This window comes from Tenacibaculum salmonis (assembly GCF_041053065.1).
GTDB lineage: Bacteria > Bacteroidota > Bacteroidia > Flavobacteriales > Flavobacteriaceae > Polaribacter > Polaribacter pacificus_A.
This window is the reverse complement of record NZ_JBFCVV010000001.1, coordinates 930,001-1,045,343: the sequence shown is the minus strand read 5'-3', so window position 1 is coordinate 1,045,343 and position 115,343 is coordinate 930,001. Positions and strand designations below refer to the sequence as shown.

General features: G+C 28.6%; 104 protein-coding genes and 1 rRNA gene (2 of these 105 only partly in view). 58 read left to right on the top strand and 47 right to left on the bottom strand.

The annotated features are described in order from the left end of the window. The 5 genes from AB0T67_RS04420 to AB0T67_RS04400 form a co-directional block, all read right to left on the bottom strand. Window positions 1-51 carry the 5' portion of a mannose-1-phosphate guanylyltransferase gene (locus tag AB0T67_RS04420; RefSeq protein WP_369219317.1) on the bottom strand. The gene continues 1,008 nt to the left of window position 1, outside the view, so 51 of the gene's 1,059 nt are visible here — the first part of the coding sequence; the start codon lies at window positions 49-51; its stop codon lies off the left edge, out of view. 19 nt (window positions 52-70) lie between these two features. Next, entirely contained in the window at window positions 71-658 is a 588-nt protein-coding gene (locus tag AB0T67_RS04415; protein WP_369219316.1) for a SprT-like domain-containing protein, read from the bottom strand. Window positions 659-799: 141 nt separating this feature from the next. Beyond that, window positions 800-1,483, bottom strand: coding sequence for an SDR family NAD(P)-dependent oxidoreductase (locus AB0T67_RS04410; RefSeq protein WP_369219315.1), 684 nt, complete (start codon window positions 1,481-1,483; stop codon window positions 800-802). Then, window positions 1,476-2,978 carry a hypothetical protein gene (locus tag AB0T67_RS04405; protein WP_369219314.1) on the bottom strand — a complete coding sequence of 501 codons (1,503 nt, stop codon included), beginning with the start codon at window positions 2,976-2,978 and terminating at the stop codon, window positions 1,476-1,478. The genes AB0T67_RS04410 and AB0T67_RS04405 overlap by 8 nt, the downstream gene beginning before the upstream one ends. Before the next feature lie 46 nt (window positions 2,979-3,024). Continuing rightward, window positions 3,025-4,065, bottom strand: coding sequence for a glutaminyl-peptide cyclotransferase (locus AB0T67_RS04400; RefSeq protein ID WP_369219313.1), 1,041 nt, complete (start codon window positions 4,063-4,065; stop codon window positions 3,025-3,027). Window positions 4,066-4,250: 185 nt separating this feature from the next. Here AB0T67_RS04400 and AB0T67_RS04395 point away from each other — a divergent pair, with 185 nt between their 5' ends. The 4 genes from AB0T67_RS04395 to AB0T67_RS04380 all read left to right on the top strand — a co-directional run bounded on the left by AB0T67_RS04395 (window position 4,251) and on the right by AB0T67_RS04380 (window position 9,844). Then, window positions 4,251-4,502 (top strand): type B 50S ribosomal protein L31, encoded by a 252-nt coding sequence (locus AB0T67_RS04395; protein WP_101915121.1) that lies wholly within the window; start codon window positions 4,251-4,253, stop codon window positions 4,500-4,502. Window positions 4,503-4,595: 93 nt separating this feature from the next. After that, window positions 4,596-6,107, top strand: a complete 1,512-nt coding sequence (locus AB0T67_RS04390) for an FMN-binding glutamate synthase family protein (protein ID WP_369219312.1) — start codon at window positions 4,596-4,598, stop codon at window positions 6,105-6,107. Window positions 6,108-6,161: 54 nt separating this feature from the next. Beyond that, complete coding sequence (locus tag AB0T67_RS04385) at window positions 6,162-7,256, top strand: class I SAM-dependent methyltransferase (protein WP_369219311.1); 1,095 nt, start codon at window positions 6,162-6,164, stop codon at window positions 7,254-7,256. A 161-nt stretch (window positions 7,257-7,417) separates the two neighbouring features. Continuing rightward, window positions 7,418-9,844 carry a M48 family metalloprotease gene (locus AB0T67_RS04380; protein ID WP_369219310.1) on the top strand — a complete coding sequence of 809 codons (2,427 nt, stop codon included), beginning with the start codon at window positions 7,418-7,420 and terminating at the stop codon, window positions 9,842-9,844. 67 nt (window positions 9,845-9,911) lie between these two features. Here the strand turns inward: AB0T67_RS04380 and AB0T67_RS04375 are convergent, their stop codons facing one another. Together AB0T67_RS04375 and gcvP are read right to left on the bottom strand one after the other, a co-directional pair. After that, entirely contained in the window at window positions 9,912-11,081 is a 1,170-nt protein-coding gene (locus tag AB0T67_RS04375) for a histidine decarboxylase (RefSeq protein ID WP_369219309.1), read from the bottom strand. Window positions 11,082-11,471: 390 nt separating this feature from the next. Beyond that, window positions 11,472-14,327 carry an aminomethyl-transferring glycine dehydrogenase gene (gene gcvP / locus AB0T67_RS04370; protein WP_369219308.1) on the bottom strand — a complete coding sequence of 952 codons (2,856 nt, stop codon included), beginning with the start codon at window positions 14,325-14,327 and terminating at the stop codon, window positions 11,472-11,474. A gap of 129 nt (window positions 14,328-14,456) precedes the next feature. Between gcvP and AB0T67_RS04365 the strand changes: the two genes are divergently transcribed. The 10 genes from AB0T67_RS04365 (at window position 14,457) to AB0T67_RS04320 (ending at window position 24,778) form a co-directional block, all read left to right on the top strand. After that, window positions 14,457-15,281, top strand: coding sequence for a UbiA prenyltransferase family protein (locus AB0T67_RS04365; RefSeq protein WP_369219307.1), 825 nt, complete (start codon window positions 14,457-14,459; stop codon window positions 15,279-15,281). Window positions 15,282-15,366: 85 nt separating this feature from the next. Then, the gene (gene serA / locus AB0T67_RS04360; RefSeq protein WP_369219306.1) at window positions 15,367-17,256 is read left to right on the top strand and encodes a phosphoglycerate dehydrogenase; all 1,890 of its coding nucleotides are present in this window, start codon (window positions 15,367-15,369) and stop codon (window positions 17,254-17,256) included. Window positions 17,257-17,348: 92 nt separating this feature from the next. Then, window positions 17,349-18,617 (top strand): kynureninase, encoded by a 1,269-nt coding sequence (gene kynU, locus AB0T67_RS04355; protein WP_369219305.1) that lies wholly within the window; start codon window positions 17,349-17,351, stop codon window positions 18,615-18,617. Between the two features lie 6 nt (window positions 18,618-18,623). Next, the gene (locus AB0T67_RS04350) at window positions 18,624-20,018 is read left to right on the top strand and encodes an FAD-dependent oxidoreductase (protein WP_369219304.1); all 1,395 of its coding nucleotides are present in this window, start codon (window positions 18,624-18,626) and stop codon (window positions 20,016-20,018) included. A gap of 60 nt (window positions 20,019-20,078) precedes the next feature. Then, window positions 20,079-20,483 (top strand): RidA family protein, encoded by a 405-nt coding sequence (locus AB0T67_RS04345; RefSeq protein WP_369219303.1) that lies wholly within the window; start codon window positions 20,079-20,081, stop codon window positions 20,481-20,483. Window positions 20,484-20,531: 48 nt separating this feature from the next. Next, window positions 20,532-21,974 carry an aldehyde dehydrogenase gene (locus AB0T67_RS04340; RefSeq protein ID WP_369219302.1) on the top strand — a complete coding sequence of 481 codons (1,443 nt, stop codon included), beginning with the start codon at window positions 20,532-20,534 and terminating at the stop codon, window positions 21,972-21,974. Further along, window positions 21,967-22,185: a DUF6500 family protein gene (locus tag AB0T67_RS04335; RefSeq protein ID WP_369219301.1), complete on the top strand. Its 219-nt coding sequence runs from the start codon at window positions 21,967-21,969 to the stop codon at window positions 22,183-22,185. Before AB0T67_RS04340 ends, AB0T67_RS04335 begins: the two co-directional genes overlap by 8 nt. A 2-nt stretch (window positions 22,186-22,187) precedes the next feature. Next, window positions 22,188-22,964: an SDR family oxidoreductase gene (locus AB0T67_RS04330; RefSeq protein ID WP_369219300.1), complete on the top strand. Its 777-nt coding sequence runs from the start codon at window positions 22,188-22,190 to the stop codon at window positions 22,962-22,964. Window positions 22,965-23,079: 115 nt separating this feature from the next. Next, window positions 23,080-23,610, top strand: coding sequence for a 3-hydroxyanthranilate 3,4-dioxygenase (locus tag AB0T67_RS04325; protein ID WP_369219299.1), 531 nt, complete (start codon window positions 23,080-23,082; stop codon window positions 23,608-23,610). An 82-nt stretch (window positions 23,611-23,692) separates the two neighbouring features. Continuing rightward, complete coding sequence (locus AB0T67_RS04320; protein WP_369219298.1) at window positions 23,693-24,778, top strand: amidohydrolase family protein; 1,086 nt, start codon at window positions 23,693-23,695, stop codon at window positions 24,776-24,778. 108 nt (window positions 24,779-24,886) lie between these two features. Here the strand turns inward: AB0T67_RS04320 and AB0T67_RS04315 are convergent, their stop codons facing one another. The 10 genes from AB0T67_RS04315 to rsfS all read right to left on the bottom strand — a co-directional run bounded on the left by AB0T67_RS04315 (window position 24,887) and on the right by rsfS (window position 34,792). After that, on the bottom strand, window positions 24,887-26,227 hold the full coding sequence (locus AB0T67_RS04315) for a TolC family protein (protein ID WP_369219297.1): 1,341 nt from the start codon (window positions 26,225-26,227) through the stop codon (window positions 24,887-24,889). A gap of 56 nt (window positions 26,228-26,283) precedes the next feature. Beyond that, the gene (locus AB0T67_RS04310; protein WP_369219296.1) at window positions 26,284-27,639 is read right to left on the bottom strand and encodes an HlyD family secretion protein; all 1,356 of its coding nucleotides are present in this window, start codon (window positions 27,637-27,639) and stop codon (window positions 26,284-26,286) included. A gap of 13 nt (window positions 27,640-27,652) precedes the next feature. Further along, entirely contained in the window at window positions 27,653-29,317 is a 1,665-nt protein-coding gene (locus tag AB0T67_RS04305; RefSeq protein WP_369219295.1) for a peptidase domain-containing ABC transporter, read from the bottom strand. After that, window positions 29,304-29,987: a TetR/AcrR family transcriptional regulator gene (locus AB0T67_RS04300; RefSeq protein WP_369219294.1), complete on the bottom strand. Its 684-nt coding sequence runs from the start codon at window positions 29,985-29,987 to the stop codon at window positions 29,304-29,306. The genes AB0T67_RS04305 and AB0T67_RS04300 overlap by 14 nt, the downstream gene beginning before the upstream one ends. 176 nt (window positions 29,988-30,163) lie before the next feature. Beyond that, complete coding sequence (locus AB0T67_RS04295) at window positions 30,164-30,793, bottom strand: YceI family protein (protein ID WP_369219293.1); 630 nt, start codon at window positions 30,791-30,793, stop codon at window positions 30,164-30,166. A 5-nt stretch (window positions 30,794-30,798) separates the two neighbouring features. Next, a complete protein-coding gene (locus AB0T67_RS04290) occupies window positions 30,799-31,056 on the bottom strand; it encodes an acyl-CoA-binding protein (RefSeq protein WP_271231635.1) in 258 nt (85 codons plus the stop codon). A gap of 8 nt (window positions 31,057-31,064) precedes the next feature. Further along, the gene (locus AB0T67_RS04285) at window positions 31,065-31,859 is read right to left on the bottom strand and encodes a phosphatidate cytidylyltransferase (protein WP_369219292.1); all 795 of its coding nucleotides are present in this window, start codon (window positions 31,857-31,859) and stop codon (window positions 31,065-31,067) included. Between the two features lie 3 nt (window positions 31,860-31,862). Beyond that, window positions 31,863-32,453, bottom strand: coding sequence for an LUD domain-containing protein (locus AB0T67_RS04280; protein WP_369219291.1), 591 nt, complete (start codon window positions 32,451-32,453; stop codon window positions 31,863-31,865). An 11-nt stretch (window positions 32,454-32,464) separates the two neighbouring features. Then, entirely contained in the window at window positions 32,465-34,396 is a 1,932-nt protein-coding gene (ftsH, locus tag AB0T67_RS04275; RefSeq protein WP_369219290.1) for an ATP-dependent zinc metalloprotease FtsH, read from the bottom strand. Window positions 34,397-34,423: 27 nt separating this feature from the next. Further along, entirely contained in the window at window positions 34,424-34,792 is a 369-nt protein-coding gene (rsfS, locus tag AB0T67_RS04270; protein ID WP_271231639.1) for a ribosome silencing factor, read from the bottom strand. 86 nt (window positions 34,793-34,878) lie between these two features. Here rsfS and AB0T67_RS04265 point away from each other — a divergent pair, with 86 nt between their 5' ends. Further along, window positions 34,879-35,616 (top strand): biotin--[acetyl-CoA-carboxylase] ligase, encoded by a 738-nt coding sequence (locus tag AB0T67_RS04265; RefSeq protein ID WP_369219289.1) that lies wholly within the window; start codon window positions 34,879-34,881, stop codon window positions 35,614-35,616. A gap of 1 nt (window position 35,617) precedes the next feature. On the opposite strand, the gene AB0T67_RS04260 is transcribed toward AB0T67_RS04265, so the two are convergent. Next, window positions 35,618-36,007, bottom strand: a complete 390-nt coding sequence (locus AB0T67_RS04260; RefSeq protein ID WP_271231641.1) for an SRPBCC family protein — start codon at window positions 36,005-36,007, stop codon at window positions 35,618-35,620. A gap of 6 nt (window positions 36,008-36,013) precedes the next feature. Next, complete coding sequence (pyrE, locus tag AB0T67_RS04255; protein WP_369219288.1) at window positions 36,014-36,667, bottom strand: orotate phosphoribosyltransferase; 654 nt, start codon at window positions 36,665-36,667, stop codon at window positions 36,014-36,016. Window positions 36,668-37,109: 442 nt separating this feature from the next. On the opposite strand from pyrE, the gene dnaK reads away from it, so the two are divergent. From dnaK to AB0T67_RS04240, 3 genes are all read left to right on the top strand, one after another. Continuing rightward, window positions 37,110-38,996 carry a molecular chaperone DnaK gene (dnaK, locus tag AB0T67_RS04250; RefSeq protein WP_239759727.1) on the top strand — a complete coding sequence of 629 codons (1,887 nt, stop codon included), beginning with the start codon at window positions 37,110-37,112 and terminating at the stop codon, window positions 38,994-38,996. A 115-nt stretch (window positions 38,997-39,111) separates the two neighbouring features. Further along, window positions 39,112-39,429, top strand: coding sequence for a hypothetical protein (locus tag AB0T67_RS04245; protein ID WP_369219287.1), 318 nt, complete (start codon window positions 39,112-39,114; stop codon window positions 39,427-39,429). Between the two features lie 74 nt (window positions 39,430-39,503). Beyond that, window positions 39,504-40,040, top strand: coding sequence for a hypothetical protein (locus AB0T67_RS04240; protein WP_369219286.1), 537 nt, complete (start codon window positions 39,504-39,506; stop codon window positions 40,038-40,040). Between the two features lie 2 nt (window positions 40,041-40,042). Here AB0T67_RS04240 and AB0T67_RS04235 read toward each other — a convergent pair whose 3' ends face one another. After that, a complete protein-coding gene (locus AB0T67_RS04235) occupies window positions 40,043-40,492 on the bottom strand; it encodes a DUF7738 domain-containing protein (protein ID WP_369219285.1) in 450 nt (149 codons plus the stop codon). Window positions 40,493-40,692: 200 nt separating this feature from the next. Here AB0T67_RS04235 and AB0T67_RS04230 point away from each other — a divergent pair, with 200 nt between their 5' ends. Together AB0T67_RS04230 and AB0T67_RS04225 are read left to right on the top strand one after the other, a co-directional pair. Next, on the top strand, window positions 40,693-41,001 hold the full coding sequence (locus tag AB0T67_RS04230) for a hypothetical protein (protein WP_369219284.1): 309 nt from the start codon (window positions 40,693-40,695) through the stop codon (window positions 40,999-41,001). A 1-nt stretch (window position 41,002) separates the two neighbouring features. Continuing rightward, window positions 41,003-41,356: a hypothetical protein gene (locus tag AB0T67_RS04225; protein WP_369219283.1), complete on the top strand. Its 354-nt coding sequence runs from the start codon at window positions 41,003-41,005 to the stop codon at window positions 41,354-41,356. On the opposite strand, the gene AB0T67_RS04220 is transcribed toward AB0T67_RS04225, so the two are convergent. Beyond that, on the bottom strand, window positions 41,353-42,078 hold the full coding sequence (locus AB0T67_RS04220; RefSeq protein WP_369219282.1) for an AAA family ATPase: 726 nt from the start codon (window positions 42,076-42,078) through the stop codon (window positions 41,353-41,355). The genes AB0T67_RS04225 and AB0T67_RS04220 overlap by 4 nt on opposite strands. A gap of 327 nt (window positions 42,079-42,405) precedes the next feature. Here AB0T67_RS04220 and AB0T67_RS04215 point away from each other — a divergent pair, with 327 nt between their 5' ends. The 3 genes from AB0T67_RS04215 (at window position 42,406) to AB0T67_RS04205 (ending at window position 46,936) form a co-directional block, all read left to right on the top strand. Next, window positions 42,406-43,233: an exonuclease domain-containing protein gene (locus tag AB0T67_RS04215; protein ID WP_369219281.1), complete on the top strand. Its 828-nt coding sequence runs from the start codon at window positions 42,406-42,408 to the stop codon at window positions 43,231-43,233. Between the two features lie 71 nt (window positions 43,234-43,304). Beyond that, window positions 43,305-43,790, top strand: coding sequence for an ABC transporter ATPase (locus AB0T67_RS04210; RefSeq protein WP_369219280.1), 486 nt, complete (start codon window positions 43,305-43,307; stop codon window positions 43,788-43,790). 206 nt (window positions 43,791-43,996) lie between these two features. Continuing rightward, window positions 43,997-46,936, top strand: coding sequence for a glycoside hydrolase family 3 N-terminal domain-containing protein (locus AB0T67_RS04205; RefSeq protein WP_369219279.1), 2,940 nt, complete (start codon window positions 43,997-43,999; stop codon window positions 46,934-46,936). A gap of 12 nt (window positions 46,937-46,948) precedes the next feature. Here AB0T67_RS04205 and AB0T67_RS04200 read toward each other — a convergent pair whose 3' ends face one another. The 6 genes from AB0T67_RS04200 to AB0T67_RS04175 all read right to left on the bottom strand — a co-directional run bounded on the left by AB0T67_RS04200 (window position 46,949) and on the right by AB0T67_RS04175 (window position 53,179). Continuing rightward, entirely contained in the window at window positions 46,949-47,869 is a 921-nt protein-coding gene (locus tag AB0T67_RS04200) for a bile acid:sodium symporter family protein (RefSeq protein ID WP_369219278.1), read from the bottom strand. Continuing rightward, window positions 47,853-48,494, bottom strand: coding sequence for a DUF4159 domain-containing protein (locus AB0T67_RS04195; protein WP_369219277.1), 642 nt, complete (start codon window positions 48,492-48,494; stop codon window positions 47,853-47,855). The genes AB0T67_RS04200 and AB0T67_RS04195 overlap by 17 nt, the downstream gene beginning before the upstream one ends. Window positions 48,495-48,729: 235 nt before the next feature. Further along, window positions 48,730-49,809, bottom strand: coding sequence for a helix-turn-helix domain-containing protein (locus AB0T67_RS04190; RefSeq protein WP_369219276.1), 1,080 nt, complete (start codon window positions 49,807-49,809; stop codon window positions 48,730-48,732). Between the two features lie 140 nt (window positions 49,810-49,949). Continuing rightward, entirely contained in the window at window positions 49,950-50,660 is a 711-nt protein-coding gene (locus AB0T67_RS04185) for a 16S rRNA (uracil(1498)-N(3))-methyltransferase (RefSeq protein WP_369219275.1), read from the bottom strand. After that, a complete protein-coding gene (locus AB0T67_RS04180; protein WP_369219274.1) occupies window positions 50,660-51,778 on the bottom strand; it encodes a GTP cyclohydrolase in 1,119 nt (372 codons plus the stop codon). The genes AB0T67_RS04185 and AB0T67_RS04180 overlap by 1 nt, the downstream gene beginning before the upstream one ends. 18 nt (window positions 51,779-51,796) lie before the next feature. Then, window positions 51,797-53,179 carry a transporter gene (locus tag AB0T67_RS04175; protein WP_369219273.1) on the bottom strand — a complete coding sequence of 461 codons (1,383 nt, stop codon included), beginning with the start codon at window positions 53,177-53,179 and terminating at the stop codon, window positions 51,797-51,799. A 137-nt stretch (window positions 53,180-53,316) separates the two neighbouring features. Between AB0T67_RS04175 and AB0T67_RS04170 the strand changes: the two genes are divergently transcribed. The 7 genes from AB0T67_RS04170 to AB0T67_RS04140 are packed head-to-tail and all read left to right on the top strand — an operon-like array spanning window position 53,317 to window position 61,652. Continuing rightward, window positions 53,317-53,604 (top strand): DUF4834 family protein, encoded by a 288-nt coding sequence (locus tag AB0T67_RS04170; protein ID WP_369219272.1) that lies wholly within the window; start codon window positions 53,317-53,319, stop codon window positions 53,602-53,604. A 29-nt stretch (window positions 53,605-53,633) separates the two neighbouring features. Next, on the top strand, window positions 53,634-56,039 hold the full coding sequence (locus tag AB0T67_RS04165; protein WP_369219271.1) for a YfhO family protein: 2,406 nt from the start codon (window positions 53,634-53,636) through the stop codon (window positions 56,037-56,039). A gap of 28 nt (window positions 56,040-56,067) precedes the next feature. Beyond that, the gene (locus AB0T67_RS04160; protein WP_369219270.1) at window positions 56,068-56,589 is read left to right on the top strand and encodes a class I SAM-dependent methyltransferase; all 522 of its coding nucleotides are present in this window, start codon (window positions 56,068-56,070) and stop codon (window positions 56,587-56,589) included. A gap of 4 nt (window positions 56,590-56,593) precedes the next feature. Next, the gene (locus AB0T67_RS04155; RefSeq protein WP_369219269.1) at window positions 56,594-57,781 is read left to right on the top strand and encodes a glycosyltransferase family 4 protein; all 1,188 of its coding nucleotides are present in this window, start codon (window positions 56,594-56,596) and stop codon (window positions 57,779-57,781) included. A 1-nt stretch (window position 57,782) separates the two neighbouring features. Then, window positions 57,783-59,063, top strand: a complete 1,281-nt coding sequence (locus AB0T67_RS04150; protein ID WP_369219268.1) for a glycosyltransferase family 4 protein — start codon at window positions 57,783-57,785, stop codon at window positions 59,061-59,063. Beyond that, the gene (gene wecB, locus AB0T67_RS04145; protein ID WP_369219267.1) at window positions 59,060-60,145 is read left to right on the top strand and encodes a non-hydrolyzing UDP-N-acetylglucosamine 2-epimerase; all 1,086 of its coding nucleotides are present in this window, start codon (window positions 59,060-59,062) and stop codon (window positions 60,143-60,145) included. Before AB0T67_RS04150 ends, wecB begins: the two co-directional genes overlap by 4 nt. Window position 60,146: 1 nt before the next feature. Continuing rightward, entirely contained in the window at window positions 60,147-61,652 is a 1,506-nt protein-coding gene (locus tag AB0T67_RS04140; protein WP_369219266.1) for a lipopolysaccharide biosynthesis protein, read from the top strand. 89 nt (window positions 61,653-61,741) lie between these two features. Here AB0T67_RS04140 and AB0T67_RS04135 read toward each other — a convergent pair whose 3' ends face one another. Together AB0T67_RS04135 and AB0T67_RS04130 are read right to left on the bottom strand one after the other, a co-directional pair. After that, window positions 61,742-62,743, bottom strand: a complete 1,002-nt coding sequence (locus AB0T67_RS04135; protein ID WP_369219265.1) for a transglutaminase domain-containing protein — start codon at window positions 62,741-62,743, stop codon at window positions 61,742-61,744. Window position 62,744: 1 nt separating this feature from the next. After that, window positions 62,745-63,407, bottom strand: a complete 663-nt coding sequence (locus AB0T67_RS04130) for a carboxypeptidase-like regulatory domain-containing protein (protein WP_369219264.1) — start codon at window positions 63,405-63,407, stop codon at window positions 62,745-62,747. Between the two features lie 179 nt (window positions 63,408-63,586). Here AB0T67_RS04130 and AB0T67_RS04125 point away from each other — a divergent pair, with 179 nt between their 5' ends. Together AB0T67_RS04125 and AB0T67_RS04120 are read left to right on the top strand one after the other, a co-directional pair. Continuing rightward, window positions 63,587-64,036 carry a Panacea domain-containing protein gene (locus AB0T67_RS04125; RefSeq protein WP_369219263.1) on the top strand — a complete coding sequence of 150 codons (450 nt, stop codon included), beginning with the start codon at window positions 63,587-63,589 and terminating at the stop codon, window positions 64,034-64,036. Further along, window positions 64,029-64,433, top strand: coding sequence for a hypothetical protein (locus tag AB0T67_RS04120; RefSeq protein WP_271231668.1), 405 nt, complete (start codon window positions 64,029-64,031; stop codon window positions 64,431-64,433). The genes AB0T67_RS04125 and AB0T67_RS04120 overlap by 8 nt, the downstream gene beginning before the upstream one ends. Before the next feature lie 83 nt (window positions 64,434-64,516). Here AB0T67_RS04120 and htpG read toward each other — a convergent pair whose 3' ends face one another. Next, window positions 64,517-66,430, bottom strand: a complete 1,914-nt coding sequence (gene htpG, locus AB0T67_RS04115) for a molecular chaperone HtpG (RefSeq protein ID WP_369219262.1) — start codon at window positions 66,428-66,430, stop codon at window positions 64,517-64,519. A gap of 189 nt (window positions 66,431-66,619) precedes the next feature. Between htpG and AB0T67_RS04110 the strand changes: the two genes are divergently transcribed. Beyond that, window positions 66,620-67,627 (top strand): 3-oxoacyl-ACP synthase III family protein, encoded by a 1,008-nt coding sequence (locus tag AB0T67_RS04110; RefSeq protein ID WP_271231672.1) that lies wholly within the window; start codon window positions 66,620-66,622, stop codon window positions 67,625-67,627. A 169-nt stretch (window positions 67,628-67,796) separates the two neighbouring features. On the opposite strand, the gene AB0T67_RS04105 is transcribed toward AB0T67_RS04110, so the two are convergent. Beyond that, entirely contained in the window at window positions 67,797-70,262 is a 2,466-nt protein-coding gene (locus tag AB0T67_RS04105; protein ID WP_369219261.1) for a TonB-dependent receptor domain-containing protein, read from the bottom strand. 118 nt (window positions 70,263-70,380) lie between these two features. Here AB0T67_RS04105 and AB0T67_RS04100 point away from each other — a divergent pair, with 118 nt between their 5' ends. Together AB0T67_RS04100 and AB0T67_RS04095 are read left to right on the top strand one after the other, a co-directional pair. Then, entirely contained in the window at window positions 70,381-70,902 is a 522-nt protein-coding gene (locus AB0T67_RS04100) for a hypothetical protein (protein WP_369219260.1), read from the top strand. Between the two features lie 21 nt (window positions 70,903-70,923). Then, window positions 70,924-71,286, top strand: a complete 363-nt coding sequence (locus tag AB0T67_RS04095; protein ID WP_271231674.1) for a CoA-binding protein — start codon at window positions 70,924-70,926, stop codon at window positions 71,284-71,286. Here AB0T67_RS04095 and AB0T67_RS04090 read toward each other — a convergent pair. Genes AB0T67_RS04090 through pyrR form a run of 5 tightly spaced genes read right to left on the bottom strand, consistent with a single transcriptional unit; the run spans window position 71,283 to window position 74,420 of the window. Further along, the gene (locus tag AB0T67_RS04090; protein WP_369219259.1) at window positions 71,283-72,224 is read right to left on the bottom strand and encodes a ribonuclease Z; all 942 of its coding nucleotides are present in this window, start codon (window positions 72,222-72,224) and stop codon (window positions 71,283-71,285) included. The genes AB0T67_RS04095 and AB0T67_RS04090 overlap by 4 nt on opposite strands. Next, window positions 72,225-72,542, bottom strand: a complete 318-nt coding sequence (locus tag AB0T67_RS04085) for a T9SS type A sorting domain-containing protein (protein ID WP_369219258.1) — start codon at window positions 72,540-72,542, stop codon at window positions 72,225-72,227. Between the two features lie 31 nt (window positions 72,543-72,573). Then, the gene (locus tag AB0T67_RS04080; protein WP_369219257.1) at window positions 72,574-72,906 is read right to left on the bottom strand and encodes a hypothetical protein; all 333 of its coding nucleotides are present in this window, start codon (window positions 72,904-72,906) and stop codon (window positions 72,574-72,576) included. A 2-nt stretch (window positions 72,907-72,908) separates the two neighbouring features. Continuing rightward, window positions 72,909-73,841, bottom strand: coding sequence for an aspartate carbamoyltransferase catalytic subunit (locus AB0T67_RS04075; protein ID WP_271231678.1), 933 nt, complete (start codon window positions 73,839-73,841; stop codon window positions 72,909-72,911). 24 nt (window positions 73,842-73,865) lie between these two features. After that, window positions 73,866-74,420, bottom strand: a complete 555-nt coding sequence (gene pyrR, locus AB0T67_RS04070) for a bifunctional pyr operon transcriptional regulator/uracil phosphoribosyltransferase PyrR (protein WP_271231679.1) — start codon at window positions 74,418-74,420, stop codon at window positions 73,866-73,868. A gap of 145 nt (window positions 74,421-74,565) precedes the next feature. Here pyrR and AB0T67_RS04065 point away from each other — a divergent pair, with 145 nt between their 5' ends. Next, window positions 74,566-76,458 carry a SulP family inorganic anion transporter gene (locus tag AB0T67_RS04065; protein WP_369219256.1) on the top strand — a complete coding sequence of 631 codons (1,893 nt, stop codon included), beginning with the start codon at window positions 74,566-74,568 and terminating at the stop codon, window positions 76,456-76,458. Window positions 76,459-76,508: 50 nt separating this feature from the next. On the opposite strand, the gene AB0T67_RS04060 is transcribed toward AB0T67_RS04065, so the two are convergent. Further along, window positions 76,509-77,450 (bottom strand): LysR family transcriptional regulator, encoded by a 942-nt coding sequence (locus AB0T67_RS04060; protein ID WP_369220489.1) that lies wholly within the window; start codon window positions 77,448-77,450, stop codon window positions 76,509-76,511. Between the two features lie 112 nt (window positions 77,451-77,562). Between AB0T67_RS04060 and AB0T67_RS04055 the strand changes: the two genes are divergently transcribed. Then, entirely contained in the window at window positions 77,563-78,033 is a 471-nt protein-coding gene (locus AB0T67_RS04055) for a Dps family protein (RefSeq protein ID WP_369219255.1), read from the top strand. 80 nt (window positions 78,034-78,113) lie between these two features. Here the strand turns inward: AB0T67_RS04055 and AB0T67_RS04050 are convergent, their stop codons facing one another. After that, window positions 78,114-78,929 carry a TerC family protein gene (locus AB0T67_RS04050; RefSeq protein ID WP_369219254.1) on the bottom strand — a complete coding sequence of 272 codons (816 nt, stop codon included), beginning with the start codon at window positions 78,927-78,929 and terminating at the stop codon, window positions 78,114-78,116. A 238-nt stretch (window positions 78,930-79,167) separates the two neighbouring features. Here AB0T67_RS04050 and AB0T67_RS04045 point away from each other — a divergent pair, with 238 nt between their 5' ends. The 4 genes from AB0T67_RS04045 to AB0T67_RS04030 all read left to right on the top strand — a co-directional run bounded on the left by AB0T67_RS04045 (window position 79,168) and on the right by AB0T67_RS04030 (window position 85,246). Then, complete coding sequence (locus AB0T67_RS04045; protein WP_369219253.1) at window positions 79,168-80,688, top strand: PhoX family protein; 1,521 nt, start codon at window positions 79,168-79,170, stop codon at window positions 80,686-80,688. 5 nt (window positions 80,689-80,693) lie between these two features. Then, on the top strand, window positions 80,694-82,484 hold the full coding sequence (locus AB0T67_RS04040; RefSeq protein WP_369219252.1) for a cytochrome-c peroxidase: 1,791 nt from the start codon (window positions 80,694-80,696) through the stop codon (window positions 82,482-82,484). Between the two features lie 213 nt (window positions 82,485-82,697). Next, window positions 82,698-84,029, top strand: coding sequence for a saccharopine dehydrogenase C-terminal domain-containing protein (locus tag AB0T67_RS04035; RefSeq protein WP_271231686.1), 1,332 nt, complete (start codon window positions 82,698-82,700; stop codon window positions 84,027-84,029). A 5-nt stretch (window positions 84,030-84,034) separates the two neighbouring features. After that, window positions 84,035-85,246 carry an NAD(P)-dependent oxidoreductase gene (locus tag AB0T67_RS04030; RefSeq protein ID WP_369219251.1) on the top strand — a complete coding sequence of 404 codons (1,212 nt, stop codon included), beginning with the start codon at window positions 84,035-84,037 and terminating at the stop codon, window positions 85,244-85,246. A gap of 47 nt (window positions 85,247-85,293) precedes the next feature. Here AB0T67_RS04030 and AB0T67_RS04025 read toward each other — a convergent pair whose 3' ends face one another. Then, entirely contained in the window at window positions 85,294-86,076 is a 783-nt protein-coding gene (locus tag AB0T67_RS04025) for a sulfite exporter TauE/SafE family protein (protein ID WP_369219250.1), read from the bottom strand. Then, the gene (locus tag AB0T67_RS04020) at window positions 86,073-87,011 is read right to left on the bottom strand and encodes a helix-turn-helix transcriptional regulator (protein WP_369219249.1); all 939 of its coding nucleotides are present in this window, start codon (window positions 87,009-87,011) and stop codon (window positions 86,073-86,075) included. Before AB0T67_RS04020 ends, AB0T67_RS04025 begins: the two co-directional genes overlap by 4 nt. 236 nt (window positions 87,012-87,247) lie before the next feature. Here AB0T67_RS04020 and acs point away from each other — a divergent pair, with 236 nt between their 5' ends. The 6 genes from acs to AB0T67_RS03990 all read left to right on the top strand — a co-directional run bounded on the left by acs (window position 87,248) and on the right by AB0T67_RS03990 (window position 93,789). Next, complete coding sequence (gene acs, locus AB0T67_RS04015; RefSeq protein ID WP_369220488.1) at window positions 87,248-89,158, top strand: acetate--CoA ligase; 1,911 nt, start codon at window positions 87,248-87,250, stop codon at window positions 89,156-89,158. Between the two features lie 12 nt (window positions 89,159-89,170). Continuing rightward, window positions 89,171-89,743, top strand: coding sequence for a Crp/Fnr family transcriptional regulator (locus AB0T67_RS04010; RefSeq protein WP_271232126.1), 573 nt, complete (start codon window positions 89,171-89,173; stop codon window positions 89,741-89,743). Window positions 89,744-89,802: 59 nt separating this feature from the next. After that, a complete protein-coding gene (locus tag AB0T67_RS04005; protein WP_369219248.1) occupies window positions 89,803-90,528 on the top strand; it encodes an acyl-CoA desaturase in 726 nt (241 codons plus the stop codon). A gap of 149 nt (window positions 90,529-90,677) precedes the next feature. Continuing rightward, the gene (locus AB0T67_RS04000) at window positions 90,678-92,453 is read left to right on the top strand and encodes an ABC transporter ATP-binding protein (RefSeq protein ID WP_369219247.1); all 1,776 of its coding nucleotides are present in this window, start codon (window positions 90,678-90,680) and stop codon (window positions 92,451-92,453) included. A gap of 88 nt (window positions 92,454-92,541) precedes the next feature. Then, window positions 92,542-93,306 (top strand): hypothetical protein, encoded by a 765-nt coding sequence (locus tag AB0T67_RS03995; protein WP_369219246.1) that lies wholly within the window; start codon window positions 92,542-92,544, stop codon window positions 93,304-93,306. Between the two features lie 9 nt (window positions 93,307-93,315). Next, window positions 93,316-93,789 carry a GNAT family N-acetyltransferase gene (locus AB0T67_RS03990; protein ID WP_369219245.1) on the top strand — a complete coding sequence of 158 codons (474 nt, stop codon included), beginning with the start codon at window positions 93,316-93,318 and terminating at the stop codon, window positions 93,787-93,789. 5 nt (window positions 93,790-93,794) lie between these two features. Here AB0T67_RS03990 and AB0T67_RS03985 read toward each other — a convergent pair whose 3' ends face one another. Further along, window positions 93,795-94,976 (bottom strand): BaiN/RdsA family NAD(P)/FAD-dependent oxidoreductase, encoded by a 1,182-nt coding sequence (locus AB0T67_RS03985; protein ID WP_369219244.1) that lies wholly within the window; start codon window positions 94,974-94,976, stop codon window positions 93,795-93,797. A gap of 259 nt (window positions 94,977-95,235) precedes the next feature. On the opposite strand from AB0T67_RS03985, the gene AB0T67_RS03980 reads away from it, so the two are divergent. After that, window positions 95,236-95,904 carry an MIP/aquaporin family protein gene (locus tag AB0T67_RS03980; RefSeq protein WP_369219243.1) on the top strand — a complete coding sequence of 223 codons (669 nt, stop codon included), beginning with the start codon at window positions 95,236-95,238 and terminating at the stop codon, window positions 95,902-95,904. Between the two features lie 146 nt (window positions 95,905-96,050). Here the strand turns inward: AB0T67_RS03980 and AB0T67_RS03975 are convergent, their stop codons facing one another. Further along, the gene (locus AB0T67_RS03975; protein ID WP_369219242.1) at window positions 96,051-98,159 is read right to left on the bottom strand and encodes a response regulator; all 2,109 of its coding nucleotides are present in this window, start codon (window positions 98,157-98,159) and stop codon (window positions 96,051-96,053) included. Between the two features lie 203 nt (window positions 98,160-98,362). Here AB0T67_RS03975 and AB0T67_RS03970 point away from each other — a divergent pair, with 203 nt between their 5' ends. Continuing rightward, entirely contained in the window at window positions 98,363-102,652 is a 4,290-nt protein-coding gene (locus AB0T67_RS03970) for a T9SS type A sorting domain-containing protein (protein ID WP_369219241.1), read from the top strand. Between the two features lie 17 nt (window positions 102,653-102,669). After that, window positions 102,670-102,846, top strand: a complete 177-nt coding sequence (locus AB0T67_RS03965) for a hypothetical protein (RefSeq protein WP_369219240.1) — start codon at window positions 102,670-102,672, stop codon at window positions 102,844-102,846. 279 nt (window positions 102,847-103,125) lie between these two features. Here AB0T67_RS03965 and gldG read toward each other — a convergent pair whose 3' ends face one another. The 5 genes from gldG to AB0T67_RS03940 are packed head-to-tail and all read right to left on the bottom strand — an operon-like array spanning window position 103,126 to window position 107,178. Continuing rightward, window positions 103,126-104,769, bottom strand: a complete 1,644-nt coding sequence (gldG, locus tag AB0T67_RS03960; protein WP_369219239.1) for a gliding motility-associated ABC transporter substrate-binding protein GldG — start codon at window positions 104,767-104,769, stop codon at window positions 103,126-103,128. Next, complete coding sequence (gene gldF, locus AB0T67_RS03955) at window positions 104,762-105,481, bottom strand: gliding motility-associated ABC transporter permease subunit GldF (protein WP_271231701.1); 720 nt, start codon at window positions 105,479-105,481, stop codon at window positions 104,762-104,764. The genes gldG and gldF overlap by 8 nt, the downstream gene beginning before the upstream one ends. Then, entirely contained in the window at window positions 105,481-106,014 is a 534-nt protein-coding gene (locus tag AB0T67_RS03950; RefSeq protein ID WP_369219238.1) for a GNAT family N-acetyltransferase, read from the bottom strand. Before AB0T67_RS03950 ends, gldF begins: the two co-directional genes overlap by 1 nt. Continuing rightward, a complete protein-coding gene (locus AB0T67_RS03945; protein WP_369219237.1) occupies window positions 106,014-106,310 on the bottom strand; it encodes a putative quinol monooxygenase in 297 nt (98 codons plus the stop codon). Before AB0T67_RS03945 ends, AB0T67_RS03950 begins: the two co-directional genes overlap by 1 nt. Window positions 106,311-106,314: 4 nt before the next feature. Further along, window positions 106,315-107,178, bottom strand: a complete 864-nt coding sequence (locus AB0T67_RS03940; protein ID WP_369219236.1) for an SAM hydrolase/SAM-dependent halogenase family protein — start codon at window positions 107,176-107,178, stop codon at window positions 106,315-106,317. A 132-nt stretch (window positions 107,179-107,310) separates the two neighbouring features. On the opposite strand from AB0T67_RS03940, the gene AB0T67_RS03935 reads away from it, so the two are divergent. The 8 genes from AB0T67_RS03935 to AB0T67_RS03900 all read left to right on the top strand — a co-directional run. Continuing rightward, window positions 107,311-108,264 carry a PhoH family protein gene (locus AB0T67_RS03935; RefSeq protein WP_369219235.1) on the top strand — a complete coding sequence of 318 codons (954 nt, stop codon included), beginning with the start codon at window positions 107,311-107,313 and terminating at the stop codon, window positions 108,262-108,264. 177 nt (window positions 108,265-108,441) lie between these two features. Further along, window positions 108,442-109,389, top strand: a complete 948-nt coding sequence (locus AB0T67_RS03930; protein WP_369219234.1) for a phosphoribosylaminoimidazolesuccinocarboxamide synthase — start codon at window positions 108,442-108,444, stop codon at window positions 109,387-109,389. After that, a complete protein-coding gene (locus AB0T67_RS03925) occupies window positions 109,382-109,792 on the top strand; it encodes a glyoxalase (protein WP_369219233.1) in 411 nt (136 codons plus the stop codon). Before AB0T67_RS03930 ends, AB0T67_RS03925 begins: the two co-directional genes overlap by 8 nt. Next, the gene (fabV, locus tag AB0T67_RS03920; protein ID WP_369219232.1) at window positions 109,770-110,957 is read left to right on the top strand and encodes an enoyl-ACP reductase FabV; all 1,188 of its coding nucleotides are present in this window, start codon (window positions 109,770-109,772) and stop codon (window positions 110,955-110,957) included. The genes AB0T67_RS03925 and fabV overlap by 23 nt, the downstream gene beginning before the upstream one ends. 81 nt (window positions 110,958-111,038) lie before the next feature. Continuing rightward, entirely contained in the window at window positions 111,039-111,509 is a 471-nt protein-coding gene (locus tag AB0T67_RS03915; protein WP_369219231.1) for a hypothetical protein, read from the top strand. A 126-nt stretch (window positions 111,510-111,635) separates the two neighbouring features. Next, window positions 111,636-112,889, top strand: a complete 1,254-nt coding sequence (locus tag AB0T67_RS03910; RefSeq protein WP_369219230.1) for an aminotransferase class I/II-fold pyridoxal phosphate-dependent enzyme — start codon at window positions 111,636-111,638, stop codon at window positions 112,887-112,889. Between the two features lie 108 nt (window positions 112,890-112,997). Continuing rightward, window positions 112,998-113,723, top strand: a complete 726-nt coding sequence (locus AB0T67_RS03905; RefSeq protein ID WP_369219229.1) for a DUF4294 domain-containing protein — start codon at window positions 112,998-113,000, stop codon at window positions 113,721-113,723. A gap of 732 nt (window positions 113,724-114,455) precedes the next feature. After that, window positions 114,456-115,343 (top strand): 16S ribosomal RNA (locus tag AB0T67_RS03900) (it continues 630 nt past the right edge of the window).

Genomic DNA, 115,343 nt, shown 5'->3' with positions numbered 1-115,343 from the left:
CCTAGAGCCAATACCACCTGCCATAATTACTGCGTAATAATTGTTATTCATAAGCTGTTAATTTTTTTAATTATAGATTTACTACTTCTGTATTTTGATTAAAAAGATACACCCGTTTATTTGTTAAATTTAAGCATTCATAAAGTGTTCTTCGTTTATTTCCTTTTTTATAGATGTTATCTTTAAATTTAAAAGTAGTTCCTTTTATAATTTCAAAGATAAATTTTTTACCATTTTCAGCTTTTCCACCTCGTAAAGCTAATGATAAATGAATATCAGAGTCGGTACTTGCTTTTGGGTTTTTAAGATAATTAGCTAAGTAAGGAAGCATTTTCTTCGGATAAATAGCAGGATGTAAAAAAGGTAGCATTAAATGTTGAAAAACGGTTTTCCAATGTCTTCCGTGAGGTTGTACTCGTCCAAATTTTTTATGCGTAACATGATGTGCAATTTCATGAATTAACGTTAATAAAAATTGATGCTTATTTAAATTATTATTAACTGTTATTTGTGTTTCTCCGTTTGAAAAAGTTCTAAAATCACCATGTTTACTTTGTCGTTGATTTACAATTTTTAGGTTGATTTTATGTTCGTTAATTAAATATTCAACTAACGGAACAGCTTTTTCAGGGATATATTTTTGGAGTATAGCTTGCAAATGTTATTTGTTCGAATGATTTTATTTTGAAATTAAATATAAGAAAAAAAATTGTATCAAAAACTAGCGAACTAATTTCTTAATACAATTTTTTAGTAACGAATATTAAGTTAAAATTACTCTAAAAAATAATTGATTATTTTATGGATTCGAACTAGAAACCTGTAATACTTTTCCGTTGTAAAATTTGTTTCCTGTTAATGAAAAATCAAAAATATAATCTGCCATTTCTTTTGCTGATAAAGGAGCAACATAACCAGGAAAAGCTTCTTCAAGCATTTCTGTTTGTACAGCACCTAAAGCTAACACATTAAAGGCTATTTGTTGTTCTTTATATTCTTCAGCTAATAATTCGGATAAAGTAATTACTGCACCTTTTGCCGAGCTATAAGCTGCTAAACCAGGGAATTTTAAACTTCCTTGAATTCCGCCCATAGAACTTACTGTAACAACATGACTTCCTTTTTGCATAAACGGAATTATATTTTTTGTTAATTCAGCAACAGCAAAAACATTCACTTTATAAACTTCTTCAAAATCAGAAGTTGTTAATTCTTCAAATGGTTTGTTGATTAATTTTCCAGCATTATTTATTAAAATATCTACTTTATTCCATTCTTTTTTAATAAAATCGGTAGCTTTTTTTAAATCATCATTATTTGATAAATCAACAGATAATGTTGTTATGTTTTTATTATTTACAGCTTCTAAAGGTTTTGTATTTCTTGATAAAGCTAATACATTATTTCCTTCGTTTGCAAATTTTTGAGCTAATTCAAAACCAATTCCTCGGCTAGTTCCTGTAATTATTATGTTTTTACTCATCTTTAAAAGTTATATGTTGATATGCTCCAATGTCAGGGTTTGGTAATCGGCTAACGCCTAAAATATCTTCTGAAACAGCAGAAGATTTTGCTTTATTAATGGCATCGGAATCTTCTCCGATATTAAAATCATTTAAAATGATGTCTTTAAAATTAGGTGTTCCGTTTAAAATAATATTTTGATAATGTAGGATATCATCAAAATTTAATTCTTTATTATTTTTGAAAGAATTATTAAAATCATTAAATCGAATCATTGAGTTTTCGATATTGTAATTAAAGATTGTTTCATCTCGTTTATCTAAAATAAACTCAACATTATTATTTCCTTCTATAATACAATTGGTAAAATTAGCGACAGTTAAATCTTTTGTGTCAGTTTTTACTTCATCATTATCATCAATAGAAGTAAAGTGATTATTGATTAAAACAGTTGGCGATTGACGTATGCTATAATTCCAATAATTCGCAAAAGTTGAATGTGTAAAAGTGTAATTACCGCCAAAAGTACAAGCTAAAGAGTTTTGTCCTGCGTTTCCGATAATAATATTTTCACCTTTAATATGAGTGTTTTTTCCTAAGATTCCATAATTAGAACTGTTATAAATTTCAGAGTTTTTGATAGAAAGTGTAGGTGATGTTTCTGTACCTTCAACTAAAAGACCGATTGTTCCATTTCTGATAATCGTATGATTAATTTCATTTTCGATACTTCCTTCACGCATCCAAATACTTCCCCATTGACCAGGTATTTTACTATAACGATATTCTAACCTGTCTCCTTCAAAAGTTACTTTTTTATTAAGTGTTCCGTTAATTTTTAGGCTAGCTTTTTTATCAATAATTAAACCTGAATTTTTATGAAAGTAAATTTTTGCACCAGCATTAATTGTTAATGTTTTATTCGAAGGAACAGTAGCATAACCATAAATAACATACGACCTTTCATCAGTAAAATTTAATTCATCATCAGTTAAAAATCGACCTTGAATATCGGTGCTTTCACCATCAATAATTATGGTTTCGATTTCTGTGTTTTTTTTTGATGGAAATATAAAATAAGCATCTTGTATTAAAGTAACTAAATCAACATTTTGCTGATTGTTTCCATTATCAAATAATAATTTATCAGTATATAATGGATCTGAAATAGTGTTGAAATCGACGGTAGTTTCTATAAAAACATACATACTATCATTTGCTAAAAGATCGATATCAGTAAAATGTTTTCCTGATAATCCATCAACATTTAAACGATATTTTGAATCGATTCCGTTTTCTAATTTAATTTCAGGAATTGTAATTGATTTATTACTTCTATTATAGACTTTTAAACTGTAAGTAGTAGAGCCGATATTTGAAAAAATAGTATCTAAAAATACGGTATCTTTTGAGAATTCTAACTTTCCAAAATTAGGAATTGTATTAAAATCTTTTCTACATGAACTAACAACAATTAAAATAATAATAGATAAAATTAGTAGTAAATATCTCATATATAATGTTGTTAGTTTTTTAAGTAACGTTTAAAATTGAAAGGTATTATTTTTTAATCAATTCAATTTCAAATAATTTTCCCCAGTGTTTTCCTGTAACAAATAAACGGTTGTTTTCTTTATCATAAGCAATTCCGTTTAAAACATCATCGTTGGCATCTAAAGTTTGATTTTTTGCAACAATATCTTTTAATCCGTTTAAGTTAGCAACACCATCAACAGCTCCTGTTTTAGGATTGATAATTAAAATAGAATTTTGTTGCCATTTATTGGCGTAAATTTTTCCATTGATTAATTCAATTTCGTTTAAATTATCAATAGCATATTTATTTGTGTAAACCTGAATATTTCTTTTTTCAGCTTGATTTTTAGCATTCAAAAACCAAATTTTATTAGTTCCATCAGATTTTATTAATTCAGTATCGTTATGTGTTAATCCCCAACCTTGATTACTGTTTTTATAATCAAATTCTCCAAGCTGTTTAAAAGTTTCTAAATCATAAATAAAACCTTTTCTCGATTGCCATGTTAACCAATAAATTTTATTGTTAAAAATGGTCATTCCTTCACCGAAATATTTTTTATCTAAATCAATTTTTTGAATAACTTCACCTGTTTTTAAGTCAACTTTTCGTAAAGTAGATTCACCTTTACGACCTGTTGTTTCGTATAAAAAGTCATTTTTAAATTCTAAACCTTGTGTATAAGCATCTTTATCGTGTGGATAGGTATTTATAATTTTGTAAGAATATACTGCTGGAGCATTTTGTGCTAAAACCTCAATAGCCGCTGTAATTTTTTTCGATTTCTTCGGATAAAAAGCTAGCGCAGTAACTTCGTGCTTACCAACTCCAAAATCGGTAGTATTAATATTAACGCTTGTTTCAGTTTTGTTTACACGCTTTTTTTGAACAAATAAATGAACAGAATCTATTTTATCACCTTTAAGTTGTTCAAACTTAATAGCTGCTTTATCTCCTAAAGTAGTTTTTTTAGAGGTATTTAGTTTAAATTGATAGTCAGATTGACTACAAGAACTGATTGTAACTATTGATAAAGCTAAGGCTAAGTAGGAGTAAATACGCATATTTTATGGTTTGATTTCTTATTTATTCGATTACACTACAAATTAAAACAATTTATTTGTTTGAAAATTAAAAAATATGGTTAAATTTGCAACCTCAAACAGCTAAAAATATTTTTTAGTGTAAAACTTTACCATTTTTACAATGTTTGATAAAAAAATTAAACAATATTTAAAAGTCATTTAAGATGCGTAAAGGAATACATCCAGAAAATTATAGAATGGTAGCTTTTAAAGATATGTCTAACGGAGATGTATTTTTAACACGTTCAACTGCTAACACTAAAGAAACTTTAGACGTAGAAGGAACAGAGTATCCATTAATCAAATTAGAAATTTCAAGAACTTCTCACCCTTTCTATACAGGTAAATCTAAATTAATTGATACTGCAGGACGTATTGATAAGTTCAAAAATAAATACTCGAAGTTTAAAAAATAATTTCAAGTATCTACAATATTTAAAAGCTCTAACACTAGTTAGAGCTTTTTTTATGCCAAAAAACGTGTATTTTAGCCTATAAAATTTATAAAAATGAGAGATACTATTCTAGCTATTATAATTGTTGTAAATGTTTTGTGTGGAGTGTTAGTGTATTTTATGCCTGAAATGGGGAATTATATTTTATTAACCATTGCATCGGCAGTAACTTTATTAGCTTTATATGATGCTTTTATTCAGCAAAACCATTCTTTAATGCGTTCTTTTCCTGTTGTGGCTCGATTGCGATGGGTTTTTGAAGAAGAACGTGAAAAAATTCAACAATATTTTATTGAAGATGATTTAAACGGAACGCCTATTAATCGTGAAAAAAGAAGTCTTGTTTATCAGCGTTCTAAAAAAGAAATTGAAACTGTTCCTTTTGGTACACAACATAATTTATATGAAAAAGGATATGAATTTGTAAAACATTCTTTATTTCCAAAAGATCATTATCATATTACTGGAGAAAGAGTTCTTATTGGTTCAGATAAATGTACTCAAAAATATGATGCTTCTATTATTAATATTTCGGCAATGTCTTTTGGTTCGTTAAGTAAAAACGCAATTATGGCGTTAAATCAAGGTGCGAAAATGGCTGATTTTGCACATAATACTGGCGAAGGTGGAATTTCACCATATCATTTACAAGGTGGTGATTTAATTTTTCAAGTAGGAACAGGTTATTTTGGAGCAGGAAAAAGTGTAAATGGAAAGCGTGTTTTTGATGCAGAAATTTTTAAAGAAAATGCCATCCGTCCTGAAGTAAAAATGATTGAAATTAAGTTTTCGCAAGGAGCTAAACCAGGTCATGGAGGTATTTTACCAGCCAAAAAAAACACAGAAGAAATTGCAAAAATCCGTTCTGTAGAACCTTTTACAAGAGTTGATTCTCCTCCTGGTCATTCGGCTTTTTCTAATTTTGATGAAATGATTATTTTTATTCAAGAAGTCAGAGATTTATCCGAAGGAAAACCTGTAGGAATTAAATTTTGTGTAGGAGATAATGATGAAATTGAAGCAATGATAAAAGCTTTTGCTGATGCTAATAATTATCCTGATTTTATTGCAGTTGATGGAGGTGAAGGAGGTACAGGTTCTGCGCCAATAGAATTTTCGAATTATATAGGAACGCCATTATTAGACGGTTTGGCTTTTGTTAATAAAACTTTGAAAAAATATAAACTAAGAAATCAAATAAAAATTATAGCAAGTGGTAAGGCTATTGATGCTTTTGATATTGTAAAATACAAAGCATTGGGTGCCGATGTAATTGGTATGGCACGTAGTTTTATGTTAAGTTTAGGTTGTATTCAAGCGCGTGAATGTAATTTAGATACTTGTCCTGTTGGTGTTGCAACGCAAGAGGAAGATTTGGTAGAAGCTTTAGTGGTTGGCGATAAAAATGTTCGTGTTAAAAACTATCATAATAAAACTATTGAAGCCGTAAAAGAAGTGGTTGCAGCTATGGGAAAAGAATCGATTGCCGATATTAATGCAACACATATTTTTAGAAGAAATAAAGCTGGAGAAATTCAGTCTCTAGATGCTGTGTACGATTTATAAAAATAATAATTAATTAAATATCAGTTCGAAATTCGTGGAGAACTTATCAATATAATGGAAACAAAATTACAATTAAACGCTAAAAAATATCAATTAGAAAGGTATCCTAAAACCGATGATAAATCGTTACGTGCTTGGAGCAATGCCGAGTTATTAACACTTGATTATATTACCGATTTACAGGTAAATAATATTCATATATACAATGATAGATTTGGTATATTTAATACGTTATTAAATACCAAAAAATTAACGACTATTTGGGCGTATGCAAGTCAGAAAAAAGCAATTACTCAAAATTTAAAATTAAATAATTTACCTACGGATGTTGTTTATAAAACACCTTTAGATACTTTAGAAAAGGTTGATTTAGCTTTAATTAAATTACCAAAATCGGTAGAGTTGTTTGAGTTGTTTTTAGAACAAATCTATAAAAATTCCGATGAAAATACTGTGGTTGTTTGTGGTTTTATGACGAAATATTTTTCTCGTTCTTATCTAAAAAAAGCCGAAAGATATTTTGAAGAAATAGAACAAACCAATGCTTGGAAAAAAGCAAGATTGTTAGTTTTAAAAACGCCTAAAACAGCTATTCAAGAAAAAGAATTATTGAATGAAATTCCTTGGAAAGAAGATTCTATAAAGCAATATTACGGTGTTTTTTCTTCGGATAAAATTGATTACGGAACACAGTTTTTCTTAGAGAATTTAGAAGTACAAGAAAATGAACTAAAAGTATTAGATGTTGCTTCTGGTAACGGTGTTATTGCTTATGATGTTTTGGCTCAAAACCCAAAGGTGGAAGTAACTTTAGTCGATGATTTTAATGTAGCAATTGCTTCTTCTAAATTAAATATAACAGCAGAAAATGCAAAATTTGTTTGCGCTGATAATTTAGATGATTTAGAAACAGCAAGTTTTGATTTAGTAGTTTCTAATCCACCGTTTCACTTTGAACACGAAAATAATATTGAAGTAACTATCGCTTTATTTAAAGGAGTAGCACGTTGTTTAAAACCAAGCGGACGTTTCGTATTGGTGGCAAATACACACTTAAATTATAAAACTCATTTAGAGAAAGTTTTTACCAATATAAAAATAATAGGAAATACTAAAAAGTTTCATATTATTGAATGTAAAAATGATTAAGATTTTCATAATTATGAAATTATCTTTTAAAGCCTTTTATTTATAAAATTTAAATAAAAGATATAGTCTTGTTTAGTAGAAATATTAAACAAGATTAAAATTATTTTATATATTTATCGCTATTATTACTTAAATAATAGCGATAAAATTAAATATAAAAGATGAATCAGAAATTAATTAAAGAAAATCATAGTTATAAAATTTTTCACCCTGATTCATTTACTTTACAAAACTTAAAAGAGTATTTAAAAAATATTTTTTCTGAATCAAAAGCTAAACAAAAATATCACCTAGAAATAGAAAATGATAATTTATATATTACAACTGAATTAGTTTATAAAGGGAGTGAAAAATTAAAATATAAAGAATATCAGTTTTATCAAACTAATAATACACTTAAAGTAGTTTGTAAAAAAGTAAAAATTGAAGAAGATATTATTGAAAAATACGAGTCAATAAACTCTAAAAAAGATACCTTAATTAAAGATGTTATTTCTTATATAAATGACTTGTTAGATTGTAATAATAGCTTTACAAGTAAAAATGATTTTATAGCTTCATTATCTTTAGAGCAAAAAAATCATGTCTTATATTGCTGTAGTCCTCAAGAAATTGTTTTGTCTTGTTTGCCAATAACGAATGTTAAAAGTGAGGTTTTTGAATTGTATAAAAACAATGAGTATTATATATTATTGACGAATTTTAGAACACAAATAATTATAGTAAATGAACAAGAAATAGTGTTTTTTGATATTTCAGAATATGAATTAATATATAAAGAGAAAATAGGTAAAGATTATATATTTAGTGATAAATTTTCATTTTATACAGAGTTTTGGAATAGTAATTTACTTGCATCGATACAGCATATTTTAACAAAGGTAACCTCTAATAGAATTGCTGTTTTTACAGATGTTTTATGGAATAACAATATAAAAGATGCTGAAAAAATATTGAAAATAAAAGCTATGTATCATTTTGGATATAAGCAAACTAATATGATAAAGACCCTGTTAAAAGCAATGTTAGTTCCTGCATTTATCAAAAAAGAATTTAAAGAAACAGTTTTAGATGAATGTACTTTATTTGATTTAATTCAAGAGAATATAAATATAGGAACTGTAATTACAGAAATTTTTATTGAATGGAAAATATCTTTAGAGGAACAACTGAAGTTTTTATCTTTTTTAATATCGAATAAAGAATGTTTTAGATTAATTAACATAACCGCTTTTTATGATAAATTAGTTAAAACGTTTATAAATGATAAAAAAAACAAAAAAGATATTGCGTTCAATTTAAGATATATTGATTATTTAAAAGAAACAGAACAATTTTATAAAGCCATTCCTTTTGCTGAAAAATCCTTAACTGAATTACAAGAAGGTAGTATTATAGAAATGTTATCTGATAATAAAATAAATATTATAGCTGGTGAAAACGTTAATTTAATTCGTGTAAAAATTTTAGAAGATTTAGTATTCTTTAAAAAAGAAATTAATCAAGTTTATAAAGATGAGTTAGTAGCATTGGCAGTAATGCAACCTTTATTATTATCTCGTATAGAAGCATTAAAAATATTAGATGATTCTCCTATCACTAAAAAAGCAAATACTATTATAGAGTTATTTAAATCTTTAGATTTTTTTAAAGCTTCTGAAGAAACATCAAAAATATTAAGTAAAGAGTATTCAAAAGAATACTTATACGATAAAGTATTTCCAGAGTGTTTTAAAGAAAAAAAAGGATTTTTAGATAGTTTTACTAAAATAATAGCACAAGTAGATGGTCCTGATTATAATGAGGTAATTAAGTTTTCTGAAAAAATAACCAATCAAAATTACCCTATAGTACATGAGGTTTTTGAAAAGGTAAAAAGATCTTTATCACTACCTGATACTCAATGTTTTTTAGGAAGAGGTGATTATGCTAGTAGTTTAATAGGTGTAGAAAATACTCCTGATTTTTTATTAATAGGTTCTGATTATTTAACACTTTCAAGTAATATTTATTTATCAAAAGTAGAATTGCAATTTGCAATGACACTTGAGTTAAGTCATGTTTTATTTGAGCATACTAAAATTACCTCTGGTGATGTTTGGAGAGGTGCAAAAAATAAGAGTGTTGATATGGTTCAAACACTACTTGTAGCACTTCCTATTTTAGGTTCTATAGGTGGAGTTTTAGGTAAATTATCTAGTGTATCAAATTTTTCTAAAGTTTTTAATAATATTGATAAGGTAACTAATGTTTTAGATAAAGGACAATTATTTATTGAATACGGAAGTAAAATAGAAACAGTTATTTCTAAAGATAACGAAAAAGAGAAAAATTTATTAATTACATCAAGATTAATGGAAGTTTCAGCTGATAGAATTGGGTTATTGCTTGCAGAAGATTTACAAGCTTGTGTACGTACTATGTTTAAGGTTAGTGTAAATTATAATGTTATTAAAGAAATTATAGATACTAAAGGATTTTTTTACTTTTTAAGTTTAAAAAATGAAAAAGAAGAGTTTATTAATCAAGAATATGTTTTTAGATTAAAATCACTTTTAAGTTTTTATCTTAATACAGATTTTGAATAATATTTTTTTAATATAAAAACCTCACTTTAATAGTGAGGTTTTTTATATTTACTAGTAAATTTATAAATTAACTTAATGAATAATCAAAATTCGTTTCTTCTTCAATAGTTGGTTCTGTACAGTTTTTTATATCGTTGATAAAATTATCAATTTGCGTTTTTGTTACGTTTGGCATACAGATTACATGTGAAATATCGCCTTCGGTTGCTAATTGCCATTTGTCTTTAATTGCTTTAGAAGTTTTAGGTAAAACAATGGTTATAGCATTTGGGTTTCTCCATGCTTTAATACCTATATTGTTTAATTCTTTTTCGCAATATTCAGCAACTTCTAAACTATTTTGATATCGTTTTTGTAAACCTTCTGTACCTAATTGTTTTAAGGCATACCATAAAAATAGCGGCGAATGTCCGTTACGAGAACCTGTTATGGTAGTATCTAACGAGCCGATATATGAAATTCCTTTTGCTATTCGGTCTCTATTAGAACGTTTTGCCATTAATACCCCTGTTGGAATTGGAGAGCCAATAAATTTATGCCCGCTAATAGAAATACTATCTGCGCCATCCATAAAATCGAAAGGTAGGCGAGGTTGCATAAAAGCACCAAATGAACCTGCTAAAGCAGCGTCGCAATGAATATAATTATCATGAATAGCAAGGCTACCTAAAATACGTTTTATTTTAGAAATATCATCTTTTGCTTCTTTCATAGTTGTTCCAAAAGTAGCCAACACAATTACAGGTTTATGACGATTCATACGTACGGTACTTTCAAAATCTTCATAATCTATTTCTCCATTTTCTTGCGATTTTATAACAATGCTAGGAATATTTAATAAATGAATATTTTTACGAATACTATAATGTGTAGATTCTGAATAATAAACAATTGCCTTTGGATATAATTCACGAGCAAGATATAAACCGTATAAATTACTTTCAGAACCTCCGTTGGTTACATATCCCCAAAAATCTTTAGGATTTGCTCTAAATAATTTGGCAAAAAAAGCGACTACTTCACGTTCCATTTCGTGTGTTTGTACTTGATACGTTCCTTTTTCAAAGGGATCACCTAGATTGTTGATAGGAAACTGAAAGAATTCGTTTAAGTCAGAATAATCAAAATCTTTTGAAACAGGATATCCTAAAAAACTATCACGTGCCGTGGTTAATTGTTCTTTAAGGATGTTTAATTTTTGTTGATTTTCTTCAGATAAATTTTTAGAACCTGCCATAATAATGATATTTAGCGGTCAAAAGTAGTTGAATGGATAATATGAGTCAGTTTTTATGTTGATGTTTAGAGTATTTTTCTGTTTATTTTGTTTTTTTAGATAAAAAATCTAAAATGATATTTTTGGAGTACTTTTAATAGAAAAAAGATAGTCTTATAAATATATTTTTTTCTGATAAAAAAGGTGAATTCATATACTTTTTTTAAGGTCGTTCTGGTTTTTAGCCCCGATTGAAGCAATTGTTTGAGCTCTTTTTTATTTTTCTTTTGAAAAAATAAAAAAAGCGAGTGCGGAAAGCGGGAATAGCTTCAAATAAAAATAATTTCAAAAAAAAACCTCACCATTTCTGATGAGGTTTTCGAATTTATAAAAAATTTATAAAGAACGCTTTTAAGCTTCTTCATCAATATAATCTTCAATTGGGTTACAAGAACAAATTAAGTTTCTGTCTCCAAAAGCATCATCTACTCTACGAACAGAAGGCCAGAATTTGTTATCAGCAACATAATCTAAAGGAAATGCAGCTTGCTGACGAGTATATGGTAAAGCCCATTCATCAGAAGTTAACATATCTTGTGTATGCGGTGCGTTTTTTAAAGGATTGTTAGCGTCTTCTTTGGTTGCATTTGCAATTTCTTTACGAATAGCAATCATTGCATCACAAAAACGGTCTAATTCTCCAACACTTTCAGATTCTGTTGGTTCAACCATAATAGTTCCTGCAACAGGGAAAGAAACCGTTGGTGCGTGGAAACCATAATCCATTAAACGTTTAGCGATATCAACAACTTCGATTCCGTTTTCTTTAAAAGAACGACAATCTAAAATCATTTCGTGTGCAGCTCTGTTCATTTCACCAGAATACAACGTTTCATAATGCCCTTGTAAACGCTCTTTAATATAGTTTGCATTTAAAATAGCTAATCTAGTTGAGTTTGTTAATCCGTCAGCACCTAACATAGTTATGTATCCGTAAGAAATTAAACAAGCTAAAGCAGAACCCCAAGGTGCAGCAGAAATAGCAGTAATAGCTTTTTCTCCACCAGTAGGAATTAATGGGTTTGTAGGTAAAAATGGTACTAATTGAGGAGCAACACAAATAGGTCCAACTCCTGGTCCACCACCACCATGAGGAATAGCAAATGTTTTATGTAAGTTTAAGTGACAAACATCTGCACCAATAGTTGCAGGATTTGTTAAACCAACTTGCGCATTCATATTTGCACCATCCATATACACTTGTCCACCGTTATCGTGAATAATTTGTGTAATTTCTTTAATAGCTCTTTCGTAAACTCCATGTGTTGAAGGGTACGTTACCATTAATGCAGCTAAATTATCTTTATGCTTTTCAGCTTTAGCACGTAAATCTTCAACATCGATATTTCCTCTTTCATCAGTTTTGGTAACAACCACTTTCATACCAGCCATAACTGCTGATGCTGGGTTTGTTCCGTGTGCCGATGCAGGAATTAAACAGATATTTCTGTTAGTATCTCCGTTAGCTTTATGATAAGCACGAATTACCATTAATCCAGCAAATTCTCCTTGTGCACCAGAATTTGGCTGTAAAGAAGTTCCTGCAAAACCAGTAATAACGTTTAATTGCTCTTCTAAGTTCTTTAAAACAGTTTGGTATCCTTCAGCTTGATTTAATGGAACGAATGGGTGAATATTTCCCCATTGAGCATTACTTAAAGGTAACATTTCAGAAGCAGCATTTAATTTCATTGTACATGATCCTAAAGAAATCATTGAATGATTTAAAGCTAAATCTTTACGCTCTAATTTTTTGATATAACGCATCATATCAGTTTCTGAATGATACGTGTTAAATACTTCATTTTCTAAGAAAGGAGTACTTCTTAATACATTAGGAGCAATTACTTCTGTTGAAGTATATTCTGTAACAGTTGTGTTTTTAATATTGAAAGCTTCTGCAAAACAAGCAACAATTGCATTGATTTCTTTAAAACTAACAGTTTCGTTTACTGAAATAGAAACATGATTATCATCAATATAATTAAAGTTGATGTTGTTTGCTTCAGCAACAGTACGTAATTTTTGAGCTTCAACTTCAATTAAAATAGTATCGAAATACGATTTGTTTTTTTGTTTGAAACCAAGTTGTTCTAAAGCAGTAGCTAAAGTATTTGCTGTTGTATGAACTCTATCAGCAATATATTTTAAACCATCTTGACCATGATATACAGCATACATACCAGCCATAACAGCTAATAATACTTGTGCAGTACAAATGTTAGAAGTAGCTTTTTCACGTTTAATGTGTTGTTCACGAGTTTGTAAAGCCATACGTAAAGCACGACCACCGTCAACATCTTTAGTAACACCAATTACACGACCAGGAAGACTACGTTTGTAAGCTTCTTTAGTAGCGAAGTAACCAGCGTGAGGTCCTCCATATCCTAAAGGAATACCAAAACGTTGTGTTGTACCTACAACTACGGCAGCTCCAAATTCACCTGGTGCTTTTAATTTTACTAATGATAAAATATCAGCAGCAACGGCTACTTTTATATTACTTTCGTTACAGTTTGCAACGAATGAAGTATAATCAGATACTTGACCATGTTTTCCTGGATACTGAATAATAGCTCCAAAAAACTCTTCTGAAAAATCAAATTCTTCGTGATTTCCAACCACTAATTCAATTCCGATAGGAATAGCACGTGTTTGTAAAACAGATAATGTTTGAGGTAAAATATCTTCAGAAATAAAGAATTTATTTACTCCTGCTTTTTTCTGAGCACGTTCACGTACATCAAATAATAAAGCCATAGCTTCAGCAGCAGCAGTTGCTTCATCTAATAAAGAAGCATTTGCAAGTTCCATTCCTGTTAAATCACAAACCATAGTTTGATAATTTAATAGCGCTTCTAAACGACCTTGAGCAATTTCTGCTTGATAAGGTGTATAAGCAGTATACCAACTAGGGTTTTCTAAAATATTACGTAAAATTACACTAGGCACAATAGCTTCGTGATATCCTAAACCGATATAACTCTTAAAAACTTTATTTTTAGCGCCTAATTCATTAATATGACTTAAATATTCATATTCGCTCATTGCAGCATCTAAATCTAATTCGTTTTTAAGGCGAATATCATCAGGAATAGTTTCAAAAATTAATTGATCTATACTATCAGCTTTGATAGTTTTTAGCATTTTCTCTTGACCCTTTGAGTTAGGACCAATATGTCTTAGTTGAAATGAATTTGTGTTCATCCTGTGTTATTTATTTTTGGTGGTTCAAAAATAATAAATTTGCGTAGTTTATATCCCTTTTTTTCTTTTAAAATTGATAATTTATTAACTTAATGAATAGGTTATAAACATAAAAAGTATTTTTGTGTAATGAATCTTTTAAAAAAACTCTTTAATTTTTATATAAATTCTAGTTTTCATGTAGCTTTGGCTGTATATTGTTTTGTTCGGATAACAGAACTGTACTTTAATTTAGCATATAATGAATCCTTAGATTTTTTCCTTTTTTACGGAACAATTACAGGTTATAATTTTGTAAAATATGCTGGTGTAGCCAAATTACATCATAGAAGTTTAACTACACATTTAAAAATAATTCAACTTTTTTCGTTGGTTTGTTTTTTGCTGATGTGCTTTTATGCAACTAAATTAAAAGTAAATACACTATTGTTTTTTGTTCCCTTCGGATTGTTAACTTTTTTATATGCAATTCCTTTTTTAAGTGGATTTCAAAAAAATTTGCGAAGTATCAGTTATTTAAAAATAGTAATTGTTGCTTTAGTTTGGATGGGATCGACTGTGTTTTTACCTCTTTTTGATGCAGATATAATATTTTTAAATAATATTTATTTAATAGCTCTTCAGCGATTTTTACTTGTTGTTGTTTTAATTTTACCTTTCGATATTAGAGATGTGCAGTACGATGCTGTTTCACTACAAACAATTCCTAAAGAAATAGGAATAAAACAAACCAAAAAACTAGGATATATATTACTTTCAGTTTGTTTACTAATTGAGTTTATAATAACACCTAATGCTTACTTTAAAAATATTTTTTTAATAATATTTAGTCTTATTTTAATGTTATTGATGAGGTCATCAGAAAAACAATTTAAATATTATAGTTCTTTTATAGTGGAAGCTGTTCCTATTATTTGGTGGATATTATTGTTAATAGCTTCATTTTATTATTGATAAAAAAATATAAAACTTCTTTTTTTATTAACGTTCCTTTTTAAATTCATTTGTATTTTTGGTTATTCACTTGTAATATAATACTATGGCACCAAAAAGAAGTTTTGTTTTCGATTTTGATAGTACGCTAACAAAAGTAGAAGCTTTAGATATTTTAGCAGAAATTACTTTAATCGGAAATCCGAAGAAAAAAGAAATTATCAATCAAATTATAGCAATAACAAATCAAGGAATTGATGGCGAAATATCTTTTACCGAATCTTTAGAAAAACGTATTCAATTACTAAAGGCTAAAAAATCCGATTTACCTTTATTGATAAAAGAATTAAGACAAAAAGTTTCTCGTTCGATAGAAACTAATAAAGCTTTTTTTAAAGATTTTTCAGATGATATTTACATTATATCCGCAGGTTTTAAAGAGTTTATAGTTCCGATAGTTGCCGAATATAATATTCCTTCGGAAAGAGTTTATGCAAATACTTTTCTGTTTGATGAAAATGAGGTGATTATTGGTTTTGATACTGAAAATTCACTTTCAAAACACAACGGAAAAATTGAGTGCTTACAAAACTTAAATTTACCTAGAGAAATACAAGTTATTGGAGATGGTTATAGTGATGCCGTAACCAAAAAAGCGGGTGTTGCTGATACTTTTTTTGCTTATACTGAAAATGTACAAAGAGCAAAAACAATTGAAAATGCCGATTATATTACACCTAATTTAGATGAATTTTTATACCTAAACAATTTGCCAAGAAATATATCATATCCAAAGAATAGAATTAAAATTTTATTATTAGAAAACGTACATCCTGATGCGTTTACCAAATTAACTGCCGATGGTTTTACAGTAGAAACTGTATCAAAAAGTTTATCCGAAGAAGAATTAATTACTAAGTTAAAAGATGTTCATGTTTTAGGAATTCGTTCAAAAACGCAGGTTACTAAAAAAGTAATTGAAGCTGCCGATAAATTAATGGTTGTCGCTGCTTTTTGTATCGGAACAAAACAAATTAATTTAGAATCTTGTAAAGAAAATGGTGTAGTTGTTTTTAATGCACCTTATAGTAATACACGTTCGGTTGTTGAATTGGCAATTGGTGAAATTATTATGTTAATGCGTAGTGTTTTTCAACGAAGTACCGAAATTCATAACGGTCAGTGGAATAAAACAGCGCAAGGTTCAAGAGAAGTTCGTGGTAAAAAATTAGGAATTGTTGGCTATGGAAATATCGGAAAACAATTATCTGTTTTAGCTGAATCTTTAGGAATGGACGTTTATTATTATGATGTTGAAGATACGCTAGCCTTAGGAAATGCCAAAAGAATAACGACTTTAAAAGAGTTATTAAATATTTCGGATGTAATAACATTACATGTTGATGATAATGAAGCGAACAAAAATTATATTGGAGCAGAAGAAATTGTTCAAATGAAAGATGGTGTTCATTTAGTAAATCTTTCTCGTGGATTTGTGGTAAATATTGATGCTTTAGTTGAAGGTTTAAAATCTGGTAAGATTGCAGGAGCTGCTGTTGATGTATATCCTGAAGAACCTGCAAAAAATGGGGAGTTTTATACTCCTTTAAAAGGTTTGCCAAACGTAATTCTAACGCCTCATGTTGGCGGAAGTACAGAGGAAGCTCAAAAAGATATTGCCGATTTTGTGCCGAGTAAAATAATGGCGTACATGAATTCTGGAAATACTGTTGATGCAGTAAATTTTCCAAATATCAGATTACCACGTCAAACAAATGCGCATCGATTTTTACATATTCATGAGAATGTATCAGGAGTTATGGCGAAAATCAACAAAGTATTGGCTAAATATGAACTGAATATTACAGGGCAATATTTATCTACAGATGCTAAAGTTGGGTACGTTATTACCGATGTAAATAAAATATATGATGATGAAGTAATTACTAAACTTCGTAAAATAGAAGGAACGATTAAGTTTCGAATTTTATATTAAATATTTAAAACAAAAAGAAAGCTATTTGATAAATTACTGATAGATTAAAAAATGATTGTTTTATCTTTGATGACAATCATTTTTTTTATCAGATGAAGTATCAAAATACATTAGATTACGCACAACAACAAGACAAAGAAGATAAGTTAGCGCACTTGCGCAATCAATTTCATATTCCGAAAGATAAAAAAGGTAACGACTGGTTATACTTTACAGGAAATTCTTTAGGATTACAGCCTAAATCGACTAAAAAATACATCAATCAAGAATTAGAAGATTGGGCAAAATATGGCGTAGAAGGGCATTTTGAAGGAGAAACTCCTTGGTTACCATATCATGAGTTTTTAACCGAAAATATGGCAAAAATAGTGGGAGCAAAATCGCTAGAAGTTGTTGTTATGAATACCTTAACAACTAATTTGCATTTATTGATGGTGTCTTTTTATCAGCCTACGAAAAAGAAATACAAAATTGTAATAGAATCTGACGCTTTTCCTTCGGATAGATATGCAGTACAATCTCAATTAAATTTTCATGGATTTGATGCATCCGAAGGTTTAATAGAATGGAAACCAAGAAAAGGCGAAGAATTATTAAATATTGAAGATTTAGAAGCAATTATTGCTGAACAGGGTGATGAGATTGCGTTGTTATTAATTGGCGGTGTTAATTATTACACAGGTCAATATTTAGATTTAAAGCGAATTGCTGAAATAGGACATTCAAAAGATTGTTTTGTTGGAATAGACTTGGCACACGGAGCAGGAAATATTTCTCCTGAATTACACAACTCAGGTGTAGATTTTGCAGCTTGGTGTACTTATAAATACTTAAATTCAGGTCCTGGAAGTTTAGGAGGATTATTTGTTCACGAAAAACACGCTACTAATAAAGAGTTACCTCGTTTTGCTGGTTGGTGGAATCATAATAAAGAAACACGTTTTAATATGCGTCAACCTTTTGATGTAATGGCTGGTGCTGAGGGTTGGCAATTATCGAATCCTCCAATATTATCGATGGCAGCTATTAAAGCTTCCTTAGATATGTTTGCTGAAGTAGGAATGGAGGCTTTGCGAGAAAAATCAGAAAAATTAACAGGATATTTTGAGTTTTTAATCAACGAAATAAATTCAGAACATATTAAAATTATAACGCCTTCAAATCCAAAAGAAAGAGGGTGTCAATTATCTATTCAAGTTAAAAATGCAGATAAAAATTTACACAAAAAGCTAACCGAAAATAATATTATTACCGATTGGCGTGAGCCAGATGTTATCCGTTGCGCACCAACCCCAATGTATAATTCTTTTGAAGATGTTTATAAAATGGTAAGTATTTTAAAAGGATTGTTATCAAAATAAATCAATATGAATAAACAAGATAATATATTAATAATAGGTGCAGGTTTATGCGGAAGCTTATTAGCTTTACGATTGGCGCAAAGAGGATACAAGGTTTCCGTATATGAAAGCAGACCAGATTTAAGAACTATTGATATTTCAGCAGGTCGTTCTATAAATTTAGCTTTATCTGATAGAGGTTTTAAAGCCTTGCGTTTAGCAGGTGTTGCCGAAAAAGCTCGTGAAATTTGTATTCCAATGTACGGAAGATTGATTCATGATATTGAAGGAAATATATTTTCATCAAATTATTCAGGTAGAGATAACGAGTGTATCAATTCAATTTCAAGAGGAGATTTAAATGCTATTTTATTAACAGAAGCTGAAAAACACGAAAATGTAACCATTCATTTTAATAAGAAATGTATTGCTGTAAATATTGAAAATACAATAGCACATTTTGAAAATTATCATACAAAAGAAGAATTTTCTATAAATGCTGAGGTGATTTTTGGTACTGATGGAGCTGGTTCTGTTTTGAGAAAAAGTTATTATTTAGAACGAAAATTCTTGTTTAGTTATTCTCAAAATTATTTATCTCACGGATATAAAGAGTTAGAAATTCCTGCGGATAAATTAGGGAGTCATCAAATAAGTAGCGAGCATTTACATATTTGGCCTCGTGGTGCGTATATGTTAATTGCGCTTCCGAATATGGACGGCAGCTTTACCGTTACGCTGTTTTTAAGTTATGATGAAGGAAAATACAATTTCAATAATTTAATATCCGAAGAAAAAATAACTGAGTTTTTTGAAACACAATTTCCTGATGCGTTAAAATTAATTCCGAATATTAAACAAGAGTTTTTAAATAATCCAACAGGAGCATTGGGAACTGTAAAATGTTCACCTTGGTATTATCAGAATAAAACTATTTTATTAGGAGATGCAGCGCATGCAATCGTGCCATTTTACGGGCAAGGAATGAATGCTTCTTTTGAAGATATTACCATTTTTGATGAAATTCTTAATCAAAATTTAGGAGATTGGGAAACTGTTTTTAAAACCTACGAAAAAGCAAGAAAAGAAAATACCGATGCTATTGCTGATTTAGCAATTGATAATTTTCATGAAATGAAAAACCATGTTGCTAATCCGTTATTTAAGGAAAAGAGAAAATTAGAAATGGATTTAGAAAAAGCATTTCCAAATGAATATTTTTCTAAATATTCGATGGTTACTTTTAAAGAAGATATTCCGTATGCTGATGCCATGAAAAAAGGACGTGCGCAAGATAAAGCATTGTTAAATTTGGTAGCTGATTCTGATTTTAAACAAACTGATAATTTACGTGATATTCTTGAAAAAGTACAAAAAGAAACAACAGAAATTTTAAAGGAAGATAAAATAGCAGGATTGTAAAAATAATTTAGAATCTATCGATTTTTAAAATCGATGAGGTTTATTATCTAACAAATAAAAATGGAAAAAAAAGTAACACCAAGAGGAGCATATCCACATGTAAAAGTTGTCGGAGATTTTATTTTTGTATCAGGAACAAGTTCACGTAGAGCAGACAATAGTATTGTTGGAGTTGATATTATTGACGAAATGGGAACGAAATATTTGAATGCGGAAACTCAAACACGTGAAGTTTTAAAAAACATTGATAAAAACTTACAAACTGTAGGCGTAAGTATCAAAGATGTTGTTGATGTTTCTACATTTTTAGTAAATATGAATGATTTTGCAGGATATAATAAAGCGTATGCCGAGTTTTTTGATAAAGAAACAGGTCCAACACGCACTACTGTTGCTGTACATCAATTACCACATCCTGATTTGGTGGTGGAAATTAAAGTGACGGCTTATAAGAAAGTGAACTAAACGATATATTATAGGTTTTAAAATCTATAAGATTTAGAGAATCAAAATATGAATATCAAAAATTATATAAACGGTGAATTTATCAATCCAATCAAAAATAATTGGGTAGATAATTATAATCCATCAATTGGAGAAATATATGGGCAAATTCCTGATTCTACAAATGAAGATATTGAGTTAGCATATCAATCTGCAAAGAAAGCATTTCCAAGTTGGTCGAATACAACTTTAGAAGAACGAAGCGTTATTTTATCAAAAATATCAAAATTGATAAAAGAAAAATTATCTTTTTTAGCTGAAGCAGAATCTAAAGATAATGGGAAACCTATCAGTTTAGCAAAACAAATTGATATTCCAAGAGCAGCAAGTAATTTTCAGTTTTTTGCAAATGCTATAACGCAGTTTTCTTCGGAAGCGCATGAAAGTGTTGGTTTAAATGCGATGAATTTTACTTTACGTCAGCCTATTGGCGTGGTTGGTTGTATTTCGCCTTGGAATTTGCCGTTATATTTATTTACGTGGAAAATAGCACCAGCCATCGCCGCAGGAAATTGTGTAGTTGCAAAACCAAGTGAAATTACGCCAATGACAGCGTATTTATTAGGTGAGATATGTACCGAAGCAGGTTTGCCGAAAGGAGTTTTAAATATTGTTCACGGATTAGGAACAACTACAGGGCAAGCAATTGTGGAACATCCGAATATAAAAGCTATTTCTTTTACAGGTGGAACTACAACAGGTGCGCATATTGCACGAGTTGCCGCGCCAATGTTTAAAAAATTATCGTTAGAGTTAGGAGGAAAGAATCCGAATTTGATTTTTGCCGATTGTGATTATGATAAAATGTTAGCAACGACTGTTAAATCTTCATTTGCTAATCAAGGTCAGATTTGTTTGTGCGGAAGTAGAATTTTTGTGGAAGAAAAAATATATGAACAATTTAAAAAAGATTTTGTTCAAAAAGTATCTGAATTAAAAGTAGGGAATCCTGCTAATAATGACACAAGTATTGGTGCTTTGGTATCAAAAGAGCATCTAGAAAAAGTAAAATCATATATTGATATTACTGACCAAGAAGGCGGAAAAATCCTTTTTGGAGGTAATAAAGTTATCGTAAAAGGAAGTGAAAATGGTTATTATTTACAACCGACAATTATTGAAGTTTCTGATAATAAATGCAGATTAAATCAAGAAGAAATTTTTGGTCCTGTAGTTACTATTATGTCTTTTAAAACCGATGAAGAAGCTTTGACTTTGGCAAATGATGTTAAATACGGATTATCGGCAACATTATGGACAAACAACTTAAATAGAACTATGCAATTATCAAAACAATTAAATACAGGAATTGTTTGGGTTAATACTTGGTTATTACGAGATTTGAGAACGCCTTTTGGCGGACAAAAACAAAGTGGCGTAGGAAGAGAAGGCGGTTTTGAAGCGCTGCGATTTTTTACAGAAGCAAAAAATATATGTATCAGCTATGAATAAAGAAATAAGACAAAAAATTATTGAAGTTTGTGATACTAAAATTGATAAAAAAGGAACAAATGTAGGCTTATCTTTCTATGTATTTTTTAAGAATAAAAATGATAATCCGAAGTTATTAATGGAAGTTGCAAAATGGTGGATTGAAAAACATCAATTAGATCATTTTGAAAAAGCTGTTAAAATTAAAACAATGATTCAAAATAACGATTAGATATGAATTTAAATATACAAAATAAAAATGCCTTAGTTTGTGGAAGTACTCAAGGTATTGGTTTAGCATCGGCAATTGGTTTAGCTAACGAAGGTGTAAATATAACTTTAGTTGCTCGTAATGAAGAGAAACTAAAAAAAGTGTTAGCAGAATTACCAAATGATAATCAAAATCATAATTATATAGTTGCTGATTTTTCGAATCCGAACGAATTAAAAGAAAGAATTGAAGCTTCAAAGTTGAATTTTCATATTTTAGTTAATAACACAGGAGGTCCTGCTGGTGGCGCTATTTTTAATGCCGAATTATCAGAATTTGAAAACGCTTTTACACAGCATTTAAAATGTAATCATGTATTGGTACAAGCGGTTGTTCCGTTTATGAAAGATGCTGGTTTTGGTAGAATTATTAATATAATATCTACATCAGTAAAACAACCTTTGGATGGATTAGGTGTTTCAAATACTATTCGTGGTGCAGTTGCTAGTTGGTCTAAAACATTGGCAAATGAATTAGGTGCATTCAATATTACAGTAAATAACGTATTACCTGGTGCTACGGGAACAGAGCGATTAAAAGAAATTATCAATAATAAAGCAGCTAAAACAGGTTTATCTATTGAGGTAGTTTCACAAAATATGATGAACGCTTCACCTGCTAAACGTTTTGCAAAACCTGAAGAAGTTGCTAATGCCGTAGTTTTTTTAGCAAGTGAAAAAGCTAGTTTTATCAACGGAATAAATGTTCCTGTTGATGGTGGAAGAACGAAAAGTTTGTAAATAAAAACGAAATTTGCGTTAGGGATTGAAGCGGCATCCTTTTTATAAAACTTTTCTTTTATAAAAAGATATAGCGGAAAGCCCGACCTTTAGGGAACGCCCAAAATATATAAATATGAATTTAGTACAGCCTTTAAATTTTAAAAAGTGGATTGATGAAAATCGTCATTTATTAAAACCGCCTGTTGGAAATAAACAGGTCTGGGATAATGGCGATTATATTGTAATGGTTGTTGGAGGACCTAACAATAGAAAAGATTATCATTATAACGAAACACCAGAATTTTTTTATCAGGTAGAAGGGGATATGGTTCTGAAAATTATTGATAATAATGGTAAAATGATTGATGTCGAAATTAATGAAGGAGATATTTATTTATTGCCTGCTAAAGTTCCGCATTCGCCACAACGTAAAGAAAATACTGTTGGTTTGGTTATTGAATATCCAAGGTCGGAAGGAATGTTGGATGCTTTAGAATGGTATTGCGAAAATTGCGGAAATCAGCTATACAGAGAAGAATTTGCTTTAGATAATATTGAAACTGATATGCCCGTTATTTTTGATAAATATTATTCTGATAATCAGAAATGTACGTGTTCTAATTGCGGAACAATTATGAATCCTCCGAATAAAATTAAAAAATAAAGATGTTGTTTGATACTATAAAAACAACGTAATTTATATTTTAAAAAAATATTGCAACGATTATCACCAAATAATAAAAGAAATGGAAAAACGTAAACTACGAATAAACGGACATTCACATTTATTGCCTTATCCTGAGCAAATTCCTCAGTTTATGAAGGATAAAGAAATTTTTTGGGTAGATGATGAACGTAAACATATGTTACAAAAAGGTTGGAAACGTCCTGTAACAGATTCTAGTTTTTTCTTAGATGAAAAGCTTCGTTGGATGGAAAAAAATAAGTTAGATCATGCGGTGGTTTTAAACTTATCACAATTATATGGTAACGGATTGCGTTTGGAAGAAATGAAAAAAGCATTGCGTTTTCAGAATGATTTTAACGCAAAAGTACAACACGATCATCCTGATAAATTTACTTGTGGTTTTGTAGTTCACCCTGGTTTTATTTATGGTGCTTTGTACGAAATGGAACGCTGTGTGGAGGAATTAGGTTTAAAAGTTTTGTGTTTACCAACGCATTTTATGGATTCGATAGGGCAGTGGCGTTGTGTTTTTGATAAAGAAAATGACCGTATTTTTGAATTAGCTGATAAGTATAAATTAGCTATTGAAATTCATCCGTATGATGGCGATAAAATGATAAAATTAGAAAATACCAATTGGCGTTTTCATTTAATTTGGATGTTGGCACAATGTGGTGATGCGTATCATTTTTATACGTTAAACGGAATGCAAGAGCGTTTTAAAAATATCAGAACTTGTTTTGCACACGGCGGACAATTGGCACAAATGAATTTAGGACGTAGGATTCAAGGTTTTGATGGTCGTCCTGATTTATTTGAAGGAAAAACGCATCCTAGAAAAGCAGTTGGTCATCCAAATATTTTCTTTGATACCTTGGTACATGATACTGATTCATTAAAATTAATGATTGACAAACAAGGCTCAAATCAAATAATTATGGGCTTAGATGATCCGTATCCGTTAGGAGAAATGGAAAATGATGCGCAATCTTCGTATCCTGGGAAATTGTTAGATTTGGCTATTGATAGAGATATTATCAATCAAAAACAATATCATGAAATTTGGGAAGACAACACTTTACGTTGGTTATTTGGTGATGATGAAAAAGCAAAACAAGACTTAATTACTAAGATTTTAGGCTAATTTTTTTAGACTATTTTATTATAATATATCAACAAAAAAACCGCTTTATTACAAGTTTATATTTCTTGTTACAAAGCGGTTTTTTATAAATTAATAATAAAATATTTTTTAGATATCTGTTAATTTACCTAATAATTTAATTAGCTTACTTTTTGTTTTAGCGTATTCATATTCGTTTTTGATGGCTTTTAAATTAGTTTCAATTAATTTAACTTCTCTGTAATTTATTAAAAATAACGAGCTTTCACCTAGCGAAAATTTTCGTTCTTCACTTTTAACAATTGTTTTATAATTACTAACTAAATTGGTTAAGATATTTTGTTGTTTTTGATACGATACAATTTCTTGTTTAGTTGCTTTAATTTTATTTTGCAAAATTATTTTTGTTGATGAAATTTCAAAATCTAAATCTTGTAATTTTATTTTTGCAATTTTTAAATCACCTCTTGATTTTCTTAAAAATAACGGCACACTAACTTGCAACGAGTTTTTGTAATTTGAAGCGTTAAAAGAATCAAAATTATTTACTTCTGATGATAATAAATTATATTGAAAATCTACTTTAGGAAGTAGGTTATTTATTTTTAATCGTTTATTTATCTGTAAATTATTCTTTTTTAAGCCTAATAATTTTAACTTCGGATGTTGTTCTAAATCATTTTCATCTAAATTAATTTCGGCTGTTTTTAACAGGTTATCAACCTTAGAAAATGTTGAAATATCAGGAATCATGTTATTTTTTAATTCCATCGGAATATTATTATTAATCCACAAAAAATTCGAAAAAGCTAATTTTGATTTTAAATGTTTAATACGTGCTTCTTCTAAATCTAATTTTCTGTTTTCAAGATTTATACTTGTTTCTAAAGTATCTACGGCAGCTTTATCACCTGCTTTAAAATTTTTAATAACATTGTTGTGTCTTATCGTTGCATTGGTATAATAATTTTTAAACACACTATATTGTTGATAATATTGTGTCCAATTTAAGTATGCCGAAATAGCATCAAACAAAACATTATTAACTAATAATTGCTGTTCTAATCCACTTTGTTTGGTATATATTTTGGCTTTTTTTAACGTAGCCATTCTTTTATTGATAAATAAATTTTTAGCTAACGGAATAGATATTCCTACATTATACAAACCATTTTTAGGAGTTTTATACTGAGGATTTAAATACTTTCCTGAATTATTTTCATAGCTTCCTTTTAGTTCGATACCATACCAAGTAGGAATTTTAAAAGATGAAACTAATGTTTTATAATATTCGGTATTTTTAAAGTTTTTATTACTGTAATCAACTTCTATTTTAGGATCAAAGGCACCTCTGGCTTTTAATAATTTTGCCTGATTTGTGTTTACAATAAGTTTTGCCTGCTTTATAATAGGATGATATTTTTTAACATATCCTAAGCTCTCTTCTAAAGAAAGTATGTTATTTGGCATGTTTTGAGAAAAGGAAACAAAACTTATAAATAGATATAAAAAGGATATATTTTTCATTATTTCTTTTTCTTAGAATCGGTTTTTTTTGTGTTTGGTTGATAAAAATTAGGCGGAAAACTGTTAATTTGTCGCCATAACTCATACCAAATAGGTACGTTTTCTAATAGTGCAATTGTTTTTGCTCCTGAACCAACTCTAATAGCTTTTGGCCATGGTTGTTCATCATTATTAGGAACAATTAATGCTCTGTATTTACCGTTACTGCTAATAAAATTTTCGATAGCAATAATTTTAGCTTCATAAGTTCCTGATGACATATTAGGCCAGCCACTAAAAACTATTGCAGGCCAACCATCAAACTGAACACGTACTTCTTCATTAATGTGTATTAATGGTAAATCGATAGGTTTTATATACATTTCCACTGCTAAATCATAGACCGATGGCATAATATTTATTAACTGTTCACCTTGTTTAAAAGTTTCTCCAATTCCTGATTTTATTGCCTTATTTATGTAGCCATCAAGCGGAGCTGTTATATATAATAAAGAGCTTCTTTTATTGTAATTAGCTAGGCTTGTTTGTAGTTTAGAAACTTGAACTTCTGTTTCGTAAGCGCCAGATTCAGCACTGTACAAACTACTTTGTGCTTTTGATAATTTATCAGTATAAGTAGCCATTATTCCTGAAATAGCTAATTGTGCATTGATAATATTATTTTTAGAAGTTAATAATTTGTTCTTCTGAGAAATAACTTTAGCTGAAAATTCTTGAAGCTTAGCACTTTTTTCTTCAACATCTTTAGTAGCTTTTAAACCTTCTTGTTGTAAAGTGTAAGTTCTATCATATTGAATTTTAGCGATATTTTGCTTTAAAATAACGGTTTCTAAATCAATACTATCAGTTTTAACTTTTAAGTAAGTTTGTTGTAATTTATTTTTTGCTTGTTCTGATTTTAATTTTTGTTCGTTTCTTATCGCTGAAATTTGTCTTTTTAAAGCGCCTATTTTATTGCCATATGATTTACCAGAAAGACTTTTAGATGTTAATTGATTTCCTGTTCTTTCGGCAAGTTTTGCATCGAAATAATCACTTTTTACTTCGGATATTCTTAAAATAGTATCGCCTTTTTTTACAAAATCTCCTTCTTGCACAAACCATTCTTCAATTCTTCCAGGAATTTGAGATTGTAAGGTTTGTGGGCGTTGATTAGGTTTTAAAGTCGTTACATTACCTGTGCTAGAAACATTTTGAGTCCAGGGTAAAAATAAAGTAATAACTATTGCGAATAAAAAGAATAACAAAAATTTTCTAAATAATTTATGATGCTCTTTTTTAAATATTTTTTTTCCTGATTTAAAATCAGCCAAATTAATTTGATTAGAAATACTATTATTAGATATATTTAACATTATCTCTTATAATTTATTGGTTAATGATAATTCCTTTATTAAGTGTAATTTTTTTATTACATTTTTCTTCCCATTTATCATTACTACTAACAATAATTAAGCTCCAATTTTGCGCAGGATTTGTAATAAAATCTATAATTTTAGTGGCTTCTTTCTTTTCCAATTGGTCTAAAGGATCTTCTAAAATTAAAAGTTTTGGATTTTTAATGATAGCTCTTGCTAAAATTATTTTTTTAGCAACAGTATAACCAATATTTTTACCTTCGGGTTTTAAATAAGTATCTAAACCATTAGATTGATATTTTAAAAAGTTGGTTAAACCAACAATGTCAAAAATTTCATAAATTTCATCATCTGTAATTTGCTTATTTCCAAAAGTTATATTTTGTCTTATACTACCTTCAAAAGGTGTTTCTTCAGATAATGACAACCCTAAATTAGCTCTGTAATCATTTATAAGTAAGCTTTTTATTGATAAATCATTTACAAAAATATTTCCTGATGATGGCTCAATTAATCCTGAAACTAATTGTACTAAATTCGATTTTGCAGAACTACTTTCACCTTGAATTAGTATTCTGTCTTTTGGTTTTATAACAAATGAAATGTCTTTTAAAATAGGGTTGTCTTTTCGATAAAGAAAGTATGAAATATTTTGAATTTCAATAGTAAAAGGTTTTAAGTTACTAACTTTACTACCTTTTTGATTTTCAATAGGTTTATCTATTACTTGTCCTAGTTTTTCAATAGAAGTTAATACATCGTAAAATGATTCTAAACCTAAAATTAATTTTTCAACAGAGCTTATTACTAATAAAATAATTATTTCTGCGGCAACAAATTGTCCGATATTCATTTTTTGATTTAAAACTAAAAAACCTCCCATCAATAATAAACCAGCTGTTACAATAACTTTAAAACTAATCATTTGAATGTATTGAATGATTAATATTTTAAAATGACCTTCTCTTGATTTTAAATAATCAGAGACTAAGTTATCGCTTTTATCTAAAGCTAATTTTGTTTTTCCTGATAATTTAAAACTGATAATTGTTCTGGCTATTTCTTGTAACCAATGTGCTACTTTATATTTATTTTTAGATTCATTTAAACTAGTTTCTAATCCAATTTTAGCAGTATATTTAAATACAATGTAAATTAATAATAGTAGTAAAAATCCGAATAAAATAAAAAAAGGATGATAAAAAGATAATAATAATAAAGCAAAAATAATTTGTAAAAAAGCCGAAGGAACATCAATTAAAACTTTTGAAATTCCTTTTTGAATGGTAAGTGTATCAAAAAAACGATTGGCTAATTCAGGAGGATAATAATTTCTTAATTCGCTCATTTTTATTTTAGGAAAACGATAACTAAGTTCTAAAGATGCTCTTGTAAAAATACGTTGTTGTATGGTTTCTATAATTCTAATTTGCATTAGTTTTAATACGCCACTAAAAGCTACGCCACCTGTAACAAGTATTACAAGTACTACCCACGATGCTGAAATTTCAGCTCCTTGTAATAAATTGATAATTGCTTGTATTCCTAAAGGAAGTGATAAAGCTACAATTCCTTCAAAGATGGCGTAATAAGATATTTGTAAAATATCTTTTTTTTCTAATTTTAAAAGTCCTAAAAAACGTTGCCAAGGTGTCAATGGATTATTTCCTGTCATTTGAAAGCGTGTTAAGAGTTAAATCAATAAAAAATGAAGTTGGAGAAATAGCATTGTCGCAATTTGTTAGCGATTTAAAATGTTGCTTAATAAATTGTTGATGCAATGCACCTTCAATAATTGTACTAGCTAGTGTAAGCGGATGCTGATAGCTATTGTTATAATTGCTTATTATATCAGCTAAACGTTTTACAACTTCTTTATATAATTTAAAAAAACCTTCTTTATTTTCGGTATCAACTTCTTTTGTTGAATATGATTTAGAGTTCTCATTAATTACAATTAAGTTTAATAAAACCTCATTAATATGCGAGAAATTACTGTCTTGTTCGGTTGTTTTAGTAAGTACTTCAATAGCTTTTATTAATTTTTCTTCTGAATTATTAATACTGTAAGTTTCTATAACTAATTGATATTGTATCCAACCCCAATACCAAGAAGTTAAATAGACAAGTAGTTTGTGTTTACTTTCAAAATATCTATAAATAGAGCTTTCATTAGAGCTGATTAATTTACCTAACTTTTTAAAATTAAAGCTTTCAAAACCAATATCTTCTATTAATTTAATACTGTTTTCTATAATTCGTTTACCTAAATCGGATGTTTCAGGGTCTTTAATATATATTCCAACAGGGATTTCAATTTTAATATTTGATAGAAAAGTTTTCATAAGTAAAATTTATATCTGCAAAGTTAATAGTATTGCTATTAATTAAGGGTATTATTATGTTAATTTAATGATAAATTGTTATTTTTTTTTGATTAAAAATTTATAAAGAATTATACAACATAAAAAAAGCCTTAGATTAAAATCTAAGGCTTTTTTTATGGAATATAAAATGAGTTTTATTTAAAAGTAGATGTTATATTAATAGCTACTTCATTCCAAGTTTTAGAAACTCCATCAGCTCCTTTGTGTAAATCCTTACAAACTTCATTTAAAGATGCTAAAGCTTTTTCTGCATTCCAGTCTGATATTTTTAAAGTAGTTTTTAAGTTAAAAACTTTACCGTTTACTGTATATTTGAAAGGAAGTTTTTTTGTAACTCCATTCATAGTTATGTTAGAATAACCTATTGAATCATTTTCTAAAACTAATTTTCCTGAAAGTAATTTTGTATTATCCATAATACCGAAAAAGAATTTTTTTATTTTAAAATCTCTTCCACTATCTTTTGTGAAAATACTACTTACAGGGATTGAAAATTCGGTATTATTAATAGCTTCTTTAATAGTTTTTCCTTCACCGTTAGAAGTTATTGTTATTTTTTCAAAACGACCATTAACAGGTTTTTTTTCAGTAGTTTTAAAAGCTGTCCAGTTTATGTTATTATCAGCATTTTGTACTGAAAAATTTGCTTTAACTGCTACTTTAGTTTCTTTTTTTACTGTCGGTTCTTTTTTTTCTTCTGATTTACAAGAAACAAGGCTACCAATTGCAACAAGTACGAATAAAGAGTAAATGATTTTTTTCATGATAATTATTTTATAAATAAATTTACTAGATTGATATATTCTTGTTTTGCTTCATCTTCACTCATACCTTTTAATTGAACCCAAGCATTAAATTTAAAAGCATTTCTTAAATCATTATTAGCATTAAAAGTGAATTTATCCCCTTTAATAGCCTGTTTAGAATAAGCATAAAACTTAAGCATAACATCAGGAGGTAGCTTTTTTTTAAAGTTAGAAGCTTTTTTGTATGCTTCTTCAAATGCTATGTCTAAATTATTTGCCATAAAAAATATTACATTATATAATGTATATACAAATATACGAAGGGAGCAAGGAAAAACAAACTATCAAGCCTATCTAATAATCCTCCATGTCCTGGCATAATAGTACCACTGTCTTTAACGTTGGCTTGTCTTTTAAATTTTGATTCGACTAAATCGCCTAAAGAGCCAAATACAGCTACAATAATTGCTATAATTATCCAGTTTAAAACTAAAAATTGATTTGTATATGTTCCTATTAAAAAAGCTAGTAATACTGCAAATAATAAACCACCAATAAAACCTTCAATTGTTTTTTTAGGAGATACAGATTCAAATAATTTATGTTTTCCAAAGTTTTTACCAACTAAAAATGCAAAACTATCATTTGTCCAAATTAATAAAATGATATATATAATGATATTTGGATGATATTCATTTGCAATAAAAGGTAATTTTATTAAAAAATAAAAAGGTAAAATTAAATAAATACTATGTAAAACTAGTTTTTTTAGTGTTGTATTTGTTTTTATTGGTTTTGTACTTATCAGATAATAAAGTAATCCGATTACTCCAATTAAAGAGAAACTAATTAAAAAAATATTAAAATAAAATGGTATTTCTATAGTTGATATATAGATGCTAAAAGCTAAAATTAGATAAGGGATTACATTTTTTATAGCAAGTATTCTTGAGAATTCAAAAACACATATAGCTGAAAAAATAGCAATTAATCCTATATATGATTGTGCTGAAAAAAGAATAGCAGAAATAAAAATGATTGCATAAACAAGTCCTGAAATACTTCTTGTTATAATATTGCGCATAGTTTATAAATCTTCAAAGAGAAGTAGATATAAATTTTTTGAGTTACTATTACCATAACTTAAAAAACTTTCGTCTTCAACCTCTATTTTATAGTTTGTTATTGAACTAATGTTTGTAGGGATATTACCACTAAAATGTGCTTTTATACCTGTTAATCCTTCGCTCATATTTTTTACCAATTGACTTGTTGTTGCGTATACAATAAAATTTTCTGAGTGAGAAGGTAGTTTTTCACTACCTAATTGATTAGATGAAAATAAAATATCACCATTATTGGCAATTAAGTGTTCGCAAGAAGTAAAAAAAGGTGTAGATTTAGAGTGTTTTTCATGGATATAAGTTCCTGTTTTTCTAGTAATCTTTAAAAGATTAAAATCAGAACAAGTAACTTCTTTCCAGTTGTTTTCTTGTAAAATCTGGATTAAATTTATAGATACTTCATCCATTGAAGTACAATATAAAAATTTACCACCTTTATTAATAAAGTTATGTACAAAGGAATCATCTAATGATAAATTAACTTCCTGTTCGTTAATTAATTTATCATTAGATGATTTTTGATATGATTGATATAATTTTTTAAAAAAGTTCATTCAAATAAAAACTATTCTTCAATTATTGGATTTGTTTTTATTTCTTTTTTTTCAAAAGGCCTTTCTCCAAATATTTTCTCCAAATCAGCTTTAAACATTACTTCTTTTTCAAGTAGTAATGAAGCAAGTTGGCTAAGTTTATCTTCGTGTTCACTTAAAAGATCAATGGCTCTTTGGTATTGTCCTTCAATCATTTTAGATATTTCTTCGTCAATAACTTTAGCAGTATCATCACTATAAGGTTTTACGAACCCATCATTTCCTGATGAATCATAATAGGTAACATTACCTACTTTTTCGTTTAAACCATATACAGTAACCATAGCACGAGCCTGTTTTGTAACTTTTTCTAAATCACTTAATGCTCCTGTAGAAATTTTATTGAAAATTAACTTTTCTGCAGCTCTACCACCCATAGTAGCACACATTTCATCAAGCATTTGCTCTGTTTGAATAATTTTTCTTTCTTCAGGAAGATACCAAGCAGCACCTAATGATTGACCACGAGGAACGATAGTAACTTTTACTAAAGGAGCAGCGTGTTCTAACATCCAACTTACAGTAGCATGACCAGCTTCATGAAAAGCAATTACTTCTTTTTCTTTAGGAGTAATTACCTTATTTTTCTTTTCTAAACCACCTACAATTCTATCAACAGCATCTAAAAAGTCTTGGTGTTCAATAGCTTCTTTGTTGTTTCTTGCAGCAATTAAAGCAGCTTCATTACAAAGGTTAGCAATATCTGCACCAGAAAAACCAGGTGTTTGTTGAGCTAATAATTCTAAATCAGCATTTTCAGCTAATTTTAATGGTTTAATATGTACTTCAAAAATTTCTCTACGTTCGTGTAAATCTGGTAAATCAACATAAATTTGACGGTCAAAACGACCTGCACGCATCAAGGCTTTATCTAAAACATCGGCACGGTTTGTAGCAGCTAATACAATAACATTTGTATCTGTTCCAAAACCATCCATTTCTGTTAAAAGCTGATTTAACGTGTTTTCACGTTCATCATTACCACCAGTCATACTATTTTTTCCTCTTGCACGACCAATAGCATCAATCTCATCAATAAAAATAATAGAAGGCGATTTTTGTTGAGCTTGTTTAAATAAATCTCTTACACGAGAAGCACCTACACCAACAAACATTTCAACAAAATCAGAACCTGATAATGAAAAGAAAGGAACACCTGCTTCACCAGCTACTGCTTTGGCTAATAAAGTTTTTCCTGTTCCAGGAGGTCCTACTAATAAAGCACCTTTAGGTATTTTACCACCTAATTTAGTGTATTTTTCAGGTGTTTTTAAGAAGTCTACAATTTCTTGAATTTCTTCTTTTGCACCTTCCAAACCAGCTACGTCTTTAAAAGTTGTTTTAACTTTAGTATCTTGATCAAAAAGTTTTGCTTTTGATTTACCAATGTTAAAAATTTGACCACCGCCACCACCAGCACCAGCACCACCGCCAGACATTCTTTTCATAAAGAAAATCCAAACACCTATTAATATGATAAAAGGTAGAAAGTCAAATAGTGTTGTTATTAAACTTGTAGGTTCTACATTTTTTCTATCAAAATCAAGATTCTTTTCAGCTTTCTCTTTTTTGATTTCGTTTTCGAAATTTTGTAAATCACCAAAATTATAAGTGTATAAAGGAGCACCTTTTCTGTAAAAAGGAGATTCCGTTATCTTTTTATGCTCTTCTTTTTTCTCTGCATCACTTTTTAAGAATACTTGAGCAATATTGTTGTTTTCAATAACGATTTTTTGAATATCGTTTCCCTGTAAAATTTTATTGAACTCGTTTTTTGAAATATTACGAGAACCTAAATTACTGGAGTTTAAAAAACTCAACCCTAATAGAATAACTAATATTGGTATATATAGCCAAAATGAATTAAAAGTAAATTTTGGAGCATTTTTTTTCTTATCACTCATAAAATTATGTGTCTAAATTATTAGGAACTATTTTGGGTTAATTTGCGTGATTTTAGCATCACCCCAAAGACTTTCAATATCGTAATAGTCACGTATTTGCTTTTGAAAAACATGAACAACAACGTGTACATAATCCATTAAAACCCATTCCGAATTTCCTTGTCCTTCAATGTGCCAAGCCTTATCTTTAAGTTCTTTACTTACCATTTTCTGTACCGAGTTAGAAATGGCACTTACTTGTGTGTTTGAGTTTCCTGAGCAGATTATAAAATAATCGCAAACAGTGTTTTCTATTTCTCTTAAATCTAGTAATTGGATGTCTTCTCCTTTTACTTCTTCAATCCCTTTTATAATCACAGATATTAAATCGTCTGTGCTTGCTTGTTTTTTAGTCATCAAAAAAATTATATTTTTAGCAAAGTTATTATATTTTTGCGAGTAATTTACTTAATATTGATACTTGTTTTATTCGCAAAGCTTATATGAAAATAATCAAACTTGATGCCATTGATTCTACCAATTCTTTTTTAAAGGATATGTCAGCAAAAGTTAGTCTAGATAATTTTACGGTAGTAGTTGCTAAAAAGCAAACTTTAGGTAGAGGGCAAATGAATGCTAATTGGAATTCAGAAGAAGGTAAAAGCTTAACCTTTAGTGTGTTTTATAAGTTTTGTAATCTTTCTATTACTGATTATAAGTATTTGAATTATAGTGTTTCTTTAAGTGTTTATGAAGCTGTTAATTCGTTAAAATTACCTCGATTGGCTATTAAATGGCCTAACGACATTCTGTCAGAAAATAAAAAAATAGCAGGTATTTTAATTGAAAATACTTTAAGTATAAAAAATATTAGTTCTTCAGTTATAGGAATTGGGCTTAATGTGAATCAAAATATTTTTTCAGATGCGCTACCAAATGCTTCATCTATTAAAAATATTTTAGGTAAAGATGAAGATATTGACCTCGATTTATTGTTAAATAAAGTATTAGTAAGTTTAAAAGAAAAATTAGAGCGATTAAATAAAAAAGAATATTTAGCTTTAGAAAAAGAATATTTAGCTGTTTTATATAAAAAAAATGTTCCGAGTATGTTTAAAACAAATCAGAACATTTTATTTATGGGTAAAATTATTGGAGTTTCAAGTATTGGAAATCTCCAAATAGAATTAGAAAACGAAACACTTAAAGAATTTGATATAAAAGAGGTTTCGTTTGCTTAATTTATATTTTTGAGATATTTTCAGTTAAAGTTTCAATAAACTTGGTTAATGGTTTTTTTACCATCATTGCCATCATCGGATTGAAATCTCCTTGAAAACTTAAAATAACCTCACTTTCGTTTTCAGAAATTTCAGAAATATCAGAAGACAATGTAAATGGTAATTTACTACTTGCCGCACCTAAAGTAATATTTGAATATTCGGTTTTTTCTTTCATAACCAATCTTATTTCTGGCATTCCTTTTAAACCAAAAATAAAACTATCACCATCTACTTCAAATTTTTGAGTATTTTCAGGCATCAATTGCTCAAAATTCTCTAATTTTATTAAAAAGTCAAAAACTTCTTTGGTAGATTTTTTTACGATTACTTTGTTTCCTTCAATATTCATATTGCTTTATTTTTCTTCGTTTTGTTTCCACTCACTAGGTGACACTCTCCATTCATCTAACATTCTTAGTTCTTTACTATCAATGTATTTACTGTCTAATGCCTGTTCAAGTAAATATTTATAATTACTTAAAGTGGTTAGTTCTATGTTGTCTCTTTTAAAGTTTTCGTTAGCAATGTCAAATCCGTAAGAAAAAATAGCAATCATACCTTTAACTGTTGCTTTAGCTTCTTTTAAAGCTTTTACAGCATTTAAACTACTAGTACCTGTGCTTATTAAGTCTTCAATAACAACTACGTTTTGTCCACTTTCTAAATGACCTTCTATTTGGTTTTTACGTCCATGTTTTTTAGGTTCTGGTCGTACATATACAAAAGGAACACCTAATTCTTGAGCAACTAGCATACCGATAGCAATTGCTCCAGTAGCTACACCTGCAATAACATCTGGTTTACCATGTTTTTCTTCTACTAATTTTGCAATTTCTTCTTTTAAGAAATTTCTAACAGGTACATAAGACAATGTAACTCTGTTATCACAATAAATAGGTGATTTCCATCCAGATGCCCATGTAAATGGTTCATGTGGGCTTAGTTTAATCGCCTTTATTTGCAGAAGAAGTTCTGCTGTTTTTTTTGCTGTATCTTTGTTGAAATCCATAGCGCAAATGTATAAAGTTTTTATGAATGATAAAGAAATAATTGTTAGAACTTCGTTGGAAATAAAGAGGTTTTAATTATTTTTAAATATAAAAATACAATTATTCTACGAATTATTTACGCCTTAAAATAAGATGAAATAAAAATATTTTATTAAAATATTAATCTTAAGTTCTTGTTAAGTAGTGTTTTGTTTGAATATGTAAGTTCGATTATATGATAACAATAAAATTAGTTGTCAATTAAAATTTAAGATATTTTTTTAAAAAAAATGCCATAAAATACAATTTAAATACTAAAAAGTCATAAAAAAATGACACTATGTCATTGTTGAAAAAAAAATAACTTAATTTTTCTGCCAAATCAAAAGTAATGAGCTGTTGGCACACACTTTGACTATTGTTATTTGTAAAATTGAATTAAAATTTAAGATAAATATTATTATGAGTAAAATTATAGGAATTGATTTAGGAACTACAAATTCATGTGTTTCTGTAATGGAGGGTAACGAACCAGTTGTTATACCTAATGCAGAAGGAAAAAGAACTACGCCATCTATCGTAGCATTTATTGAAGGTGGAGAACGTAAAGTTGGTGATCCAGCAAAGCGTCAAGCAGTAACTAATCCTACAAAAACAGTTTATTCTATTAAACGTTTTATGGGTAATAAATTCTCTGATTCTTCAAAAGAAGCTGCAAGAGTACCTTATAGCGTTGTAAAAGGTGATAATGATACTCCACGTGTAGATATTGATGGTCGTTTATATACGCCTCAAGAAATTTCTGCAATGGTTTTACAGAAAATGAAAAAAACAGCTGAGGACTACTTAGGAACTGATGTTTCTGAAGCAGTAATTACTGTACCAGCATACTTTAACGATGCACAACGTCAAGCTACAAAAGAAGCTGGTGAAATTGCTGGTTTAACAGTTAGAAGAATTATTAACGAACCAACTGCAGCTGCTTTAGCTTATGGTTTAGATAAATCTCATGACGATAAAAAAATCGTTGTTTTTGATTTTGGTGGTGGAACACATGATGTTTCTATCTTAGAATTAGGAGACGGTGTTTTCGAAGTATTAGCTACTGATGGTGATACTCACTTAGGTGGAGATGATGTTGATGAAAGAATTATCAACTGGTTAGCTGAAGAATTTCAAGCTGAAGAGTCAATGGACTTACGTAAAGATCCAATGTCTTTACAACGTTTAAAAGAAGCTGCTGAAAAAGCGAAGATTGAATTATCTAGCACAACTTCATCTGAAATTAACTTACCTTATATTACTGCTACTGCTTCAGGACCTAAGCATTTAGTTAGAACTTTAACTAGAGCTAAATTTGAAGCTTTAATTGATGATTTAATCAAAAGAACTATTGAGCCTTGTGCTACTGCTTTAAAAAATGCTGATTTAACTATCGACGAAATTGACGAAGTTGTATTAGTAGGTGGTTCTACTCGTATTCCTGCTATTCAGGAAGCTGTTCAAAATTTCTTTAAAAAATCACCAAGTAAAGGAGTAAACCCTGATGAAGTTGTTTCTTTAGGAGCTGCTATTCAAGGTGGAGTTTTATCTGGAGATGTAAAAGACGTATTATTATTAGATGTTACGCCTTTATCTTTAGGAATTGAAACTATGGGTAACGTATTTACTAAATTAATCGATGCAAATACTACGATTCCTACAAAGAAATCTCAAGTATTTTCTACTGCTGCTGATAACCAGCCTTCTGTAGATATTCACGTTTTACAAGGTGAAAGAGCAATGGCTGCTGATAACAATACTATCGGTCGTTTCTTATTAACTGATATTCCACCAGCTCAAAGAGGTGTTCCTCAAATTGAAGTAACTTTTGATATTGATGCAAACGGAATTATCAAAGTTTCTGCTTCTGATAAAGCTACTGGTAAAACTCAGGACATTAAAATTGAAGCTTCTTCTGGATTATCTGAAGATGAAATCAAGAAAATGAAAGCTGATGCTGAAGCAAATGCTGATGCTGATGCAAAAGCAAAAGAAACTGCTGAAAAAATCAATGAAGCTGATTCTATGATTTTTCAAACTGAAAAGCAATTAAAAGAATTTGGTGAAAAATTATCTGCGGATAAAAAAGCACCAATCGAAGCTGGTTTAGTTGAATTAAAAGCTGCTCACGAAGCTGGAGATGTTGCAAGAATTGAAGGTGCTTTAACTATTGTTAATGACGCATGGAAAGCTGCTTCTGAAGAGATGTATGCTGATAAAGGTGCAGGAGCTCAACAAGCTGAACAGCCTAAAGCTGATGACCAAGCTGATAATGTTGAAGATGTAGAATTCGAAGAAGTTAAGTAATTTAACCTCTAACATATTTAAAACCCATTACAAGAAATTGTAATGGGTTTTTTTATTTTAGTTGTTTAAAAAACAAAATCTAAAGTATATTTGAATAAATTTAAAATCAATAAAAATGAAAACAGTTTTAGCAATTATTTCAGCAGTAAGTTTAATGAGTTTTACAACAATTGAAAACGCAACTGAAAATTTAAGAATTGAAAAAGAAGAAATTACAGTAGGACGTAGTATTTCATTAGTAAATGATACAAAAGGTAAGGTTTCTATTTATACAGGTACTGGTTTTGTAAGTTTAAATAAAGGTTCTAAAACAAGTATTTCTTGTAAAGTTGGTAAAGAAGTACGTTGGGCAAATAAAGGAAAAAAAGGAGATGTTATTTTTAAAATTGAAAGTAAGCATTGTGGTAAAACATTAAAGCTTTCTAAATTATAGATTGATGTTTAATTTGATAAAAAGCCAAAACTAATTTGTAGTTTTGGCTTTTTTATTATCAATTAATTTTAAACATGAAATTTCATAAATTTAATTTTTTTAAATATACTTATTGCGAATTTGAATCAAAAGAAATTACTTTTTTTGATGATAAATCAGCACATTATAAAAGTAAATCGGGTAGTATTTATTTTTATACAAAAGAAGGCGTGTATCGTTATTCAAATCATTGGGGACGTGTTGCCAATTGTCGATGGAAAATTAAGGGAGTAGAGGAATATAAAAGTCAAGATTATTATGTAGGATTTGCTAATTGGAATGATTTTTATCCTTTAAATAATACCGATAAAGTTTTTTATTTAAACGTAAATTACACAACTAAGCAAGTTAAAATTCAGCGTTTAAAAAACGAAGATAAAAGTGATTACTTTTTAATGACATCAGAATTTGCACATCAGCGTTTAAAGCAAATTCAAGTTTTGTTTAAAGAGTATAAATGGGCAACTTATTTCGAGCAAAATATTGATGTTTTAAGAGAGATAATTATTAATAAATTGATAACAAGTACTAAAACAATTCAAGAATTAAAAAGGGAATTAAAAGAGCTTTAAAATTATTTTTTTATATAAACCTTGTTAATGCCTAAATTAAAACCTAATCGAAAATCATTATCTGTTCCAAGCCTATGAATGGCAACTTTTCCTAAAGGGATTTTACCAAATTCACTATAAGTAATAGGCTGATTATTTAAATATAATTCGCCTTTAAATAATTTTTTAGTGGTATAAATACTCGTGCTTTTAATATTATTATTAGTGTATTGATAGGCATTTATAGACAAAATATTATTGCTATTGGTGTAGCTACAATAAATGCCGTGAATATCCCAAAACAGGTAGTGATTTGTTGTTTGTAGTTCTCTTTCGGGCTTACCTAAAATAGCAACTAGAGTGTTGTAACTTGTAGGAAAGGTAATAGGTGTTTCATTGATGGTAATAAAATCAATATCGCATTTAATAATTATTTTTTCAGTTTTTTTCTTTTTAAAAAAGTTAAATTTCATAGGCTATTTTATAGGTAAGCAAATATTTTTTAAGAAGTAAATTGCGAATTTAAAGAATAAAATTTAACTTTTAAGTAAGTTTGTATAGCTTCTAATCAAAGAAAATAACATGAAGTAATAGTCTAGTGTTTTTTTAGAGAGATAAAGTTACTTTTACTTTATATAGGAAGTATTTTAACCATGTAAATAATAAAAAAAAAATGAGTGTTACAAGAAATATTAAATGCCCAAAATGTGGGTTATTTAATACAGATAAAGAGTATTGTCAAAGTTGTAATACGTTAATTTCTTACGAAAAAAAACGAGCTTTAAAAGAAGAAGAGTTTATCCAAAAAGAGGTAATTAAAGCTAAACATAAAATAGCAAATCCTAATTTAGCAGAACGTTTAAAAAATCATCCTTTTTTTTTATATAGAATAATTGGATGGATTTTATACTCAGTCTTTTTATTAGTGAGTATTATAGGCGCTGGTTTGGCTTGGTTTATTGCGATGGTAGCAGCTGGTTAAAATGAAAAAAAGTCTTTATATTTATTTTATATTTTCATTATTACTAGGCTCAATAATTTATTTTGCTTCAAAAATAAATATTCAACTTCCAAAAATAATTCGTTTTTATGTGAACGATTTTTTAATTATTCCAATAGTATTAATCCCTAATTTATTGATTTTAAGATGGAGTAAGAATGATGAAACCTATCAAATTCCTATTTGGATAATTTTATATTGCTGTAGTTTATACGCATTTTTATACGAATATATTTTACCAAAATTTCATCCAAGATATACGGCTGATATCATCGATGTTATTTTATATTTTATAAGCGGATTTATTTTTTTTATCCTTCAAAAACCTAACAATTAATTTTCAGCAAGTTGTCTTTTTTGTTTTTCTAATTGAATAATATTAGTTTTTACTTGCTGATAAACAATATCTTTAACTTCGGCATAAGATATATTATAATAACGTTTAATATTATTAATGTTTTCAGGGAATTTAGCTAGCATACTGTCATAATAAATATCTAGTTTTTCACTTGTAGGTAGCTTGTATTTCAGTTTTATTTGAAATCTTCTTAATACTGCTGTGTCAATAATATCAACATGATTTGTAGCACATATAAGCATTGCTGTATCAGATAAATTATCAATTTGCTGAATTAAAGTATTTACTAAACGCTTCATTTCACCAGAATCTTTGGTGTCGTAATCTCTTGTTTTACCAATGAAATCAAACTCATCAATAAATAAAATAGCATTTTCATAAGAGGCTTCTCTAAATATTTCAGCAATATTTTTTCCTGTTTCTCCTAGTTTAGAAGATACAAAACCGCCTAAATTAAGTGTAATTACTTTTTTATCTAAAGCCTTTCCAATGGCATTTGCAGTGGCTGTTTTTCCGCAACCTGTGTGCCCATGTAACATAATTTTATTATCAACAGGAATACCAAATTTACTTAATGCTTCAATGTAGCTAAATTCTTCTATTAGTTGATTAATACTATTTTTTATTTTTTTACTTAAATGAAGTTCATCAAGTGTTAAAACCTTTTTTTTTGTTTTTAAACTAGTACTATGGTATGCCATATTTATTTTTTTGCAAAGATAAAAAATATCATTTTAAGGCTGTCAAATAAATTGATAATAGTAGTTTGTATAATGGCTGAAAAAATTAAAAAAAATGTAAATTCTATATCAAAAATAAATACTAAAAGAATATATTTTTTGTATTTTTATGGTATATTAAGCATTGTAAATAAGTGTAAAAACTTATAGTTTTTGGCAATAATTAGTAATGAGTATTTTAGCTACAATATCATTTGTTAAAAACTTCAAAAACAAATGCTAAAAAGAAAATAATAAAACAAAAAATAATAAAACTTCGTTAAATAACGAATAATTGCCAATAAACAGATGGAATTAAATTTAACAAAACCAATTATATTTTTCGATTTAGAAACAACAGGGATTAATATAGCAAAAGATAGAGTTGTTGAAATTGCTATTTTAAAAGTGTTTCCAAATGGAAATAAAGAAAGTAAAACTTGGTTGGTAAATCCTGAAATGCCAATACCTGCAGCATCATCAGAAATACACGGAATTACAGATGATAAAATAGCAAACGAGCCTACTTTTAAAGATTTATCAGCAAGTATTAATGAAATGATTGAAGGTTGTGATTTAGCAGGTTTCAATTCAAATAGATTTGATATTCCTGTTTTAGCAGAAGAGTTAATGCGTGCAGGAATTGATTTTGATATGAAAGGTCGTAAGGCTGTTGATGTTCAAGTAATTTTTCATAAAAAAGAACAACGAACTTTAAGTGCTGGTTATCAGTTTTATTGTGGTAAAGAGTTAGTAGGTGCGCACGGTGCCGAAGCAGATACAAATGCTACCTATGAAATTCTTTTGGCTCAGTTAGATAAATATGAAGATATTGAAAATACCGTAGATGCATTAAGTGAATATTCAACACATGGTAAACGAGCAGATTTTGCTGGTTTTGTTTTGATGAATGATGAAGATCAAGAAACTTTTTCTTTCGGAAAATATAAAGGACGTACTGTTGAAGATGTTTTTAAAGAAAACCCTGGTTATAATTCATGGATTCAAAATGCTGATTTTCCACTGTACACTAAAAAAGTATTACGTGAAATTAAGCAGCGTATGACAGTTCCTAAAAAGAAATTGACGGATGCAGAAAAATTACAAGCCTTACAGCAAAAATTTAATTTTAGATAATCTTTAACATCAGTTTGAATAGAACTCATTTTAATAATATATAACTTAGATGTTATAAAAATCAAGAAAAAATGTTTACAGAATATAGCAATTTACCAAGTAATTCAAGAGTTTGGATTTATCAATCAGATAGAGAATTTAACATAGAAGAAATAGAATATATTTGTGCAAAAGCAATTCTTTTTATTGATAATTGGACACGTCATGGTGACGATTTAAAAGGATCTTTTACTGTAAAATATAATCAGTTTTTGGTGTTAGCTGTTGATGAAAATGTAACGAGTGTATCAGGTTGTTCTATTGATTCTTCTGTTCGTTTTATCAAAGAATTAGAAAACGAATTAAAAGTAGATTTAATGAATAAAATGAATGTTTCTTTTAAAGATGGAGACTTTATTAATATTGTTAAATTATCAGAATTTCAACAGTTTGCCAAGACTAAAAAAATCACATCAGAAACAGTGGTTTTTAATAATATGGTAAATACAAAAGAAGATTTTGAAACCAAATGGGAGGTAACCGCAGATAAAAGCTGGCATAAACAATTTTTGGTATAACTATTGCTTTTAAATAGTGTACTATTAAGAACGTATTGTTAACTCATTAGTTATCTTTTGAGATTCGAATACGTAAAATATTTAGTAAACGACTCACTTTGTAATTTTTATAAACGAAATTTATATTTAATTGAAAACCAAATTCAATTTTTTAAGTGAGTCGCTAAAATTATTGTATTCAACAATAATTTGTAAAGAAAAAGATTATGAAAAAGATACTTATATTACTAGCTATAGCATTCCTACAAACGTTAGAAGCACAACAAATAACAGAGGTACAACAAACAGATCCGTTATTAGCTAAAGATGCCAAAAATCAAGAATTATGGGTGAGTGGTATTTTAGATAATATGTCGATTGATGAAAAAATTGGGCAGTTATTTATGATACAAGCGTATTCTAATAAAGATAAAAAACACGAAAATTTTATTAATAATATGATAAATAAATATCATGTTGGTAATTTAATTTTTATGCAAGGTACGCCACAGAAACAAGTAGCTTTAAATAATAAATATCAAGCTATATCAAAAGTACCATTAATGATTGGTTTTGATGGTGAATGGGGTTTAGATATGCGATTGAAAAATACCTATCGTTTCCCTTGGAATATGACTTTAGGAGCTATTCAAGATGACAAACTATTAAAAGCAACAGGTAAAAGAATTGGTGAACACTGTAAAAGAGTTGGGATTCATATTAATTTTGCGCCCGTAGTTGATATCAATACAAATCCTAAAAATCCTATTATAGGAAATCGCTCTTTTGGAGAGAACAAAGAAAACGTTACTCGAAAAGCAATCGCTTTTACTAAAGGAATGCAAAGTGTTGGCGTGTTAGCCAATGCAAAACATTTTCCTGGTCATGGTGATAGTGCTACAGATTCACATCACACATTACCAACTATTAATTTTGATGAATTTCGTTTAGATTCGATAGAGTTACATCCGTATAAAAAAATGTTTCGTGAAGGTGTAGCAAGTGTTATGACAGCACATTTAAGTATTCCGGCTTTAGAGCCGAATGAAAAATTACCAACATCATTATCAAAAAATGTTGTAACGACTTTATTACAAGAAGAATTAGGTTTTAAAGGTCTTGTAATTACTGATGGTTTAAACATGAAAGGTGCGGCTAATTATGCAACACCAGCAGCTATTAATGTTGCTGCACTTGTAGCTGGTAATGATTTATTACTGATTCCTCAAGATGTTCCAGGAACAATACGATTGATAAAAGATGCTTTAGTAAAAGGTGAATTAACACAAAAACGTTTAAATAAATCAGTGAAAAAAATATTAAAAGCAAAGTATCTAGTAGGTTTAAATAAATATAAAGCTATTGAAACTGAAAATATTGCTTCGGATATTAATTCACCATATGATGAGGTTTTACACAGGAAATTGATAAAGAATGCGATTACTGTTGTGAAAAATAACGAAGCTATTTTGCCAATCAAAAACTTAAAAGATAAAAAAATAGCATATGTATCTTTAGGTGACGCTAAAGGAGATTCATTTGTATCAATGTTGAAAAATTATACAAACGTTGAGGTAGTTTCATCAGATAATTTAGATGTATTATTACAAAAACTTGAAAAATTTAATCTAGTTGTTGTTGGTTTTCATAAATCGAATAAAAATCCTTGGAAAGGATATGAATTTTCGAATAAAAATTTAGTTTGGTTACAAGAAATAGCTAGAAACAAAAAAGTTATTTTAGATGTATTTACAAGTCCGTATAGTTTATTGAAGGTAAAATCATTTGAAAATATAGAAGGAGTTGTTGTTTCTTATCAGAATAGTGTTTTATCACAAGAACTATCAGCACAAGCATTATTTGGGGCTTTTGATTTGAAAGGAAAATTACCTGTTTCAATTAACGAAAATATTCAAGAAGGTACAGGTCTTTTTGTAAAAGGAATTAATGTATTACAATATACAATTCCTGAAGAAGCAGGTGTTTCTTCAGAAAAATTATCAATAATAGATAAAAGAATTGATACTATTTTGATGAAAAAAATGGCGCCAGGTGGACAGGTTTTTGTAGCTAAAAATGGAAAAGTTATCTATAATAAAAGTTTTGGATATCATACTTTTTCAAAAAGACGTGCTGTAAAAAGTTCTGATATTTATGATTTAGCTTCTTTAACAAAAATATTAGCATCATTACCAATGATAATGAAGGCTGAGGAAGAAAAAAAAATAAGTTTATATTCTAATTTAGGAAATGTTTTACCAAGGTATAAAGATTCTAATAAAGATACTTTGTTGTTAAAAGAGTTATTATCACATTACGGGCGTTTACGCTCTTGGATTCCTTTTTATTTAAATACCAAAGATGATGAAACAGGTAACAACTCTAAAAAATATTATAGAAAAGTAAGAACAAGCGACTTTAATATTAAAGTCGCTAATAACTTATATTTAAAAAATACTTATAAAGACTCGATATACAAGCATATTGTAGATGCTAAGCAGCGAAAAAGATTAGGTTATAAATATAGTGATCTTGGTTATTATATGTTTAAAGAAATTTTAGAGTTAAAATATCAACAACCATTAAATATTTTGGCTGATGATTTTTTATATAGTTCGTTAGGAGCTGATAGAACAACTTATTTACCTCTTACTAAATTTAGTAAATCTGATATTGTACCAACAGAACGTGATAATTATTACCGAAATCAATTAGTACATGGTTATGTGCATGATATGGGAGCAGCTATGATTGGTGGAGTAGGTGGTCATGCTGGTTTGTTTGCTAATGCTAATGATGTAGCTAAAATTATGCAACTTTTTTTACAAGAAGGAACTTATGGTGATAAAAAATATTTTGAGCCAGAAACTATCGAAAAATTTAATAAAAGATACTATGAAAATAAAAGAGTTCGTAGAGGTTTAGGTTTTGATAAGCCTCAGTTAAATCCTAAGGTAAAGGCAACTTGTGGTTGTGTTTCTGATCAAAGTTTTGGGCATAGTGGTTTTACAGGTACTTATACTTGGGCAGATCCTGCAACAGGTATTGTATATGTTTTTTTATCAAACAGAGTATATCCTACGATGAGAAATAGAGGTTTGATTAAAAGCAACATACGAACTAAAATTCAAAATGATATTCAGAATGCTATTTTAATGGCAGAGTAGTACTTTTTTATCTTATTGATCTATTTTTTTATATTTCCAATAAGTAGACAAAACAATTCCTGAAGATAATCCCCAAACACCCCAAAAGGCAATTAATAAAGCCATTCCTCCTAAATCTTCAAAAAAAGTAAAGACAAGTAATAGTCCTAATCCGCTATTTTGAATTCCAGTTTCCATTGAAATAGTTCTAGTATCTTTTTTATTAAGTTTGAAAGATTTTGCTGTTAAATACCCGATTATAAAACCATATATATTGTGGAAAATAACTAAAAATAAGACTAAAGTAACATGCTTTTTAAAGATATCTGTATTGTTAGAGAGTGCTATACCAATTAATGCGATAAAAAATAGCATTGAAAACGGACGAATTAATTTATTTAGTTTTTTAGCTATTGTAGGGTAAAAATAATTAACAGTCATTCCTAGTGTTAAAGGGAGCCCTAAAAGAAGAGTAACAAGTTTAAATAATTCTAGCGGATTTAACGAAATGTTTTTTAAAATAATATTTGTAGGTTCATATAAACTTCCCCAAAAATGTAAATTAAAAGGAGTCATAACTAAACAAATAATAGTAGCACAGGTTGTTAAGCTAACAGATAGTGCAGTGTTTCCATGTGCCATTTTACTAAAGAAATTAGAAGTATTCCCTCCAGGACAAGCTGATATTAATAACAATCCTAAGGCAAAGCTAGGATGAGGATTAATAATGCAAATTGCAATAAAAGTTAAAAAAGGTAACAAAAAAAATTGTGATAACAAACCAATTAAAATAATTTTAGGGTTTTTTAAAAGTGTTTTAAAATCAGCTATTTTAACATCTAAAGAAACACCAAACATTATAATAGCTAAAGCAATATTTAACATCCATAAGGCATCCGAATTAAAGTTTATTCTAATACTATCTATTTCAGTGTTATTAATGTTTAAAAGCATATTCTATAATATTTGCGCCCATTTTTAATGCTTTTAGTCTTGTTTCTTCGGAATTATTATGAACAGAAGTATCTTCCCATCCATCACTTAAATCGCTTTCATAGTCATAAAAAACAACTAATCGACCTTTGTAAAAAAGTCCAAATCCTTGAGCTGATTTTTTGTCATGTTCATGAATTTTAGGAAGTCCTTTAGTAAACGGAAATGTTTGATGATAAATAGCATGTGTATTGGGTATTTCTTGAAAATCTATAGTAGGAAATACTTTTTTCATCTCTCTTCTAATATATTTATCTAAACCATAATTGTCTGATATGTGTAAAAATCCACCAGCAGTTAAATAGTTTTTAAGATTAGTTACTTCTTCTTCAGGAAAAAAAATATTACCATGACCTGTAATAAAAACAATGGGATAATTATTTATCGTATTATCTTCAAGGGTTACTGTTTGAATTTTTTGGTTAATAGAAGTATTTGCATTGGTGTTACTAAATTCTATTAAATTAGGTAAAGCTGTTGGGTTAGCATACCAATCACCACCACCTTTATATTTTAAAATAGCTACTTGCTGAGCAAAAATAAAAGTATGACTAATAAATAAAAGTAAAAAAAGTATATTTTTCATTTAGTAATTTAGTTATATGATATCAAGATAATAAAAGAACAATAAAAAACACCAATATTGCTATTGGTGTTTTAGTACAGTACTCTTCTTTTTCATCATTAAGAATAATCTTAATAACTTCTTTAAAGTTGTATGTAAAATAGAAAAACCCTTCAAAAATTTTCTTAAACAAATATAATATTATTTATATGAAAAAGAGTGTGAAATCATCAATTTTATATGTTTTTGTAGTTTTTTAAGTCTTATTTAACTGATTTGTAATTGATGTTGAATTTTTAAACTGCACAGGTGTATACCCTACCTGTTTTTTAAAGACAGTGAAAAATGTTGACTTTGAATTAAATCCAGATTCTAAGCCTATAGCAGTAATAGTATATTTTGAATAATGAGGGTCAATTAAAAGTAGTTTTGCTTGTGTTATTTTTTTTTCGTTCAGGTAATCTGTAAAAGATTTACCTGCAATATTATTGATAATTAAAGAAAGTGTACTTGAACTTAATTTAGTATCTTTTGATAAATTTAGTAAAGTATATTTAGGTAATAAGAATTTTTTATTATGATCAATAAATGTATCTATTTCTAAAAATTGTATTTCATGTTTTTTAGAAGTTGTGTTTTTAGTATCTAATTTAGTCGTTTTAGTGAAGTTTATATTTGAATTAACTACTAGTAATAATAATTCTCTTATTTGTTTACGTTCGTTTAATATTCTTATCTGTTTTAATCCTTGATAACCTAACCAATAAATAAGTAAAGTGGTATAAACCCTAAGAGGATAGTAAGAAAATATAAAGCCAGTAAAGTTCATTCTTATTTTAATAATCAATGCAAGTATCCATAATGTATATCCAATAGTTGTAAGTTTAAAAAAAGTATGAATCCATTTTAAATTATCAAATGATAATATTTTAGGGAACATTTTTTCCTTTTTATAAAGAATATAAAAGGAATAACTAAAGATACTTAATGAAACAAGTAAACTAAACATTTCTTCAAAAGAAGTATATTTTTCATAAATATAATCTAATTTTTGAATAGAGGTTTTAATGGTAACACTGTAGTGATAAACAAAAATAATTTGAATAACTACTATAATTAAAAATAAAGGAAGTATTATTTTTAAAATATTAATTGCTTTTTTAGCTAAATTTAGATAATGAATTAAAAACATATACAAAAAAGGCATTGCTAAAAAGTGCCAAGGGATTTGTAAATAATCTAACGAAAATTTATGTTGAAATAAATTGTTTTCTAAAATCCAATCTTGTATGTTATTTAAAGAAATAGTAAGTATCAAAAAAAATAAATAACGCATACTTTTTTCTCTTCCCTTTTTTGAACAAAAAAGAATAATGCTAAAAGCAACGCCATGTAGCGCGCTAAAAATTAAAAAGAGGTTAAATAAGTCCTTGATATTCAATTATTGTAGTTTTAACCAAATATACAAAAAATCAATTACTGATGTATAAAAGCAATACTTTGCACTACATTTAAACCTGCAGTTTCTGTACGAAGACGATTTTCACCTAATGAAATAGGAAGAAAATTTGATGATAATGAGGTTTCAATTTCTTTTGATGAAAAATCACCTTCAGGACCAATTAAAACAGTATATTTTCCGTTTTTTTGCACACTATTTTGTAAAAATTTCTTCTCTATATTTTCTTCACAGTGAGCAATGTATATTTCTTCTGTAAAATTTTGTTTTATAAATTCTGAAAATTTTATTGGATTATTCAGTTTTGGAAGTGTAAATTGTAATGATTGCTTCATTGCTGATTGTACTATTTTAGCCAATCGATCAATTTTTATTATTTTTCTTTCTGAATTATCACAAATAATAGGTGTAATTTCATCAATACCAATTTCTGTAGCTTTTTCTAAGAACCATTCTAAACGGTCATTGTTTTTAGTTGGAGCAATGGCAAGGTGTAAATAATAATCTCTATTATTAGGCTTGTTTTCATATTTTACAACAGTTGTAAGACATCTTTTATCATTTGCAATAGTTATTTCTACAAAAAATAAAAATCCAGCACCGTTAGTTATATGTAATAAATCACCTTCTTTTTTTCTTAAAACACGAACAATGTGCCTACTTTCTTCTTTATCAAAAGTAATTTGTTTGGTTTCTTTAGTAATATTAGGATTGAAAAATAATTGCATTACAAATTAAGTTTATAAGTTCTTCTTCTTTTGTGTGTTGTCGGGTCAAAATCTTTCCATATTTGATGGATAGCTGTGTTATCTTCTAATTCTGGTGTTCTAATACAGTTTACGATTCCTTTTTTAGCAAACGTATTACAATACTGTTTAAAAATAATCGCAATAACACCTTTATTTTGATATTCAGGATCAACACCAATTAGATAAAAAGTAACATCTTTTGAGTTTTTTCGAGCATTTAATAAATGAAATAATCCGAAAGGTAAAAGATTTCCTTTTGCTTTTTGTAAAGCAACAGAAAAAGAAGGCATCACAATAGCAAATGCAACTAATTTATCATTTTTATCTACTACAAATTTTATATATTCAGGATTAATAAAGCTGATATATTTTTCTTTGAAGTGTTTTATTTGTGCATCTGAAATAGGAACATACGTTGATAATTTCGAGTATGCTTTGCTAAATACATGAAACATTTCATCGACATAAGGTAATATATCTTTTGTTTTAGTAAAATCTAAGGGTCTTAATCCGTAGCGTCTTTGGATTAAACTACTTGCTTTTCCATATTTTACGCCGTCTACATTTTTAAAAAGAAATTTATTCTCTAAGTATTCTTTTTCTTTTTTGAAACCTAATTTTTCAAAATGCTGTGAATAATAAGGGTGATTATACCACGTAATCATCGTACCGATATGATCAAAACCTTCAACAAGTACACCTGTTTTATCTAGGTTATTAAAACCAACAGGTCCTTCAATGAAGTCTAAATTGTTTTGAATACCAATTTCTTTAGCTTTATTTAATAATGCTTCTGTTACTTTTATGTCATCAATGGCATCAAACCAGCCAAATCGCAATTTTTTTATACCTTGTTTTTCTACTTCATAAGTGTTGATAATAGCAACTATTCTTCCAACAATTTTATCATTTTTTAATGCGATAAAAAAGTGTGCTTTTGCGTATTCAAAAACAGGATTTTTGTCTTTATCAAAATTATCAACTTCATCACTAATAATAGGGGGAACCCAGTTCTTATTATCTTTATAAAGAGAAAAAGGAAATTTAACAAATTGTTTCATTTCCTTTCTTGAAAATATTTCTTTAATTTTAATCATACAGCAAATGTAAGATTTTTAATCGTCCTTTTTTTCTTCTTTTTCGTCTTCCTTTTTTAAATCGTCTTCAAGTTTTTTTATTTCTTTTTCTAGTTTTAAACGTTCTTTTTCTTTACGTTTAATTTCTTTTTCTTCCTCTTTTTTAATATCTTTTTGAAGTTTTAAACGTTCTTTTTCTTTTTGTTTAACTTCTTTCTCCTTGTCTTTAATAAGGTTTTTTTCTTGTTTTAAACGTTCTTTTTCTTTTCGTTTAATAGCTTTTTTAGCTTTTTTAATTGCTCTTTTCTCTGCTTTACTTGTTTTTTTCTTTTCTTTTTTATCTTCTTTAGTAATAACATCAATTAACGACTTAGAACGTTCTCTTCTTGGTTTTTCAATTATTATTTCTTCTTCTTTATCTCCGTCTTTTATTGTTACTTTTTGTTTATCTTTCTTTTTAAATAATCCAGTTATTTTAGCAATCATACGACCAAAGAAGCCTTTATCTTCATCGTATTTTTCGTCTTTTTGTTCTTCTATTTTATTATCAAACTCATCAACTTCTATAAATTTATCTTGATGCTTATTTAATCGATATGAAGCACCTAAACCAACATACATACCAACTTCTTCTTGTTGTAAAGTTCCTCTAACTGTACCGTTAAATTGTAAGTTTTCACTAAATAGGTAGGCTGCTCCAGCACCAACGTTTGTTTTGTTTTGATATTGATCAGAAGTTCCTTGTATTTCTGCAAAAGCAGACCAATAATCGTTTAGGTTTTTAGTTGCACTAATTATATATGAAAGTTCTTTAAAATCACTACCAATATAATCATAGTAAAAATTGGTAATTACGTATAATTTATCAGAAAATTCATGTTGAAGTAAAAGACCAACTTTAGCATTAATACCGCCTTTTTGATAATAATCACCTAAAACACTTCCAAAATTAGCACCTACATATATACCTACATGAGGAATCCATCTTTTATTATCAAAAGAATGTCTTTTTTTCCAGCTTCTAATCTCTTCTTTTTTATCTTCATATTTAGGAGTGTAAATTAAGTATTTAGCTCCTAATGTTAGTTTACTTAAACCTATTTTATTAACAGAGGATTCAAAAATATTTTTAAAAAAAAGTTTATCTTTTTGAAAAGTTGTATTTAAGTTAAATTCTAATTTTTCCGTAAAAAAGCTAGTTCTAAATAAAAGATTTAAACCTAAAGCTTCTGGATTACTAAAAGTAGGAGTAGCATTTGCTTTTCGAAAAAACAAACTACTTTCAAATTGATAAATACCAGAACCAACACTGTATGGACTTTCTGAAAAGCCAGGTCGATTTGAATTTATAACTGTTGTATATTGAGCATTTACAGTTAATACAGCACAAAAAGCAAAAAGTAAAAGAAGTTTCTTAATCATGTTATAAAGTCAATTTATACAATTACTACAAACATACATAAAATACAAATTACTATTTAATATAAGTTTTGTAAAGTCTTAACGGTTTCTTTTGCTTCAAATTGTTATTTTTGATTAATTTTTTATTAAAACTGAAGATGACACATATAAATGAAGCTGGACCTATGGGTTTTTTAAGAACTATATTAATACTAGTTATTGCATATTATGCTATAAAATTTCTAGTGAAATTATTTGCACCTTATTTATTGAAAAAAGCAGTAGATAAAGTTCAAAAGAAAGCAGAACAAAAATTTAATAATCAACAGCAACAACAACAAAGTGATGTTGAAATAGGAAAAACAGTTGTTGATAAAAGACCACAAAATATACAACAAAGCAATAATTCGGTAGGAGAATATGTTGATTTTGAAGAAATAGATTAACTTTTATACTAATTATGAATTATAAAAAAATGATGCCCTTTGCAATTACACTTGTTGTTTTTGCAATTATATCGTTGTTGTATTTTAGCCCAGTTTTAAGCGGTAAACAAATAAAACAGAATGACATTACTCAGTTTATAGGGATGTCAAAAGAAGTAAAAGATTATCGAATTGAAAAAGGAGAAGAACCATATTGGCTAGGAAATGCCTTTAGCGGAATGCCTGCATATCAGGTAAGCGCCTATTATCCGAATGATTTTGTTAGATATATTGATAAAGCAATTCGTTTTTTACCACGTCCTGCCGATTATTTATTTTTATATTTCTTCGGATTTTTTATCTTATTAACGGCTTTAAAAGTCGATTGGAAATTAGCCGTTTTAGGAAGTTTATCCTTCGGGTTTTCTACGTATTTAATTATTATTTTTGGTGCGGGACACAATGCAAAAGCCCACGCAATCGGTTATATGCCGATGGTAATTGCGGGTGTTTTATACATCTTTAGAAAAAAATATTTGTTAGGATTTGTAATTACTGTTTTGGCGATGGCTTTAGAAGTTTACACAAATCATCCGCAAATGACCTATTATTTAGGTTTTTGCTTACTGATATTGGCAATTGTTGAATTTATTGAAGCTTTTAAAACTAAAAATTTATCGGTATTTGCAAAACAAGCTGTTGTTTTAATTACAGCTATGGCGATTGGTTTGGGTGTAAATTCAACTAGATTATTGTCGATGAAACAATATGGCGATTTTAGTACTCGAGGAAAATCGGCATTAACGATTAACCCAGATGGCTCTCCAAAAGAAAAATCAACGGGATTAGATAAGTCATACATTACAGAATATAGTTACGGAATTGCTGAAACTTTTAATTTGATAATTCCTCGTTTTATGGGCGGTGGAACTGTTGAAGAATTGAATTCAGATTCTAATTTTTATCAAACTTTAGAAAAAAATGCAGGTAGAAATGTTGCTAAAGAGTATTCAAAGCAAGTTTTAACTTATTGGGGAACACAACCAATTGTAGAAGCTCCCGCATATATTGGAGCAATTTTATTTTTCTTGTTCTTTTTAGGTGTTTTCTTGGTAAAAGGACGTTTGAAATATTGGTTAGTATCGGCAACTATTTTTTCAATAGTATTAAGTTGGGGGAAAAATTTTGCTGGAATCACTAACTTTTTTATTGATTATGTTCCGTTGTATAATAAGTTTAGAGCAGTTTCATCGATTCAAGTAATCGCAGAATTATGCGTTCCGTTATTAGGAATTATTGCTTTACGTGATTTGTTTTCATCAAAAGTAGCATCCGAAGAAAAAGAAAATGCCTTAAAAAATGCCTTTTATGTTTTAGGAGGAATTACTTTATTATTTGCACTTTTTGGGTCAAGTTTATTTGCTTTTGAAGGGTTAAGAGATGCACAATATCAACAATTACCAACGTTAATAGATGCTTTAATTTCCGATAGAAAAGCCATGTTATTTAATGACAGTGTTCGTTCTTTTTTATTGATTTTAGCATCAGTGGGGTTATTATGGTTTTATCTGAAAGGAAAATTAAAACAAATTCCTGTTATACTAATTTTAGGTGTTTTAATTATTTTTGATTTAGTTTCTATTGATATTAAATACGTAAATAAAGAAGATTTTACATCAGCAAGAAAAGTTTTAAAACCATTTACAGCAACTCAAACTGATAAAGAAATTTTAAAAGATAAGAGCCATTATCGTGTTGCAAATTTTAGTGTAAATCCGATGCAAGACGGTAGAACATCGTATTTTCATAATTCGATAGGAGGATATCATGCTGCTAAAATGAAGCGATATCAAGAGTTATTTGATTATCAAATTTCTAAAAATAATATTGAAGTATTAAACATGCTAAATGCAAAATACTTTATTGTTGGTGATGATAAATTACAAGAAAATACTGATGCAAATGGAAATGCATGGTTTGTAAATAATTTAAAAATTGTTACATCGGCAGATGAAGAAATAGTTGCTTTAGATAGTTTAAATACTAAAACATCAGCGGTAATTAATGGAAGAGAATTAAAAAGAAGTCCACAAGGATATATGGATTTTAATAATCAATTTAAAAAAGATTCTACAGCTAGAATTTCATTAATCAAAAATGATATTACAACGCTCGTTTATAAAACTGATACACAAGAAAATCAGTTTGCTGTGTTTTCCGAAATTTATTATAAAGATGGTTGGAATGCTTACATTGATAATAAATTAGTACCACATTATAATGTAAATTATGTATTAAGAGGTTTAGAAATACCAAAAGGAAAACATGAAATTTCTTTTAAATACGAACCAAAAATAATACAAACAGGAAATAAAATAACTTTATTTTCATACGCTTTATTATTGTTTATTCCGATGGGATGGTTTTTTATCCGAAAGAAAAAAAGAAAAAAGTAAACTTAAAATTGTTGTTTAAATACTAAAAATGTACAAAAAACTCCCTAAAAAAAGATATCATCATACATTAGAATTTTTAAAGAAAAATGTGCCTGCACCCGCAGTTATTTTAGATTTAGGTGTTCGAAATCCTTTTTCTGAAATTATGGAAGAAAATGGTTATACAGTTTATAACACAGAAGGTGAAGATTTAGATTTGTTGCCCGAAATAGTTAAAAATTATAAAGTAGATGTTGTAACTGCTTTTGAAATTTTTGAGCATTTACTAGCTCCTTTTAATGTTTTAAAAGCGATAGAAACTACAAAAATTGTAACAACTGTACCTTTAAAATTATGGTTTGTAGATGCATACAGAAGTAAAACTGATATGTGGGATAGGCATTATCATGAGTTTGAAGACTGGCAATATGATTGGTTATTAGAAAAATCGGGTTGGAAAATTTTAGATACGAATAAATGGACAAGTCCAATAAATCAAATAGGAATTAGACCTATTTTAAGGAAATTTACGCCAAGATATTACGCTGTTTACGCAGAAAAAGAGTCGTAAAAACATGAAAAAAGACATCAAAATAGGTAAGAGGATAGGAATGATTTTAGACAAAACATTTCCGCCCGACCCTAGAGTTGAAAACGAAGCAATTGAGTTGTTAAAACAAGGACATCAAGTGTTTTTGTTTTGCTTAACTTACAGAAATCAAAAAAAAAATGAGCTTGTAAATGGTATTGAGGTAGTCCGCTATTCATCAAATAAAATAGAATACAAATTATCGGCTTTAGCCTATACAATTCCGTTTTATTCTTATTTTATGAAGAATAAAATTGCCGATTTTTTAGAGCTTTATAAAATCGATGTAATTCATGTACACGATATGGTTGTTGCTGAAGCTGTCTTTTTAGCGAATAAAAAGCAACTTCCTGTAGTGTTAGATTTACATGAAAATCGTCCGCAGATAATGAAGTTTTATCCGCATTTAAAAAAGTTTCCTGCCAATATTTTAATATCAATAAAAAAATGGCAACGTAAAGAAGCCGAATTAATAAATAAAGTATCAAAACTGATTGTTGTTACGGAAGAAGCTAAAAAAGAAATTTTAAGCAGAACTAAAATAAAAGCTACAAATATTGCAGTTGTTCCTAATACGGTTCGAAAATCTTTTTATCAAAATATTAAAACATCATCTAAAAAAGATACAACTTTTAATTTATTATATATTGGTGATACAGGCGAAAGAAGAGGTTTGAAAACAGTTATAGAAAGTTTACCCGAATTACAAAAAAGTATTAAAAATATACGATTTGTAATTGTTGGAAAAGTAAGTACAGAACTTAAAAATATTGTAAATAAATTAGTTTTAAATGATGTAGTTATTTTTGAAGGATGGCAAAATGAAAGTACTTTTCAAAAATATATTATTGATAGCGATGTTTGTTTATCGCCTTTGCACAGGAATATTCATCACGATACAACCTACGCAAATAAATTGTTTCAATATATGAGTTTAGGAATACCGTTATTGGTAAGTAACGCAACAGCTCAAGAAAATTTAGTGAAACGTGTAAATTCGGGTTTGGTACATGAAGCCGAAAATATAGCCGATTTTACAGCAAAAATTTTCGAATTATACAATAATACTTCTTTAAGAAAAACGTTAGCAATTAACGGAAAAGAGTTTGTAAATAATCGTTTTACTTGGGATAAAACATCAGAAGAATTAATTAATTTATACGCTAATTTATAATTTGAAAGTACTAATTATTACTTATTATTGGATTCCTGCTGGAGGTTCAGGTGTACAACGTTGGTTAAAATTTGTAAAATATTTACGAGATTTTAATATCGAACCTGTTATATATACTGTTGATGAAGCGAAGTACCCTATTATTGATACATCTTTAAAAAGTGATGTACCTGATAATTTAGAAGTTATCAAAAAAGGGATTTATGAACCAAATGATTTTTTATCAATATTTAAAAAGAAAGAAACCAAAACAAGTGCAGGTTTTTTAAATCCGAATCCAACTTTTTTTGGAAAAATATTACAATATATAAGAGCAAATTATTTTATTCCTGATGCTCGTAAATTTTGGATTAAACCATCAGTAAAATATTTAGAAAAATATTTATCAGAAAATAATATTGATGCCATTATTACTACAGGACCTCCGCATAGTTTGCATTTAATCGGCTTGAAATTAAAGGAAAAATTAAACATAAAATGGATTGCAGATTTTCGTGACCCGTGGACAGATATTGATTATTTTCATCAGTTACCATTGACTGAAAAATCAATAAAAAAACATCATAAATTAGAACAACAAGTTTTAAAAAATGCTGATGCAACACTCGTAGTTGGTGAAACTATGAAAAAAAATTATAAGAAATTTTCAAAAAATATTCATGTAGTAACCAATGGATATGATTCATCAGAAAATGAAAAGAATAATATTGTTTTAGATGAGAAATTCTCAATAACACATATCGGTTTGATGAATTCTGATAGAAATCCGATTATTTTATGGAAGGCTTTAGCTGAATTATCTGAAGAAAATAATGCTTTTAAAAATGATTTAGAGATAAAACTAATAGGTAAATTATCGGATGATGTAATTGCTGATTTAGAAAAGTATCAATTTAAAAATGTTGAAAAAATAAATTACGTTCCACATAAAGAAGTGCAAAAATATCAGCGTAATTCACAAGTTTTATTGCTTGCTGTAAATAAAGTTCCAAGTGCTAAGGGAATTATAACAGGTAAAATTTTTGAGTATTTACAAGCAAAACGACCTATCTTAGCAATTGGTCCTGAAGATGGCGATTTAGCAGAAATCTTAAAAAACACCAATTCGGGAATTATTGTCGATTTTGACGATAAAGAAGCAATTAAAAAATCGGTTTTAAATTTGTATAAAAATTACAAAGAAAATAGGTTGCAAGTTTCATCAAAAAATATCGAACAATATCATAGAAAAGAGTTAACCAAACAATTATCAGTAATACTTAAACAAGTCGTAAATTCTTGAAAAAAATAGTCACTATATTAGGAGCTAGACCTCAGTTTGTAAAAGGAGCAGTATTAAGCCGAGTTATAAAAAAACACCAAGAAATTGAAGAAATAATTGTGCATACAGGGCAACATTTTGATGCTAATATGAGCGCTGTTTTTTTTGATGAAATGCAAATTCCGAAGCCAAAATATAATTTAAACATCAATGGTTTAAATCATGGCGCAATGACGGGGCAGATGCTCGAAAAAATTGAAGAAATTTTAATCGCTGAAAAACCAGATGCAATTGTGGTTTATGGCGATACAAATTCTACGGTTGCAGGGGCTTTATCAGCAAAGAAATTACATATAAAAGTAGTGCATATCGAGGCGGGTTTACGTTCGTATAATATGCAAATGCCCGAAGAAATAAACCGAATTATAACTGATAGAATTGCCGATTTATTAAGTTGTCCGACACAAGTTGCTGTGGATAATTTAAAGCAAGAAGGTTTTGATAATTTAGCTATTAAAATTGAGCAACATGGAGATATTATGAAAGACGCTGTGGAGTTTTACGGTGCTTTTTCTGAAGAAAAATCAACGGTTATTGATGATTTAAAATTGCTAAAAAATGAATTTGTGTTAGCGACAATTCACAGGCAAGAAAATACAGATGATAAACAAAAACTCACCAATGTTTTTTTAGGATTAGAAGAAATCAACAAAACAAAAAAAGTGGTAATGCCGTTGCATCCTCGGACAAAAAAAATGCTCGATTTATATGGATTAAAACCAAAAATCACTTTTATAGATCCTGTTGGTTATTTCGATATGCTAGAACTTTTAAAAAATTGTGCTTTAGTTGTTACTGATAGTGGCGGACTTCAAAAAGAAGCATTTTTTAATAAAAAATATTGCATTATTGCCAGAGAAGAAACTGAATGGACAGAGCTTGTAAGCAATGGTTATGCTAAAATTACGGCTACAAATCCGCAAGAAATAACGACTGCTTATACCGATTTTTTAAATTTAAAAAAGAGTTTTAAAGAAGAATTATACGGTAATAATGTTGGCGAAAAAATATATCAATCAATCATTAAATTAATAAACGCATAAATTGGGAATCGTATTAAAACAATCACTTAAAAACACCATAATTATCTATTTAGGATTTTTAATTGGTGGGATAAATACTATATTTTTATATGCTCGTTTTTTAAAAGATGAATATTACGGTTTAGCAACGTATGTATTTGCAGCGTCTAATTTATTAATGCCTGTTATGGCATTAGGTATTCAATTTACTATTATTAAGTTTTTTTCTGCCTATAAAACCAAAAAAGAAAAAGATAGTTTTTTAAGTTCCATACTTTTTTTACCCTTATTAGTAGCCTTGCCTATTGGTTTTTGTTGGGATATTTTTCATAATTTAATTATGAGTTATATAGCAAAAAGTAATGTTGAAGGTAATTTAATTATCGAAAATTACACGATTTATATTTATATAATTGCCGTTTGTTGCGCGTATTTTGAAGTCTTTTATTCGTGGGCAAAAGTACAAATGCAATCGGTTTTTGGGAATATTTTAAAAGAACTTTATAACAGAGTCGCTATTATGACTTTATTATTTGCTGTGAATTTTGATATCATAACCAAACAAGAATTTTTATATTATATGGCATTAGCCTATATAATACGAACTTTTTTGATGCTATTTTATGCGTTTAAATTGTATACACCTAAGCTAAGTTTCATATTGCCTTATAATTTTAAAGAAGTTTTACGTTATTCATTTTATATTCTTTTGGCAGGAAGTGCAGGTGCATTAGTTTTAGATATTGATAAAGTAATGATACCTGGAAAAGAAGGTTTTGCAACTGCTGCATATTACGGAGTAGCATTATTTATAGGAAGTTTTATTGAAGCGCCAAGTAGGGCGATGGGGCAAATTTTACAGCCATTAACATCAAAAGCTATTAACGAAAATAATAAAAAAGAAACAAATAGTTTGTATCATAAAAGTGCTATTAATCTATTGTTAGTTGGAGGTTTATTTTTTATTTTGGTTAACTGTAATGTTGATGAATTATTTAAAATAATGCCTAATAAAAATTATGCTGGCGGTGGTTTAGTCGTTTTATTAATTTCGGGAGCAAAATTATTTATGATGTCTTTAGGAAATAATGGTGCTATTATTCAAAATTCAAAATTTTATAGAATTACCATGCCTATCGGATTAGGAATGGCATTTATGGTTACTTACCTAAATATTTTTTTCTATAACGATATAGGAATGGGAACAGAAGGATTAGCCTTAGCAACTTTGTTAGCAGTGTTAACTTTTAATACTTTTAAGCTTTGGTTTGTAAACAATAAATTAAAAATGTTTCCTTATACCTTAAAAACATTACAAATGACTTTAATCATTTTAGTATTGTTTTTAGCCTTTTATTTCTGGAACTTTTCTATACCTGAATTTTCAATAAAAAGCATTCGAATCGACCCATTAATTAACATCATTTTAAAAAGTATTATAATTATTCCTGTGTATTTATTTATAGTGATTAAGTTCTCAATTTCAGAACAGATAAATAATTTAGTAAGTAGATTTATTAAAATATAATTTTTTTTGAAGCAATTTCCCGCTTTCCGCACTCGCTCTTTTTGTTTGAAAAAAACAAAAAGGAGCTCAAACAATTGCTTCAATCGGGGCTAGAGAACTTGTACGATGTAGGTAGCAACAATATCATCATCAATTTTTAGATGTATATCATAAGTACCTTTCCATTTAAATTTGTGTTTAAAAGTAATTGTATGGTTATTTTTATTGAGGTCATCAATTTTTAGCTTCTTAATAGTATTACCTAAAAAGTGTATAAGCGTAATCTTTTTTGATGAATTATTTTTTAATGAATTTAGTTTAAAAAGTATCGTTTCTTTTTTATTTACGGTTAATTTCATTTTTTCAGGAAACAACGAAATTATTTGATGTTTAAAAATTTCACCATAAATAATAGGAGCTTCAACAAAATTAGAAGCGGTTTGTTTAGCACTTAAAAACCATTTTTTTTGAAAAGGATAATGATTTTTAGAAAATAATACAGGGTCTGTTAAAAAGTAACCTGTATTATAATCTGTAATAAAAGAATTATTTTCGTCAATATATCCGCTAGACCACGTAGCATCACATAAATACCATTTGTTGTTAAGTTTAACCGAGTTCCAAGAATGATTTATGTTTTCTAGCGTATCAATATTAGAAGATACCGTTCTGCCGTAACCATTAATAATTCTAGATTCAATATTTACAATAGTAGCCATTTCTTTAATTAAGTACGCATAACCAGTACACATTGTTTTTTTATGTTTCACTAATTTTTTAAATACTATTTTTTTATAAGTATTATTCCAGCTGGATAAAGAAACACTATCATTTTTAAATTTTTCACGCATTTTACTTACTTTATTATGCGTTTTAGCATCTCCTTTAATATTTGTAGCAACCCATGTATAAATAGCTCTAAATTTCTCAATATCTGTATTTAGTTTATGAGTTAATTTATAACAGAGTAGTGGTAAGTTTTTTAAGTTTTCGTTACGATTTAGTTTTGCAATATTATCAGCTTTGGTAAAATTAATATTTTTAAAATCTGATATTTGAGCATTTATTAAATTGATGTAAACAATAAAAAATAAGCAGATATTTTTTTTCATTCTATTTTTTTTTAGAACGATAAACTTTTTTAACAGCTACTTTACCTACCAATGTACAAGAATATTCAATTAAACTAACTTTTAAAGTTATAGAATTAGCAGATTTATTATTTTGAATTACTACTTTTTTAATTTCCATTCCTATAAAACTAAAAATTAAAACATCTCCTTTTTTTAGTAATTTCGGAAATGTAAAATTCCCATCAAAATCTGTTTCTGTTCCAATGTCAGTTCCTTCTAAAATAACACTTGCACCTGGTAAAGGTTCTGATTCATCAGAAACAACTCCTCTTACAAGAATATCATAATCTTGATTATTTAGGTCGATATTATTTTTATCAATAGTCGTATTTCTTTCTTGTGCTTGAGTTGTATTAAAAGAAAATAAAGACAATACAGCAAGTCCGAAAGTTACTAAAAAACCATATTTTTTTCTTCGGATAGGTTTTTCGTTATAAGTTGTTAATTGTCTTTTATTAAACTGTCCGCAAGTATTTTTAGAATTATTTTTAAAATAATAGCTAATTTCTTGTGTGGTCATTTTTGTAAAATCAATTACTTCTTTATCACAAGAATTACAAAAACCTCCTAATTTTGTAGGTTTAAATTCATTAAATTTTTCTGAACATGGGGTATTTATTTCTAACTTAAATTTATTTTTCATCAGGTATTTTTTTAGTTGGAATATACCAAAGCTACACATTAATAGTGTATTAGTAAAATACTAATGAGTAAATCATTTTTTTTAGAAGGTATATGGTATCTTTTATATACTTTTAAAAGTAAAAATATTATTTATTCAATAATTCTACATAGATTTGTTGGTAACTTTAATATAATTAAATGTATAACTGTTTTGATATAGCTAAGAAATTCGTCTATCTTTCTAAGGAAGAAGATATTTCTATGACTCCGATGAAGTTATTAAAACTTACATATATTGCTCATGGTTATTATTTAGCTTTTTCAGAAAAGCCTCTTTTTAGTAATACTATTGAAGCTTGGAAGTACGGTCCTGTTATTCCCGATTTATATCATATAATTAAAAGAGTTGATTTTTCTAGTAACGATTTTAATTTTATAGAAATGTATTCTCAAAATAATTTATCAAAAGATGATGATAAATTTATTGAAGCTGTTTGGAATGCATATAAAAAATTTGATGGTAGTCAATTATCATCAAAAACACACGAAAAAAATACTCCTTGGGATAAAACATTTAACGGTCAGGTATTTACCAAAATAAATGATGGATTGATAAAGGAATACTATCAAAATAAAGTAAATGGATAATATTGGAGAAAAAGCAAATAAGTTTTTCAAATCAAAGCCTATTGAAGATATTGATGCAAATGTAGATTCTAAATCAACCAAGGAAGATGCATCTCTTTTTATAGGTGAAATTCAGAGTATTCAAGAGCATATACAGCATGAAGAACATATTATAAAAAAATTAGATAAAACTTCTGAGCGTTTTTTAAGAGAAAAAAATGCAAAATTAGCTTTTATATTTTCTTCAGTTTGGGCAATATTTATAGCTATTGTAATTCTTTTAAAAGGTTTTGGATTTTTTGGTTTTAAACTTTCTGAAACAGAGTTTTTATTTGTTGTAGGAGCTTTAACTACTTCAATTTTCACTTTTTATTTATTAGTTTTAAAATTCCTTTTTGATAAACAAAGTATTTCATAATAAAATATAATTTTTTTGATAAACTAAAAAACCTCTTTGCATAACACAAAGAGGTTTTTAATATATTTAAAAGTAAAAAAATATTACTTAATAAGTTCGTAAGAACGTTTGATGAAATTAGTTAAAGCCTCACCATGTAATAAGTTTTGAGATAATTTAGCTAAATCAAAAGCTTGAGTAATTAATCCAGCTTTTTTGTCTTCATCAGCATTTAAAATTTCAGAAACTAATGGAGAATTTGTATTTACAACTAAGTTATACATTTCAGGTAAATTACCCATTCCCATCATTCCACCTCCACCACCAGAAGCTTGCATTTCTTTCATTCTACGCATAAACTCAGGTACTGTAATTATAAATGGAGAAGAAGAAGAATCCATAGCTTCTAATTGAACAGTATAAGTTTGTGAAGCAATTACGCCTTCAATAACAGGTTTTAAAGTATCAACTTCTTCTTCAGTTAATTTAGAAATAACAGCATCGTCTTTCTTAATTAAGTTGTCAATAAAATCAGAATCTACACGTACAAACTGAACTTTAGTTTCTCCAGCAGTTTCTAATTTTTGCATTAAGTGACTTACAATCGGAGAATCTAAAACAACAACTTCGTATCCTTTTGCGCTTGCTTCTTGAATATAACTGTGTTGTGCTTCTTTATTAGACGTATATAAAACGATGTGATTTCCGTCTTTATCAGTTTGATTATCTTTAGTTTTTTCAACTAATTCATCAAAAGTAAAGTATGTATCTGCAACAGTTGGATATAAAGCAAATTTCTTAGCTTTATCCATAAATTTATCTTCCGATAACATTCCGTATTCGATAATTACTTTGATATCATTCCATTTTTGCTCAAAATCAGCTCTATCTTTTTTGAATAAAGAACTTAATTTATCAGCAACTTTTTTAGTAATATAACCAGAAATTTTCTTTACAGCTCCGTCAGCTTGTAAACCAGAACGAGAAACATTTAAAGGAATATCAGGAGAATCGATAACACCTTTTAACATCTGTAAAAAGTCAGGAACAATTCCTTCAACGTTATCAGTTACATAAACTTGGTTTTGATATAATTGGATTTTATCCTTTTGCATATCTAAACTCTGCGTTAACTTAGGGAAGAATAAAATTCCTGTTAAGTTAAACGGATAATCAACATTTAAATGAATGTGAAATAAAGATTCTTCAAATTGAGTAGGGTATAACTCTTTGTAAAAGTTAGTATAATCTTCATCATTTAAATCAGCAGGTGCTTTTGTCCAAGCTGGGTTTGTGTTGTTGATAATGTTATCAACTTCAATTTGTCTGTGAGGTTCAGTAGTTTCTTTACCATCAGCATCTGTAGTAGTTGCAGGAGTAAATTCAGGGTCGTTTATTTTGTTAGTTCCAAATTTAATTGGCACTTGATTAAAACGATTGTATTTGTTTAATAAACCACCAATTTTAGCTTCTTCTAAAAATTCTAAAGAATCATCAGCAACGTGTAAAATAATTTCTGTCCCTCTGTCAGCTTTATCATGCTCAACTAAAGTAAATTCAGGAGAACCATCACAAGTCCAATGAGCAGCAGGAGCATCTTTAAAAGATTTAGAAATTAATTCTACTTTATGAGCTACCATAAAAGCAGAATAAAAACCTAAACCAAAGTGTCCAATTACACCAGTTTCGTTTTTATCGTCTTTGTATTTATCTAAAAATTCTTCAGCTCCAGAAAATGCAATTTGGTTGATGTATTTTTCAACTTCATCAGCAGTCATTCCTAAACCTTGATCTTTAATTGTAATTGTTTTAGCATCTTTATCAATACTAATTTCAATTTTAGCATCTCCTAATTCAGTATTTGCCTCACCAATAGAAATTAAGTGCTTTAATTTAGTAGTTGCATCTGTTCCGTTTGATATTAACTCACGTAAAAAAATTTCGTGATCAGAATACAAGAATTTTTTAATCAGTGGAAATATATTTTCTACCGACACATTAATACTTCCTTTGCTCATAATTATATATTTTGTTTGATATTATTTTCTGATAAGTAATTAGTCAAAAAAAATACCAAAAGAAGTTTTATGACAAGATGACGTTTTTTGTGTTAAAATGGCTATCTTTTTAGTCAGTTTTATAGTATTGTAAAAATTACTATTTTTATAAGTGATAAAATTTTAAAACAATCAAAAAATTAATATAATATGTACAGTTCAAAAATAACAGGCTTAGGACATTATGTGCCAGAAAATGTAGTTACAAATAATGATTTAACTGCTTTTATGGATACTTCTGATGAATGGATTAAAGAAAGAACTGGTATTGAAGAACGCCGTTGGATAGATCCTAAAACAGATGACACTACTGCTGTTATGGGGGCAAAAGCTTCTAGAATAGCAATTGATCGTGCTGGTTTAACAAAAGATGATATTGATTTTATTGTTTTTGCAACGTTAAGCCCAGATATGTATTTTCCTGGAGGAGGCGTACAAGTTCAAAATATGTTAGATATGCCTACAATTGGTGCGTTAGATGTTCGTAATCAATGTTCGGGTTTTATTTATGCGATGTCAGTTGCCGACCAATTTATAAAAACAGGAATGTATAAAAATATTTTGGTTATTGGTGCTGAAAATCATTCTGGTGGTTTAGATAAATCAACTAGAGGAAGAAACGTTTCTGTAATTTTTGGTGATGGGGCAGGAGCTGCTGTTTTATCGAGATGTGAAGAGGAAGGAAAAGGAATTTTATCTTCTCATTTACATTCAGAGGGAAAACACGCTAAAGAATTGGTTTTAGAAGGACCATCAACAAGTCGTTGGGTTCCTGAAATTTTAGATAAAAATGATCCTGAAGATATTTCTTACTATCCTTATATGAACGGACAATTTGTGTTTAAACATGCTGTAACACGTTTTTCTGAAGCAATTATAGAAGGATTAGAAGCTAACAATTTGCAGAAAGATGCTATTGATATGTTAATTCCGCATCAAGCAAATTTACGTATTGCTCAGTTTATTCAAAAGAAATTTCAACTTTCTGATGATAAAGTATATAATAACATCATGAAATATGGAAATACTACAGCGGCTTCTGTAATTATTGCTTTAACCGAAGCTTGGGAAAAAGGAAAAATTAAAGACAATGATTTAGTCGTTTTAGCTGCTTTTGGTAGTGGATTCACTTGGGGGTCTGTTATTATTCGTTGGTAGTTTTTTAGCCCCGATTGTAGCAATTGTTTGAGCTCTTTTTTATTTTTCTTTTGAAAAAATAAAAAAAGCGAGTGCGGAAAGCGGGAAATAGCTTCAAAAAAAAATATATCAAAAAAAATCCGAAGTTTTAATTAACTTCGGATTTTTGATTTTTAAAAAAACAATAATTTTACATAAAACCACCGCCTTGTTTTTCGTTATTATCTCTGTTTCTTCTTCGTTTAGCTTTGTTTTTTCCTCCACCAAATCGATAATTAAAACCTAAGTAAGCAGTTCTACTTTCCCAGTTAAATTGTCCTGTTTGTGTATATGGATCTGTTGAATTAAAACGAAATTTCATGCCTTTAAAAACATCATTTACTTTAAATGAAAGACTTCCTTTTCCTTTTAAAATTTTATAACTAGCGCCTGTATTTATCATCCACATTGGATCAATATTAAACTGTAAATTTTTGTTAGCACCTCGATACATAGCGAATAATTGAAATTTCAATTTCTTAGAAGCACTAAAACTATTACTTAGTCGAGCATTAAAAGCAGTGTTTTCTACTTCTTTTTCAACATTACTAACAAGTCCTTTTAATTTTTGTGAATAAAGATCTAAACTAGCATTTGTACTCCACCATTTTGTAATTCTGTAATTGCTAGACATTTCAAAACCATATCTATCATTTCCATCAAAATTCTGATCTGATTTTATTTGTTTTGTATTGTTATTATCCGAAGGATCTTTGTATAAAATAGTTGAAATTTCGTCGGTTACTTTTCTGTAAAATGTTCCGAAAGTAAGTGAACCTCCTTTTATTTTTCGAGTATAATTTAATTCAAATGAATTGGTAAATTGAGGTTTTAAATCAGGGTTTCCAACAGAAGTAATTAAAGGAGTACTCCATTCTCTAATCGGATTTACTTGACTAATAGAAGGTCTATCAACTCTGCGACTATAACTTAATTGATACTGATTTTTTTCTGATGGATTAAAAGTGAAAAAAGCAGAAGGATAAATACTAAAAATATTATCAGTATAAGGTTTGGTTTCATTTTTATTGGTAAAACTTCCTTTTACGTCGTATTGTTCAATACGAGCACCTAATTGCATGGTTAATTTGTTAAACTTGTGTCCGTAGTTAACATAACCAGAAAAAATATCTCTATTATAAGTAAATGCTGATTTTCCGATAGCCTCTATAATAGGTGTATCACTAGCGTCAAGCACTAAATTACCATTAGTATCTACTTTATAACCATCTTGATCTGTATTGTTGTTATTCTTGGTTTCATTTGCTCTGTATTCTAAACCAACTTCTAATTTACCATTTTTTGATATTGGCTTTGTATAATCAAGATTAATTAAGGTGTTATTAGCTTTGTTCTTAATGGTGTTAAAGTAATTTAAAAATTTATATTCAGGGTCAGTTGCTAGTATAATAGTTTCATCATTTGTAGCATCTTCATCATTTTCTGAATCAGAATAAGTTGCTTCAAACTCTAAATTATGACCTTCTTGGTTAAAGTCAATTTTATAATTCATATTATAACTTCCTGAACTGTTATCATTATCAGAAGTATTAGGTGAATTCTGTTTAAGCGTATTTGTTAAGTCATATATTTTTACAGAACCATCATTAAAACTACTCGTTCTATTTTGCGTGGTATAAAAAGATAAAGTATTTTTATCATTAATATAGATATCAGCACCAAGTTTTACTAAATATGATTCTCTATCATTATCAAAAATAAAATTTTGAGATGAAGCCTCTTCACCTGTTCTTACAATTGCACCATAATTATGACGTTTACCTCCGTTGTATCCTAAGTTTGTATAAAAATTAACTTTACCAGTTTTATAATTCATGTTTAAAGAACCATTATAACGAGTGTTTTCTCCTTGTGTAATTCCCGTATTAATTGAGCCGTTAAAACCTTTATTAGCACCTTTATTTAAAATAATATTGATAATTCCACTCATTCCTTCAGGATTGTATTTTGCTGATGGATTGGTAATTAATTCAATACTTTTAATCGATGTAGAAGGTATTTGTTGTAATAATTGAGCAGTACTCATATTGGTTGGTTTTCCGTCAACTAAAACTCTAACATTTGAATTTCCACGTAAACTTATTTCTCCTGATTGACTATCGACACTTACAGATTGTACATTGTTTAGTAACTCTGATGCTGTTGCACCTGCTGAGGTTAAATCTTTACCGACATTAATTACTTTTCTGTCTATTTTTTGAGTTACAGTAGATGTTTCTGCACGAACTACGACTTCATCTAAAGCTGTACTATCTTCGGATAAAGAAATTGTACCTAAAGATACTTTTTTGTTTTTATTGCTAATAGTAATTGATTTAGATACTGTTTTGTATCCTATAAATTGAATTTCAATTGTATTTTTTCCTTCTGATATATTTTTGATACTAAAAGTACCATCATCATTTGTAATTCCACCAGTTAAAATTTTATCAGAAGTATTTTTAATTATGATGTTTACGTAAGGTAATGCTTCTTTTGATACTTTGTCAATCACTTTACCAGAAACAATACCAATTTTTGAGAGGTTTTTTTTAGGTGTTTGAGCAAATAAATTGACACTAAATACTGTTAAAATTAGTAGTAGTAAATTTTTCATTGAGTTTTTTTTGAGTTATTTGATATCTAATAGACGAGTTATTTCTTGTTTTTGTTACTGACTTTAACTACATTTAACTTATTGTTAACATTTGATATTCAAGAATAAAACATAAAAAATGATTAATATAATTGGAATTATTTTGACTACTGTCATCACTGCAGGGCTAACCTGGTATTCTGAAGTTAAATCAAATGAAAGACAAAAAAAACAAATTAATGGTCGATATTTACTTAAAGCTAATTTAGTTTATAAAGTTCTAGGGTTTTTATTCATCATTATTGGTGTTATTTTAATGAATTTTATAATTTTAAATTGGAATGAAGAGATAAAGATAATTGGACCTATCTTAATTTGTTTTTTTTTAATCCCTGGAATATTTACAGTAATTTTTTATTATAATTACAGTATAGAATTTGATGAATTAAGAATTATTACTACAAATTGGAAAGGAACAAAAAGAACATTTAAATGGAGTGAATTGATTAATGTTAAGTTTTTTAGTTCATTTAAATATTTAGAGATAAAACTTAAGTCTGATAAGATATTAATCAATCAAGACTCTACTGGATTCATTAATTTTATTGAAATGATGGAATTACAAATAGATTATACAATTGAAAAATTAAAAATTCACTAAACATTATACAAGTCCCTCATTATGAAGAAAAAAACATTGGTTATAGGAGCCTCTTTAAATCCTACAAGATATTCAAATATTGCAATTAAAAGATTGATAGATAAAAGTGTTGAGGTAGTTGCTATCGGTTTACGAAGCGGTAGTATATTTGGTGTAGTTGTAGCTACAGAAAAAGTATCGTTTAACGATATCAATACAATTACATTATATTTAAATTCAGAACGTCAAAAAGAGTATTATAGTTATATAATAGCTTTGAAACCTGAGCGCGTAATTTTTAATCCAGGTACCGAAAATGAAGATTTTTATACTCTTTTATCTGAAAATGATATTAAGTATGAGATCGCTTGTACGTTAGTTTTATTATCGACCAATCAATATTAATTATTAATATTGATTGGGTTATTACTTGTGCTATATTGTTTTCCTGCTTCTGCTAATTCTACATTTTCAAAAATAGTTTGAGCTTCTTTTTTGAACTCCTGAATATTTGAATAGCGACTAGAGTAGTGTCCGATAATCAATTTATTTACCATTGCTTGATTGGCTATATCGGCTGCTTGTTCAGCAGTTGAATGCTTTGTTTTATCGCATAAATCCTCTCTATCTTTTAAGAAGGTAGCTTCATGATATAACAAATCGACACCTTTAATAATAGGTACAATATCTGGTTTATAAGCAGTATCACTACAAAAAGCATAACTTTTTGCTTTTGGAGGAGCAATTGTTAATTCTGAATTTGGAACAATTTCACCTGTAGATAGTATGAAATCTTTACCTGCTTTAATATTATGATAATCGCAGGTATCTATTTCATCGTATTGTTGAACATTACCAATGTGTAATTTTCTTGCTTTATGCTTTTCTTTAAATAAGAATCCGTTTGTATAAACCCTATGATTTAAAGGAATAGTATGTACGGTAACTTTATCATCTTCAAAAATTAATTCACTTTCTTTCGATTCTAATTCATGAAAAAAGAGGTTATACTTTGTCCAAGATTTAGTTAGTTTTAATTGAAGTACGGTAATTTCTTTAATTCCTTTTGGGCCATAAATATGTAAGTCTTTTTCTCGATTTAAAATTCCAAATGTTGAAATAAGACCTATTAATCCAAAAAAATGATCACCATGTAAATGAGAAATAAAAATATGATTTATCTTAGAAAAACCAATTTTATATTTTCTCAGTTGTGTTTGAGTACCTTCTCCGCAGTCAATTAAAAAGTGACTATTATTAATTTCTAAATATTGAGATGTAGGATGCGCATTTACTCTCGGAGTAGCCGAGTGACAACCTAAAATAGTTAACTTTAAACTCATTTATCTAATTACAAATCGTTTAGAAATAATTTCTTTATTACTTTGAATAGCGTAAATATACATTCCTGATTTTAAATCATTACGATTAAAAAGAATTGAATTACGTCCATTAATAACGTCAATTTGTTTCGAATATACTGTTTTACCAAGTATGTTACGAACAGTTAAAATAACTGCTTGCTTGCTTGTCGAGTTAACAAAAATAGTTGTGTTGTTAACAAAAGGATTAGGAGATGCAACTAATTTGTCTATAGATTTTTGTTGAGAAAAACTAGATATTGTTACAAGTAAGAAGAAAAAAAGTATTTTTTTTGCCATATATATGTTTTTAATGAATCATTAAATTAGGTTAAAAACCTAAATCACGCTGCATATTTTCCATGTCTAAAACATCTTCAGCTTCAACCAATGTTGGAACAATATTAAATGTTTCTGGAAAATCATCAATGTTTACATCTTTTACTATAATAACAAAAGATGTGCCATTTTCTTGATGCTTATCAGCATATTCCAAAAATAACGAAATATTTTCTTTTGAAGCACAAAAATCACCTAAAACTTCAACAATAACGTGTTTTTTATTATAGTTAAAATGTTCTTTTTCAAAAGTTAAGAAGAAATTTTGAAAGTTTTTTTCTTCAGAACTAATTAAAGTATAGTTATTTTTATTTGCTATTTTCATGCTTATCTTTTTATCTGTTGTGCTAATAAGTACATAACTGCCATACGTACAGCAACACCATTTTCAACTTGATTTAAAATAATAGATTGTTTACTATCAGCAACATCACTTGTTAGTTCAACACCTCTGTTTATAGGACCTGGGTGCATAATCACAATTTCCTTGTTAAGTCCGTCTAAAATTTCTCTATTAATACCAAAAAGCTGTGTATATTCTCTTGTTGATGGGAAATATTTAATATCCATTCGTTCGTGTTGTACACGTAAAACATTGGCAACATCACACCACTCTAAAGCTTTCTTTAAATCGGTTTCAACTTCAACTCCTAAACTTGTAATATATCTAGGAATTAATGTAGTTGGTCCACAAACTTTAACTTCAGCACCTTGTAATTGTAAAGCGAATATATTTGAAAGTGCTACTCGTGAGTGTAAAACATCACCAACAATAACAATTTTTTTACCTTTTAAATTACTGTTTAAAGCTTCTCGCATCGAAAAACTATCTAACAATGCCTGTGTTGGATGTTCATGAGTTCCATCACCAGCATTAATAATTTTAGCATCTACATGTCTTGATAAAAATATACCTGCTCCAACACTCGCATGACGCATAACAACAATATCAACCTTCATGGCTAAAATATTGTTTACGGTGTCAATTAGTGTTTCTCCTTTTTTTACTGATGATTGTCCTGCTGAAAAATTAATGACATCAGCAGATAAACGTTTTTCTGCTAATTCGAATGATAATTTTGTACGGGTACTATTTTCAAAAAATAAATTAGCAATCGTAATATCTCGTAAAGAAGGAACTTTTTTAATCGGTCTATTTATAACTTCTTTAAAATGAGAAGCAGTTTCAAAAATAAGTTCTAAATCTGTTTTGTTAAGGTATTTGATACCTAATAAATTCTCAACACTTAACTGCTTCATCTTCGTTTTGTTTTATAATCATAGCTAATCAAGCTTAGTAGGCTTGGTTTCTAAGTAAATTCTGTCTTTTTTATGAGTTTCTTGCCAATTAACAATTACTGTTTCTTCGTTAATTGCATCTACTTGTCTTCCTCTATAATTAGGTTGGATAGGTAAATGACGGCTAAAACGACGGTCAATTAATACGAGTAACTCAATATTTTCTGGTCTTCCGTATGATTGAAGAGCTGTTAAAGCACTTCGCACACTTCGTCCTGAATAGAGTACGTCATCAATTATAACTACTTTTTTATCTTCAATTAAAAAATCGATTTCGGTAGATGTAGCCTCTAAAGGTGCATCTCTTCTTCGAAAGTCATCTCTATAAAAAGTAATATCTAAAAGACCTAATTGTAAATTTTTAATTTGATATTCATCTGTTAATAATTTTGCTAATCGTTTTGCTAAATAAGTACCTCTTGGTTGAAGACCTATTAAAACAGTATTAGAAAAATCATTATGATTTTCGATTAACTGACAGGCTAATCGATGCAGAATGATTTCAATTTCTTTTGAAGTAAGTAGTGTTTTCCTGCTCATAATTTGCTACCAAATTGGTTTGATAGTTGAATGTTCAAAAATAAAGTAAAAAATTAAGTGAGCAAAATTAAAGTTGAACAAACATAAAACTATATGAATAAAATTATCTTTACATTTGCCACCTTTTAGCAAAACGGATATAATTATGATGAAATACCTTAAGAATAAGAAACTTAACATTAAAGACGATACCCTTGCAGGTATAACAGTTTCTTTAGCAATGATACCCGAAGTGGTGGCTTTTGCTTTTGTTGCGCAAATTAGCCCTATTGTAGCATTGTTTGGAGCTTTTGTAGTCGGAATAATATCTGCTGTTTTTGGTGGAAGACCAGGTTTAATTTCAGGTGCAGCAGGTGCTGTAGCGGTTATTTTTGTACATATGATTCAAGAAGGACACGCAAAAGGACTTCTATTTGATGAACCTGTTGAAAATATGGGATACTTTTATTTACTCGCCGCCGTGGTTTTAATGGGAATAATACAAGTCTTTGCAGGACTATTTAAGCTCGGTAAGTTTGTACGGTTGATACCACATCCTGTAATGATGGGGTTTGTAAACGGATTGGCTATTGTTATTTTTATGGCACAATTAGGTATGTTCAAAGAAAATACCAAAGATTTTTTTGGACAAAATAAGCGTGAAACAACATCTAAAGAATTAGTTTATAACGTAAATAATAATGAAGTAAAAGATGTTTTATCAGGAACTGTTTTATATACGATTAATGATAAATCAGTAATAAATAACCAAACAGCTAAAGAAGCTTTTGTTATTTCTGATGGACAGGTTTTTAATCCAATAACTAAAAAAGTAGTCTTTAATGTAAACGAAGATGGTTTTTATTCAGTTAAAGATACTGGCGTTGTAAAATCGACTATGCAAGGCGAAAAACTTTATATAATGATAGGTTTGGTTTTATTAACAATGCTTATCGTTTGGGGATTACCAAAAATCACCACAAAAATACCCGCAGCATTAACCGCTATTTTAATCGTTTCTTGTATTGTTATTTTTGGAGGAATTCAATCAATTAATGTAGGTGATTTTATTAGAGATGGTGGTGGAGCTGGTTTAAATGGTTTTGATGAATTATCAAAAAAATTAAACGTATTTGAACTTTGGAGTAATTTACCTTTCAATTTAGAAACTTTAAAATTTATAGCACCGTATGCATTTTTAGCGGCTTCGGTTGGTTTAATTGAAACCTTAATGACCATGAATTTAGTCGATGAATTAACCGATACTAGAGGAAACGGAAATAAAGAATGTATCGCACAAGGTGCTGGAAATATGGTAAGTGGTTTATTTGGTGGTACTGGAGGTTGCGGTATGATTGGGCAAACGGTTATTAATATCAATGCTGGTGGACGTGGGCGTTTATCAGGAGTAATGATGTCGTTAACGTTATTAACTTTTATTTTATTTGCTGATAAATATATTGAACAAGTGCCAATTGCTGCCTTAGTAGGAGTAATGTTTATGATGGTTATTGAAACTTTTGCATGGTCTAGTTTTAGAATTATGAAAAAAATTCCAGCTTCGGATGCTTTTGTTTTAATTATTGTTTCTGCGGTAACGGTATTTTTTGATTTAGCAATTGCCGTTTTTGTAGGTGTTATTATTTCGGCATTATCATTTGCTTGGTCAAGTGCTAAAAAAATTAGAGCCAGAAAACGTGTAAAAGCAGACGGAACTAAAATATATGAAATTTGGGGACCTTTATTCTTCGGAAGTATTACAGAATTTAACGAGAAATTTGATATCAAAAATGATCCTGAAGTTATTGAAATTGATTTTGTAGAATCAAGAATTTCAGATCATTCAGCTATTGAAGCAATTGTTAATTTGGTAGAAAAATATAAAGCAGTAAACAAAAAAGTAACCTTAAAGCATTTAAGCGAAGATTGTAAAGTTTTATTATATAAAGCAAATCCGATTTTTACAGGAGTTATTGAAGAAGCTGTTGATGATCCTAGATATCATTTAGCTGCAAATCCAGAAAAGTTTCCAAAAGCTTTATCAGAATATAAATTCTAAATAAAAAAATCCCGCAATTATTTGCGGGATTTTTTTTGATTTATAGTTTTTTACATTTTTTGTATCGGACTAATTATTTGAACATCATTAAAAGCAATTGCGCCTCTTATTACGCTATCTATTGTTTTTTTCAAGGCTTCAATTAATTGCATTTTAAGTTGCGATTTATGATAAATTAAACTCACTTCTCTTGCAGGTGGAGGTGTTTCAAATTCTCTTAAATTTTTTTTATCAGCATCATTTAAATCGAGCGTATTTAAATAAGGTAATAAAGTCATTCCTAAGCCGTCTTTTGATAATTTTATAAGCGTATCGAAACTTCCACTTTCTAATTGAAAATTATTAGCACAATTTTTTTTATTAGCTCTACATAAATTAATAATGCTATTTTTAAAACAATGTCCATCTTCAAGAAGTAAAATATCATCAACATCTAAATCATCAATTTTAATTTTCTTTTTATTAAATAATCGATGTTCATTAGGTATCAAACCAACAAAAGGTTCGTAGTATAAAACACGTTCTTTTATTGCTTCATTTTCTAAAGGTGTAGCGGCTAAAGCAGCATCAATATGTCCATCAGTTAATTTTCTGATGATTTCTTCTGTAGTTAATTCTTCAATAATTAATTTAACTTTTGGATAATTTTTTCCAAAGGTTTTTAAGAACATCGGTAATAATGTAGGCATTACGGTAGGTATAATTCCAAGTTTAAACTCGCCACCTACAAAACCTTTTTCTTGATGTACGATGTCTTTAATACGACTACTTTCATCTACAATAACTTTTGCTTGTTCTATAATTTTTAGACCAACCTCTGTTAATTCGATTGGTTTTTTTGAACGATTAAATATTTTAGCCTCTAATTCATCTTCTAATTTTTGTATTTGCATACTTAAAGTAGGCTGTGTAACAAAACAATTTTCAGCTGCTACTGTAAAGTTTTTATATTTAGCTACAGCAAGAGTGTATTTTAACTGTGTTATTGTCATTGTATCAGTTTTTTTGATAAAGATATTAAAAGTATCAATAACACTTATAGTTTTTGGCAATTATTTGAACTTACTTTTGAAGTAGTAAATAACAGTACTTAAAAAGAAGATTATGAAAACAACAGTTTTAGGATTAGATACCAAAAAGTCAATAAAATTGGCAAAAGAATTAAATATATTATTGGCTAATTTTCAAGTGTATTATCAAAATGTAAGAGGTTTGCATTGGAATATTAAAGGAAAAAGTTTTTTTGAATTACACGTTAAATTTGAAGAATTATATACAGATTCTCAAGAAAAAGTTGATTTAATCGCCGAAAGAATTTTAACCTTACAAGGAACACCTTTACATACTTTTGAAGATTATTCAAGATTATCAACTGTTGTTGTTGGTAAAAATATTTCTAATGATGAAAAAGCAGTCGAATTAGTGGTAAATTCATTATCAGAATTATTGAAAATAGAGCGAACTATTTTAGCTATCGCAGATGACGCAAATGATGAAGGAACAAATTCAATGATGAGTGATTTTATCGCGGAGCAAGAAAAAACAATATGGATGTTAAATGCTTGGTTAGGTTAGAAATCAGCAAAAAAAACTTCTTGAAAAATAAAAAAGGCAATCATTATATGATTGCCTTTTTTTATGGGTATATTTTAAAATTATTTTTTATCATTAGGAATATTTACAGTGTTTTCTGCTAATATTTTTTTCTGATAACGTCCTTGAACAACATCTACAATAATTAAAATAGCTAATACAAAATAGAAAGTTGTTTTACTCATCGGTACAATTTCGTTTCCAAATAATTTTAAATGAGCTAAATGTCCACCTTCGGTAACTAACATAATTCCTACTATAAAAAGAATAAATAATCCTAAAACTTCGTACATACGATTTTTTGCTAAAAATGTAGAAATTTTATCAGCTAAAACTAACATTAATAATCCGCTTATAACAATAGCAATTGCCATAACAATAAATGCTGTTGTTGAGTTTTCAATTTCGCTAGTAAGTCCGATTGCAGCTAAAATAGAATCAAAAGAAAAAACTAAATTCATAATAACAATACTTGTAATAACAGCATTTGATGATTTAGCACTTTTTCCACCTTCAATATCATGAGATAAATCATTGCTTCCAATCATATGCCATATTTCTTTTATTGCTGTGTAAAGTATAAATCCACCACCAAGTAAAACAATAATACTGTGCCCGTTAAAAGCAAAATGTACAATATCTTTAATACCTCCTGTTAAAAAAGAAAAAGGATCTTGAAAGAAATCAATAATAGATACTAAAACAAAAAGTAATACAATTCTTAAAATAATAGCGATTAAAATACCGACTTTTCGAACCCTTTTTTGATCGGCTTGCGGTGCTTTTTTAGATTCTAAAGAAATATATAGTAAATTATCAAATCCTAAAACGGCTTGTAATAAGATTAGCATTAATAAAGTAAAAATGATTCCTAGCATAATAATTTAAAGTTAATTGATTTTATGTTGTCAAATATATTAATAAAGAATTGAAGCAAGAAGTGTTTCTAAATGAAGATAGTAAAGATAAGCTTACTTATTAAGACCAAATCTAATTATTTAAGTTCTCTTAATAAAGTTTACATTTTAATGATGTGTTGTTAAAATTAGGAGGCTATAAGTTTTACAAACGCGCCTTTAATTTGACCAATCAAAAAAACCTTAAATATTACTTATAATGAAAAACTTAAAATTAAGCGTATTAGCTTTATTGACAATTTCAATTAGTTTAACAACCTTGACTTCTTGTGAAGATGCTGTAGATGGAACTAATGGTATTGATGGAGTTGATGGAACTAACGGTACAGATGGAACTAATGGATCTGATGCTTCAGTTTATTTAACTGCTTCTAAAACTCCAAACTTTTTAAAAGTAACTAGTGATTTTACAGACTTAAAAATTACACCATTATTATCATCAGAAGATATTATACCTAGTTCTCCTGATTTTGTATATGGTTCTATGGCAGATGGTGCTGGTTTATTACCAGAAGCAGATGGTACTTTTACTTTAATTAATAATATTGAAGCTGATTATTCTATTGCTAGAATTAAATTAAATAAAAATTTAAGACCAGTATCAGCAGAATATATTTTAAATGCAACAGCAACAGGTGAAACAGCACAATGTTCTGGTTCTATGATTTCTCCAGAAGAACATGGTTTTGGACCTTTATATTTATCAGGTGGTGAATGGGGTGGAGCATCAAAAGGTGTTTTTGTAACTGATCCTTATAAATCTGCAGAGACAGCAAGTACTGGAGAAATGTTAACAGCAATGGGGCAATGGTCTACTGAAAATGCTGTAGTTATTGGTAAAGATGCGTATGCTGATAAAACAGTTGCTTTTATTGGAGATGATAACTCAAATAATGAAGTTCCTTCAGGTCAATTAGGAATGTATGTTGGTAATAGAGGTGATTTAAGTGGTGGAAAATTATATGGTTTAAAAGTTACAGCTCCTGGAATAACTTATGAAGTAGATATGGCTGAAGGAACTGAGTATACTGCTGAGTTTGTTGAGTTAGAAGAAAAAGAAATTACAGCTTTAGATACTGAATGTAAAACTAAAGGTGTTATGGGGTTCTCTAGATTAGAAGATATTGACTGGAGAAGAGGTTCTGCTGCTAATAATAGAGAAATTTATTTTGCAGTAACAGGTCGTAATAAACCAGGTTTAGTTGGTAAAGGTTCTATTTTAGGTCGTATATATAAAGTGGTTTTAAATGAAAATGACCCAACAGGTACAGCTAAAATTACTTGTGTATTAGATGGAGATATTGTTGGTGGAAAAGCTGATGGTTTTCACTCTCCTGATAATATTTTAGTTACTGAAAATTATGCATATATTCAAGAAGATCCTAACGGATATGCTGATGTAAATGCTAATATTATTGGATATTCTAAATTATATCAATATAACTTATCTACAGGAGCTTTAAAAACTGTTTTAGAATGTGATCAAGATAGAGCAGCAACTTTAGGTTACGGAAATACTGCAAAAAATTGGGAAATTACAGGTATGATTGATGTTACTGATATTGTAAATAATGGTAAAAATTCATTTTTAGTGATGACTCAAAACCATGGATGGGAACCTGCTGATGGAACTTCATTTACAGACCCAAAAGCAAATACTGATTTAAACAATAGAAAAGAAGGTTCTGTTTTACACTTAATTACAGGATTAGAAAGATAAAAAAAATGAAAGACTTTTTCAGTCAAGCTAAGACATACCTTTGTGTATGTCTTTTGCTTTTGGTAGTATCGTGTACTCAAAAACAAGCAAAATATTCTTCTGTTGCTCAGTTTTCTGAGGATGTTAAAAAACAATATATTAATCATCTTTCAAAAGCTATTGAGAATTTAGATAGCATGGAAGGAAAAACAATTAAAGAACAACAACAATATTATATTTTAGCTCGTAAATATTTCAAATTAGCTGAACCAATTTTAGCTTTTTCAGATAAAGATAATTACAAATCATTAAATGCACCTAATATTATAGGTGTTCATGGTGAAACTACAAATGATACTCGAGTTATAAATCCGATAGGATTTCAAGTAATAGAAGAAACTATTTATGATGATGATAGCGATTTTATTGTATTAAAAAGAGCCATAAATGTTACTAGTAATCGATTGAAATTAATTAAAAAAAATGTAACACTTAAGTTAAAAGGATATCATGTAATGTGGTTAATAAGAGATCAAATTACTAGAGTAGCTACAGCGGGTATTACTGGTTTTGATTCTCCAGTTTTAAATCAATCATTAGTTGAAAGTTCATATACTTATGAAACCCTTCTTGATATTATCAAATTAAATGAAAACAAGTTTACATCAAAAGCATTATTTAATAAATTTGAAGTTGCTGTAAAAAATGCTCAAAAATCTTTAAATCATGATTTTGATACTTTTGATAGATTTAGTTTTATAAAAAATCATACAAATCCTCAGTTAAAAATATTACTTGAAATTCAAAAAGATTGGGAAGTTAAATATCCTTTTGAAATGGCATTATCAAATAATATGTCAACGTTATTTTCTGATAAAACATTAAATATAAATTATTTTTCTGATCATTTAAATGATACCACTAAACTAGCTGAAAAAATAGTTTTTGGTAAGCAATTATTTAATGATACATCTCTTTCTAAAAATTACGATATGGCTTGTGCAACTTGTCATATTAAAGATTTAGCTTTTACTGATGGTAGAAAAAATTTTGATGAAAATCAAACAAGAAATAGCCCAACATTAACTTATGCAGCTTATCAAAGAAGTTTTTTTATGGATGCCAGAGCTGGTAGTTTAGAAGGTCAGGTTGTTGGAGTTGTAGAGAATCATAATGAATTTAATATGTCTATGGATTCTGTTGTACAGCGTGTATATAAGAATAAAGAGTATAAAAAATCATTAGCTAATTTATATGGAAATAAAAGAGTTGATTTTAATATTCGTCATGCAATAGCTTCTTACATAAGAACTTTAAATACGTTTGATTCAAAATTTGATAAAAATATAAGAGGAGAAGAGGAAACCTTAACAGCAGATGAAAAGCAAGGTTTTAATTTATTTATGGGAAAAGCATTGTGTGCAAGTTGTCATTTTGCACCTGTATTTAATGGAACAGTTCCTCCTAATTATAATGATACAGAGCTTGAGTTTATAGGTGTTCCAGAATCTACGGATAGTATTAATCCTAAAATTTCTACGGATTTAGGGCGTTATGCTTTATATAAAACTCCAGAACGTAAACACTTTTTTAAAACACCTACTGTTAGAAATATAGCTAAAACAGCGCCATATATGCACAATGGTGTTTATAAAACTTTAGAAGAAGTTATGGATTTTTATAATAAAGGTGGTGGAGCAGGTTTAGGTTTTGATACTGAATATCAAACATTACCTTTTGATAGTTTAAGTTTATCAAAGAAAGAAATATCTCAGATTATTGATTTTATGAATACATTAACAGATGAAACTTATTAGAATAAAAATGTAATTTTATAACAAATAAAAGCAACCAGTGTATCGGTTGCTTTTGTTTGTTATATGTTTAATTTTCTATAACTAATAACCTTAAAATTATTGGAATTTTACAAATGTTTAAAATAAGACAAAAAACAGTTTTCTGTGAATTACGCTGTTTTTTTTAAATTAAGTTAAATGTAATGTTACGTTTGTGCTATAAAATTAAAATAAATGAAAAAAATACTAATGTTTGGAGCAGGATTATCTGCCACAACACTTATTAAATATTTATTAGATAATGCTCAAGCACAGCATTGGAAATTACAAATAGCTTCTAGAACAAAAGCTACAGCAGAAGCTAAAATAAATAAGCATCCTTTTGGGGAAGCCATTGGTTTAGATGTAGTAAATGATGCAGAAGGAAGAAGAAAATGGATTGCTGATGCTGATATAGTGATATCAATGTTACCTGCAGCCTTACATATGTTAATTGCTAATGATTGTTTATCAGCTAATAAAAACTTAGTAACAGCTTCTTATGTTTCGCCAGAAATACTTGCTTTAGATGAAAAGGTTAAAGATGCTGGAATTATTTTTATGAATGAAGTAGGAGTAGACCCAGGAATTGACCATATGTCTGCAATGAAAATTATAGATTCAATAAAAAATCAAGGAGGAACTATAGATACATTTAAATCGTACTGTGGAGGGTTAATGGCTCCAGGATATGATAATAATCCTTGGAAATATAAATTTACTTGGAATCCTAGAAATGTAGTAATGGCAGGTACTGCTGGAGCATTTTTTTTAGAAGAAGGTAAAGAAACTACTTATACTTATTCTAATTTATATGAAAATACAGAACAAGTTGAGGTGTTAAACTATGGTAAGTTTGATGCATATGGAAATAGAGACTCTGTAATTTATAAAGAAATTTATGGCTTAGAAGGTATTTCTAATTTATATAGAGCAACCCTAAGAAATGAAGGATATACAGATGCTTGGAATATCTTATTACAATTAGGTTTTACTGATGACGAGAAAAAATACAATGTAAAAGATACTACTTTTGCTGATTTTACAGCACAATTTGTAAATAAAGAGGGTTCTTGGAAACAAAGAATAGAATCAGTATTAAATAAAGAAATTTCTGAAATTTCATTTGCTAAAATTGAATGGTTAGAAATTTTTACTGATGCTATTATAGGAGGAGAAGATAAAACTGCTGCTCAGGTATTAGAACAAGCAATGGTTGCTAAAATGAGTTTAGAAGAAGGAGATAAGGATATGTTAGTAATGCATCATTACTTTAAATATATATTAAATGGAGAATCGAGAGAAATAACTTCTTCTATGGTATATATTGGTGAAGGAAACGAACATACAGCAATGTCTAAAACTGTTGGCTTACCTACTGCAATTGCTGTTAAAAATATTTTAAACGGAAATATTTCTTTAACAGGAGTTCAAGTGCCAAACGTAAAAGAAATATACGAACCAATTCTTAACGAATTAGAGGAGTATGGAATTCAATTTATCGAAAAAGAAACTGTTTTAGCTTAATTTATATGAATATAAAAATAGGAATATTAAGAGAAGAAAAAACACCACCAGATAGAAGAGTACCTTTTACACCAGAACAAGTAGCTGAAATCATAACTACTTATTCAACGGTAAAAGTGGTCGTACAACCTAGTGAAATTCGTTGTTTTAAAGATGAAGAATATGTTGCTAAAGGTGTTATTTTACAAGAAGATTTATCGGATTGTGATATTATTTTTGGAGTAAAAGAAGTACCTGTACAAAATTTAATTCCGAATAAAAGATACTTTTTCTTTTCGCATACACATAAATTACAGCCTTATAATAAAAAACTAATAAAGGCTATTTTAGAAAAAAAAATAACACATACAGATTATGAATGTTTAGTTCAGCCAAATGGGGCAAGAATTATAGGTTTTGGTAGGTATGCAGGTATTGTTGGAGCGTATAATGGTTTAAAAACATTTGGTGAACGAACTCGAAATTATCAATTAAAACCAGCAACTTCTTGTACCGATTTACAAGATATGATAGCACAATTAAAGTTGTTGCAATTAAATAAAGTTAAAATTGTTTTAACAGGTTCAGGAAGAGTTGCAAAAGGAGCTAATGAAATTTTAGAAGCTGCAAAAATAAGAAAAGTAGCTACTGATGAATATTTAACTCAAACATTTAACGAAGCTGTATATTGCTGGATTGATGCAGATGAATATACAGAACGAAAAGATGGAGCTGATTTTGATTTCAATCACTTTTTTGAAAATGGAACAGCGTATAAATCGACTTTTAAAAGGTTTACTGAGGTATCAGATTTATTTATAGCTGGGCATTATTGGGATAATTCATCACCTGTATTTTTTACAAAAGAACAAGCTGCTTCAGAAGATTTTAAAATAAGAGTAATTGCAGATATTAGTTGTGATATTGCATGTGCAGTACCATCAACATTAAGACCTTCTACTATTGCAGACCCTGTATATGATTATGATAGAATAACAGGAAAAGAAGTTGAGAAATATTCTAATGAAAATAATATATCTGTTATGGCAGTAGATAATTTGCCTTGCGAATTACCTGTAGATGCTTCTCAAGGTTTTGGAAAACTTTTAATTGAGCAAATAGTACCTTTATTAGTATATGGAGATAAAGATGATATTCTAAAAAAAGCAACTTTTACCACATCAGAAGGAAAATTAGCTTCAAAATATAGTTATATGGAAACTTTTGTAAATTCTTAATAATAAGATGAAAAATAGAAAAAGGAACCTTAAAGGTTCCTTTTTTTTTAGATATAATTCCATAATATTTTTATGGCAACAAAGGCAATCAAAATAGCAGTTGCCTTTTTTAATTGAATACGTGTAAGTAATTTATTACTCATACGTCTTCCTATTTGTCCTCCAATAGCTACAGTAATTAATAAAGTAGAAGTTAATTTCCAGTCAATTATAAAATTAGTATTAAAATATTGACCAAATAATCCGGCAATAGAGTTTACTAATATAAAAACACTAGCGGTTGCTGCAATTTTTTTAGAAGAGTCCCAGTTTGATAAATGTAATAAAGGAGCTAAAAAAATGCCTCCGCCAATACCAACTATTCCAGAAATAAAACCAATACCTCCTCCATAACTAGCATTTTTATAAATATTTACTTTATTATGTTGTTTTTTAGAAATGATACTTTTTTCAGAAAACCACATAGTAATTGCTGCTATTAACAATGTGATTCCTAAAATAATAAAAAAAAATACTTGATTAATTTTAAGAAATCCACCAAAAAAAGCTAATGGAACACTAGATAAAACTAAAGGAGTTATTTTCTTCCAGTCAATTAATTTTTCTTTTTGAAAGAATAAAATATTACTAAACACAACAACAATGTTACAAAGTAACGATGTTGCTCGTATTTGAGAATAGGCAATTCCAGTAAGTGCAAGTACCGCTAAGTAACTAGAGCCTCCTCCAAAACCAACAGAAGAATATAGTATAGCGATACAGTAAAATACGAGTATTAATTGCCAGTTAATAAAAAAGGTTTCAATTAAAAACATTAATGAGTATATCAAATTATTTCTTTCAAAGATATTTTAAATTGTTGAGGTGTTATTAACTCCTTTTTTTTGAAAATCCTATTAAAATATGTAACATTATTAAAACCTGTTTTATAAGCAATATCAGAAATATTTTGATTAGGATTATTTTTAATTAGTTGTTTAGCAAATTTAATTTTTTCAGAATTTATATAATCAATAGGAGTAATGCCTAAAGTACTTTTAAATTTTTTAAAAAAATGAGATTTACTCATACAAGCTTTTTCAGAAATTTTATCTAAACTTAAATCATTTTTTGTTAAGTTTTCTTTAATATATTTAATAGCATAGCTTATACGAGTATCATTAAAACCATCATTAACATTTTTTAAAATTAGTTTTCGTGCTTTACTTTGAAGTAAACGAATAATTAATTCTTGAATCATTAAATCTAATAATGCATTTTTAGACTTTGTATTTTGAATAAATGTGTTTGTTAGTTTATTAACAAGTATATTTATTTCAGTATCATTATTTAGATGTGAAGCATTTTTTTTTAAATTCCAATTATTATTTTCTCTTTCAATAACAGTATTTTCATTAAACTGATAAACAACTTCATTTATTTTACTTTGACTAATAACTAACCCAGAATAGGTTGTAGGGTTAGTAGATGAAGCTTCTAGGATGTCAATATTTACATTGTTTTCTTCCGGGATTATTAATGTTTCTCCTGTAATAAACGAAAATGGTTTTATTTTATCGAAATGCATTGTCATTGTACCGGAAATCATACTTGCAATAACTGTATTATCAAAATTTAAAAATACATTTTTTGTGGTTTCATATGTTTTAAAAATATTTAACTCTGCATATTCAGAATTGTAGATAGTTTTATTATCAATAAATGTAATTACTTTTTTTGTTTTGCCATTTTTATGTTTTAGCGACATCATTTTTTTATTTTTCATTTAGCATAGACTAATATCGTTCAATTATTTAATAGTATTGTTTGGTAATAGTTATTCTTTTGAGTGTAATTTTGGTTTAGTGTTAATAAAATGATTTTACTTGTGTTAAGTATTTAAAATGCTTAATACTAGTATATAAGTCCCCCTTTTTTTTACTGTTAATTAAGAATTAAAGCTAACATTGTAAAAGTGTTAGCTTTTTTTATTAAAAACCCATATTTTTAAAAAATAAAAAAATTATGAGTAGTTATCATATTAAAAATTTAGAAGAATATTTTCAAGTGTACCGTAAGTCTGTTGCTACTCCTGAATTATTTTGGGAAGAAATAGCTGAAGAACACTTTATCTGGAGAAAAAAATGGGATACGATTTTAAATTTTGATTTTAACACACCTAAAATAGAATGGTTTAAAGGTGCTAAATTAAATATTACAGAAAATTGTATCGATAGACATTTACAGATAAGAGGAGATAAAACGGCAATATTATTTGAACCAAATAATCCTAATGATGAAGCTGAGCATATTTCATATAAAGAATTACATAAACGAGTTTGTAAATTAGCCAACGTTTTAAAAGATAATGGAATTAAAAAAGGTGATAGAGTTTGTATCTATCTACCTATGATTCCTGAATTAGCAATTTCGGTATTAGCTTGTGCCAGAATAGGGGCAGTACATTCGGTAGTTTTTGCAGGATTTTCATCAACAGCTTTATCAACAAGGATAAATGATTGTGAAGCTAAAATGGTTATTACTTCTGATGGTTCTTTTCGTGGTACAAAAACAATCGATTTAAAAGGAATTGTAGATGAAGCATTAAACGATTGTGAATGTATAAATACTACTTTAGTTGTAAAAAGAACACACACAACTATTGAAATGAAAGAAGGTCGTGATAAATGGTTACAACCTTTATTAGATGAAGCTTCTGAAATTTGTGAACCAGAAATAATGGATGCAGAAGATCCTTTATTTATTTTATATACTTCAGGTTCTACAGGTAGTCCAAAAGGAATGTTACACACGACTGCTGGATACATGGTTTATACAGCTTATACTTTTAAAAATGTATTCAATTATAAAGAAAATGATGTGTATTGGTGTACAGCCGATATCGGTTGGATTACAGGACACAGTTATATTGTATATGGTCCGTTAGCAAATGGCGCAACTACCGTATTATTTGAAGGCGTACCGAGTTATCCTGATTTTGGTCGTTTTTGGGAAATCATAGAAAAACATAAAATTAATCAATTTTATACCGCTCCAACAGCAATTAGAGCGTTAGCAAAAGAAAAGTTAGATTTTGTAGATAAATATAATTTATCATCATTAAAAGTATTAGGAACAGTTGGTGAACCTATAAATGAAGAAGCTTGGCATTGGTATAATGATAATGTAGGAAAGAAAAAAAGTCCTATTGTTGATACTTGGTGGCAAACAGAAACAGGTGGAATGATGATTTCGCCATTACCATATATTACACCAACAAAACCAACGTATGCAACCTTACCATTACCAGGAATTCAATTAGCTTTAATGGATGAAAATGGTGCAGAAATAAAAGGAAATCAAGTTGATGGACGTTTGTGTATAAAATATCCTTGGCCAAGTATGGCAAGAACTATTTGGGGAAATCATCAACGTTATAAAGAAACCTATTTTTCAGCTTTTGAAAATAAATATTTTACAGGAGATGGTGCTTTGCGTGATGAGGTTGGGTATTACAGAATTACAGGTAGAGTAGATGATGTAATTATTGTTTCGGGGCATAACTTAGGAACTGCACCGATTGAAGATGCCGTAAATGAACATCCTGCGGTAGCAGAAAGTGCTATTGTTGGTTTTCCACATGATGTAAAAGGAAACGCTTTATATGGATATGTTATTTTAAAAGATGTTGGAGAAGGAAGAGATCATGATAATTTACGAAAAGAAATCAATCAAATTATAACCGAACATATTGGACCTATTGCAAAATTGAATAAAGTACAATTTACAATAGGTTTACCTAAAACACGATCAGGTAAAATAATGCGTCGTATCTTGCGAAAAATTGCACATAATGAGTTAGATAATTTAGGTGATGTTTCTACGTTATTAAATCCTGAAGTTGTGCAAAGTATTATTGATAATAGATTGTAACGTAAAATGAGTATTGTAAATATTAGAACCTATCTAGAAAAATCACTAACAATTAATGATAGTGATTGGCAATTTTTTACATCTAGATTAACACTAATAAAAGTAAAGAAACGTACAAAACTTTTAAATTTAGGTGAAGTAGAAAATCATATTTCATTTCTAGATAAAGGGATTGTACGTTTTTTTATCCCAAAAGAAAGTAAAGAAAAAGAAATTACTTTCGGATTTTGTTTTAGTAATGAGTTTGTAAGTGCTTATGATTCTTTTTTAACAAAATCACCATCATTATACGAATTAGAAACGCTTACTGATGTAGAAATGTGGCGTATGACTTATGATGATTTACAAGAGGTATATAATCAAACAAGTATTGGAAATGCTTTAGGAAGATTATCTTCAGAGCGTTTATATTTGATAAAATCGAAAAGAGAACAATCGTTATTAAATGAAACAGCCGAAGAACGTTATTTAAAGTTATTTGATGAACGTCCTAACTTAATAAAAGAAATTCCGCTAAAATATATTGCTTCTTATATTGGCGTAACAGCTCAGGCTTTAAGCCGTATTAGACGACGAATTACTTAACTTAGGTTCATTTTTTTTATGTCATAAAATTTAGTTCTTTGTAATCTAAATTATCAAGAATGACAATAGTAGTTTTTATTATTTTTTTATGGTATTCAGGATTGTTTTTTCAAACATTCTTTTTACATAGATATGCGGCGCATCAAACATTTACAATGTCTAAGTTTGCTGAAAAAGTATGTTTCGTACTTACTTGGCTTTTTCAAGGTTCAAATTATTTAAGTGCGTATGGTTATGGAGTTATGCACAGAATGCATCATGCGTATGCTGATACAGAGAAAGACCCGCATTCGCCTAAATACGATAGTAATTTATTTAAAATGATGTGGCGTACTAAAAACGTATATCAAGATATAAATAATCAAAGAATTGAAGTTGAACCTAAATTCACCAAAAACGTACCACAATGGAAAAGCTTTGATGACTTTGCAAGTTCTAAATTCTCTAGATTAACTTGGGGAGCTTTATATGTAGTGTTTTTCGCATTTTTTGCAACTGCTTGGTGGCAATGGTTATTTTTGCCTGTTGCTTTTTTGATGGCACCAATACACGGAGTTATTATTAATTGGTTTGCTCATATTTACGGTTACGTAAACTTTAAAGTTAGCGATACATCTAAAAATTTATTTCCTTTTGATTTTTTAATGATGGGCGAGGGTTATCATAACAATCACCATGCAAACGGAGGGCGTGCAAATTTTGGTGGCGTAAGATGGCATGAAGTAGATGTTACGTATTGTATCATGATTATTTTAGATAAGTTGCGATTGATTAAATTGAAATAAAATTCATATAAAAAATATATTTTTAACCTTCTAGAATCTCAAGTTATTTTAAATAATAAGTTGAGGTTTTAGAAGGTTTTGTTATTATGTCATAGTATTATTCGATGGCATGTAATTTGACAATGCTATTTATATCTTCAAAAAACAATATGCAACATCAACATAAAATATCTTCAAAAAAAAACCTTAAAAAGAAAACAAAGGTTACAATGGCTACGGCTTTTAAAACTATTATTTGGCCAAAACGAAATTTAGTTTTTATCGGTTTGATATTAATTGTTTTAAGCCGATTAGCAAGTTTAGTTTTACCATGGAAAAGTAAGGAATTATTAGATTATGTTATTCCTAATAAAAATTATAATCAATTATACGAATTGCTATTGATTGTCGGAATTGCAATTTTAGTACAATCTGTTACATCCTTTTTATTAACTCGAATTTTAAGCGTACAGGCTCAATATTTGATATCAGAATTAAGAGCAAAAGTCCAAAAGAAAGTACTGTCTTTACCAATCAGTTTTTTTGATAATACAAAATCAGGTGCTTTAGTTTCTCGAATTATGAGTGATGTAGAAGGCGTTCGTAATTTAATAGGAACAGGATTGGTACAATTAGTCGGTGGAACTATAACGGCTGTAATTTCGATGATTTTGTTAATCAGAATAAGTTTATCGATGACAATATTTGTATTGATTCCTGTTGCAGTATTTGGAGTTGTTGCTTTAAAAGCATTCAAATATATCCGACCAATATTTAAGAAAAGGCGTATAATTAATGCCGAAGTAAAAGGACGATTAACCGAAACTTTAGGCGGTGTTAGAGTGATAAAAGCCTTTAATGCGGAAGCACAAGAAAACGAATCTTTTGAAAAAGGAGTTGCTCTTTTATTCCAAAACGTAAAAAAAGGATTAACGGCAACAGCTATTATGACAAGTTCATCTGCATTTTTGCTAGGAATTGCTTCTACAGGAATTATGGGAATTGGCGGTTATAAAATTATGACAGGTGAATTAACCGTTGGTGATTTTTTATCATTTACGCTTTTACTTGGTTTTATGATTGCGCCAATTGTACAGATGAGTAATATCGGAAGTCAATTAACAGAAGCTTTAGCGGGTTTAGATAGAACCGAAGAATTAATGAATATGGAAGCCGAAGAAGACGATGAAAATCGTGTTATTCAATTAGAAGATATTAAAGGAGAACTAGTTTTTGATAATGTTTCTTTTTCTTATGAAGCAGGAAAAGAAGTTTTAAAAGATATTAGTTTTCAAGTGCCATCAGGAACGGTAACGGCTTTGGTTGGAAGTTCGGGGTCAGGAAAATCGACAATTGCTGGTTTATCGGCTACTTTTTTAAATCCAATATCAGGAAAAATAACGATTGATAATCAAGATTTATCAAAAGTAAAATTAAGTAGCTACCGAAAACATTTAGGTGTTGTTTTACAAGAAGAATTTTTATTTGAAGGAACAATTAGAGATAATATTTTATTTCCAAGACCAAATGCTTCAGAAGAAGAATTACAAAATGCTGTAAAAGCGGCTTATGTAAATGAATTTACAGACAGATTTGAAGACGGATTAAATACATTAATCGGAGAAAGAGGTGTAAAACTTTCAGGAGGTCAGCGTCAACGTTTGGCAATTGCTCGGGCTATTTTAGCAAATCCGAAGATTATTATTTTAGATGAAGCTACTTCTAGTTTAGATACCGAAAGTGAAGCATTGATTCAAAAAAGTTTATCAGAATTGATAAAAGACAGAACAACAATAGTAATTGCGCACAGACTAAGTACAATAAAACAAGCCAATCAAATTTTAGTGATTGAAGCAGGAGCAATCCTTGAACGTGGTACACATGATGAATTAATAGCAAAAAAAGGAAGGTATTTTGAATTGTACACTTATCAAGCAAAAATTTAAAAAGTGTTTTTTAAATAATTAAAAATATAGCGTGTAAGTTTACAAATAATATTCGACTGTATTAAAATTAATAAAATAACAATTAAAAATGAAAAAAGTAGCCTTACTAATCATTATTACTATTATTACTTTTGCTTGTAAAAAGGAAGTTAAAAATAAAGAAGAAAATAATATAACAGAAAATAAAAAAAAGATATCAAAATATCCTAGTGAATTAGCTACTGTTTTTGATACCCATGGAGGAATTGATAATTGGAAAAAGATGAATACTTTATCCTTTGGGTTAAAAAAAGAAGAACATACTACGGATTTACATTCAAGAAAAACGGTTATAAATTCTGCTGATTATTCTTTAGGTTTCGATGGTAAAGATGTTTGGGTTTCTGATACAACTGTTTACAAAGAAAATCCAAAATTTTATTATAACCTTTATTTTTATTTCTATGCGATGCCTTATGTATTGGCAGATGATGGAATAATTTATTCAGAAACAGCTCCATTAGAGTTTGAAGGAAAAAAATATCCAGGATTTAAAATATCGTATAAATCAAATGTAGGTTTTTCATCTGATGATAATTATTATATTTATTATGATGAAATCACTAAAAAAATGAGTTGGTTAGGATATACTGTTACTTATTTCAGTAAAACTACTTCAGATAAAATCAAACTTATTCGATATAATGATTGGGAAAAGGTGAACGGTTTTTTATTACCAAAATCGATAACTTGGTATCAAAAAGATGCAAAAGGAAATCCAACGGAACCAGCAAAAGAACCAACGGAATTTTTATTGCCTTTATTAAGTGAAAAATCATTAGATACTTCTTTTTATCAAAAATCAGCTAAATAAAATAACAACATGATTACAACTAGAAAAGCGATTTTAGACGATTTACCTGTTCTTTTAGAATTTGAACAGGGTATTGTTAATTTTGAACGTCCTTACGATTGCACATTAAAAGACGAAAAAATATCATATTATGATATTAAAGCAATGATTTTAGCCGATGATGTTGAAGTAGTTGTAGCTGTTCATAAAAGTGAAGAAAATATCGAAATAATCGTTGGTTCAGGTTATGCCAGAATTGAAAAAGCAAAACCGTATCTTAACCACGATACCTTTGTTTATTTAGGATTTATGTTTGTAGATACTACTTATCGAGGAAAAGGAATTAATAGATTAGTAATTGATGCTTTACATACTTGGGCTAAAAGTAAAAATATCTTTGAATCTCGTTTAGAAGTGTATGCCGATAATCATGGAGCTATAAAAGCGTATCAAAAAACAGGTTTTAAAAATCTTATTGTAAGAATGCGAAATAGTTTAAAATAAAACACTTATTTATTTAAATGTTTAGCAACATAAACTCCCATACTAAAACAGGCTTGCAATAAATAACCACCAGTTGGAGCGTTCCAATCAAGCATTTCGCCAATACAAAAAGTATTTTTAAGTTTATTAAGTTCAAAGTTTTGGTTGATTTCATTTAAGCAAATTCCACCAGTTGTAGAAATTGCTTCATTTAATGGTGCCGAATTTTCTATAATAAGTGGTAAAGCCTTTATTTTTTTAACAAGAATTTCTTTATTTGTATATTCTTCTTTTGTTAAAAGTGTTTTTAAAAGTTCAATTTGAGGCGGACTTAATTTTAAAGTTCTTTTAAGAATATCTGTAGTTCTATAATTGGAAGATGTTACTTTTTTTAAGATATCATCAAAAGTAAACATTGGTTTTAAATCTAAATAAACAGTTGCTTTTTTGCCTTCAGAAAGTAGCGATTGTATTTCAGGACTCAAAGCATAAATAGCATTTCCTTCTAAGCCAAATTTTGTGATTACGAGTTCTCCTTTTTGTGTTTTATTTAAACATGAAAGCGCTATGTTTTTTAATGGATTCCCTTCGTTTTTTAAAATAAATTCTGATTTCCATTTTATTTGATATGCACAATTAGCAGGTAAAAAAGGCGTTGTTTGTATGTTTTTATCTGAAAAAAAAGTATCCCAAATTCCATCAGAACCTGTGATTTTCCAACTAGCGCCACCCATCGAAAAAATAGTATAATCTGCTTTTATAATAGTTGAATCATTAAAAATTAATTCATTTTTAGCATTCCAACCTTTCCATTCGTAATTATGTAAAAACTGAACACCTTTATCAATATTTAGTTGTTTTATTTTTGATAAAACGCTAATCGGTTTAATTCCTTTTTCAGGATATATACGATTACTACTTCCAATAAATGTTGGAATTTCGATACTAAGAAGCCATTTTCTTAAATCATCATTTGAAAAATTTAACAATGCATTTTTCAAAAAAGAAGATGGTGTATATCTTGTAATCATTAAATCAATTCTTTCGCCATGACTCAAATTAAATCCACCATCACCAGCAACAAGAAATTTTCTTCCTACCGATTTTTTCTTTTCATAAATAGTAACATCAAATTTAGAAGTATCTAAAAAAGATGCAGTAAATAGTGCCGATGCACCGCCACCAACAATGGCTATTGATTTTTTCATTTTGCAAAATTAACATTTGTTTTTTGAAGGAGTCTTATAAATTTTTAAAAGAAGAAAAATTGATTTTATTTTTTTTAGAAGCAATTTCCCGCTTTCCGCACTCGCTTTTTTTTGAAGAAAAATCAAAAAAAGAGCTCAAACAGATGCTTCAATCGGGGCTAGGCTTCCTACTTATTTTATATAAAAAGTAAAAGTCATTATATTGTTAAATGTAAATAAAAAGTTAAAATAACAATTATATTTTATTCATATTTGCAGAATGAAGAAAAAATACATATCAGAATTAATAGGGACTTTTGCCTTAATATTCTGTGGAACAGGAGCTATGACCGTCAATGAAATAACGGGCGGAACAGATTTAACTCACACAGGTGTTGCTATAACTTGGGGATTAATTGTAATGGCAATGATATATTCTTTCGGAGAAATATCAGGAGCTCATTTTAACCCTGCGGTAACAATAGCTTTTGCTTATGCTAAAAAGTTTTCATGGAAAGAAGTTCCAAAATATATTTTAGCACAATTAATAGGTGCGTTGTTAGCAAGTTGTATGTTGTGGATTTTATTTCCTGAAAGCGAATATTTCGGAGCAACAATACCATCAATAGTACCGTGGCGAGCATTTATTTTAGAAATATTGCTAACGTTCTTTTTGATGTTAACAATTATCAATGTTTCATCAGGAAGTAAAGAAGTCGGAATTATGGCAGGTATTGCTATTGGAGGAGTTGTTTTGTTAGAAGCAATGTTTGCAGGTCCTATGACAAAAGCATCTATGAACCCTGTGCGTTCTATTGCTCCCGCTTTAGTTTCAGGACATTTAGAACATTTATGGCTGTATATTTTAGCACCTATTTTAGGCGCATTATTAGCCGTTGTTTCATGTAAATTAGTAAAAGAGGATAATTGTTGTAATGATGGATGTTAGTTTTTTTAGGTTATTCTTGGTAAGAAAAAACAAATAGCAAGGTATTTAGAGCCTGTTTAAAAATAAAACTGTATTATGTTTTTTTATATAAAACTTAAAACAGGCTCTTTATTTAAAAGTTTATAAAGATGAATTTGTTACTTGATTTAATCACGGACTATTAAAAAACGTTCTTCTAATTTTTTGTAAAAATAAGTTGCATTATATACACCTATTGCTTCTGCAAGTTCTTTTTTTCTAATATTAGGATTTTCATCTAAAAGAATTCTTGCTTTTTGAAGTCGAGCTTCATTAATAACCTCATTAGGAGTTTGCCCTAAAATGAGTTTTGTTTTTCTAAAAACACTACTTCTTGATAAGTTCATTAAATCGGCTAAATCATCTACGCCAAAATTTTTATTTTGAATATTATCAGAAATATAGCTTTTTAATTGTTTATCAAAAAGAAGAGAGTTATTTTCTAAAGAAATTTTTTCTTTGGGAGAAATTTTATCTTCAAGATTATTAATTTGGTCATATAAAGCAATAGAACGTGTTATGGTAATTTTTAATTGTTCTTCTAAAAAAGGTTTGGTTATATAGGCATCAATTCCTAAACGAAGCATATTTAGTTTACCAACATCGTCTAATCGTGCAGTAATAACGACTATAGGTGTTTTTAAACCAAGATTTTTCACAGCTTTTACAAGCTCAAGTCCATCCATTACTGGCATCATATAGTCAGTTATTATAGTATTAAAAGTAGCGGTTTTTAAAATATCTAAAGCCTCTTTTCCGTTGGTTACTTCGGTTATAGTATATTTTTTTAAAACTAATTTTAAATAATCACGCATATCTTCATTGTCTTCTACAATCAAAATAGATTTTTTGCTTTCTGGAGTAATTTTTAAAGGGATTGTATTATATGTTGTGTTTTGGTTGTTTTCTATTGTTAATATTTCTTTATCTTCTGTGTTTTTTTGAATAAAAGTATTCGGAATGGTTATTTTAAAAATAGTTTCTTTTTCAGGAATACTTTTTACGTCTAATAAAAACTCATGTGCTTCTATTAGGTTTTTAGTAAAAGATAGTCCAATTCCACTTCCTTGACTTTTAGTAATATGATTTTTAGATTGAAAAAATCGAGTAAAAATTTTATCTATATCTTCCACTGGAATACCAATTCCATTATCAATAATTTCAATAACCAAGGTAGTATCATAACTTATTTTTATAATGACTTTTCCTTTTTTATCAGTGAATTTTAAGGCATTATGAAGTAAGTTATTTAAAGCACTTGTAAATAATTCTTCATCTATTAATATGTTTACATTAGGTGTCTTTGAAACGGTAAATGAAATGTTTTTTTTATAAAATAAAATTTGATAATCTGTATATAACTTGGTTATTAATAACGAAAAGTCAACAGGTTTTTTGTTTAGAGTTAATTTATTTTCTTCTAATTTACTTAAATCTAAAATGTTGTCCACAATATTTTGAATGTACTGTGTTTGATTTTGTATTTTTTTCATCATTTGCTTATTCTCTGTATCTTCATTTTTAAAAACAATATGAGAAGAATAACCTTTTATAAGTGTTAAAGGCGTGCGTATTTCATGAGAAAGGTTTACAAAAAAATGAGATTTAAATTGTTCTAGTTCTTTTAAAGCAATTTGTTGTTTTTCTAAGAGAATTTTATCTTCTAAAACTTTATTTTTTTCAATTTCAAGTAATTGTTCATTCTTATTATTCAATCTTTTAAAAAAATTGACAATTAGAAAAACTCCTAGAAATAATATAAGAGCATTTAAGTATCCAAAATATTGCTCAGGATATAAATTCCAATACATATTAGGCAGATAAAAAGCGGCTATGGAAATAAGTAACGAACCATAATGAATATACTTTTTGTCAAAAAAGAAAAGAGTGAATAACGGAACTACAATATATTGATACTCGCCATAAAATCCTATAAAAGCATAATTACAATGATAAAATAATACTAAAAAAACACTCAATGTAAAAATTATTCTGGATATTTTAGAAAATCCTTTCTTTTGAAAAAAGATAATAGAAACATAAATTGTTATTTCAAAAAGTAGTGTGATTATTTTTTCCTTATTTAATGAATTTGTAAAATAATCAAAGAATAAAAAGAAAAGCGCATCAATAGAAGAAATATAGGTAGCAAGGTTTAAAACTCTTACTCGTTTTTTTTCTTTTACAGAGGTAACTTTTGAAACCCCTATATCTACTAATTTGTTGTATAATGTCATAATTTTAAAAAAATTAATGCAAATGTATAAGATAGAAAACTAAAAAAATAACTAAAGTATGCTATTTCTATTAAATGAGACTAATAGAAGTTTTTGACACAAATAGAAGGTTAAAACCGCTGTTTTAGTATGTATCAATTTTTAATGAGACTTTTAAAAACAAGAATCAAAGTAGTTTTGTCGTAGAAATTAAACATTTAACTATGAAAACAAAACTATTATTAGTACTACTTTTTATAAGCAGTATTACTTTTTCACAAATTACGAATCCTGTTCAGAATAATCTTGAGCGTTCGTACGAATTTGTAAACGGAACTTTAACTGATACTAAAAACGGAGTTGATTTAGTACAAGGAGCACAATCAACAGTTACTTTAGTCTCAGACAGGCATGGTGTTTTAAATGATGCCGTGCAATTTAGCAATTATCCGACTACTTCATATTCTCAATTAACAACAACACCTGTTGGAGGATCGAGAAAAAAATCATTTAGTTTTTGGATGAAAACAAGTACTAATGATAATACTTCTAGACATATTGTAAACAACCATACTGCCATGGTTTATTTAAAAGATGGTAAAATAGGAGCACATATTTCTGGGTATCATCAAGCAACTGGTCAATCAAAAACTACAGTAGCTATCTCAAAAATGTCAACAACAGCCATTGATGATGGTAATTGGCATCATATTGTTGTAAATTTAGAGGTAACTGTTCCTAGTATTGCATCTAACTACAGAACATTAACTTATTTATATGATTTTTATATAGATGGTGTTCATGAAGCACAACAAACAAATACACAAAGTTTTTATATTGGAGGAACTCAACCACCTTATGGCTACGGATTTAATACACCTTCTTCTTTTAATATCGGTAGAAATTATGAAGATATTGTTGATGATATTTATGTTTATAATGGTATTTTAACACAAGCAGAGGTTACAACATTATACAATTCTATTGTAAATATTCCTGATGCGAATTTGAAAACAGCATTAGTTAATACGATCGATAATAATTTTGATGGCGAAGTACAAGTTTCAGAAGCATCAACTTATACAGGAGTATTAAATTTAAACGGTAAAAACATTGCTGATTTAACAGGAATTGAAGCTTTTAGAAAGGTAACAGTTTTAAATTGTTCAAACAATCAATTAACGAGTTTAGATTTAAGTAGAAATATCACTTTAACAACTGTTGATTGTAGTGCAAATCAAATTACAGGAAATATAGATATAAGTAATAATAAAGCATTAACTTCATTTAATATTAGTAATAACAACCTAATAACACTTAATGTTGCGAATACTAACAATGCTAATTTAGCAACGTTAAATACAACAACAAATGCTAATTTAGTTTGTATCAGTCCTGATGCTGGTTTTACGCCAACTGCATCTTGGTTAAAAGATGCTACAGCTTCTTATAGTGATACTTGTTTTCCAGAATTAACAACAAATGTTATTGGTGATGGTAGTATAACTATCAATCCTATATCAGCAGATAACACTTATATTTATGCTACAGCTGTTACATTAACCGCTGTTCCTGCATCAGCAAGTCATCAATTTACAGGTTGGAGTGGAGATGCTACGGGAACTACAAATCCATTAGTAGTTAATATGAATGCAGTTAAAAATATTTCTGCAAATTTTTCATTTACACCAACAACTTTTTACGTAAATAAAAATGTAACTGGCGGAAATAATGACGGTAGTTCTTGGGCAGATGCTTTTGCTACAGTTCAAGAAGCAATAAATGCTGCAGGAGCTTATGGAGATGAGATTTGGATCGCAAAAGGAACTTATACACCTCATGCTTCTAATAGAAATACTTCTTTTTATATCAATAAAGATAAATTAAAAGTTTATGGTGGTTTTGCAGGAACTGAAACGCAATTATCACAAAGAGATATGACTAAAATTCATACTGATAATGCTACAATTTTATCAGGAGATTTAAACAATGATGACACTGGTATTTCTTTTGCAGCAGCAGGTAGAACTGAAAATAGTTATCATGTTGTTGAAGTATCAAAAGAAAATACGATGTTAGATGGCTTAACTATTTCTGACGGTCAGGGAGATTTTGTAGCTGCATCTGGAGATAATACTTATGGTGCTGGAATTTTTAAAGCTTTTAAAATAAGAAAGTTTACAATGAAAAACACTGTTGTTAAAGACAATGTAGCACCATCTGCAGCTGGGATTATGTTAAAATATGATGCGTATCAAGAAACTATTACAGATGCTGTGTATACAATTGATAAATGTGTTTTTAAAAACAACTTAGCACAATCAGCTTCAGCATTACATGTTTCTCCTTATATTAATACAGTAAATACTATTAATTTATCAATAACAAACTCATTATTTGATAGCAACAAAACAGTAGATTATCTTACAAAAAAAGCTATTGGAGGTAGTAATGGTTATATAGAGTCAATGACTCAAGGAACAATAAGTGTTGTTATTGTTAATAATACTTTTGTAAATAGTTTGAATAATGGTACTGGAGGAGGAGATTATGCTAGTTTAATAGTATCTAGAAGAAATCCTGGAGTTTTAAATGGTGTAGTTGCTAATAATATTTTTTGGGGAAATACAAGTAATGGAGCAACCTCAAAAGCAATAGGAAATAAACCACATAATTCTTATGTTAGTATAGCTGGTAGTTTTATTTCTAATTCAATTGATGAAGATAATTTTTCAAACCTAACAGGAACTACAAATACAAGTAATATAAATCCTAATTTAGATGCTGATTTTAAATTACAAGCAACGTCAATAAGTGCTTTAAATACAGGTTCGAACAGTAAGTTATCAAATAATTTAACTAAAGATTTAGCAGGAAATAATCGTGTTTATAATGGCGTTATCGATTTAGGAGCGTATGAATTTACATCAGGAACTATTTCTAATACTGTTTGGACAGGTGCTACTAGTACTGATTGGGAAGTTGCTGGAAACTGGAATAATGGTGTACCAACAAATACTTTAAATGCATTTATTTTTAATGGTGCTGTAAATTATCCTGTTATTTCAAATATATCAGAGGCAAAAGACATTACTATTGAAAACTTAGCAAGTTTAACAATTTCGCCATCGGCAAATTTAACGGCTCAAAATATTATTACTGGTGATAATTTAACAATTGAATCAGATGTAAATAGTTATGGAAGTTTAAAAGTTTTCAATACCGTAACAGGTATGGCAACATATAAAAGTTATGTTTCTGATAAATGGCATTTAATAGGTTCGCCAGTAGTTGGACAAGATGTGTCTTCTTTTGTTACGAATAGTTCGTTAGTGAGCGGAACTACAAATCCAAATCATAAAGGATTAGGAATTTATGAAAACACGAATGCAAGTCCTTGGGCATATTATCAAAATACTTTGTCGTGGGGTAATTTTTCTACAGCTAAAGGATATGCTATCAAAAAAACTACAGCAGGTACAGTAAGCTTTACAGGAACAGTAAATACTTCAAATATTCAATATACAGGAACAGGAAGTGTAAGTAATACTTTTGAAATGATAAGTAATCCATATACAGCACATCTTAATGCTAATAGTGGAGCAAATAGTGTTTTATCTGAAAATGTATCAAACTTAAAAAGTACCAATGCAGCATTGTATTTTTGGAATGATATAACAGCAAGTTACGATGTTGTAAATAATGCTAGTTCACCATATCGTTTAGCTCCAGGACAAGGGTTTTTTGTGCAAATGGAAAATACTGGTGGCGTAGTTGATTTTACATCAACTATGTTATTACATCAACAATCAGCAAGTTCTAGAACAGCGGTTCAAACGTCTGTAGCTATAACTATTTCTGATGAAAACACCAGTAAAACTACTCAAATTAAATATTTATCAAATACAAATGATGGTTTAGATATTGGTTACGATGCAGGATATTTTGATGGTGGACAATCAAAAGTTGGCGTTTATACCAAATTAGCAGACGGAACTTATGACGATACCAATTTTATGTTACAATGCGTAAATAATGAAAAAGTATCAGCAACTGTAATTCCATTAGGAATTAAAACAACCAAAGCTAGAGAAGTTGTTTTTTCAGCAAAAGCAATGAATTTACCACAAAATTTAAACGTTTATTTAGAAGATAAAGAAACTAATAAAGTAACGAAATTAAGCAACGGTGGCGAATACAAAGCAACAGTTTCTGGAGGTTCAGGACGTTTTTATGTACACGCTAAAACTTCATCAAATTTAAATCCTGATATTATTGTTGATTTATCTACAAAACTTAGCGTTTATAAAACAGATAATAACACACTTGTTATAGATGGTTTAAAAGAGAATGCAACCGTTAATTTATACAGTATTTTAGGAAAAAAAGTATTCTCAAAAGAAATAACCAATACAACTAAAACAGTTTCTTTACCAAGTTTATCAACAGGAATTTATGTTGTAAAAGTGCAAGAAGGAATAAATCAAATAAGTAAAAAAATAAGTATTAAATAATTTAAAGACTATATAACATGAAAGAAAAAAATATTACTGAAAATATAGATCGTAAAGAAGCTTTAAAAAAGATAGGAAAGTACGGAAAATACACTGCATTAACTGCTTTGGGTACGTATTTAATTTTAAATCCTCAAAAGGCTCAAGCAGGTTCACCGCCTATAGGTGGTGGACCAGGAGATGGGAGTTTTTAAAAATTATTTTGGTTTTTGTTTGTTTGAAAAGGGGAAAGTTGCTATTCCTTAATGATTAAACGAGTTGTCATTTGGCAACTCGTTTTTTTGTGCTTTGTTATAAAACTAATTTTGTTTTTTAGTGAATAATATTTAAAATTGATAAATAATAATAATTAGAAGCAATTTCCCGCTTTCCGCACTCGCTTTTTTTTGAAGAAAAATCAAAAAAAGAGCTCAAACAAATGCTTCAATCGGGGCTAGGCTTTTTTTATCATTTAATAAATATGCTAAATATTATTATTTAGCATATTTCTTTTTTCTTAAATAATTAAAACCAAATCCGAATAAACCAAGTAAAATTAATGGAACACCGATATTTATAAATTGCCAAAAGCGTTTTTCAGTATATGCTTTTTGTTTATCTAATAAATTAATAGTGATTGATTTATTTCGTAAATTAATTAAACCAGTATCATCAAGTAAATAATCGATTGTATTTATTAAAAATGCTTTGTTTCCAAATTGTTCACCTGTCCATTTATCTAATGATAAATCGTGTGGTTTTCCTTTTAAAATTTGATTTCTACCAACATCACCATCAGCAATTACTACCATTTTATTAGCCTTACTTTCTGATTTAAAAAGAGCTGTATTAAATGGTTTTGTTCTGTTTTTATATGCAGAATTAAATTTTCCTTCTAATAAAACAGCTAAAAGTTGTGAACCTCTATTGTATTCTTTTTCTTTAGGTTGCTTTGCAATACTTTGTAATTGAACAAAATTAGGAGTTCCTATTTTTTTTGTTAATACTGATGTTACCAATAAAGGTGTTTTTTTTAGATTTCCTTTTAAGGTGTCTATTTGTGTTGTAAATCGAAAACGAACAGGAGCAAGGTTTTTAGTAATTGAATGATTTGGGTTTCCATTTACTAACGGATGATAAAACCAATTTAAGTGTTGGAATTGTGCTTGATTCCCTAAATTACCTGTTGCTAAAGGAATTTTAGCCGAATATAAATCTTGAATTAATTTGTTATTAATACGAACTTGATAACTAAATAATAAATCGGTTAGGTTTAAATCACGAGGAAAAGCTAACATTTTTCCTGTATCGTATAAACTATCGGTATCTGCATAGTTTGTGTCAACCATCCATAAAGTTTTACCGCCGTTTGTAATAAACTGATCAAGAGTAAATTTTTCTTGTTCGGTAAAACGTTCCGTAGGTTTTGCGATAATAGCTAAATCGTATTTAGTTAAATCATTAATTGTTTTTTGTGGATTTTTAGCAACGCTATCTAAAGTAAATTTTGCTAAATGATATTTTTTACCAACTTCACTTAATAAGCTGTATAAATGAATATCTCCTAATTCGCCGTTACCAGCAATTACAGCAATTTTTTGTTTTTCTTTTGTTGTGATATTATGTATCACATTCGCAAAAGAGTATTCTAATTTTTCAATAGCTTGTTGTAGTTGTGATTCTTGAGTTTTTGCAACGGTGTTTGGCAATAAAGAAACGAGTTCTGTTTTTTGACCGATGCTAATTTCTGCCCAAGGAAAAATAATAGCTTCGGATAATTTGCCATCTTCTTCAACAGTTAATTGACTCGGAAGCATTCTTTTTTTAATTAGACTTTCGCGAATATTAGCAGGATTTATAAATCGAAATTGAACATTTGAATTTGTTGCTTTTAATTCTTCTAAAAACTGACGAGTTTCAGTTTGTAAGCGTTTAAATTCAGCAGGAAAATCACCTTCTAAATATACTTTTATAAAAATAGGACTCTCTAATTTATTTAATAATGATTCGCTAATTTCAGAAATTGTATAGCGTTTATCTTGAGTTAAATCGAATCTTTTATAAACTGAATTAGAAAGATAATTTATCAAAAATAATCCGAAGAAAGCAAGCGTGATATGTTGTAGCTTTTTATTCATTTTTTAATTGTTGTTTGGTGATGAATAAAAAGAAAAAAGTAACAGTAATAAAATAAATAACATCGCGAGTATCTACAACGCCACGACTAATACTTTTAAAATGTTCGTTCATTCCAAATTGTTGTAGTGTATATCCTGAATTTCCGAAAGACTCACTTAGAGCGTCAAATCCGTAGAATAAAATAAAAGTAATAAAGATGCCTAAAATAAAAGCTACAATTTGATTTTTAGATAATGTAGAAGTAAATAAACCAATAGCAGTATAAGTTGATGCTAAAAATAATAAGCCTAAATATGAGCCAATTGTACTACCAATATCTAAATTACCAACAGGGTTTCCGAGTGTGTAAACGGTGTAAACATATGTTAAAGTCGGAATTAATGCAATACAAACTAATAGTAATACTGCGGTAAATTTCCCTAAAACAATTTGCCAATCAGTTAGTGGTTTTGTCTTTAATATTTCAATAGTTCCGCTGTTAAATTCATCAGCAAAACTTTTCATGGTAATTGCAGGAATCAAAAATAAAAATAACCAAGGCGCTAAATAAAAGAACGAACTTAAATCAGCAAAACCAGCATTTAAAATATTGAAAGTATCTTTAAAAACCCATAAAAATAAACCATTTACGAGTAAAAACACCCCAATAACTAAGTAAGCTATTGGGGATGAAAAAAATGAGTTAACTTCTTTTTTAAGTATAGGGTACATTATTTTTGTGTTATGTCGAGACGAAAAATATGATTGTCTTCAAATAAATCATCTTTTCTGCCTGATTGTAAAATAAATTGGTGTTTTTCTAATAACGCTGTTGAATCACTATTATTTTGATGAGTAAAAGCTTCAATAGTTTTTAATTGTAAAGTATCCGTATTAAATTCTAAAACAGTTTTCATACTTTCATCCATGAAACCTTCTTTTTGATAATCAGGATTTAATTCATAGCTAATTTCTGCATAACTGTTTTCTAAATCAATAGCATGAAGATCAATTGTACCAACAATAGTATTGGTTTTAGCTAATTGTATTGCCCAAAAAACACAGTTTTCTGTTTCAAATCCATCTAAACAAGTTTGGATAAAAGCTTCTGCATCATTTAAATTTTTAGGGGTTTCTCTAGTAATCAATTTATTTATTGATTTATTAGAGCGCAATTTAAAAATAGCTCTTTTATCTTTTAAAGATAATTGGCGTAATGTTAATCTTTCGGTAGAAAGTTCTGGGAAAATTGTAGGGTAATTCATTATCGTAAACTTATGGTTTTATCAACACTCCAAGCTAGAGGTTTATCATTAAATAAAATTTTTGTTTGTGCCCAAATGTCTTTAAATAAATTAGAATTTCGATAATTTTCTAAATCTTGTTCGGATTCCCAATAACTATAGGTGAAAAAAATATCAGAATTTGTTTTATCTCTATATAGCTCTAACAAACTACAACCAGGTGCATTCCTTATATATTCTTTTTTAGCATTAAAATTAGCTAAAAATTCGTCAATTTTATCTGAATGAAAACTCATTTTTACAATTCGTACGAACATGGTTTTAATTTTTAGCTGTAAATTTAGCACTAGGAATGGCTTCAAATTCAATGGTAATAGTATCTCTATATCCTAAACCTAATAAAGTAGAAGCGCCTCCAACGGTGTTTAAATTACTTCGATAAATAGCAATTTCTAAAAAACCTGAGGAATTAAAGATAGCTAATTTTTCGCCATCATAGTTTCTTTTTTCTTTCGATATAGAATAATCCACAATTTCGTTATAACGTTTGTAAATTTTAGTAAAGTTATATCGTTTGGCTGTAATTATAAAATTACGTCCTTTTCCTACAGATTTGAAAAGTTTTTTATTGATATTCGTAATTACGTTTCCATAATTATCAATATAAATAATTCCTCCAATAATAACATTTTTATGTTTATTTATTTTTGGTTGAATTTCAACACTATTTTTATAAGAGTTTATTTCTTTACCAATAATATTTAAGCTACCACCACGAGCAATGTGTGATGCTACATATACAAAAACATCTAAAACAGGAAAACTAGTTTCAATATGGTTATGAATATTTATTTCAACAATTTTTGTCGGGTTTATATCTGAAGTAATCATTGAAATTAAGCCGTTATCAGGACAAATAAAATAATGATTATCTAATTCAACAGCTATATGTTTGTTTTCAACACTTAATTCAGAATCTACACCAATAATATGTATTGTTTTATCAGGAAAGCTTTTATAGGTGTTTTTTAAAATGTAAGCTGTTTCGGTAATATTAAAAGGTGTTATATGATGCGTAATATCAACAATTTTTGCATCAGGTAATTCACTATAAATAGCTCCTTTTACTGCACCTACAAAGTGGTCTTTTGTTCCAAAATCGGTTGTCAAAGTAATTAGAGACATTAAATATAATAGCGTATTAATTATTTGTTAAGTAGTTTACTCAAAATAGTAAACTAAATTTTATAGCGAAATTACGTAATTCAATAAAAATAATCATTATTTTTAAAGTGAATAATTTAAAACAGATATCATTTGAACGAACGTACCATTGAATTAACAGAAATCGATCCAAATGAATTTTTTGGAGCGCAAGATAGCACTATTACGGAGCTAAAAAAGTATTTTCCTAAAGTTAAAATTGTAGCAAGAGGAAATAAATTAAAATTATACGGAGATCCTGAAATTTTAGATGAGCTAGAAAAACGGTTAGAAATGCTAATTAAATACTTTAATAAGTATAATAAATTAGATGAAAACAGTATTGAGCGCGTTTTAACAGCAACAGGAAAGGAAGAAGATATTCGTAAATCGGGTAAAATTGAAGGTGTTTTAGTACACGGAGTTAATGGTAATTTAATAAAAGCACAAACTTCAAATCAGCGTAAAATGGTTGACTTGATGAGTAAAAATGACATGCTATTTGCAGTAGGTCCTGCGGGAACAGGTAAAACTTATACTGCTGTTGCATTAGCTGTAAAAGCATTAAAAGATAAAGACGTGCGTAAAATAATATTAACACGTCCTGCTGTGGAATCTGGCGAAAATTTAGGTTTTCTTCCAGGTGATTTAAAAGAAAAACTAGATCCGTATATGCAACCTTTATATGATGCGTTGCGTGATATGATTCCTCATGAAAAATTAGAATCACATATTGAAAAAGGAATTATACAAATTGCTCCGTTAGCATTTATGCGTGGGCGTACTTTAGATAATGCTTTTGTTATTTTAGATGAAGCTCAGAATACGACTCATAATCAGATGAAAATGTTTCTAACAAGAATGGGAAAGAATGCTAAATTTATCATAACAGGAGATCCTGGGCAAATAGATTTACCTCGTAAACAAGTTTCTGGATTGAAAGAAGCTTTGTTAGCTTTAAAAGATATCGGAGGTATTGCACAAGTATATCTTGATGATAAAGATGTAGTACGTCATCGATTGATAAAGAAAATAATTAAAGCTTATAAAAGTATAGAGACAGAATAGTTTTTAAGCATTGTTAAAAATAGCATTCATAACTTTTTTAAGGAATATAGCTTTGACGATTCTAATTTTAGAATTGTCATTTTTATGTTTATCTCTCTTTTGTATTCTTTATCAGAAAGAAATAAAAAAGAAAAATAAATAACATATTTTTGCATTGAACAACACAACAAAGAAAGCATGAATACAATTAACGAAACGAACTTTCAATTTCCAAAGCAAAAGTCAGTTTATAAAGGTAAAGTAAGAGAGGTTTATAATATAGATGATGAGTTATTAGTAATGATAGCTTCTGATAGATTATCTGCTTTTGATGTAGTTTTACCACGTCAAATTCCTTATAAAGGGCAGATTTTAAATCAAATTGCTACAAAAATGATGAACGAAACAGCTGATGTTGTTCCGAATTGGTTGCACGCAAACCCTGATGAAAACGTAGCAATAGGGCATTTATGCGAACCTTTTAAAGTAGAGATGGTAATTCGTGGTTATATGTCTGGTCATGCAGCGCGTGAATATAAAGCTGGTAAAAGAGTTTTATGCGGTGCTACAATGCCTGAAGGAATGAAGGAAAATGATAAATTTCCAACACCAATAATTACACCTTCAACAAAAGCTGAAAATGGTGATCACGATGAAGATATTACTCGTGAAGAAATTTTATCTAAAAATGTAGTTTCAGAAGAAGATTATGTCGTTTTAGAAAAATATACAAGAGATTTATTTCAAAGAGGAACAGAAATAGCAGCTTCTCGTGGCTTAATTTTAGTAGATACTAAATATGAATTTGGTAAAACTAAAGAAGGTAAAATTGTTTTAATTGATGAAATTCATACTCCAGATTCTTCTCGTTATTTTTATGAAGAAGGATATGCTGAACGTCAAGAAAAAGGTGAAAGCCAAAAGCAATTATCAAAAGAATTTGTGCGTCAGTGGTTAATCGAAAATGATTTTCAAGGAAAAGACGGACAAGCAATTCCTGAAATGTCAGACGAAAAAGTAATCGAAATTTCAAACAGATATATTGAATTATACGAGCAAATTACAGGTGAAAAATTTGTAAAAGCAAGTACTGAAAATGTATTAAATCGTATTGAAAAAAATGTTGTCAATTTTTTAAATGGATAACAATAAAATAAGTATTCGTCCCGTATTAAATTTATCCTCTGAAATTCCTGTAGAAGATTTTCAAAATAAAACAATACGACCAATTTTAAAATTACAGCACGACCTTATTTTACAATTTTTTATCTTTTTCTGTAAGAATCAAAAAGTAGATATTATAAATATCGAAAAAGAAAAATTTAATAAAGCGGTGAATAATATCACCAAAAAAAATATAAATTTAAAAAATCAGTTTTTAGGATTAATTATAGGGCAGTTTACCGTTGGTGAATTTGAATTTTATAAAGACAATAATACTGATATTAATAAAAGAATTTTAACGATGATTGGGCAACGAATAAAAGACAGCCAATCAGAAATTAAAAGTTTTAAAACAAACAATAATGATAATAGAACCAAGAACTAGAGGGTTTATTTGTTTAACATCTCATCCAACGGGTTGTGAGCAAAATGTAAAAGATCAAATAGCATACGTACAAGCTAAAGGAAAAATTGAAGGAGCAAAAAAGGTATTAGTTATCGGAGCTTCAACAGGTTTTGGATTAGCATCAAGAATATCAAGCGCATTTGGTTCAGATGCTGCGACAATTGGTGTTTTCTTTGATAAACCAGCTACTGCTGGTAGACCAGGATCTCCAGGTTTTTATAATACTGCTGCTTTTGAAAAAGAAGCAACAAAAGCAGGATTATATGCAAAAAGTATCAACGGAGATGCTTTTTCAAACGAAATAAAAGAACAAGTTGTTAACTTAATCAAAGAAGATTTAGGTCAAATCGATTTAGTTATTTATAGTTTAGCATCACCAGTAAGAACGCATCCTGTATCAGGAAAACGTTTTAAATCGGCTTTAAAGCCAATTGGAGAAGTTTTTACTAATAAAACAGTAGATTTTCATACAGGAAATGTATCTGAAATTTCTATAAATCCTGCCGAAGGCGAAGATGTTGCCAATACGGTAACCGTTATGGGTGGTGAAGATTGGAAAATGTGGATGGATGCTTTACAATCTGAAAACTTATTATCAGAAGGAGCTACCACAGTTGCATATTCTTATATTGGTCCTGAAGTAACAAAACCAGTATACAGAAACGGAACAATTGGAGCGGCTAAAGATGATTTAGAAGCAACAGCTTTTACTATTTCTGATGATTTAAAATCAATAGGAGGTAAGGCATATGTTTCAGTAAATAAAGCATTAGTAACACAGGCAAGTTCTGCTATTCCTGTAATTCCGTTATATATTTCATTATTATATAAAATAATGAAAGAAAAAGGAATTCATGAAGGGTGTATCGAGCAGATTCAACGTTTATATAGCCAACGTTTATTTGGTGGCGATTTAGATTTAGATGCTAAAGGAAGAATCAGAATTGACGATTGGGAAATGCGTGAAGATGTACAAGCTGAAATTGCTGAGTTATGGAAAAATGCAACGACTGAAAATTTAACTGAAATTGGTGATTTAGAAGGATACAGTACTGAATTCTTTAAATTATTTGGTTTTAAAGTTGATGGAGTTGATTATGATGCAGATGTTAACGAAATAGTTAACGTTCCAAGTATTCAGTAAATCAATAAAAAATAAATTGAAAGCCTCACAGATATTATGTCTGTGAGGTTTTTTACTTATATTGAGTTTTTAAATTAAATTATGGAAACAGCTACAATTAAAGCATTAAAAGATGAATTAAAACATCAAAATACAAATCAATTATTAGAATTATGTTTGAAATTAGCTCGATTCAAAAAAGAAAATAAGGAGTTACTTACCTATTTATTGTTTGAATCTGATGATGAAGAGCGTTACATTTTAAGTATAAAAAATGAAATTGATGTGTTATTTGAAAACATTAATACTAAAAGTTATTTTTTTATCAGAAAAAGTGCTAGAAAAATATTAACAATAACTAAAAAATATATTCGCTTTTCAAAGAAAAAAGAAACCGAAGTAGAGTTACTTATATATTATTGTGTAAAACTTAAAAATTTTGCACCTTCAATAAAAAATAGCCCACGATTACAAAGTATATTAACAACTCAAATAAAGTTGATAGAAAAATTATTAACAGGACTTCATGAAGATTTACAATATGATTATCGAATAGAGCTAGATAAATTATAAAATGACAATATAACTTCTGTCTTAATCTATTTATATCATATTCTGAAAAATAATCAACTAGTTAACAATTTTGAAAATCTCTTAAAAATCGTTATTTTTGCAGCTAATAAAATTACAAAAGTAACAATGACTAAAGATTTATTTGAAAGAATTAAAGATGATAAAGGGCCTTTAGGGAAATGGGCTGATAAAGCAGAAGGGTATTTTGTTTTTCCTAAATTAGAAGGGCCAATTTCTAATAGAATGTCTTTTAACGGAAAAGAAGTAGTTACTTGGAGTATTAATGATTATTTAGGTTTAGCAAATCATCCAGAGGTTTTAAAAGTCGATGGAGAATCAGCAGCTACTGACGGATTAGCATATCCAATGGGAGCACGTATGATGTCTGGTCATACAAAATATCATGAGCAATTAGAACAAGAATGTGCCGAATTTGTAGAAAAAGAAGCATCTTATTTAGTAAACTTTGGTTATCAAGGAATGGTTTCGGCTATTGATGCTTTAGTAACTAAAGATGATATTATTGTTTATGATATGGATACTCATGCTTGTATTATAGACGGTGTTCGTTTACATGCGGGGAAACGTTTTGTGTACAGACACAACGATATTGAAAGTTGTGAGAAAAACTTAAAAAGAGCCGTTAGAATGGCTGAAAAAACTGGTGGAGGAATTTTATTAATTTCTGAAGGAGTTTTTGGTATGCGTGGTGAGCAAGGTCGTTTAAAAGAAATTATAGCGTTAAAAGAAAAATATAACTTCAGAATTTTAGTTGACGATGCTCATGGTTTCGGAACTTTAGGTGAAGGAGGAAAAGGAACTGGTTTTGAACAAGGTGTGCAAGAAGGTATCGATGTTTATTTTGCAACATTTGCAAAATCTATGGCTGGTATTGGAGCTTTTTTCGCAGGAGATAAAGATGTAATTCAGTATTTACAATATAATATGCGTTCGCAAATGTTTGCTAAATCGTTACCAATGCCAATGGTAAAAGGAGCATTAAAGCGTTTAGATATGTTACGTACTATGCCTGAGTTAAAAGAAAACTTATGGAAAATAACTAATTCATTACAGTCAGGTTTACGTAATGCTGGTTTCGATTTAGGAACTACGCAAACATGTATTACTCCAGTATTTTTAAAAGGTGAAATTCCTGAAGCAATGGCAATGGTTCAAGATTTACGTGAAAATCACGCTGTATTTTGTTCAATAGTTGTGTATCCTGTAATACCAAAAGGATTAATTATTTTAAGATTAATTCCAACAGCAAGACACACAGAACAAGATGTTGATGATACAATAGTAGCATTTTCAGCAATTAGAGAAAAATTAGAAAACGGAACTTATAAGCAAATAGCAGAAGTTATTATGGCTGAATAATTTTACCTAAATAATAAATACAGAAAAACTCATGAAATATTTCATGAGTTTTTTGTTTTAAAAAAGAAACGAATACCTTTATCTTTGAATTTCTTTCTGATAGTAAAAATGAAAAAAATCATATACATATATATTATATTATTTACTTATGTTTCTGTAGGTCAAATAAAAGATACACTTCCGAGTTTAAATGAAGAGTATTTTTTATTGAAAAATGGAGATAGTTTAATGATAACTTTAAAAGAAGTTGCGGTTTTTCCAAAACATAAATTTAAAAATAAATCAGATATTAATTATTATTATTGGTTTCGAAAAAAAGTTTTTAAAGCATATCCTTATGCTGTTTTAGCTTCAAAAAAAATAGATAGCGTAGCAGTTCATTTATCTAAAATAACTTCAAAAAGAAAAAAAAGAAGATATATAAAGAAAACGCAAAAATACTTACAAGAAGAATTAACAGCGCCATTAAAAAAATTAACAAGAACTGAGGGGCGCTTGTTATTAAAGTTAATTCATCGTCAATCTGGTAAAACGGCGTTTAATAATATTAAAGATTTACGAAGTACTTGGAAAGCTTTTTGGTACAATACAACAGCAAATGTTTTTAAGTTGTCATTAAAGAGTGAATATCAACCAGAAATAAAAAATGAAGATTTTTTAATAGAAGATATTTTACAACGTGCATTTATTGATGATAAATTAGAATATCAAGTTCCAAAATTAAAAAAAGATTATAAAAATATTGTGTCTAAAGGTAGGGGAGATATAAATGTAGAAGTTTACAAAGAACTATTTGTGAAAATACGAAAAAGACGTGCCAGAAAAAACAAGTAAAAAAATATTTTTTAGCAGCAATTTCCCGCTTTCCGCACTCGCTTTTTTTATTTTTCGAAAGAAAAAAATAAAAAAGAGCTCAAACAAATGCTTCAATCGGGGCTAGGCATTCGTACAAAACGATTATAATTCCTTATTTTATTGATTATTTAGAAGTTTTTAGAAGAGTTTTCAAAAAATAAAAAGGTGTAAAACTACAGGTAAATCAATATAAAATCGATTTTAAATTAAAGTAATCAAATAGTAATAAAAAATATTGATTTTAAGTTATTGAAAAATAGATAATTAAATAATAGTTTGAAAATAAATCAAAAAAGGTACTTGCTGTTCGAATAAAAGGACGTAGATTTGCAACCGCTAACGGAAAAATGCAAATTTAATAAGTTAGCAAAAGTTCATTAAAATATCGGTAAATAACACATTAATAAAATGTAAAAAATAAGTTAAGTTTAACTTGTTTAGAACAAATAAAAGAATGTATATTTGCAACCGTTTTAAGAAAATAATTAAAGCACAACGATAAAGAGATTTGGAAATGACAATAATATGTCAGTTAGTTCGATTCTAACATTTCTACAAAAAATGATAAGTGTAACTTATCTCTGGTTTTTTTAAGAAAACTAGGTTCATTGAAAATATTGAAATTGACAGCGTAAATAAGAGTAGAATAACCACAATTTCTAACGAAGTTAAATTCTTTTGAAACTTATTCATTAATATTATTTAAAATATACAATGAAGAGTTTGATCCTGGCTCAGGATGAACGCTAGCGGCAGGCTTAACACATGCAAGTCGAGGGGTAACAGGTAGCTTGCTATGCTGACGACCGGCGAACGGGTGCGTAACGCGTATAGAATCTGCCTTGTACAGGAGGATAGCCTTTAGAAATGAAGATTAACACTCCATAATGTAATTTGATGGCATCATTAAATTATTAAACATTTATGGGTACAAGATGACTATGCGTCCTATTAGCTAGATGGTGAGGTAACGGCTTACCATGGCGACGATAGGTAGGGGGTCTGAGAGGATTATCCCCCACACTGGTACTGAGACACGGACCAGACTCCTACGGGAGGCAGCAGTGAGGAATATTGGTCAATGGAGGCAACTCTGAACCAGCCATGCCGCGTGCAGGATGACTGCCCTATGGGTTGTAAACTGCTTTTATACAGGAAGAAACCGTGCTACGTGTAGCGCCTTGACGGTACTGTAAGAATAAGGACCGGCTAACTCCGTGCCAGCAGCCGCGGTAATACGGAGGGTCCGAGCGTTATCCGGAATCATTGGGTTTAAAGGGTCCGCAGGCGGTCAATTAAGTCAGAGGTGAAATCCCATCGCTCAACGATGGAACTGCCTTTGATACTGATTGACTTGAGTTATATGGAAGTAGATAGAATAAGTAGTGTAGCGGTGAAATGCATAGATATTACTTAGAATACCGATTGCGAAGGCAGTCTACTACGTATATACTGACGCTGAGGGACGAAAGCGTGGGGAGCGAACAGGATTAGATACCCTGGTAGTCCACGCCGTAAACGATGGATACTAGTTGTTGGACTTCGGTTCAGTGACTAAGCGAAAGTGATAAGTATCCCACCTGGGGAGTACGGTCGCAA

Excerpts from the sequence above, each read along its gene's own strand:
- AB0T67_RS04410 (WP_369219315.1), bottom strand. The coding sequence starts at position 1,483 with ATGAGTAAAAACATAATAATTACAGGAACTAGCCGAGGAATTGGTTTT.
- AB0T67_RS04405 (WP_369219314.1), bottom strand. The coding sequence starts at position 2,978 with ATGAGATATTTACTACTAATTTTATCTATTATTATTTTAATTGTTGTT.
- AB0T67_RS04400 (WP_369219313.1), bottom strand. The coding sequence starts at position 4,065 with ATGCGTATTTACTCCTACTTAGCCTTAGCTTTATCAATAGTTACAATC.
- AB0T67_RS04395 (WP_101915121.1), top strand. The coding sequence starts at position 4,251 with ATGCGTAAAGGAATACATCCAGAAAATTATAGAATGGTAGCTTTTAAA.
- AB0T67_RS04390 (WP_369219312.1), top strand. The coding sequence starts at position 4,596 with ATGAGAGATACTATTCTAGCTATTATAATTGTTGTAAATGTTTTGTGT.
- AB0T67_RS04385 (WP_369219311.1), top strand. The coding sequence starts at position 6,162 with ATGGAAACAAAATTACAATTAAACGCTAAAAAATATCAATTAGAAAGG.
- AB0T67_RS04380 (WP_369219310.1), top strand. The coding sequence starts at position 7,418 with ATGAATCAGAAATTAATTAAAGAAAATCATAGTTATAAAATTTTTCAC.
- AB0T67_RS04375 (WP_369219309.1), bottom strand. The coding sequence starts at position 11,081 with ATGGCAGGTTCTAAAAATTTATCTGAAGAAAATCAACAAAAATTAAAC.
- gcvP (WP_369219308.1), bottom strand. The coding sequence starts at position 14,327 with ATGAACACAAATTCATTTCAACTAAGACATATTGGTCCTAACTCAAAG.
- AB0T67_RS04365 (WP_369219307.1), top strand. The coding sequence starts at position 14,457 with ATGAATCTTTTAAAAAAACTCTTTAATTTTTATATAAATTCTAGTTTT.
- serA (WP_369219306.1), top strand. The coding sequence starts at position 15,367 with ATGGCACCAAAAAGAAGTTTTGTTTTCGATTTTGATAGTACGCTAACA.
- kynU (WP_369219305.1), top strand. The coding sequence starts at position 17,349 with ATGAAGTATCAAAATACATTAGATTACGCACAACAACAAGACAAAGAA.
- AB0T67_RS04350 (WP_369219304.1), top strand. The coding sequence starts at position 18,624 with ATGAATAAACAAGATAATATATTAATAATAGGTGCAGGTTTATGCGGA.
- AB0T67_RS04345 (WP_369219303.1), top strand. The coding sequence starts at position 20,079 with ATGGAAAAAAAAGTAACACCAAGAGGAGCATATCCACATGTAAAAGTT.
- AB0T67_RS04340 (WP_369219302.1), top strand. The coding sequence starts at position 20,532 with ATGAATATCAAAAATTATATAAACGGTGAATTTATCAATCCAATCAAA.
- AB0T67_RS04335 (WP_369219301.1), top strand. The coding sequence starts at position 21,967 with ATGAATAAAGAAATAAGACAAAAAATTATTGAAGTTTGTGATACTAAA.
- AB0T67_RS04330 (WP_369219300.1), top strand. The coding sequence starts at position 22,188 with ATGAATTTAAATATACAAAATAAAAATGCCTTAGTTTGTGGAAGTACT.
- AB0T67_RS04325 (WP_369219299.1), top strand. The coding sequence starts at position 23,080 with ATGAATTTAGTACAGCCTTTAAATTTTAAAAAGTGGATTGATGAAAAT.
- AB0T67_RS04320 (WP_369219298.1), top strand. The coding sequence starts at position 23,693 with ATGGAAAAACGTAAACTACGAATAAACGGACATTCACATTTATTGCCT.
- AB0T67_RS04315 (WP_369219297.1), bottom strand. The coding sequence starts at position 26,227 with ATGCCAAATAACATACTTTCTTTAGAAGAGAGCTTAGGATATGTTAAA.
- AB0T67_RS04310 (WP_369219296.1), bottom strand. The coding sequence starts at position 27,639 with ATGTTAAATATATCTAATAATAGTATTTCTAATCAAATTAATTTGGCT.
- AB0T67_RS04305 (WP_369219295.1), bottom strand. The coding sequence starts at position 29,317 with ATGACAGGAAATAATCCATTGACACCTTGGCAACGTTTTTTAGGACTT.
- AB0T67_RS04300 (WP_369219294.1), bottom strand. The coding sequence starts at position 29,987 with ATGAAAACTTTTCTATCAAATATTAAAATTGAAATCCCTGTTGGAATA.
- AB0T67_RS04295 (WP_369219293.1), bottom strand. The coding sequence starts at position 30,793 with ATGAAAAAAATCATTTACTCTTTATTCGTACTTGTTGCAATTGGTAGC.
- AB0T67_RS04290 (WP_271231635.1), bottom strand. The coding sequence starts at position 31,056 with ATGGCAAATAATTTAGACATAGCATTTGAAGAAGCATACAAAAAAGCT.
- AB0T67_RS04285 (WP_369219292.1), bottom strand. The coding sequence starts at position 31,859 with ATGCGCAATATTATAACAAGAAGTATTTCAGGACTTGTTTATGCAATC.
- AB0T67_RS04280 (WP_369219291.1), bottom strand. The coding sequence starts at position 32,453 with ATGAACTTTTTTAAAAAATTATATCAATCATATCAAAAATCATCTAAT.
- ftsH (WP_369219290.1), bottom strand. The coding sequence starts at position 34,396 with ATGAGTGATAAGAAAAAAAATGCTCCAAAATTTACTTTTAATTCATTT.
- rsfS (WP_271231639.1), bottom strand. The coding sequence starts at position 34,792 with ATGACTAAAAAACAAGCAAGCACAGACGATTTAATATCTGTGATTATA.
- AB0T67_RS04265 (WP_369219289.1), top strand. The coding sequence starts at position 34,879 with ATGAAAATAATCAAACTTGATGCCATTGATTCTACCAATTCTTTTTTA.
- AB0T67_RS04260 (WP_271231641.1), bottom strand. The coding sequence starts at position 36,007 with ATGAATATTGAAGGAAACAAAGTAATCGTAAAAAAATCTACCAAAGAA.
- pyrE (WP_369219288.1), bottom strand. The coding sequence starts at position 36,667 with ATGGATTTCAACAAAGATACAGCAAAAAAAACAGCAGAACTTCTTCTG.
- dnaK (WP_239759727.1), top strand. The coding sequence starts at position 37,110 with ATGAGTAAAATTATAGGAATTGATTTAGGAACTACAAATTCATGTGTT.
- AB0T67_RS04245 (WP_369219287.1), top strand. The coding sequence starts at position 39,112 with ATGAAAACAGTTTTAGCAATTATTTCAGCAGTAAGTTTAATGAGTTTT.
- AB0T67_RS04240 (WP_369219286.1), top strand. The coding sequence starts at position 39,504 with ATGAAATTTCATAAATTTAATTTTTTTAAATATACTTATTGCGAATTT.
- AB0T67_RS04235 (WP_369219285.1), bottom strand. The coding sequence starts at position 40,492 with ATGAAATTTAACTTTTTTAAAAAGAAAAAAACTGAAAAAATAATTATT.
- AB0T67_RS04230 (WP_369219284.1), top strand. The coding sequence starts at position 40,693 with ATGAGTGTTACAAGAAATATTAAATGCCCAAAATGTGGGTTATTTAAT.
- AB0T67_RS04225 (WP_369219283.1), top strand. The coding sequence starts at position 41,003 with ATGAAAAAAAGTCTTTATATTTATTTTATATTTTCATTATTACTAGGC.
- AB0T67_RS04220 (WP_369219282.1), bottom strand. The coding sequence starts at position 42,078 with ATGGCATACCATAGTACTAGTTTAAAAACAAAAAAAAAGGTTTTAACA.
- AB0T67_RS04215 (WP_369219281.1), top strand. The coding sequence starts at position 42,406 with ATGGAATTAAATTTAACAAAACCAATTATATTTTTCGATTTAGAAACA.
- AB0T67_RS04210 (WP_369219280.1), top strand. The coding sequence starts at position 43,305 with ATGTTTACAGAATATAGCAATTTACCAAGTAATTCAAGAGTTTGGATT.
- AB0T67_RS04205 (WP_369219279.1), top strand. The coding sequence starts at position 43,997 with ATGAAAAAGATACTTATATTACTAGCTATAGCATTCCTACAAACGTTA.
- AB0T67_RS04200 (WP_369219278.1), bottom strand. The coding sequence starts at position 47,869 with ATGCTTTTAAACATTAATAACACTGAAATAGATAGTATTAGAATAAAC.
- AB0T67_RS04195 (WP_369219277.1), bottom strand. The coding sequence starts at position 48,494 with ATGAAAAATATACTTTTTTTACTTTTATTTATTAGTCATACTTTTATT.
- AB0T67_RS04190 (WP_369219276.1), bottom strand. The coding sequence starts at position 49,809 with ATGCGTTATTTATTTTTTTTGATACTTACTATTTCTTTAAATAACATA.
- AB0T67_RS04185 (WP_369219275.1), bottom strand. The coding sequence starts at position 50,660 with ATGCAATTATTTTTCAATCCTAATATTACTAAAGAAACCAAACAAATT.
- AB0T67_RS04180 (WP_369219274.1), bottom strand. The coding sequence starts at position 51,778 with ATGATTAAAATTAAAGAAATATTTTCAAGAAAGGAAATGAAACAATTT.
- AB0T67_RS04175 (WP_369219273.1), bottom strand. The coding sequence starts at position 53,179 with ATGATTAAGAAACTTCTTTTACTTTTTGCTTTTTGTGCTGTATTAACT.
- AB0T67_RS04170 (WP_369219272.1), top strand. The coding sequence starts at position 53,317 with ATGACACATATAAATGAAGCTGGACCTATGGGTTTTTTAAGAACTATA.
- AB0T67_RS04165 (WP_369219271.1), top strand. The coding sequence starts at position 53,634 with ATGATGCCCTTTGCAATTACACTTGTTGTTTTTGCAATTATATCGTTG.
- AB0T67_RS04160 (WP_369219270.1), top strand. The coding sequence starts at position 56,068 with ATGTACAAAAAACTCCCTAAAAAAAGATATCATCATACATTAGAATTT.
- AB0T67_RS04155 (WP_369219269.1), top strand. The coding sequence starts at position 56,594 with ATGAAAAAAGACATCAAAATAGGTAAGAGGATAGGAATGATTTTAGAC.
- AB0T67_RS04135 (WP_369219265.1), bottom strand. The coding sequence starts at position 62,743 with ATGAAAAAAAATATCTGCTTATTTTTTATTGTTTACATCAATTTAATA.
- AB0T67_RS04130 (WP_369219264.1), bottom strand. The coding sequence starts at position 63,407 with ATGAAAAATAAATTTAAGTTAGAAATAAATACCCCATGTTCAGAAAAA.
- AB0T67_RS04125 (WP_369219263.1), top strand. The coding sequence starts at position 63,587 with ATGTATAACTGTTTTGATATAGCTAAGAAATTCGTCTATCTTTCTAAG.
- AB0T67_RS04120 (WP_271231668.1), top strand. The coding sequence starts at position 64,029 with ATGGATAATATTGGAGAAAAAGCAAATAAGTTTTTCAAATCAAAGCCT.
- htpG (WP_369219262.1), bottom strand. The coding sequence starts at position 66,430 with ATGAGCAAAGGAAGTATTAATGTGTCGGTAGAAAATATATTTCCACTG.
- AB0T67_RS04110 (WP_271231672.1), top strand. The coding sequence starts at position 66,620 with ATGTACAGTTCAAAAATAACAGGCTTAGGACATTATGTGCCAGAAAAT.
- AB0T67_RS04105 (WP_369219261.1), bottom strand. The coding sequence starts at position 70,262 with ATGAAAAATTTACTACTACTAATTTTAACAGTATTTAGTGTCAATTTA.
- AB0T67_RS04100 (WP_369219260.1), top strand. The coding sequence starts at position 70,381 with ATGATTAATATAATTGGAATTATTTTGACTACTGTCATCACTGCAGGG.
- AB0T67_RS04095 (WP_271231674.1), top strand. The coding sequence starts at position 70,924 with ATGAAGAAAAAAACATTGGTTATAGGAGCCTCTTTAAATCCTACAAGA.
- AB0T67_RS04090 (WP_369219259.1), bottom strand. The coding sequence starts at position 72,224 with ATGAGTTTAAAGTTAACTATTTTAGGTTGTCACTCGGCTACTCCGAGA.
- AB0T67_RS04085 (WP_369219258.1), bottom strand. The coding sequence starts at position 72,542 with ATGGCAAAAAAAATACTTTTTTTCTTCTTACTTGTAACAATATCTAGT.
- AB0T67_RS04080 (WP_369219257.1), bottom strand. The coding sequence starts at position 72,906 with ATGAAAATAGCAAATAAAAATAACTATACTTTAATTAGTTCTGAAGAA.
- AB0T67_RS04075 (WP_271231678.1), bottom strand. The coding sequence starts at position 73,841 with ATGAAGCAGTTAAGTGTTGAGAATTTATTAGGTATCAAATACCTTAAC.
- pyrR (WP_271231679.1), bottom strand. The coding sequence starts at position 74,420 with ATGAGCAGGAAAACACTACTTACTTCAAAAGAAATTGAAATCATTCTG.
- AB0T67_RS04065 (WP_369219256.1), top strand. The coding sequence starts at position 74,566 with ATGATGAAATACCTTAAGAATAAGAAACTTAACATTAAAGACGATACC.
- AB0T67_RS04060 (WP_369220489.1), bottom strand. The coding sequence starts at position 77,450 with ATGACAATAACACAGTTAAAATACACTCTTGCTGTAGCTAAATATAAA.
- AB0T67_RS04055 (WP_369219255.1), top strand. The coding sequence starts at position 77,563 with ATGAAAACAACAGTTTTAGGATTAGATACCAAAAAGTCAATAAAATTG.
- AB0T67_RS04050 (WP_369219254.1), bottom strand. The coding sequence starts at position 78,929 with ATGCTAGGAATCATTTTTACTTTATTAATGCTAATCTTATTACAAGCC.
- AB0T67_RS04045 (WP_369219253.1), top strand. The coding sequence starts at position 79,168 with ATGAAAAACTTAAAATTAAGCGTATTAGCTTTATTGACAATTTCAATT.
- AB0T67_RS04040 (WP_369219252.1), top strand. The coding sequence starts at position 80,694 with ATGAAAGACTTTTTCAGTCAAGCTAAGACATACCTTTGTGTATGTCTT.
- AB0T67_RS04035 (WP_271231686.1), top strand. The coding sequence starts at position 82,698 with ATGAAAAAAATACTAATGTTTGGAGCAGGATTATCTGCCACAACACTT.
- AB0T67_RS04030 (WP_369219251.1), top strand. The coding sequence starts at position 84,035 with ATGAATATAAAAATAGGAATATTAAGAGAAGAAAAAACACCACCAGAT.
- AB0T67_RS04020 (WP_369219249.1), bottom strand. The coding sequence starts at position 87,011 with ATGAAAAATAAAAAAATGATGTCGCTAAAACATAAAAATGGCAAAACA.
- AB0T67_RS04005 (WP_369219248.1), top strand. The coding sequence starts at position 89,803 with ATGACAATAGTAGTTTTTATTATTTTTTTATGGTATTCAGGATTGTTT.
- AB0T67_RS04000 (WP_369219247.1), top strand. The coding sequence starts at position 90,678 with ATGCAACATCAACATAAAATATCTTCAAAAAAAAACCTTAAAAAGAAA.
- AB0T67_RS03995 (WP_369219246.1), top strand. The coding sequence starts at position 92,542 with ATGAAAAAAGTAGCCTTACTAATCATTATTACTATTATTACTTTTGCT.
- AB0T67_RS03990 (WP_369219245.1), top strand. The coding sequence starts at position 93,316 with ATGATTACAACTAGAAAAGCGATTTTAGACGATTTACCTGTTCTTTTA.
- AB0T67_RS03985 (WP_369219244.1), bottom strand. The coding sequence starts at position 94,976 with ATGAAAAAATCAATAGCCATTGTTGGTGGCGGTGCATCGGCACTATTT.
- AB0T67_RS03980 (WP_369219243.1), top strand. The coding sequence starts at position 95,236 with ATGAAGAAAAAATACATATCAGAATTAATAGGGACTTTTGCCTTAATA.
- AB0T67_RS03975 (WP_369219242.1), bottom strand. The coding sequence starts at position 98,159 with ATGACATTATACAACAAATTAGTAGATATAGGGGTTTCAAAAGTTACC.
- AB0T67_RS03970 (WP_369219241.1), top strand. The coding sequence starts at position 98,363 with ATGAAAACAAAACTATTATTAGTACTACTTTTTATAAGCAGTATTACT.
- AB0T67_RS03965 (WP_369219240.1), top strand. The coding sequence starts at position 102,670 with ATGAAAGAAAAAAATATTACTGAAAATATAGATCGTAAAGAAGCTTTA.
- gldG (WP_369219239.1), bottom strand. The coding sequence starts at position 104,769 with ATGAATAAAAAGCTACAACATATCACGCTTGCTTTCTTCGGATTATTT.
- gldF (WP_271231701.1), bottom strand. The coding sequence starts at position 105,481 with ATGTACCCTATACTTAAAAAAGAAGTTAACTCATTTTTTTCATCCCCA.
- AB0T67_RS03950 (WP_369219238.1), bottom strand. The coding sequence starts at position 106,014 with ATGAATTACCCTACAATTTTCCCAGAACTTTCTACCGAAAGATTAACA.
- AB0T67_RS03945 (WP_369219237.1), bottom strand. The coding sequence starts at position 106,310 with ATGTTCGTACGAATTGTAAAAATGAGTTTTCATTCAGATAAAATTGAC.
- AB0T67_RS03940 (WP_369219236.1), bottom strand. The coding sequence starts at position 107,178 with ATGTCTCTAATTACTTTGACAACCGATTTTGGAACAAAAGACCACTTT.
- AB0T67_RS03930 (WP_369219234.1), top strand. The coding sequence starts at position 108,442 with ATGAATACAATTAACGAAACGAACTTTCAATTTCCAAAGCAAAAGTCA.
- AB0T67_RS03925 (WP_369219233.1), top strand. The coding sequence starts at position 109,382 with ATGGATAACAATAAAATAAGTATTCGTCCCGTATTAAATTTATCCTCT.
- fabV (WP_369219232.1), top strand. The coding sequence starts at position 109,770 with ATGATAATAGAACCAAGAACTAGAGGGTTTATTTGTTTAACATCTCAT.
- AB0T67_RS03915 (WP_369219231.1), top strand. The coding sequence starts at position 111,039 with ATGGAAACAGCTACAATTAAAGCATTAAAAGATGAATTAAAACATCAA.
- AB0T67_RS03910 (WP_369219230.1), top strand. The coding sequence starts at position 111,636 with ATGACTAAAGATTTATTTGAAAGAATTAAAGATGATAAAGGGCCTTTA.
- AB0T67_RS03905 (WP_369219229.1), top strand. The coding sequence starts at position 112,998 with ATGAAAAAAATCATATACATATATATTATATTATTTACTTATGTTTCT.